Raw genomic sequence first — 111,034 nt, 5'->3', positions numbered from 1 at the left:
ACCGCTTCCTGCCGGACGGCGCGGACGGTGCCTTTCGCCGCTCCGCGCTCGCCTCCAGCTTTCTCGCCGCGCTTGAACTGGCGCGGCAGGGCAGGGTCGAACTGCGGCAGGACGGCACCTTTGCGCCATTGTACCTGAGGCTGCCCGCGTGACCCCCCCCAATGACGTGGTGCGGGCAGTGGAGGCGGTTCTGTTCGCGGCAGCTGATCCGATGACGATCGATTCGATCCGCGCCTATGTCGGGGGCGACGACGTGCGCGCCGCGGTGGAGCAACTCGCCCGCGACTATGCCGGGCGCGGCATCAATCTTGTGCAGCGCGGCGACGCCTGGCATTTCCAGACCGCGGCCGACATGGCGCATGTGCTGCGCCGTGACCGGGAGGAAGTTCGCCGCCTCAGCCGCGCCGGGATCGAGACGCTGGCCATCATCGCCTATCACGAACCGGTGACCCGCGCCGAGATCGAGGCGATTCGCGGCGTCCAGATCTCCAAGGGCACGCTCGACGTGTTGATGGAGGCGGGCTGGGTTCGCCCGGCTGGCCGGCGCGAGGTGCCGGGCCGGCCGCTCACGTTCGTCACGACACCGGCGTTCCTCTCGCATTTCGGCCTGAAATCGCGCCGCGACTTGCCCGGGATCGAGGATCTGCGCGCCGCCGGCCTGCTCGATCCGGTCGATCTGACAGTCGAACAACTCGCGGTGGAAAAGAACGACGATGAGCACTAGATGGTCGGGACTTCAGGAGAATCCCCATGGGTAGCTTCAGCCTCCCGCACATCCTTATTCTCGCGATCGTTGCCATCCTTCTGCTGGGTGGCGGCCGCTTCTCGAGCATGATGGGTGACGTCGCCAAGGGCGTTAAGAACTTCAAGAAGGGCATGTCGGAAGAAGACGAGGAAGCGTCTGCGAAGCCCGCGCAGCGGATCGAGGCGCAGCAGACGGCGCGTCCCGCCTCGGAGACGATCGTCGAGGAAGACAAGGTCGCGCGCTGATCTGATCCGCGTCGCCATCGTCCGCCATGCTCGACTTCAACATTTCCGAAATGGCCGTCGTGGCCGTGGTGGCGTTGCTCGTCATCGGCCCGAAGGACCTGCCCAAGGCGCTTCGGGTGCTCGGCTATTGGGTCGGCAAGGCGCGTGGCGTTGCCCGCCAGTTCCGCGCCGGCTTTGACGAGATGGTGCGCGAGGCCGAGCTCGCCGAGATGGAAAAGAAGTGGAAGGCGGAAAATGAGCGGATCATGCGCGAGCATCCGATGCTTGCGCCGGCCGAGCCCGCGGCCGGGCAGCTGCCTGCTGCCCAGGACCCGACGGGGACCGCACCAAGTGGTGACGTCGCCCCGCAGGACGCGTCCCAGCCCGATGAACCAGTGATGGTCGAACAGCCTGTGCTGCGCCCGGCAAACGAGACGGCCCTTCCTGAAGCCAATGGCAAGGCCCCGTCATGAACCCGGCCGACGAACTGGATGACACGCGCGCCCCGCTGCTCGACCATCTGATCGAGCTGCGCCGCCGTCTTTTATATTGCATCGGCGCGCTGCTGCTGGCCTTTGCTGTCTGCTATTATTTCGCGGAGGCGATCTTCGCCTTCCTGGTGCAGCCGCTCCTCGCGGCCGGCCAGAAGCGGCTGATCTACACCCAGATTTTCGAGGCCTTCTTCGTCCAGATCAAGGTGGCCTTCTTCGCCGCGATGATGGTGTCGTTCCCGGTGATCGCCAACCAATTGTGGCAGTTCGTCGCCCCGGGCCTCTACCGCAATGAGCGGCGTGCGCTGCTGCCCTTCCTGCTCGCGACGCCGATCCTGTTCCTCGCCGGTGCCGCGATGGCCTATTATATCGCCGTTCCCGTGGCGCTGCACTTCCTGCTCGGCTTCCAGGGCGAGATCGGCGGGGTGAGCCAGGACGCATTGCCCTCGATCGGCAATTACCTGTCCTTCATCATGCAGTTCCTGTTCGGCTTCGGCCTGTCGTTCCTGCTTCCGGTGCTGCTGATGCTGCTCGAGCGTGGTGGCGTGGTGACTCGCCAGCAGCTTGTGTCGGCGCGCCGCTACGCGATCGTCGCCGCCTTCGCGATTGCCGCGGTGCTGACCCCGCCCGACGTCGGGTCGCAACTGCTCCTCGCGATCCCGCTGTGCATCCTCTACGAACTCGCGCTGATCGGCATCTGGTTTACCGAGCGCCGCCGCGCGCGAGAAAAAACGGCCGCCGCCGCCAGCGAATAAAAGAAGGGCGGCGTCGAGTGTCTCCTCGACGCCGCCCGTCTCGTGACAATGAAGCCGTGGTTACTTGGCGTCGTCCGCCGTCTTGGCGACGGTGTTGCCCGCCGAGGATACGTCGCGCCCGACACCTTCGACCGTGTTGCACGCCGAAACCATCAGGGCGCCAGCCACCACAACCATTCCGAACAACTTTTTCATCAAGCCCTCCTGCGCGCAGTCATTTCGCATTCGGGAAAATGCGTGGTGAGGAACTTCGTTCCTTCGCGCCAACGATCTCAAGGAAATGAAATAAGGCCCGAAAGCGTCACCGGGGGGGGGAGGGTTGACGCTTCCGGGCCTATGTCGCGGATAGCGAGAGCGGGGGGGCATAAGGTCGCTATCCGAAGTGTAGAACGTCGATCGGCGGCGGGGGTTCCTAGGCTTTCGCGCCAATCGTGGAAAAAAGTTGAGCCGCGGCGCTGCCGCCGGCCCAGCCTCAATCCCGGCCGAGCACCGCGATCGAAATTTCGTACGCGCCAGCCAGTGGATCGTGGTGAAGCGGCGCGCGCAGCTGGCGCGACAGGCCTTCGATCACGCGCCCGAAGCGGGTGGCGAGGCCGTCGCGAAGTTCCGGGCTTTCGATCAGCGCCCGCGACGAGACGCGCAGCGTCGCGCGATCCGGCGTCGCCGCTTCCTTGACCGACACGCGCAATTGCGCCGCGGGATCGCAGGTGACGGCCAGTTCGATCAACTCGGTGGCGAGGAAGGCCACCGCGACTGCGACGTCCTGCGTCACCAGATAGGGATCGATGTCGAGCTGAATGCGCAGCTGTGTGCCCTCGGCCGCCGTCGCGCGGATGTTGGACGCCAGCTCGCCCAGCATCGGCCGCAGCGAGAGCCCGCGATTTTCCTCCATCTCGGCGTAATGGTTGCGATGCACCACCGCGAGCGCATCGACCCGGCGTTGAATCGACGCATAGGCCTGCGACGCCTCGGGCGACTTCGCGCCACGCGCGTGAAAGTTGATGAGGGAGGAAATCACCTGGAGGTTGTTCTTCACCCGGTGATGCACTTCGCGCGTCAGCTTCGTCTGGCGCACCAGCCCTTCGGCAAGTCCCGCCTCGTGGATCGCCACGGTCCTGGTCAGCGCGCGGAACGTATCGCCCAATTCGCGCAATTCCTGCGCCGGCAGCGCGCGGATTACTTGCGAATCGGTTTCTTCGCCCGGCGTGAAGGCCGCGACGCGCGCGCGCAGCTGGCGCATCGGCCTTATCAGCAGGCGATCGACGACGAACCAGGCGATGCCGGCGGCGGCCGCCCACATGACCAGCGGCAGCAGCAGCGCGATGACCAGCGGCGAGGTGATCGGCGCGGTGCGCACCTCCATCGCCAGCTTCAGGTCGCCGATGCCAAGGTCGGTGAGGTTATTCTCGCGCCGCTCGAATGCGTTCTCGCGCGCCAGCGATTGCAGCACCAGCTCGTTCGCACCGTGGATCAGGGTTGCGGCATAGGCCGGCGTGAACCCGCTCGGGCGGCTCAGCTCCGCCAGGAAGTCGGTCGGGAAGTATGCCGCTGCGGTGACCTGCCCGGAACGACCGACCACCCCGAGCAGCAGACCGCGCTGGGGCAGGATCTGCGCTGCCACGGCCGCGTCGCGGGCGGTTCGCGCCACCTCCAGCGCCCCGGGAAAGCTGCTGCCACACAGCAGCCGACCCTTGGGGCCGAACACCGCGAATCGCGCGCCGTTGAATGCCTGTTGCGCGAAAACGCCCTGGACGCGCGCGCAGCTGGGTGTGTCGCCGGGGTCCGCCTCCAGCGCATCCACCGCGGCACGCAGCGCGGTCATGTCGCCGATCAGCTCGATCGCGATCGCGCGGCTGCTCTCGGCCGCCGCGACGCGCAGGCCCGCGCGTGCCTCGGTATCGGCAATCTGGGTGATGCGCAGCGTCGCAAACACTGCGATGATCGCGAGCGGCAGCAGCGCGATCGACAGGATCACCAGAAGCTTCGCGCCCGTGGGCCAGCGCATCATGAACGTCGGCGTCGTCGCGCCAACGCGCGAATCGTCCGCCGTCGTTGCCATGTCTGTGCTTAGTCTAGCTTGCCCAGGAGGGAAACGAACTCGTCCGGGACCGGCTCGTCGATCGTCTTCTGATAGATTGATCGCAGCGCCGCACCCATGTCCCGGTCCTTGGACTGCACCGCAGTGCTGCCCTTCTTCTTGACCGGCTTTTTTGGCGCTTCCTTGTCCGAAACCAACGCTTACCCCCCGAAACACCTGTCTGGCATGCTGTGACGATTCCTTGGCCGCTTACGGGCCTTGGCACCAGCCTGTTCATCAAGGCTCGCGTCATGGAAACAAAATACCGGTTCGTTGGTTCCACCGCTCGACGACGAATTGCGTCGTTGGGCGCCGCGCGCCTGCGGGGGTTTGTCGAAGTTGATCAATCCGGGTTTGGCGCGCAAAGCCGAAACCCTAATCTATTGGGAGTCGTTCCGCCTCATGTCGCTTGGACAACAGCTCGCCCCACATCTGCCCTTCCTGCGTCGTTATGGGCGGGCGCTCACCGGCAGCCAGTCGCACGGCGACAAATATGTCCGCGCCACGCTCGAAGCGATCGTCGCCGCTCCCGAGGAATTTCCGCGCGACGTCGATCCGCGCCTTGGCCTGTACCGTACGTTCCAGGCGATCTGGGGATCGACCAACGACGATCAGCAGGCTGATCCGGGGGATGTGGACGATCAGGAGGCGGTGGCCCGCGCGCGCCTCGCACGCATGACGCCGCTGTCGCGCCAGGCGCTGCTCCTCACCGCAATGGAGGGGTTCACGGTCGAGGACACGGCCTATCTCATCAACGTCTCGCCCAGCGAGGTCGAATCGCTCGTCGCCGACGCGCTGTCGGAGATCGAGAATCAGACCCGCGCCCGCGTCCTCATCATCGAGGACGAACCGATCATCGCAATGGATATCGAGACGATCGTGCGCGATCTCGGCCATGAAGTGACCGGTGTCGCCGTGACCCGTGACGAAGCGGTTGCGCTGGCGATGGACGATCGTCCCGGCCTCGTGCTCGCCGACATCCAGCTCGCCGACGATTCGTCGGGCATCGATGCGGTTAAGGACATCCTGGGTGAATTCCAGGTGCCGGTGATCTTCATCACCGCCTTCCCGGAACGATTGCTGACCGGTGAGCGTCCCGAGCCGACCTTCCTCATCACCAAGCCGTTCCAGCGGTCGACGGTAAAGGCCGCGATCAGCCAGGCACTGTTCTTCGATCAATCGACCGCGCCGGTTTCGTAAAAGCGATACGGACCCAAAACGGTGCAGGATCGTTAAAGCTGTATGGCTGACGAAAATCACAAGGTCGAGCTGAGCACTGACGAGGCTCGCGCTGGCACTACGCCGCACATGACCCGGTATATCCTGCCCGTTTCGCTGGTGCTGGTGATCGCGATATTCGCGTTTCTGCTGTTCACGCGGTTGTAGACGCGATCACCATGTTGACCGGACGGGTGGCAAACGACGCCGGTACTATCTATCTTACGGAGAGGATGCCGGTTCATTCCGGTGCGGGGACCGAACGACATATTATGACCGAAGCTGAACCGCGTGATGATGCCGCGGCCGATGGAGCATCGGTCGAGCACGTTTCGCTATCCGATCCGGAATTCAAGAAGCAGCTTGCTCAGGTAATCCCGCATTTGCGCGCCTTTGGACGCTCGCTGTCGGGTAACCGCGATCTCGCCGACGATCTGGTGCAGGAAACGCTGTTGAAGGCATGGGCCGCGCGCAAGCGGTTCCAGGCCGGCACCAACATGCGCGCCTGGACCTTCATCATCCTGCGCAACCTGTATCTCTCGCAGATGCGGCGCGCGCGCTTCAAGGGTGAGTGGGACGATCTCGTCGCTGATCGCCTGCTGGCGGCACCCGCCAGCCAGGACAAGCATGTCGAACTTGCCGACATGCAGCGCGCGCTGCTTCATCTGCCGCAGCCACAGCGCGAGGCGCTGATCCTCGTCGGTGCGGGCGGCTTCGCCTATGAAGAGGCGGCGGAGATCTGCGGCGTGGCGGTCGGCACGATCAAGAGCCGCGTGGCGCGCGGCCGTGTCGCGCTGGAGGCGCTCATGAGCGGTAGCGACATGACGTCGCGGACCGATCACATGATCCCCAGCCTGAAACCGACGCTCGACGAGATCATGGACGAGGTGGACGAGCTCAGCCGCGATCGCTGATCGTGAGCGGGCTTGCCACCGGCCCTGTCAGGGCGCGGCTGCTAGACCTGCCTTTCGGACCTAGTTTCTTGGAACGCCATAAAGCGCCTCTACCAGTGTCTTGAGGTCGTCAGGGGTGCTGCGCGCATCATTGAATGCGAAACGCAGCGATTCGCCGATAGCGTCGGTAGCCCGCGGATACCGGACATAGTAACCGTCACTGCCTCCTTCGCGATGATGATGTTCATGTGTCGTCATGCGCGATAGAACGGATCAGGAGACGCGTTGGTTTCATGGTCCAGGCTACGGATTTCCCCTTGTCAAGCGAAAAAAATGTCGAGCTGCTGGTCGCGGACGCGGTCGGCCGGGCGCACGGATTCTCGCCATTTCTCGCGAACTTGCTCGACCGCGGCGACCATTTTTCCGCGGCATCGCTCGACCGGCCGGTCACGCTCGACCCCGATGTGCCGATAGGCCGGGCGCTGCGTCTTGCCCGTCGTCAGTTGGCGCTTCAGGTCGCGATCGGCGACTTGTCCGGCATCTTCGATCTGACCGCCGTCACGCACCGACTGACCGATTTTGCCGATTTCGCACTCGACCAGGCGATCCGCACTGCGATCGCGGAGCGCAGCCCAGGGGCGGGGCCAGAGGGCTTTGTTGCGTTGGCGCTTGGCAAGCAGGGCAGCCGCGAGCTGAATTATTCCTCCGACATCGACCCCATCTTCCTGTTCGATCCCCGGACGCTGCCCACGCGCCGCAACGAGGAGCCGGTCGACGCAGCGGTGCGCATCGGCCGGCGCGTGATCGAGCTGCTCCAGGCCCGCGACGCTGACGGCTATGTCCTGCGGGTCGACATGCGGCTCCGTCCCACGCCTGAGGTCACGCCCATCGCGCTGCCGATCGAAGCCGCGATCACTTACTATGAATCGCAGGCACTGCCCTGGGAGCGGGCAGCCTTCATCCGCGCACGCCCCGCCGCCGGCGATATCGCCTTGGGCGAGCAGTTTCTCGACGCGATCCGCCCCTTCATCTGGCGCCGCAGCCTCGATTTCGGCGCGGTGGGGGAGATATTGGAGATCACCCGGCGGATTCGGGATCACCACTCGCAGGGGCAGACCTTCGGCCCGGGCTATGACCTGAAGCGGGGGCGGGGCGGGATCCGTGAGATCGAATTCTTCGCGCAGATCCACCAGCTCATCCACGGCGGGCGCGATCCCGCGCTGCGTACCGGCGATACCCGCGGGGCGCTCGCCGCACTGGCCGCCGCTGGCCGGATCGCCCCGGATGACGCACAGGCGCTCTGCGACGCCTATGTCGCGCTGCGCACGGCCGAGCACCGCGTCCAGATGATCGATGATCGCCAGACGCATGCGCTTCCGACCGGCGACGCGTTGGAGCGCGTGGCACGGCTGGACGGGCGCCCCCACGGCGCGGCGTTGCTCGCGCATCTCGAACCGCACGTCACGCGCGTCGGCGCCATCTTCGGGCAGCTCGCGCCTACCACCGGGGACAATTTGTCCGCCAACAGCGATGCCCTTTCCGCCCAGCTTGTCGCGGCGGGCTTCGCGGATCCGGACGTTGCGGCAACCCGGATCGCGGCATGGCGTGCCGCGCGCTATCCCGCGCTGCGCAGTGCCGCCGCGCAGGCCGCGCTTGAGGCCGTATTGCCCGGCCTCGTCGCGGCGCTGGGGGAGGCACCCGCGCCCGAGGCCGCGCTCAACCGCCTCGACCGGCTGTTCGAACGCTTGCCCAGCGCGGTGAACATCTTCCGCCTGCTGGAGGCGCGGCCCGCGCTCATCGCGCTCCTTGTCCGGTTGCTCAGCCACACGCCGACCCTCGCCGATGAACTCGCGCGCCGGCCTGACCTGCTCGACGGGCTGATCGACGCCTCCGCCTTCGATCCTGTGCCTGACGTGCCCGCCATCGCCGCGATGATGCGCAGCAATGAACGGCGCGCGGATTTCCAGGCCAAGCTCGATCACGTCCGCCGCATCGTCAACGAACACCGCTTCGCCCTGGGCGCGCAGATCATCTCTGCGGTGGCCGATCCGCTCGACGTCGCGGCGGGCTATTCGCGCGTGGCAGAGGCCGCGATCGAGGTGCTGGCGAGCGAGACGGTGGCGGAATTCGCGCAGGCGCATGGCCGGGTACCGGACAGCGAATTCGTCATCCTGGCGCTCGGGCGGCTCGGGGGAGGGGCGCTGACCCATGCCTCCGACCTCGACCTGATCTACCTGTTCACCGGTGACTTTGCGGCGGAGTCCGACGGCCCCAAGCCCTTGGGTGCGACGCTTTATTATAATCGCCTTGCGCAGCGCGTTTCCGCCGCGCTCTCCGTGCCCACCGCCGCGGGCCCGCTCTACGAGATCGACACGCGCCTTCGCCCGTCGGGGACACAGGGCCCGCTGGTGGTGAATGTCGATTCCTTTGCCCGCTACCAGCGCGAAAGCGCCTGGACGTGGGAGCATATGGCGCTCACCCGCGCCCGGCCGGTGTTCGGCTCGGCAAAGGCGCGCGCCGAACTACAGGCGATCATCGACGGCGTGCTGCACGGCGACCGGCCGCAGCGCGACGTCGTGGCCGATGCCATAACGATGCGGGCCGAGATGGCGGCGCACAAGCCGCCCGCCGGGCCGCTCGACGCCAAGCTGCTGCCCGGCGGGCTGGTCGATCTGGAATTCACCGTCCATGTCGCGCAGCTGACCCGGCGGGAGGGCTTCGACACCAATCTCGGCCGCGCGATCGATCTGCTCGGGCTCCGTGTGGACCTCCACCACGCGCACGATCTGCTGACCCGCCTTATTGTCACGCTTCGCCTGGTCGCGCCGGATGCGGCCGAGCCACCCTCGGAAGCAACGCGCGCCTTGGTCGCGCGGGTGCTCCATCTCGATGATTGGGACGCGGTGCTCGCCGGCTTTGACACCGCCCGGCAGCAGGTTACGGCGGCGTGGAAAGGATTGACCGATGGACACACTGCCGGACGTGACGCTGACCGCGATTGATGGTCAGCCGCTCCGCCTGAAGGATCAGCCGCTGCCGCTGGTCGTCTATTTCTATCCCAAGGACGATACTGCCGGCTGCACGCGCGAGGCGCAGGATTTTTCCGCCATGGCCGGGGAGTTTGCGTCCGCAGGCGTCGTCGTGATCGGCGTGTCCAAGGATCCGCCGGCCAAGCATGAGAAGTTCGTCGCGAAATACGATCTCGCCGTGGCGCTCGCCAGCGATGAGGATGGCTCCGCCTGCGAGGCGTTCGGCACCTGGGTGGAAAAATCCATGTACGGCCGCCGCTACATGGGCATCGAGCGCGCAACGTTCCTGTTCGGCCGCGACGGCCAGCTCGCCCGCGCCTGGCGCAAGGTGAAAGTCCCCGGACATGCGGCGGAGGTGCTGGCCGCGGCGCGCGCCCTGTGACAACCATCGCCGCCGCCGCGCGCGACGTGCTCAACGCGGCGGACCCCGCCACCAAGGTGAAGGCCGCGCGTCAGGCGGCACGTGCGTGGCGCGCGGGGCGGCTCACCCACAGCTTCGACGTCGCCATGCCCGATGCACCGGCACGGCCCGAGCAGCCCGAATTGCTGCCTCCCGGCCGGATGCCGAAACGGGGGAAGGGCGGGTCGGAGCGGGGCCGCATCGCGCTGCTTCATGCACTGGCGCATATCGAATTCGTCGCGATCGACCTGGCGTTCGACATGGCCGGGCGTTTTGGCGCGGCCTTCCCGCGGGAATTCGTGGACGACTGGATTGGCGTCGGCGCGGACGAGGCGATGCACTTCGCACTGCTCGATCGCCGGCTGCGCGCGATGGGCAGCCATTATGGCGCGCTCCCGGCCCATGCCGGGCTGTGGGAGGCAGCGGATGCGACCGCCGATGACGTACTCGCCCGGCTCGCCGTCGTCCCGATGGCGCTGGAGGCGCGCGGGCTCGACGTGACGCCGGCCACCGTTGACCGCTTCCACGCCGCCGGCGATGCGGCCAGCGCGCGCATCCTCCACCGCATCTACACCGATGAAATCCGGCACGTTTCGGTCGGTACGCGGTGGTTCGAGGAGCGGTGCGCGGCGGCCGGTTTGCACCCCCCGACCCACTGGAAATCCCTCATTGGAGGCCGTTTTCGGGGCGTCGTGAAAGGTCCGTTCAACGACTCAGCGCGCGAGTCTGCCGGCCTGACGCGGGATTACTACGGCGCTATTGCTTAACTGCTCAAAAGAAGGGCAGTTGACGGTGTCCGGTGAGCGGGGGGCCGCAATCCAGACCAGTTTTTTGAACATGCGTCGTGCGTGGGCTCGTCCTGGTCGCGCGCGCTTCAACAATCTTGCTCGGGGTTCGATGTCCAAGATTTCTTCCGCGCCGGCCAACCGCATCGCTGCTGGCGCCCGCCTGCTCTTCTCCCCACGCAACGTGATCTTCCATGATGGCCGCGCTGTGCGCCGGATCCGCCTGGGCCGCCTCTCGCAGGGCGCGCTGGCCGGGACCGCCGCGGTCGTGGTCGCCTTCGCGGGCTACGGCGCCGCCGCTGCCGCCGGTCAGGCCGGCGCCGCTGCGCCGCAGGCCGAGCGGATCGAGACGATGGAGCGCAAGCTCGTCCACATGCACCAGCGCGTGGCCAATGTCCGCAAGGCTGCGGAGGCGCGTGCTGCTCAGCTCGAAAACCGCCAGGCACTGCTCGCTGCCGCGCTGACTGGCGTGGGTGACGAGAAGAAGCTGGCGCTTGCCACGCTGAAGATCGATCCGGCGGGTGACCGCCTGGCCGCCTATGCGGTCGCTCCCTTCGCCAAGATCGAGCGTCGCCAGGAGATCCTGGCCGAACTCGCGCTCGATCACCTCAACGACCGCTATCAGTCGGCAGCAGAGGCGCTGCGTGAGCGCGGCCTTCGGCCGGAGCGTGTTGCCAAGGGCGGTAAGAACACCGGCATGGGCGGCCCGCTGATCCCGGCCGCCAGCGCCGAGGCGACGGCTGATCTGAACGCCGATGCGCAATTCCGCTCGCTGTTCATGACCTGGAAGAAGCTCGACACGCTGGAGCAGGGGGTCATCTCGATCCCGTCGGTTCAGCCGGTCCAGCACCTCACCTTCACCAGCAATTTCGGCGTGCGCAGCGATCCGTTCCGCGGCACCGCTGCGATGCATGCCGGGGTCGATATCCCCGGTCCGACCGGCACGCCGATCTATGCGACCGCCGATGGCGTCGTGAACCATGCCGCGCGTCAGGGCGGCTATGGCAACATGATCGAGCTGAATCACGGCAAGGGCATTACCACCCGCTACGGCCACCTGTCGAAGATCCTCATCAGCAACAATGCGCGCGTGCGCCGCGGTCAGATGATCGGCCTGATGGGCTCCACCGGCCGTTCGACCGGCCCGCACCTCCATTATGAAGTGCGTATTGACGGCCGCGCCGTGAACCCGATCCCCTTCCTGACCACGGCGGATTATCTGCTCGCGGCGCAGGATCGCTCGGTCGGCCAAATTCCGGTGTCGACCAGCGGCCCGGCGGCACAGGACGGCCTGGGTCACTGATCCGGTTGCGGGCGCGCCGCGGCGATCCTATTTCGCTCTCATGGCAACGCTTGCACCCGATATCGCCTTGACGCCCTCCGCCGCCGCCCGTGTGGCGGCGATTGCGGAAAAGCAGCAAAAGCCTGCCATCCTGCGCCTCTCGGTGGAGGGGGGCGGCTGTTCCGGGTTCCAATATCGTTTTGGTCTGGCCGACGCGCCGGAGCCGGGTGATCAGGTCGCCGAGACGGATGGCGTCAAGCTTGTCGTGGACGAAATCAGCCTCGATCTCGTGCGCGGTGCCTCGGTCGACTTCGTCGAATCGCTCGGCGGCGCGGCGTTCAAGGTCGACAATCCGATTGCAGCATCAGGATGCGGTTGCGGCACCAGCTTCTCGGTGTAAGCCGTCCTCGTGAAAATCGTCAGCTACAACGTCAACGGCATCAAGGCCCGCCTGCCGCGCCTGCTGGAATATCTCGCCGAGCAGCAGCCGGACATCGTCTGCCTGCAGGAGCTCAAGACCGCTGACGATACCTTCCCGATCGATGACATCCGCGCCGCCGGTTATGGCGCGGTGTGGCATGGGCAAAAGGGGTTCAACGGCGTCGCCGTGCTCGCTCGCGGCGCCGATCCGGTCGAGCGTCAGCGGGGCCTGGATGGTGAGCCCGACGATGATCACAGCCGCTATCTGGAATGCGACGTCGACGGCCTGACCGTCGCGTCCATCTATCTGCCCAACGGCAATCCGCAGCCGGGCCCGAAGTTCGACTATAAGCTGCGCTGGATGGACCGGCTCGCCGCCCGTGCGCGCGCTTTGCTGGCGGCCGAGACGCCGACCGTGCTGGCGGGCGATTACAACGTCATCCCCAATGACGATGATACCTTCTCCACCCGCGCGATGGCCGATGATGCGCTGATGCAGCCGGAAAGCCGCGCCGCCTATCGCGCGCTGCTGGCGCAAGGGTGGACCGATTCGCTGCGCGTGCGTCATCCCGCCGGCGGCGTGTGGACCTTCTGGGATTATCAGGCGGGCGCGTGGCGCCGCGACGCGGGCTTCCGCATCGATCACCTGCTGCTGTCACCCGCCGTTGCCGATCGGCTGGTCGAGGCCGGTGTCGACAAGGACTATCGTGGCCGGGACAAGGCCAGCGATCACGCGCCCACCTGGGTTCGCCTGCGCGACTGAATCACCGGGCGGCGGCCACCGCGTTCCGTTCGCTTCCCAATCGTTCACTGTCGGACAGGGGGTACCCGTGCGTCCGTCAGCGCACATCGCTTGGATGGTAAAACGCGCCGTCACTTGGTGCACGGCGCCCATCATCGGCAACATGCACATTGATGCTTTTGCTAAGTCATTGAAATGGCGTCCGTAAAGCAATTGGCACGGTCAATGCAAAGTCTCAGGTGACAGCGCGAAAGGGGCGCTGTTCGGAACTTGAGAGGATACGCCATGACCATCACCGCCATCGCCACCGCCGCCCTCATGCTGGGCGCCGCCCCCGAACCCGCGCCGCGCCCGGCACCTGCGCCGGCACCTGCGCCGACCATCCCCGCCGATCAGTATGGCGCCCGCTCGTTCGATCCCGAAACCGACCAGCGCCGCGTGTGCGTGATCGACACGCTCAGTGGCCCGGGCATCGCCCGTCGCTATTGCCAGACGCGCGCGACCTGGGTCGCACAGGGCACTGACCCGCTCGCGCGCCGTTAAGTGCCGCTTACCGGGCTCGCGCACGGCCGGTCTGGCCGCTGCGCGAGACCCCGCGGTTCACCGGCGCTCACAGCGCCTTTTCGTACACCTGATAGACCTTGTTGACGTGGCTCTCGATCGTCTCGGCGATTGACCGCATCCCCTGGTTGTCATCGAGGATCCAGCCGATCTCGCCGCGCGAGGCACCATAATCCTGCACCGCCGCGCGGCGGATGTACTCGATCATCATGAACGCCAATTGGCTCGCCATGCGCGACGATTGCAGGCTCTTCACCACCCCCATCAGCGGCACGCGCATCGTACGCACCTTCGGCTTGCGCAGCCACAGCAGCAGCTTCGCCCAGCCGAACGGCAGCAGCGACCCGTTCAGCCCCTTCAACGGCTCGTTCAGGTCGGGGAGGGTGATCATGAAGGCGACCGGCACGCCATCCACCTCGGCGATGCGGATCAGGTCGTTGAAGACGATCGGCTTCAGCTTCACGCCCACATCGCGGATTTCGGGCGGGGTGAGGGGAACGAACCCCCAATTGTCGCTCCAGGCATCGTTCAGGATGCCCAGGATGATCGCCGCTTCCTCGTCGAACCGCGACTTATCGACCGGGCGCACGTTGATGCGCGGGTTCTTCTCGCCCGATTTGATGATCCGCTGGACGATCGGCGGGAATTCCTGCGTGATATCCAGCTCATAGGTCATCATTTGCTTGACCGGGGCATAGCCGGCCGCCTCGATCCACCCGCGATATTCCGGCTTGGCATGGCCCATCATCACGGACGGCGGATGGTCGTAGCCGGTAATCAGCAGCCCCGGTTCTTCCCAGATCGATTGCGAGATCGGCCCCAGCACGCGGGTCATGCCCTGTTCGCGCAGCCACTGCTCGGCGCGTTCGATCAGCGCGCGGAACACGCCGTCGTCCTCCGCCTCCATCAGCCCCCATTGCCCGGTGCCGGGGCCAAAGCCCTGCGCGGCCGGCATGTCCAGCGCCAGAAGGTCGATATGCGCGGAGATACGCCCCACCACGCGCCCGTCGCGCTCGGCCAGGAACAGCTGCGCCTTGGCGTGGCTGTACCATCCGTTCTTCTCGGGATCGAGCAGCCCCAGCGCCTCGCGCTTCAGCGGCGGAACCCAGTTGGGATCATCCTTGTACAGGCGGAACGGCAGGTCGATGAACGTTTTGCGGTCGCGCTTGCCCGTCACGGGGCGGATGGTGAGAGAGCCGGTCATGACGCTGCGTGTAATCGCCCGAAGCGATCATGGCGAGCGGCCTTTCCGCGCGGCGCGCACCTGTTCCAGCCACCGTATCGCCACTATCTTGGGCCAATGGACACCCCCATGCCGACCACGACTCTGTCCCGAGCAGCAGCCACCCCGACCGCGCGTGTGCGCATCGCCGATGACCGTGCGATGCTGAAGGCGGCGGCTGAACTGACGCGGGATCTGAACGCGCCGCGGCCCGCCGTCTATTGGGCTGACTTCCTCGGCTCGGTGGCGATCGGCTATGCCGGTCTCGCCGTGGCGATCGCCGCGACCCCGCTGTGGCTGACGATCGTCGCCGGCGTGGTGGCGATGTTCGCGCTCTATCGCGGGATGAGCTTCATCCATGAACTCACCCATGTGAAGCATGCGTCGCTGCCGCATTTCCGGCTGGGCTATAACATCTTCATCGGCGTGCCGATGCTGGTGCCCTCGTTCATGTATGAGGGCGTCCACAATCTTCACCACGCGCGCACCCGCTACGGTACCAGCGACGATCCCGAATACCTGCCGCTCGCGCTGATGAAGCCGTGGTCGCTGCCGGTGTTCGTGCTGGTCGCCGCGCTGGCGCCGTTCGCGCTGATTTTCCGCTACGGCGTGCTGTCGCCGCTGTCGCTGCTGTCGCCGTCGCTGCGCCGCATGGTGGTGGAGCGTTTCTCGGCGCTGGCGATCAACCCGCAATTCCGCCGCCGCCTGCCGGAGGGGGATTTCCGTCGCCAGTGGATCGCGATCGAGACCGCATGCGCCGTCTGGGCGATGTCGCTGATCGCCCTGGTTGCCACCGGCACGCTGCCGCTGCGCGCCTTTGCCATCATGATGGCGGTCGCCTCGGGCGTCGCGGTCATCAATCAGCTGCGGACCTTGGTCGCGCACCTGTGGGAGAATGAGGGCGAGGTGATGACCGTCACCGCCCAGTATCTCGACTCGGTCAATGTGCCGCCGCCGGCCACGCTGCCCGCGCTCTGGGCGCCGGTTGGCCTGCGCTACCACGCGCTGCACCATCTGCTGCCGGGCGTGCCCTATCACGCGCTGGGCGAGGCTCATCGCCGGCTGAGCACCGTGCTCGATCGCGAATCGCCCTATTACAAGGCCAATTACGTCGGCATGCCGGGCCTCATCGCCAAGATCGCGCGCAGCACGATGCTGCCGCGCTGATACCGACCCGGGGCGGTCACCGCCGCCCCGGCCATCGATCCATAATTTCGCATCTGGCTCCCGCTACAGTCGGGAGCATTCCGGCCGCCGCCGGCTCATTCCTCGGTGCGCAGCAGCACCGCTTCGCCGATCAGCAGGAACAGCAGGAACGGCGCCCAGGCGGCGAGGAAGGGCGGGTAGGCGCCCAGATTGCCCATCGCCAGCGCGAAATTGTCCGCCACGAAATAGGCGAAGCCCAGCGCCATGCCGATCACGGCGCGGACGAACAATTTGCCGGACCGTGCGATGCCGAACGCGGCCACCGCGCCCAGCAGCGGCATCAGCACCGACGACAGCGGCCCGGAGAGTTTGTGCCACAGCGATCCCTCGAGCGCCGCGGTCGGCCGCCCGGCCGCGGCCAGGTCGTCGATCGCCTCGTTCAGCGCGCGGAACGACAGTCCATCGGCATTCACCGACGACAGGGTGAACTGGTCCGGCGTCACGCCGCGCGCGATCACGATCGTGCCGACATCGCGCTGCTGGCCGGTCGCGACGTCAAAGCGTTTGGCCGGTCCGATCGCCCAGCCATCGCCGCTGCGCCGTCCGGCGGGCGCGGTGATGATCGTGCGCAGCTTGCCGCCGTCACGCTCGTACAAGGTGACGCCGCCCAGCCGCGCGGCATCGCCCCGGCCACGGATCTGGTCCACCTCGATCAGGTCGTCGCCGGTCCGAACCCAGACGTTGGACCGGTCACCCCGGTCGATCGGCAGCGTGCCGTAATTCACCTTCTGCCACTGGCTCAGCGTCGCCGTCGCGCGCGACACCACCCGGTCGTTGAACACGAAGCTGATCGCGGCGATCGCCAGGCTTGCGGTGATCAGCGGCGCCAGCACCTGGTGCGCCGACATGCCCGACGATTTCAGCGCCACGATCTCGCTGTTCTGGTTCATCGTGATCAGCGTCAGGATCGTGCCGAGCAGGACGGAGAAGGGCAGGAAGCGCGCGATGATCTGCGGCACGCGCAGCGACATATACTGCCACACCTGCGCGTCGGTATTGCCCGGAACGGCCAGGATCTTGCCGGATTCCCCCAAGAGGTCGAGCGCCTGGAGCACCAGCACCAGCCCGGCAAGAATGCCGAACGTGCGGACCAGGAACATCCGGCCCATGTACAGCGCCACCGTCTTGGACGGGAAGAAAGACGTCATGCCCGTGCCTCTCGCGCACGGCGGCCGGGCAGGCGACGCGTGATCGCTTTCAGGGTCTTGCTGGCCACCCGTTCCAGCGCGCCGATCGGCTGTCCGCCCGGAACATAGGCCAGCGTGTAATACATCCAGATGATCAGCGCCGCGAAGATCGCGAACGGCGTCCACAGCGCGATGAACGGGTCGACGCGGCCAAGCTCGCCGATCGACGCCGCATATTGGTTCACCTTGTGATAGGCGACGACCATCACGATCGACAGGAACACGCCCAGCGCCGATGTCGATCGCTTCGGTGGCACGCCCAGCGCCACCGCCAGCAGCGGCAGCAGGAACATCATCAGCACCTCCGCGAGCCGGAAGTACAGTTCCGCCTGGCTGGAATCGCGCGCTTCCTCGCTCCCGCTCGTCGTGCCGATCTTCACCAGCTCAGGCAGCGTATATTCCAGGTTACGGCCGCCGCGCGCGCGGAACTGCTCGAACTTGGGCAGGTCGATCGGTAGGTCATGCGCGCTGAAGGTCAGCACGCGCGGGCTCGGAAAATCGGGCCGGTTGTGGATCAGCGTGCCGTTGGTCAGGCGGAAGATGATCGTGTTGGGATCGTCGGTGGCGAAGAACTGGCCGCGCTCCGCGGTCACGCCGATCCAGTCACCCTTGGGTGTCTGCGCATGGACGAAGATGCCGGAAAGCTCGCGGCCCTTGTCGCGGCTGCGCTCGATCCGCATCGTCATGCGATCGCCCAGATGGGTGAATTCGCCGACCTTGATCGACGCCCCCAGCGCCCCGGTGCGCAGCTCGAACCGCAGCCCTTCGTAGGCATAACGCGCGCGCGGCTGGATGAAGCCGACGATCGCCAGATTGACCAGCGCCAGCCCCACCGCATACATGTAAGGGACGCGCAGCAATCGCCCGTAACTCATTCCAACACCGCGCATAACGTCCAGCTCGGACGAGGTGGCGAGGCGCCGGAAGGCGAGCAGGACGCCGAGCATCAGGCCGATCGGAATGCCAAGGCCAAGATATTCCGGCAGCAGGTTGGCCAGCAATTGCCACACCACGCTGACGGGCCCGCCTTCGGTGGCGACAAAGTCGAACAGGCGCAGCATGCGATCGAGGAGCAGCAGCATCGCCGCAATGACGAGCGTCGAGAACAGCGGCAGCGCGATCAGCCGGGCCATGTAGCGGTCGATCGATTTCATGAGGCGCGGCTAAGGGGCTCGATCTTGCGGATGGGTGCGCCGGTATAGGCGAGAAGGTAACGAGCGCCAGCCCTTTTCGGTCCAGCGCCGCGACGCTTTCCTTTCGCTTCGCCTTATTCCGCCGCCATCCGGTCAGGTGCGGCGGCCGGGCTGCGCGCAAAGGCATCGGCCAGTGCGCGCGCCAGCGCGGCGAGGGTGAAGGGCTTGCGCAGCACATGATGGCCGTTGAACATCGCCGCGTCGCTCGCCTCGCCGGCGAAGCCGGTGACGAAGAGCACGGCGGTACGCGCGTGGCGTTCGGGCAGCGCCTCGATCATTTCCGGGCCGGTCTGCACCGGCATCAGCACATCGCTCATGATGAGGTCGACGGGCGCGTGCTCGTCGAGCAGGGCGGGGGCGCGCAGCGGATCGTCGCATGCGATCACGCGATGGCCCAGTTCCTCCAGCGCGCCGACGGTGGCGCGCAGCACGCGCTGGTCATCCTCCACCACCAGGATGGTCAGCTCTTCCGGCGCCGCGGTGGCGATGGCGGCTTCCTCGTCGGCGCGTTCCGGCGCTTCCGCCTCGCTGTCGTGCGGCAGCCGCATGATCACGCTCGTCCCGACGCCAGGCGTGGAATCGATCGCCACTTCGCCGTCCAGCTGGCGCGCAAAGGAGAAGATCTGGCTCAGCCCCAGGCCTGTGCCCTTGCCGACCGGCTTGGTGGTGAAGAACGGCTCGAACACGCGCTCGACGATGTCCGGCGTCATGCCGCATCCGTCGTCGCGCACCGTGATGGTGACGAAGGTGCCGTTGGTTGACCGCTCCACGCCCGAGGTGATGCTGACCCGCCCGCGCCCGTCCATCGCATCGCGCGCATTGACCGCGAGGTTCAGGATGCAATTCTCGAACTGCACCCGATCGGCGCGGACATAGGCATCCTCGCCATGGCAGGCGATCTCGACCTGGATCGCATCGCCGAGCGTCCGGTCGAGCAGGTCGCGCATCCCGTTGAGCAAGGCGCCGACATGGATGCGCTCCGGCGCGATCGCCCCCTCGCGGGCAAAGGCGAGCAGCCGGCGGGTCAGCTCCGCCGCCCGGACCGCCCCCTCACGCGCGCTTTCGACATGGCGCGCGGCGTCCGCCCCGCCATTGGCAATCGCGCGCTGCGCCAGTTCGAGCCCGCCGATCACAACTGCCAGCATGTTGTTGAAATCGTGTGCGATACCGCCGGTCAGCTGGCCGATCGCATCCATCTTCTGCGCCTGCCGCAACCGCGCTTCCTGCGCACGCAATTCCTCGGTTGCCTCCGCCACCGCCACCGCCAGTTCGTCGGCGCGAGCGCGCGCGGCATCGGCCTCGGCACGGGCCAGTGCGCGATCGGTCGACGCCCGCATCGTCAACCAGCCGAGGATGATCGCCCCGATCAGCAGCAGCACGCCGAACGCCGACAGGACAAAGGCGGCACGCGTCGAGCGTTCGACCAGCGCCATCGTCGCTTCGGTGCGGGTGATCAGCAGCGTTCGCTCGCTGGCGATCACTTCGTCCAGCAGCCGGTTGATCTCGGTCAGTGCCGACGCCTGCCGCGCTTCGTAATAACGCGACAGCGCCTGCTGGTTCTTGCCGTAATTGGTCGCCAGCGCGGTCATCGACAATTGCTCGCCGCGCTCATTGAACGCTGCCTGCAACCGGCCGATCAACGGGCGTTGCGCCACATTGTCGCGCGTCAGTGACGACAGCCGCTGCAACTGGTCGCCCGCGCGGCGCCAATCCTCGAAATACAGCCGCCCCAGCTGCTTGTCGCCGGAGATGACGTAGCGTCCCAGCGCCGCTTCGGATCGTGCGATCGTGCCCGACAGCGTCCGCGCCAGAATCATCACGTCATAGCTGTGCGATTGGAGCGAGGAGGCGCGGTTGCGCTGGTTGTTGGCCTCGCCCAGCGTCAGGATCAGCGCGACCAGCACGCCGACGCCGGCCACCCCCATCACGACAAAGGTGATGAGGCGCCAGGCCGAAGCCACGCTTTTGAAAGCCGATCCTATGCCCGCGGCAGCCACGGCCTCACGGTCTATCAAAGCTGCACGTCTGGCGGAAGCGATGCGATGGCGATCAGGCGATCACGCCGGTCGCCCGCCCAGCGGCCTCGAACATCGCGACCACCTTGGCCATCTGCTCGGGCGTATGTTCTGCGCAGACCGAGCAGCGCAGCAGGAACATGCCGGCCGGTGTCGCGGGCGGACGCGCGACATTGACGTAGAGGCCGGCCTCCAGCAGCCCGTGCCACATCCGGACGGCCTGCTCCTGGTCGTCCAGGATCACCGCGACGATCGCCGATTCCGGCTCGTCGGTGGGCAGGCGGAAACCGAGCTGCTTCAGCCCGCCATGCAGCTGGCGCGTATTGGCCCACAGCCGCTCGCGCTTGTCCTTGGCGTGCATCAGCTTGCGGATCGACGCAGTTGCGGACGCGACCACCGCGGGCGGCAGGCTGGCGGTGAAGATATAGGGTCGACAGACGAAGCGCAGGATCTCGAACTTCGGGTGGTTCGACACGCAGAAGCCGCCGACCGTGCCGACCGACTTGGAGAAGGTGCCGATCACGAAATCGACCTCGTCCTGCAGCCCCTGGTCTTCATAGACGCCGCGGCCGTTGGGGCCGAAGAAACCCATCGAATGCGCCTCGTCGACCAGCACCATCGCGCCATGCTTCTTGGCGACGGCGACCATCTCCTTCAGCGGTGCGATGTCGCCCAGCATCGAATAGACGCCTTCAAGGACGACGAGTTTGCCCGGCTCCTTGGGCAGGCGACCCAGCCGCTTGTCGAGATCCTCGACCGAATTGTGGCGGAAACGCACGACCTCCGCATTGCCCATCGCGCATCCGTCATAGATCGACGCATGGCTGTCGGCGTCCAGGATGATGTACTCGCCCTTCGCCGCAATGGCAGAGATAACGCCGAGGTTCGCCTGATAACCCGTTGAAAAGACGATTGCGCCCGACATGCCGTAGAAGTCGCGCAGCGCCTGCTCGACTTCCATATGGTCGTGGAACGTGCCGTTCAGCGCGCGGCTGCCGTTGGTGCCGCTGCCGAACTTGTCGAACGCGTCCTTGCCCGCGGCGATGACGTCAGGATCGAACGTCATGCCCATGTAATTGTACGTGCCCAGCAGGATCGTCTCGCGGCCCTTGATGACCGCGACGGTGGGGCTCTTCACCTCCTCCATGACGATGCCGAACGGATCGCGCACGCCGCTGTCGAGCAGCGCCTGGCGCTCGGCGATCAGCGGCGCGAACTTGTCGAACAGGTCGCGTTCCGGAGCCACGGTGGCAAGCTCGACGGGCAGGGCTTCAGCCTGGAGGCCGGTTTCGGTCATGTGTTCAATTCCCAACCGTTCACATCGGGTCGTGTCCATTCACCGGGCGCACCGCACCCGGCCACGTTCCTGGTCATCCGTCGCGAAGAACAAGCGTCGCGAGGAACGCGTCGTTCAGTTCTTCAGCTTGGCGACGGCATCGGCAAGCTGCCCCACCGTTTCGATTTCCGCCTGCATGTTCATCGTGATGATGATGTCGAATTCGTCCTCGATCGCGGCTACGAAATCCATCACGGTCAGCGAATCCCATTCGAGATCGCCCTGGAACGTTGTTGCCTCGGTCACCGTCACGCCCTTCTTGTTGAAGGGTTCGATCTGGGCCTTGACGGTGTCGAAGATGCTGTCGCGGTCGCTCATGCCGGGTCCTTAGCTGCAAGCGGGCGAGGTGCCAATCGAATGCGGCGGAAGCGTGGTCATCCTGCGATGGCGTACGCCCGAGCGGTCTGCGCCATGCCCTGATCCAGCGGGATCCGCGGCGTCCACAGGCTCGCGGGCGGACGATGATCGGCGCGCGCCGTCCAGTCCGGGTGGCTCAGATACTCGACCCGGTCGAGCGTCAGCTTCGCCCCGCCACCGCGCAACTTGCGGTCGATCCGCGCCGCGACCCGCATCAGTGGCTTGGGCAAATGCATCGGCATCACCCGCCGCCCGACCGCGCCCCCGATCGCCGCGGCCAGATCGGCGTGGGTCAGCGTCTCGCCATCGTCGACTTCGTACAATTCATGCGCTCCCGGCCGCTCGGCGAGCAGGACCAGCAAACGCGCAAGGTCCTCGACATGGATCAGCGACACACGCCCGGGCGGCGGCAGGAAGGCAAGGCCCAGCCGCGCCAGCCGGAACATGTCGCGCATCTCGGTATCGCCGGGTCCATAGACGCCGGTCGGGCGAACGATCGTCCAGTCGCTGGCGCTCTCGGCAACGATCGTCTCCGCCTCGCGCTTCGACCAGCCGTACATCGACAGCTGCGGCTCGCGCGCCGACAGCGACGACACATGCACCAGCCGCCGCGTCCCCGTTGCGCTGACGACGGCGCGTGTGCCCTCGATATTGCCGGCGACGAAGCCAGCCTTGTCGGGCGCATTGACCACCCCGGCGATATGGATGACCGCATCGGCGCCCTCGACCAGCGCGGCGACGCTCGCGGCATCGTCGAGCGCCCCCGCCACCCAGGTGACGCCGTCGCGCGCCGCCTGCGGCCGCCGCGTCAGCGCGCGGACCCGATGCCCCGCGCCCAGCGCCGCATCGATCGTCGCCCGGCCGACAAAGCCGGTCCCGCCGGTCAGCGCCAGGATCACAGCAGCGCCATATGGTTGCGGTGGATCAGCGCGGCGCGCGGCGCATAGCCGAGCAGCGCCTCCTGCTCCTCGCTGCGCCGCCCCAGCAGGCGCTGCATCTCGCCCGCATCATATTCGGCCAGCCCGCGCGCGATCGGCCCCTCGGGGCCCGCGATCGTCACCACGTCGCCGCGCGCGAAATCGCCCGACACTGCGATCGCCCCCGCCGCCAGCAGGCTGCGCCCACCGGCAAGCGCCTGCGCCGCGCCGGCATCCACGGTCACCACGCCCTTCGCCGTCAGCCGCCCCGCCAGCCACGCCTTGCGCGCCCGCGCGCGTTTCTCGGGAAGGAAGATCGTGTGCCGCGCGTCGGTCGACAGCGGCCGTTCGATCCGCCCCGACGCGATCGCCAGCGCGACTCCCGCGCCGGTCGCAATCCGCGCCGCGGCGATCTTCGACACCATCCCGCCCGATCCCATGCCGGATGCCGAGCCATCGTCCGCCATCCCGGCGATCCGCGCGTCGATCTGCCCCACTTCCGGAATATGCACCGCGCCGGGCTGCGCCGGGTTGCGATCATACAGGCCGTCGATGTCGGACAGCAGGACCACGCCGTCCGCCCCCGCCGCCTGCGCCACCCGCGCCGCCAGCCGGTCATTGTCGCCGAAGCGGATCTCGGCCGTCGCCACGCTGTCATTCTCGTTGATGACCGGCACCGTGCCCAACTGCAGCAGCCGCCCCAGCGTGGCGGCGGCATTCAGGTAGCGGCGGCGATCCTCCAGATCATCCAGCGTCACCAGCATCTGCGCGGCGGTAAGCCCGTTGGCGGCGAGCACCTCGGCCCAGGTCTGGCTGAGCGCGATCTGCCCCGTCGCCGCCGCCGCCTGCGCATCCTCCAGGCTCGCCCGCCCGCCACGCGGCAGTCCCAGCCGCCGTGCGCCCAGCGCAATCGCGCCCGAGGAGACGATCGCCACCTGCTGCCCCGTGTCGGCGCGCGCCGCGACATCGGCGGCAATCCCCGCCAGCCAGTCGCGCCGCACTGCGCCCGACGGGTCGACGAGCAGCGCCGAGCCGATCTTCACCACGAGGCGCGGGCAGGAGGCGGGCGGAAACAACATGGCTCGATCCGTTATCGCGCGGCGCGCCAATGGGGAAGGGCGACGGGGAAGGCCGGGTGGAGGGGCAACCCCCGCCGCCCCCTCAGCCCTGCAGCCGCAGCGCCACGTCGTTCATGAACCGCACGTCGTCCCCCGCCGCCAGCGTCGGCGCCTCGGAGGCGAGCGCGCCGAGCAGGTCGGTCAGCGCATCGATCTCGCTCTTGGCGTAATTGCCCAGCACATGGCCAGTCACCCGGTCCTTGTGCCCGGGATGACCGATGCCGATGCGCACGCGGCGAAAATCCGGCCCCAGATGCTGGTCGATCGAGCGCAGGCCATTGTGCCCCGCCAGCCCGCCGCCCATCCGCACCTTCACCTTCATCGGCGCCAGGTCCAGCTCGTCGTGGAACACCGTCAGCGCCTCGACGCCCAGCTTGTAGAAACGCAGCGCCTCGGCAACGCTGCGCCCGCTTTCGTTCATGAAGGTCGCGGGCTTCAGCAGCAGCACCTTCTCGTTGCCTAGCCGGCCCTCGCGCACCCAGCCCTGGAACTTCTTCGCCGTCGCGCCGAAATCATGCACCTCGGCGATCGCATCGACGGCCATGAAGCCGACATTGTGCCGCTGCATCGCATATTGCGGGCCCGGATTGCCCAGGCCGACCCATAGCTGCATCACCGATCCCATCGTCTCACTGGCGCGTCAGCGCCCTGTCACGGGCGTGCCGCTTGGCGCCCAAACGAAAACGGGCGGGGGGCGTCGCCGCCACCCGCCCGCGAATCCGTGCCGCCCCGGGCGGCACAGGACGATATTACTCGCCCGCAGCTTCCTCGGTCGCCTCGGTCGACGTGTCGCCCTCGGACGACTTCAGCGCCGACGGTGCAACCACCGTCGCGATGGTGAAGTCGCGGTCGTCGATCGCCGACGTCGTGCCCTTGGGCAGCGTCACGGCCGAAATGTGGAGCGAATCGCCCACTTCCAGGCCCTTCAGCGAGATCGTGACTTCCGACGGGATGTCGCTCGCGTCGCACACCAGCTCCAGCTCGTGACGAACGACGTTCAGCACGCCGCCCTTCTTGAGGCCCGGGGCTTCTTCCTCGTCGACGAACACCACCGGCACCGCAACGGTGACGGTCGTGTGCGCGCTGATGCGCAGGAAGTCGACGTGAACCGGACGGTCGGTGACCGGGTGGAAGTGCACGTCCTTGGGCAGGGTGCGCTCACCGTTGATCATCACGACGGTGTTCATGAAGTGGCCGGTGCCCAGTGCCTTCACAAGCGCCTTTTCCTCGAGATGGATCGAGGTCGGTTCCTTGTTCTGGCCGTAGATCACGGCGGGTACGCGGCCGTCACGACGCAGCGCCCGGGAGGCTCCCTTGCCAACCCGGTCACGCGTCTCGGCTGCGAGCGTCAGCTGGTCGCTCATCAATATTCTCCGAAACTCATGTATGTCCTTCCGCGCCACGCCTCCAGGGATGACCATGGCCGGAAGCGGGCGCGCATAGCGGGCAGGGGCGCGAAAGGCAATCCTCGCGGCACTCCCCGCCACTGGCGCGGACCCGCCGCTGCCCCGGGCTCAATACTTAACCCGCACCGCCTTCAGTCTGTACTTCCCCAGCTGCGCCTGAACGCTGTCGGGCCCGGCGAGGTGTCCCGCGCCCACCGCGATGAAGACGCGGCCGGGTGTGCGCATCCGCTCCGCGATCCACGCCGCCCATTTGGCGTTGCGATCGACCAGCAGCGCCTTGTTCACCTCCGGCGAATCCTTCAGGCTGTCGTTCATCGTCTTGGCCAGGCCATCGGGATTGCCCTTGGCCCAATCGGACACCATCCGGTCCATCGTCTCGCCCGCCTTGGGCAGCTCCTCCACCGTCGACGTCAGCAGCTCGAGCTGCGCCTTCTGCGACAGCGAATCGAAAATCGACATTTGGCCCTCGAACGTCTCCAGCCCGATGACCTGCTTCTTCTGCGCCTTGGCCGCCTTGGTCAGCACGCCTTCGGGCCCGTTGCTGGCGTCATAGCCCAGCTTCTGCACCGGCAGCGCCGACAGGCTGATCGCGGCGAACCACGGCTGCATCCGCTCGAACGTCGCGCGCGGCAGCTTGTTGTCTTCCAATGCCTTCAGGAACGGCTGGCGCTTGTCCTCGGGCAGCTTCTCGATCAGCGACTGGCCGGACGGGTCGAACGCCTTAGACACGACGACACGCTCCTGCGTCTCCTTGTCCGGCTCGACCATCTCCAGCACCAGCGTGCCGGACCGGTCGAACGCCTTCTTCACCGCCTCGTCGAACCAAGACAGGCCCGGCTTCAGGACGTGGATCGTCCCGAAGAGGTAGATCGTCGTATCCTTGTCGCGCACCACCCACAGCGCGGGGTCGGCGTCCTGCTGCACCACCGGCGCCGGCTGCGCGCAGGCGGGCAGGGTGAAGGCAAGGCCGAGGGCGGCGAACAAAGAGGTGAAGGGTCGTAACACGGGTCTTGGCAACCTTCCTTGGTCGGGGCGCAGCCAGCCTAGCGGGGGCCTTGCCTGTTGGCGAGCCATCCGCCATTGCCCGGCGCGCGATGAACGCCACCTCAACAGACGCGCCGTTAAGCTTCCAGGACATGATCCTGCGCCTCCATTCCTATTGGGGAGCGCGGGGCTGCGCCATTCTGCAACCCTATGACATGCGCATGGGCGCTGGCACCTTTCACCCCGCCACGACGCTGCGCGCGCTCGGCCCGGAGCCGTGGAACGCCGCCTTCGTTCAGCCCAGCCGCCGGCCGACCGATGGCCGCTATGGCGAGAACCCGAACCGGCTGCAGCATTATTACCAATATCAGGTGATCCTGAAGCCAAGCCCGCCCGATCTGCAGGAGCTGTATCTCGGCAGCCTCGCGGCGATCGGCATCGATTTCACCCGCCACGACATCCGCTTCGTCGAGGATGACTGGGAAAGCCCGACCTTGGGCGCCTGGGGCCTCGGCTGGGAAGTGTGGTGCGACGGGATGGAGGTGACCCAGTTCACCTATTTCCAGCAGATGGGCGGCTTTGACTGCAAGCCCGTCGCGGGCGAGCTCACCTACGGGCTCGAACGGCTGGCGATGTACATCCAGAACGTCGACAATGTGTATGACCTGCGCTTCAACGACGCCGGCGTCTCCTACGGCGACGTGTTCCTCGAGAATGAGCGGCAGATGTCGACCTGGAATTTCGAGGTCGCCGATACCGACACTTTGTTCGACCTGTTCCGCAAGGCGGCGGCCGAGTGCGAGAATTGCCTCGCCGCGAAGCTGCCGATCCCGGCCTATGAGCAGGCGATCGAGGCGAGCCACATCTTCAACCTGCTGAACGCGCGCGGCGTCATCTCCGTCGCCGAGCGTCAGGCCTATATCGGCCGCGTCCGCGATCTCGCGAAGGGTGCCTGCACGGCGTATATGGAAAAGAATGCCGAGGGCTGGAAAGCCCGCTTCCCGAACTGGAGCGCGGCATGACCGATTTTCTGCTCGAACTGCGCTCGGAGGAAATCCCGGCGCGCATGCAGGACAAGGCGCGCGAGGATCTCGCCCGCCTGTTCACCGCCGAACTCGCCAAGGCTGGCCTGAAGGCGGCCGAACTCGTCACCTACGCGACGCCGCGCCGCCTGGCGCTGATCGCGCGCGACCTGCCGGCTGAGACTGCGGCGGTGAGCGAGGAGCTGAAGGGCCCGCCCGCCGACGCGCCTGACGCTGCGGTCGAAGGCTTCCTGCGCAAGGCCGGCCTGACGCGCGACGCGCTGCAGACCCGCGAGGTGAAGGGCCGCGCCACCTTGTTCGCGGTGATCGACAAGCCCGGGCGCGCCACCGCCGATGTGCTGGCTGACGCGATCCCCGCGATCATCCGCGCCTTCCCCTGGCCCAAGTCGATGCGCTGGGGCGAGGCGTCGATCTCCACCGAAAGCCCGCGCTGGGTCCGCCCGCTGCAGGGCATCATCGCGCTGTTCGGTGACGATGTGGTGCCCTGCGCGATCGCCGGCGTCGAAAGCGGCGCGGCCACCGTCGGCCACCGCTTCCATCACCCCGGCGTCATCACCATCGGCAGCGCGGCCGACTATGTCGAGAAGCTGCGCGCCTGCCACGTCATCGTCGACCAGAACGAACGCCGCGCCACCATCGCGCTCGGTGCGAAGCTCGCCGCCAACATGGCCGGCCTCACGCTGGTCGAGGATGAGGGGCTGGTCAGCGAAAACGCCGGCCTCACCGAATGGCCGGTGCCGCTGCTCGGCCGCTTCGACGCGGCGTTCCTCGACGTGCCGCCCGAGGTGATTCAGCTCACCGCGCGCGTGAACCAGAAGTATTTCGTCTGCCGCGACGCCGGCGGCGCGCTCGCCAACGCCTTCGTCTGCACCGCGAACATCGATGCGGCGGACGGCGGCGAGCGGATCGTGGAGGGCAACCGCAAGGTGCTCGCCGCGCGCCTCTCCGACGCGCGCTTCTTCTACGAGACCGATCTCAAGGTGCCGCTCGCCGATCAGGCGAAGAAGCTGGAAAAGATCGTCTTCCACGAAAAGCTCGGCACCGTCGCCGACAAGGTAGAGCGTGTCGCAAACCTCGCCCGCTGGCTGGCCGAGGAAGGCATCGTCAAGGGCGCGAACCCCGACCTCGCCGAGCGCGCCGCGCGCCTCGCCAAGGCCGACCTCGTCACCGGCATGGTCGGCGAATTCCCTGAGCTTCAGGGCCTGATGGGCGGCTATTACGCCGCCGCGCAGGGCGAACCCGCCGAAGTCGCCGAGGCGATCCGCGATCACTACAAGCCGGTTGGGCAGGGCGACGACGTCCCCACCGCGCCGGTGACCGTGGCCGTGTCGCTGGCGGACAAGCTCGACAGCATCACCCAGTTCTTCGGCGCCGACCTGAAGCCCAGCGGCTCCAAGGATCCGTTCGCGCTTCGTCGCTCCGCCTTGGGCATCCTCGCGCTGATCCTCGACAACGGCCTCCGCTTCCCGCTGTCACGCATCGTCAGCGGCGACGTGCTCGATTTCTTCGCCGACCGCCTCAAGGTTCAGCAGCGCGAAGCCGGCGTTCGCCACGATCTGATCGACGCGGTGTTCGCGCTCGGCGGGGAGGACGATCTCGTCCGCCTGCTCGCGCGGGTGAAGGCGTTGCAGTCGTTCGTCGGGACCGAGGATGGCGCAAACCTCCTCGCTGGCTACAAGCGCGCGGCCAATATCCTGAAGAAGGAAGATTATCTGGCCGACGCCGCGCCATCCGCGGCCGATTATGACCGGGAACCGGCCGAAGCTGCTCTGGTCACCGCGCTGGATGCGGCCGAACCTGCCTCGGCCGATGCGATCGCCAACGAGGATTTCGAGGCGGCGATGGCTGCGCTCGCGACTCTGCGCGCGCCGATCGACGCATTCTTCGACCAAGTGACCGTAAACGATGCCGATTCTGGAAAACGTGCCGGCCGTCTGGCGTTGTTGGCGCGGGTCCGCGCGGCGGTTCACGCGGTCGCTGACTTCTCCCGCATCGAAGGGTGAGGGGGTAAACGGTTACATCTGTTTGGGTGCCGCTTTGTACTTGCAATCCGGCGTCCGGGCGTGTGTTGCGACGCACATAACGAGTTTCAGGAGGCGATAACCCATGGCGACCGCGGTCAAGACCCAGGCGGATGAACGGTACGTCTACCGCTTCGGTGGCGGCGTTTCCGACGGTGGTAGCGGGGACAAGAACCTCTTGGGCGGCAAGGGCGCGAACCTCGCCGAAATGGCCTCCATCGGCCTCCCGGTCCCTCCTGGCTTCACCATCAGCACCGCCATGTGCACCCGCTATTATGAGGAAGGCGAAACCTTTCCCGACAGCGTGCGCGCCGAAGTGGCCCAGGGCATCGCCCATATCGAGGCGATCACCGGCAAGACGTTCGGCGACGCCACCGACCCGCTGCTGGTCTCGGTCCGCTCCGGCGCCCGCGTCTCGATGCCGGGCATGATGGACACCGTCCTCAACCTCGGCCTCAACGACCAGACCGTCGAGGGGCTCGCCAGCGCCAGCGGCGATGAGCGTTTCGCCTGGGACAGCTATCGCCGCTTCATCCAGATGTATTCGGACGTCGTGCTCGGCCTCGATCACGGCGCGTTCGAAGAGGCGCTGGAAATCGCCAAGGAAGACAAGGGCTTCACTCTCGATACCGAGCTGTCGGCGGCTGACCTCAAGGCGCTGGTCGCCGAGTTCAAGGGCCTGGTCGAGCAGCAGCAGGGCAAGCCGTTCCCGCAGGACGTGCATGACCAACTGTGGGGCGCGATCGGCGCCGTGTTCGGCTCCTGGCAGTCGGACCGCGCCAAGGTCTATCGCCGCCTCAACGACATTCCCGGCAGCTGGGGCACCGCCGTCAACGTGCAGGCGATGGTGTTCGGCAACATGGGCGACACGTCGGCGACCGGCGTCGCCTTCACGCGTGACCCCTCGACCGGCCACAATGCCTATTACGGCGAATTCCTGATCAATGCGCAGGGCGAGGACGTCGTCGCCGGCATCCGCACCCCGCAATATCTGACCAAGGCCGCGCGTGAAGAGGCGGGCGCCAAGCCGCTCAGCATGGAGGAGGCGCTTCCCGCCGCCTATACCGAGCTTGCCGCCGTGTTCGACCAGCTGGAGCGGCATTACCGCGACATGCAGGACATCGAATTCACGGTGCAGCAGGGCAAGCTCTGGATGCTCCAGACCCGCTCGGGCAAGCGCACCGCGAAGGCGGCGCTGAAGATCGCGGTCGACATGGCCGCCGAAGGCCTCATCACCCGCGAGGAAGCGATCGCGCGCGTCGATCCGCAGGCGCTCGATCAGCTGCTACACCCGACGCTTGATCCTGAGGCGGCACGCGACGTGCTGACCAAGGGGCTGCCGGCCTCGCCGGGCGCGGCGAGCGGTGCGGCGGTGTTCACCGCCGACGCGGCCGAAAAGTGGGCCGCCGACGGCAAGGCCGTGATCCTCGTGCGCACCGAAACCTCCCCGGAGGACATTCACGGCATGCACGCGGCAAAGGGCATCCTCACCGCGCGCGGCGGCATGACCAGCCACGCCGCCGTGGTGGCGCGCGGCATGGGCCGCCCCTGCGTCTCCGGCGCTGGCGCGCTCTCGATCGACGCCAAGGCGAAGATCGCGCGCGTCGGCGGCCGTGAGGTGAAGGAGGGCGACCTTCTCACCATCGACGGCGCGACAGGCGAAGTGATGGCGGGTGAAGTCGCCACCATCCAGCCGGAGCTGGCGGGCGATTTCGGCACGCTGATGGAATGGGCCGATGCGGTCCGCCGCCTGAAGGTGCGCGCCAACGCCGAAACGCCGCTCGACTGCCGCACCGCGCGCGATTTCGGCGCCGAGGGCGTCGGCCTATGCCGCACCGAGCATATGTTCTTCGAGGCGGATCGCGTCACCGCGGTGCGCCAGATGATCCTCGCCGAGGACGAGGCCGGCCGCCGCGTCGCGCTCGAACGGTTGCTCCCCGAACAGCGCAGCGACTTCGCCGAGATCTTCGAGGTGATGGCCGGGCTCCCCGTCACGGTGCGCCTGCTCGATCCGCCGCTGCACGAATTTCTGCCGCACGAAGAGGCGGAGTTCAGCGAGGTTGCCAAGGCGGCCGGGGTCGACGTCGACGTGCTGAAGCGTCGCGCGGCCGAGCTGCACGAATTCAACCCGATGCTCGGCCATCGCGGCTGCCGCCTCGGCGTCACCTATCCCGAAATCTACGAGATGCAGGCCCGCGCGATCTTCGAGGCGGCGCTCGACGTCGCCGACAAGTCTGGCGAGGCGCCGATCCCGGAGATCATGATCCCGCTCGTCGCCACCAAGCGCGAGCTGGAGCTGATGAAGGCGGTCGTCGATCGCACGGCAAAGGCGGTGTTCGAGGAGCGTGGCAAGACCGTCGAATATCTGGTCGGCACGATGATCGAGCTGCCGCGCGCGGCGCTGCGTGCGGGCGAGATCGCGGAGGCGGGCGAGTTCTTCTCCTTCGGCACCAACGATCTGACGCAGACGACGCTCGGCGTCAGCCGCGACGACGCCGGCCGCTTCCTCGGCTCCTATGTCGAGCAGGGCATCTACCCGAAGGACCCGTTCGTCAGCATCGACGTCGAGGGCGTCGGCGAATTGATCAGCCTGGCGGCGGAGCGTGGCCGGGCGACCAAGCCGAACCTGAAGCTCGGCATTTGCGGTGAGCATGGCGGCGATCCGGCATCGATCGCCTTCTGCGAAAGCGTCGGGCTCGATTACGTATCGGCCTCGCCCTATCGCGTCCCGATCGCCCGCCTCGCCGCGGCGCAGGCGGCGCTGAAGAGCGGCCGCAAGGCGTAAGGTGCAACGGAGCGATCGGGCCGGGTAGGCCGGTCCGATGCGCTCCGCTGTCCACATAAAAGAGGGCCCGCCGCAAATCCTCGCGGCGAGGCCTCTTTTACGTCCAGCTCAGCAGCGGCAGATCACGCCGCGCTCAGCTGCTCGTCGTGGCGCGATTGTTCCAGTCGAACCAGCGCGCCCGCGTCGTGCCGGCGGGGCGCGCCGCCGATTGCGCCACCGTGCGGTTCGGCGCGACAGGCTCGCGGACGTGCGTCTCGGTGACCACGGGTGCGCTGGGCGCAACCGGTGCGCCCGGCGTTGCCGCCGCGAGGCGCGCATTCTCGCGCTCCAGTTCCTTGATCCGCGCGTCCCGCTCCGCCAGGCGGCTGTCGAAATCCTTGCGGTTGCGGCTGTGGACGTCGCGCTCATCGGCATAACGCTGCTTCCACTTGCGCCCGCCGGGATGACTGGCGAGACCGAACAGCCAGCCAGCGATCAACGCGACGGCAAGCGCCAGCCACTGCGTGGGGGTGCTGAAGAGCATGACGAACCTCCTGTTACGCAGGTTCAACGATGCCGCGGATCGTGCGTTCCCGCCTGTTATATGTTGCCGTTGACGAAGGAGTCGCTGATCGAGCAGGCGGCCGGCCCCAGGATGACGATGAACAGCACCGGCAGGATGAAGAGGATCAACGGCACCGTCATGATCGCCGGCAGCCGCGCCGCCTTTTCCTCCGCGCGCATCATGCGCTCGTTGCGGAATTCGGCGGAGAGGACGCGCAGCGCGCTGGCCAGCGGCGTGCCGTACTTCTCGGTCTGGACCATTGTGGTGACGATGCCCTTCACCTCGTCCAGCGCCACGCGATGGGCGAAGTTCTCGAACGCCGCACGCCGGTCGGTGAGGAAGCCGAGCTCGATCGCGGTCAGGGCAAATTCGTCGCCGAGCTCCGGATAGGCCTTGCCCAGTTCCTTCGCCACGCGGTGAAAGGCCGCGTCCACCGTCAGGCCCGCTTCGGCGCAGATCACCAGCAGGTCGAGCGCGTCGGGCAAGCCCTTGCGGATCGCGTCCGACCGCTTGGTGATCTTGTTCTTCAGGTAAAGGTCAGGCGCCTTGTAGCTGAGGATGAAGGTGCAGGCGACAAGGCCGTAGCGCTTCAGCGGGCTCCAGTCGCCGAACGTGTCGGTGCCATAGACGACGAAGACCATGAAGCCGCCCAGGACGATCGGCAGGACAAGGCGGCCAAAGATGACGCCGACTGCCCATTCCTTCTTGCGGATGCCCGCCTGCAGCAGCTTGGTCTGCGCTTCCTTGACCTGGCTGTCCTGCAGAACCTTCAGCGATTCCAGGATGTCGCGGATCTTGTCGGCGCTCTCGCTTTTCTGGACCAGCTTCGCCCGGCGCTTGCTGGTCGAGGCGGTGATGCCGGCCTTCAACTGCTCGCGCCGGTCGTTCAGCGCCTTGACGCGCTTCGCCATCGGATCGCGGACGCTGAGCGCGGCATAGATTGCGACGAGGACGGCACCGGCTGCGATCGCCGCCAGGATGGTCGCGACCCACAGGACGTCGACACCGAGCAGCGTTGGGGTCTGCGTGGGTTCCATATCAGATCTCGAAGCTGACCATCTTGGCCATGATGAAGGCGCCGATCGACATCCAGATCATCCCCCCGACACCGGCGACGATCAGTCGCTGGTCGACGAAGAAGTTCTGCATGTACGCGCTGTTCACGAACCAGATCAGGATGAACACGATGAACGGAAGGGCGCCGATGATCATCGCCGACGCCTTCGATTCCGACGACATGGCCTTGATCTTCAGCTTCATCTGCGCGCGCTGGCGCAGCACGGTCGCCAGGTTCTGCAGCGTTTCGGCGAGGTTGCCGCCGGTCTCCCGCTGGATCGCGATGGTGATGACGAAGAACTGGAATTCCTTGGTGCCCAGCCGGTCTGCCGTTTCCTGCAGCGCGACGTCCATCGAACGGCCGATCTTCATCTTGTCGGCGACGGCGCGGAACTCCTCCCCGACGGGGCCCTCCACCTCGCTACCCACGACCGCCATCGTCTCGGTGATCGGCAACCCTGAACGCAGGCCGCGCACCAGAAGCTCGATCGCATCCGGGAACTTGGCGTTGAACGCCTTCACACGCTTATTGATGACATAGCCGACCGCGAAGTGCGGGATGCCAGCGCCCATGCCGAGGCCCAGAAAGAGCGCCAGCAGCAACGGAAAGCCCAGCAGCAGCAGGAGCAGCAGCGTTCCCACGAAGATGCCCAGCGTCGTCGCGCCATATTGGCCGACGGTCCATGGCTTGCCGGTCATCGCCAGGCGCTTCTGCAACTCCTCGGGCCGGGGCAGGAAGCGCATCGCTGCCTGGTCGGTCCTGGTCGCGGTCCGCCCGGTGATCCGCCGCATCTGCACTTCGACGGCGGTGTTCGCGTTGGGCGAGTGGCGGTCGCGGACCGCGGACAGCCGCCGGTCGCCGGCGCGCTGCGTCGACGGTCCGCTCAAGGCGAAGAACAACAGGCCCAATGTGGTGAGCGCGCCGATCGCGAGAAGGATCACCGGTAACAGGGGCATGTCTTGGTCCGTTCTCCTGGCAACAGCAGGGCAGGCCCCTCTTCAGGGCGCCCGCGCAGGATCATTTCTTGGCGGCTCGCTTGGGCACCAGACCCTTGAGGTCGGCGAACTTGCCCATCAGCGACGTGCCGGCCCGACGCGGCGCCTTGGCCTTGGCCGGCGCACTATCATCGGAAATGAAGCACAGGCGGGTCACCAGATCGACGATCGGCGCCACCGTCTTGGAGGCCTTGCCCACCTCGTACAGCGGCTTGCCCAGCTTCGCGGCCTGCGCGGCCAGCTTCTGGTCGAACGGCACCACGAAGTCGATCTTGCGCTCGATCGAGGTTTCGAAATCCTTGCGGCTGATCTCCAGCTGCTGGCCGGGATGCACCTTGTTGGCCAGCACCAGCACCTGGGCGTCCGGCGCATTGGATTTCAGCCACGATAGCAGGCGAATGCTGTCGCGCGCGGCAGCCAGCGTCAGCTCGGTCACCAGGACGATCGTCTGCGCATCCTTCACCAGATGCGGGTAGTTCACCAGCATCGATCGCGGCAGGTCGACGACCGTGCATTCGAACGCGGCGCGCATCTCATCCTGCAATTGATGGAATGCGCCGCCATCGGTCATGATCGGGGAATTGATCGGCGCCTCGGCCGACAGCACGGCCAGCTTGTCCGACGCGCGCACCATCGCGCGTTCGATGAACAGCCCGTCGATGCGGCTCGGATTCTCGATGGCGTCGGTCAGCCCGCGGCCGGGTTCCAGATCGAGCGCCAGGGCACCGGTGCCGAAATGCACGTCGAGATCGAGCAGCGCGGTGGAGCGGCGCTCCTTCTGGCTCATCAACCAGGCCAGCGACGTCGCGATGGTCGACGCGCCGGCGCCGCCACGCGTGCCAATGACCGCGACCGAGCAATGCGGGTGCTCCGCCGCCGTGTCGATCACCTTGGGCGCGTTCAGCAGCGCCTGCGCCTGCGAAAACGCCTCGCGCAGCACGTCGCCGCTCAGCGGCTTCAGCAGATAATCCTGGATGCCGCTCGCGACGAGATCGCGGTACAGGCGGACGTCATTGACCTGCCCCGCCGCGATCACGATCGTCCCCGGCTCGCAGACCTCGGCAAGCGAATTGATGTCGTTCAGCGGATCGCCCGATTCCGCCAGGTCGACGAACAGGATGTGCGGCGAGGCGGTGACCGACAGGGATTGCACCGCATTGCGCAGGCCGCCCTTGTGCACCTTCTCCGCCGACCAGCCGAGTTCGCTGGCGATCGGCCGCAGCGTGTTGGCCGTCCCCTCGTCGCAGACATAGGCGACGAAATCTTCGCGAGCGGCGGCGCCCGCCGGCTTCCATGGCGCGTTCATTTCGCTTGGCCTCCCGTGCTTTCGCTGCGAACCGCGGTGCCACCGCCGCCGGTCGGCTCGGCCTTGCGGAAGCGGTCGATCGCCTTGGTCGCGACCGCCGGATCGGACAGGCCGCGCGTGGTTTCTCCGCGCACCAGATCAGTCGGGTTCGCGACCATCGCGGCGAGATTGGAATTCACCGCGCAGCCGTGGTTGGACCCGGTGTGCCCCTCGAAATCGGGCTGGTACATCCGGCTGTGGTCCGGACAGCCCGGCACAGAGGCGCGCGCGCGGCTGACGACGACGCGTGCCGTCCCGGCCGCGATCGGCGCAGCGGTGACCGGCGCCTCGTCCGCGATGAGCAGGCCAAATCGGGCCGCGGCCGCGGCCACATCCGCGCGGGTCGCCGGATCGCGTGCCGGATCATCGACCGATATCCGGTCGCCGTAGCCGACCTTGAGCGAGCCCATCCAGGCGCCAAGCCGTTGCGCCTCGCCGGGCGCCAGCCCCTCGGGGCCCGCCCCGACGTCAAAGGCATAGTCGGCGCGCGAGACGACCGGCTGGTGAACCGATTCCAGGCCGCGGTTGGCCGTGCCGCCGCACGCGCTGAGCAGCAGCGCGGGGGCAAGGCAGGGGAGAATAGTGCGCGAGAGCATGATGCTGTTCCTGACCATGATCATCAATTGAACGAGAAGCCGGGGGCCGGGGCGGCGCCCTTGCTCTTGCGGTCCTTCTTGCCCTTGTCGCCGGCGACCGCCTTGGGCTCGGGTCCGGCGCCGGGCAGCATCGGCGGTGCTGCGGGCGTGATCGGCGTCACCGCGCCGATTGCGGGTGCGACCGGCGGGCCGGCCTCCAGCGACGGCTTGGGCCGCTCGCCGCCCGTCGTACCGGCCGACAATTGCCCCAGCAGCACGCGCTCCACATCGGTGGGGGATTTGTACCCGTCGGTCGGCAGCTTGATGTCGTTGCCGTTGACCGGCTGCACCAGATACGGCGTGATGACGATCACCAGCTCGGTCTCGTTGCGCTGGAAACCGTTGGAACGGAACAGCGCGCCAAGGATCGGAATGTCACCGACGCCCGGGGTCTTTTCGATCGAATTGTTGTGATTGTTCTGCAGCAGCCCCGCGATCATGAAGCTCTGGCCGGACCCGAGTTCGACCGTCGTTTCGGTACGCCGCGTCGTCAGGCCGGGCACCTGGGCGCCGCCCACGGTCACGGCGTTGGAATAATCGAGCTGCGAAACCTCCGGCCGAACCCGCAGAGAGATGCGGCCGTCCGACAGCACCGTCGGCGTGTACGCCAGGCTGACGCCATATTGCTTGTATTCGACGCCAACGCCGCCCAGTCCCTGCGCGATCGGGATCGGGATCTCACCCCCGGCAAGGAAGGTGCCCGTCTCACCGGAAAGCGCGGTCAGATTGGGGTTGGCGAGGCTCGTCACCTGGCCGATCCGTTCGCCCAGATCGAGCGCGCCGACCAGGTCGAGACCAAGAAGCCGGGTCAGATAGCCGATGGTGGTGCGCTCCCGGCCCGGCGTGATCGTCGTCCCGGGGCGCTGCACGATCTGGCGGGTGATCGGGTCGATCGTATAGCCCTGAACACTCTGGCCGACGCCGAGTGGCAGGTTGGGATCGGTCGTCACGTAGCTGGCCGGCGGACGGCCGCTGCCGATGCCGAACTTGAACCCGCCGGAGCCATCGATCGTCGACAGGTTGCTGCCGATGTTCTTGACGAAGCTGCGGCTCACTTCGGCGAAGCGCACCTGCAGGTTGACCTGCAGCGGCGTCGCGGTGCGCAGGCGGCTGACGACCCGCACCTCCTCGCCGACGAATGCCTGGACCAGGCGTTCTGCCTCGGCGCCATCCTCGGGATTGGCGACGGTGCCGGTCAGCAGGATGATGCCGTTCATCGTCGTGGCGGTCACGGCCGCCTCCGGCATGGCAAGCGACAGCATCTGGCTGAGCGAGTCGAAATTGTTGCCGACGCGAACCGTGCTTGCATACACCACCGCGCCGCCCTTCGCCGTGGCGGAGATCGTCGTCTCACCCGGTTTCTTGGCGAACACATAGAGCTGCGTGGGCGAGCGGACCTGGACGTCGGCAATCTCCGGATTGGCGACGAATAGGTCGCTCATCGGGCGCGACAGGGTGATCAGCTGGCCGCGATTGGTAGCGATCTGAAGGACGGAGGACGGCCCCCGTGCGGCGGCATTCTGCGCCGGGGCCGCGGCAGGCGTTCCCCCGATGGCGACCACGCCGAGCGCGGCGGCGGCCGGCCATTTCATGGCTGATGAGCGGAAACGCATCTCAGTTCTTCCCCCCGACCGGCACTTCGGTCACATTGTTGCCGCGGGCGATGCGGACCACCGGGCCCGACACGCGCGCTGGCGCTCCCGGATAGGTGGCGGGCGGTGACCCCGCTATCGGCCCTGCGGTGCTTACTATCGCCCCCGGCTGTTCCGTACGGCCCGGCACCGTGCGGCGCTGGAAGCGCGACACGTCGGCGCCGACCGCATAGGTTGGATTGCCCGTCTGCGGTGCGCTGGCGAGTTGCAGCATCATCGCGCGCTCGGCCTTGACGTCGGAGCCATCCGGCACCTTCACGTCGCTCGAGGCGATCGCCTGTTCGAGCTCTGCGGCATTGTCGGCGATCGATCGCAGCGACAGCGACAGCGAGCCGAGCGTCTGCGCCACGGCGATTTCCTCCGCGATCTTGGGCGTCGCCTCGATCGTCACGGTGGAGAAGGTCTGCACGACGGTATTGCCGGCCTCGTCCTTTTCCTGGCTCGTACGCTGATCGGTGGCCAGCACGCGCAGGTTGCGCATGATCGTCTCGGCCGCCTTCAGCGGCGGGCCGTCGCCACCACCCTCGACCTCCTGCGTCAGCAGCAGGTCGATCCGGTCGCCCGGAAAGACGAAGCCAGCGACGGAGGATTGCGTCGATACCGGCACGGTGACGGCGCGCATGCCAGGCCCCAGCGCCGCCGCCAGGAAGCCGCGATCTCCCGGCTTCACCAGCGCGCCCTGGGTCACCGGCTGGCCTGCCGTGATCGGGTTGCGCACCACGGTGCCGATCACCGCCTTCATGTCGAACTCGGCGCCTTCCTGGAAATAGGCGCCCTCGACCAGTTCGGCCGGCCACGGCTGAAACTTGACCGCGCCGGGATCGATGATCGTGCCGACCGGCAGCGCGCGCGTGGCGACCAGCACCTTGGGGCCCTGCGGCACCATCGCCGGATCGCCGGGAACGGCGGAGGCCTGCGGCGCGCTCGAGCCCATGATCAGCGTGCGCGCCATGAAAGCCGTCACCGCCGCAACGATGAGTGCCCCCACCAGCAATATGAGCTTGCGACTATCCATTGATCATCGTGCCTTTCGCATCAGCGCTGGCCAGTTCTGTCCATGCTGTGGCATCATAAGGTAAAGTGGTTAAGAAGCGGTTCGCGCAGGATCATCAGTCCGGCTATTGCGATCGCCACGCCATAAGGGACTTCGGGATTGCCCGCGGTCTTGCGAATTCTGTGGTCGATCAGCATCACGACTGTGATGAGGCCGCCGACGATCGACATGACCAGCAGGATCTGGATCAGCGCCGGTACCGGCACCCAGAGCGCCAGCGCGGCGATCATCTTCACGTCGCCGCCGCCCATCCACCCGAAGTGAAAGGCGACGCAGAAGGTGGCGAGCACGATCAGCGCAACGCCGACCTGGATCGCCATGTCGGGCCACGGCGCCATGCCGATCGACACCCACCATAGCGGCGCGAGCAAGGCGATCGCCGCGTTCTTCCAATTGGCGATCTCGCGCACACGCGCGTCTTCGATGCCGGCCGAAACCAGCAGCAGCGCGAGTCCCAGCGGCAGCGCCCAGGAAAGAAATTCCCACCCCATGGAAAAGGGCCACTAGACGGAATGGCTTGCGAAACCGTAACCAAGCCGCTTCATCATGAACACGCATCCCCCGATCCGCCGGGCGATACCGGACGACGCGACGGTGTCTTACTGGCGCGCGCCCGACGGCTGGCCGCTGCGGCGCTTTGACTGGCCCGGCAGCGGGCGCGGCGCCATCCTGTTCCAGACCGGTCGCGGCGACGTGTTCGAGAAATATCTGGAATCGTTCGATCACTGGCATCGTGCCGGCTGGTCGGTCACCGCGCTGGACTGGCGCGGGCAGGGCGGGTCGGGGCGCCTGTCACCCAACCCCCATGTCGGGCATGTCGAGGATTTCGCGCCGCTGGTGGACGATCTCGCCGCCTTCTGGCGCAGTTGGGACGCGCCCGGCCCGCGCATCGTCATGGGCCATTCGATGGGCGGCCACCTGGTGCTCGGCGCCCTCCTCGACCGGGTGATCGATCCGGCGGCGGCGGTGTTGATCGCCCCGATGCTCGGCCTTCGCTCGCCGTTCCCGGCACATGTTGCGGCCTGGGTGGCGCGCGCGATGTGCAGGATCGGCAACCCCGCGCGCGCGGCATGGAAGGCCAATGAACGGCCCGGCAGCCGCTTCGACCGACAGCAATTGCTCACCGCCGACGCGCATCGCTATGCCGACGAGCAATGGTGGTATGAGCAGGCGCCGGGGCTTCAGCTCGGCCCGCCAAGCTGGCGCTGGCTGGCCCGCGCCTTTGCCTCCACCCTGGCGCAGCAGAATGATCCGCGGCTGAAGACGCTGACCCTGCCGATCCTGATGCTGGTCGCCGAGCAGGACCGGCTGGTCGACCCGCGCGCCGCGCTGCGTGTGGCCGACAGATTGCCCAACGTCACCGTGCAGCGCTTCGGCGCCGAATCAGCGCATGAAATCCTTCGCGAGGCCGATCCCGTGCGTAACCGCGCGCTGGCAGCGATTGATGCCTTCCTCGCCGGGCAGCGCGGATGACGTACGACATCGCGATCGTCGGTGCCGGCATGGCCGGCGCCTCGCTCGCGGCCGAGATCGGCGACCGCGCGCGCGTGCTGCTGCTCGAGGCGGAGGAGGTGCCCGGCTACCACGCAACCGGCCGCTCCGCCGCCTTCTGGTCCGAAACCTATGGCGGCGCCGGCATCCAGCCGCTGACGACGGCGTCTGGCGACGCGCTGCGCAGCGGAGGCTTCCTTGAGCCGCTCGGCTCGCTGCACATCGGGCGCGCAACCGATGCGCCCGCGGCCGATGCGTTCCTGACCGAATTTGCCAACAGCGGGGTGGCGCTGACGCCGGTCGACCCGCGCGATCACGTCGCGGGTCTGCGGGACGGCTGGACGATCGGCATCATGGAGCCGAGCTGCGCCTATATCGACGTGGCTGCCCTGCATGCCGCCATGCTCGCTCGCGCCCGGCGGGCCGGAGCAAGCCTGGTGCTACGCGCGCCGCTCACCGGTGCGACGTGGACGGCTCGGGGGTGGCAGCTGGAAACCCCCGGCGGCCGGTATCAGGCGGCGCTGCTGGTGAACGCCGCCGGCGCCTGGGCCGATGCGGTCGCTGCAACGGCAGGCGCGGCGCCGCTCGGCATCCAGCCTTATCGCCGCACCATGGTGCAACTGGCGACCCAGCCTGCGCCGCCCGCCGGCATCCCCCACATCGTCCATGTTGGCGGTGATTTCTATTTCAAGCCGGAGGCTGGTGGCCGCCTGTGGCTCAGCCCGCATGACGAGACGCCGGCGACGCCCGGCGACGCGCAGCCGGAGGAGCTCGACGTCGCCATCGCGATCGACCGGTTCGAACAGGCGGTCGACTGGCGCGTCGTCCAGGTGGAGCGCAAATGGGCGGGCCTGCGCAGCTTCGCGCCGGACCGTCTCCCGGTCTATGGCTTCGATCCCGTCATGCCCGGCTTCTTCTGGTTCGGCGGGCAGGGCGGGTTCGGCATCCAGACCGCCCCCGCCGCGGCATCGATCGGCGCATCGCTCCTGCTGGGAGCGCGCCCGACGCTCGGCATCGATGTGGACCGCTACGCCCCCGCGCGCTTCCGCAAGGACTAGCCCCGGCCCGCCCGCCGATCAGCCGCGCTTGCCGGCCTCGACCGCCGCATCGCTGGCCAGCCGGTCCGCGCGTTCATTCTCCGGGTGCCCGGCGTGGCCCTTCACCCATTGCCACTCGACCTTGTGGCGGCCCGCCGCCTCCAGCAGCGCCTGCCACAATTCCGCATTCTTCACCGGCTTCTTGTCCGCCGTCTTCCAGCCGTTCCGCTTCCACCCGTGGATCCACTTCGTCAGCCCATCCATGACGTAGCGGCTGTCGGTATAGACGGTGACATGGCACGGCCGGGTGAAGGCGTTCAGCGCCTCGATCGCCGCGGTCAGCTCCATGCGGTTGTTGGTCGTCAGCGCCTCGCCGCCAGACAATTCCTTTTCATGCTGGCCCATGCGCAGCACCGCGCCCCAGCCGCCCGGACCGGGATTGCCCTTGCACGCACCGTCGGTGAACGCCTCGACCTTGGTGATCTCACTCATGCGACGCGCGTCACCAGCGAAGGGTCGTAATGTTGCAAGCGACGGACATAGGCGAGGGGGTCCTTGCGCACGACCAGGGCGTCGGGCGGGGTGTTGAGCCAGTCCCAGGCGCGGGACAAAGCGAAGCGGATGCACGATCCGCTGGCGAGCGTCGTGAACTGCGCGCGCTCCACCGACGACAGCGGAAAATGCCGCTCATAGCCGGCGATCAGCGCGTCGCCGACCTGCGCGTCAAAGCCGCGGCCCTGCGCGTCGAACGACCAGGCCGTATGCATCACCGCCAGGTCATAGACGCGGATGTCGGTGCACGCGAAATAGAAGTCGATCAGCCCGGTGACCTTGTCGCCCAGCATCAGCACATTGTCCGGGAACAGGTCCGCGTGGATCGCGCTCTGGTCCAGCTCGCCCGCGAACCAGCGCGCCTCGACGTGGTCCAGCGCGAAGGCGAGATCGTCGTACAATCCCGGCGCGATATCATCGAGGCTGCGGCCGCACCGCTCGAACAGCGGACGCCAGCTCTCCACGCCCATCGAATTGACGCGCGTCAGCGGAAAATCCGCAACGGCGCGGTGCATCGCGCCCATCGCGTCGCCGGCGGCCAGCGCCTGCGCCGACGTGGGGTGCGACAGCGACACGCCCGGGAGGAACTTGATCAGGCAGGCGGGGCGCCCTTCCAGCTCCTGGATCTCGCGCCCGTCGCGGTCCTTGATCGCGGGCGGCACCGGCAGCCCCTTGGCATCGAGATGGTCGAGCAGCGCCATGAAGAACGGCAGGTCGTCCGCCGCCACCCGCTTCTCGTACAGCGTCAGGATGAAACGGCCCTTCGCGGTATCGACAAGGTAGTTCGAGTTCTCGACACCCTCGGCGATGCCCTTGGCCGACACCAGTTCCCCGACATCGTACTGGAGGAGGAACGTCGCAAGCGCCTCCGCCGACACGTGAGTATAGACCGCCACACACACCCCGCTTTTCGCCCCGGCGGATCGACAGGGCGTCCTTCCCGGCCGTGGCTACGGCCGTCCGTCCGATAATGCTACGCTGCCTGTTCCAGCGACCGCGGCAGCTTGAAGGCGATCGTCTCGCGGGTGGTTTCCTCTTCCCGCTCGGTCACGGCATAGCGGGTCGACAGCAGGTCGACCAACTCGCGCACCAGCAGCTCGGGGGCGGATGCGCCTGCGGTCAGCCCCAGGGTGCCGACGCCTTCGAGGAACGACCAGTCGAGGTCCGCGGCGCGCTGCACCAGCATCGCGCGGATGCCCTCGCGCTCGGCCACCTCGACCAGCCGCAGCGAGTTGGACGAATTGGGCGCGCCGATCACCAGCATGGCATCGCACTGGCTGGCGATCGCCTTCACCGCCGCCTGGCGGTTCGACGTGGCATAGCAAATGTCCTCGCCGCGCGGCGCCTGCATGGTCGGGAAACGGGTTTGCAGGATCCGCACCACCTCCGCCGTATCGTCCACCGACAGCGTCGTCTGCGTCAGGAAGGCGAGGTTCTCGGGATCGGCCGGCTGCAGCGCCTGGGCATCCGCCGCATCCTCGATCAGCGTCATCGCGCCCTCGGGCACCTGGCCGAACGTCCCGATCACTTCGGGGTGGCCGGCATGGCCGATGAACAGGATGTGGCGCCCGGCGGCGACCAGCCGTTCGGCCTGGCGGTGCACCTTGGATACCAGCGGGCAGGTGGCGTCGAGATATTCCAGCCCGCGCGCCTCCGCATTGGCCGGCACCGACTTGGGCACGCCATGCGCGGAAAAGACCACCGGCGCGTCGTCGGGCACCTCGTCCAGTTCCTCGACGAACACCGCGCCCTTCGCCTTCAGCGTGTCGACGACGAACTTGTTGTGGACGATCTCGTGGCGGACATAGACGGGGGCGCCATGTTTCTCGATCGCCAGTTCGACGATGCGGATCGCGCGATCCACGCCGGCGCAGAAGCCGCGCGGGGCGGCGATCAGCAGTTCGAGCGATGGCTTGTCGGTCATCCCTGCCGCTTACGCGATTGCCTGCCCGCACGGAAGGCGGTTATGAGCGCGCGGGCACTTCGTACCCGATTGCATGAGGTTTCTCCGCACGTGTCCTTTCGCACCCACGCTCGCCGCCCCGCCGTTCGGTTCGCCGGCGTTGCCCCGCTCGCCCTGCTCCTGCTTGCGGGCGGCTGTGCCAAGAGCGGCGACATCTCGCTCGACGGCGGCGTCGGGATCACGGCGGTTCGCTCGGCCTGTCCGGTCGTGGGCGTGCCGGTCGGCACGGGGGACATCACGCTGTTCGATCCGGCGACCAGCCGCGATGCCAGCGCGATTGACGTGACGGCGGTGCTCACCAACGTGCGCGGCACGTGCGACGATACCGGGGCGGAGGTGGTCAGCAACGTGACCTTCGACGTGCGCGCCCGCCGCACGCGCACGGACGGCCCGCGCGACGTGACGCTGCCCTATTTCATCTCCATCGTGCGCGGCGGGACTCAGGTCGTGGCGAAGCGCGTGGGCGCGGTCTCGGTCCATTTCGAGCCGGGTCAGGCACTGGCGAGCACGTCAGGCCAGGCGAGCGCAAACGTGAACCGCGCCGCCGCGACCTTGCCCGATTCGGTGCGTGAGCAACTGACGCGGAAGCGCAAGGCCGGCGATCAGGATGCCGCGATCGACCCGCTGGCGACTCCGGAGGTGCGTCAGGCCGTGCTCGCTGCCAGCTTCGAGGCGCTGGTCGGCTTCCAGCTCACCCAGGACCAGCTGCGCTACAACGCCCAGCGCTAAGCCCTGCCGGCGCGCAGGCCGCGCCAGCACTGATGGGCGATTGACTCGCCCCGCGCGCGCCGCCACAGGCGCAATTGTCGATGCCGGGCAACCGGCGTGGGCGCGCGGGAGAGCGCGGATGGCCTTTCAGGCATGATCCGCCGCCGAAGGAGCAACCACCCCGGAATCTCTCAGGCAGCAGGGACCGCGCATACCCATCGACGCTCTGGAAAGCGGCCCCGCTGACACGCGTGGCCCACCGAAGGTGTAAGCACGGGTTATCCGTGCGAAAGCTCTCAGGTTCCGTGACAGAGGGGGTCCGGTTCGTTTCGCCACCACGGCGAGACGATCGCCCTTGAAGACGGACGATCCGCGATGAGCGATCACGACGACGAAGACGTAATCATCGAAACCATGACGCTGCCGCTCGACGGCTGGCATCGCGCGCACGGCGGCCGGATGGTCGAATTCGCGGGCTATTGGATGCCGGTGCAGTTCGAAGGCATCATGGCCGAACATCTGTGGACGCGCGAAAGCGCCGGCCTGTTCGATGTCAGTCACATGGGCCAGATCACGTTCCGCGGCGAGGGGCTGGTGCCCGCGCTCGAGGCGATGATGCCCGCCGACATCGCCGGCCTCGCGCTCAACCGCGCGCGCTATTCGCTGCTGCTCGACGAGAATGGCGGCATCCTCGACGATCTGATGCTGACGCGCCTGCCTGCCGACGAGGATGGCGAGCGTATCTACATGGTCGTCAATGGCGCGACCAAGTACGACGATATCGCGCACATGCTCGATCATCTGCCCGACGACATCACGCTGAACCTGATGGAGGACCATGCGCTGCTGGCGCTTCAGGGCCCCAAGGCAGTGGACGCGCTGGTGAGGCTGGTTCCCGGCGTCGATGCGCTGGTATTCATGCAGGCCGCGCCCTTCACCTGGCAGGGGCATGACCTGTGGGTCAGCCGCTCGGGCTATACCGGCGAGGACGGTTTCGAGATCTCGATCCCGGCAGAGGCTGCCGAGGCGTTCGCCGATGCGCTGCTGGAGCAGCCCGAGGTGAAGCCGATCGGTCTTGGCGCACGCGATTCGCTGCGGCTCGAGGCCGGCCTGCCGCTCTACGGCCATGACCTCTCGCCCGAGACGACGCCGGTAATGGCGGACCTCGGCTTCGCGCTGTTCAAGCGCCGCCGCCAGGAAGGCGGCTTCCCTGGTGCCGAGCGCATCCTGGCGGAGCGTGAGAACGGCCCCGTCACCAAGCGGGTCGGCCTGCTGGTCGAGGGACGCCAGCCGGTGCGCGAGGGCGCGACCGTGGTCGATGCGGACGGCAACACCGTCGGCAACGTCACCTCCGGCGGCTTCGCGCCGACGGTCGGGGCACCGATCGCCATGGCGTACGTTCCGCTCGCGATGGCGACGCCCGGCACCCGCATCCAGCTTTCGCAGCGTGGCAAGGTTCACGCCGCCACCGTCACCCCCATGCCATTCGTCCCCCACCGCTACGTCCGAGGAGCGAAGTAAATGAGCCGTTATTTCACCGAGGATCATGAGTGGATCGACGTCGACGGTGATGTCGGCACGGTCGGCATCTCCGATTACGCGCAGGGCCAGCTCGGCGACATCGTGTTCGTCGACGTGCCGGAAGCCGGCAAGTCGCTCGCCAAGGGTGACGAGGCCGCCGTGGTCGAAAGCGTGAAGGCTGCCAGCGACGTCTATTCGCCGGTCTCGGGCTCCGTGATCGAAGGCAACGCCGCGCTCGCCGACGAGCCGGGCCTGGTGAACACCGATCCCGAGGGCGAGGGCTGGTTCTTCAAGCTGAAGCTGTCGGACGCGTCGCAGCTCGACGGCCTGATGGACGAAACCGCCTACGAGGCGTTCGTCGCCAAGCTCTGATCCAGACTGGCCCTCCCGCTTCAGGGGAGGGGTCGGGGTGGGGCCCCTCCGCGAGCGCGATGCCCGGAGGGACTGAGACACCCCACCCGCAGCCCTTCCCCCTGATGGGGAGGGGAGGAGTGTATCGAATGCGCTACCTACCGCTTACCGACCATGACCGCCGCGAGATGCTCGCCGTCATCGGTGCCGGCTCGATCGACGACCTGTTCGTCGACGTGCCCGAATCCGCGCGCCTTTCCGGCCCGATCGCGAACCTTCCCGCGCACGCCAGCGAACTGGCGGTCGAACGCCACATGACGAAGCTCGCGCGGCAGAATCTGTCCGCAGGCGAGGCGCCGTTCTTCCTCGGCTGCGGCGCGTACCGCCACCATGTCCCCGCCAGCGTCGATCACCTGATCCAGCGCGGCGAGTTCCTGACCGCCTATACGCCCTATCAGCCAGAAATCGCGCAGGGCACGCTGCAGATGCTGTTCGAGTTCCAGACGCAGGTCGCGCGCCTGCTCGGGACCGATGTGGCAAACGCATCGATGTACGACGGCTCCACCGCCTGCTGGGAAGCGATCGGCATGGCGCGCCGCATCACCAAACGCGCCAAGGCGATCCTCTCGGGCGGCCTCCACCCGCATTACGTCTCCGTCGCGAAGACGATGGCGAAATACACCGGCGACTCGCTCGAAACCTCGCTGCCGGCGCTGACCGCAGAGACTGACGTCGACTCGCTGATCGCCAGCATCGATGACGACACCAGCTGCGTCGTCGTCCAATATCCCGACATCCTCGGCCGCATCACCGATCTCCAGCCGCTGGCCGATGCCTGCCACGCCAAGAAGGCGCTGCTGATCGCCGTCGTCACCGAGCCGGTGGCGCTGGGTGCGATCAAGTCGCCGGGTGAGATGGACGCCGATATCGTCGTCGGCGAGGGCCAGTCGATCGGCGTCGGCCTCCAGTTCGGCGGACCGTACGTCGGCCTGTTCGGCTGCAAGGACAAATATGTCCGCCAGATGCCCGGCCGACTGTGCGGCGAGACGGTGGACGCCGACGGCCGCCGCGGCTTCGTGCTGACGCTCTCCACGCGTGAGCAGCACATCCGCCGTGAGAAGGCGACCAGCAACATCTGCACCAACTCCGGCCTCTGCGCGCTGGCCTTCTCGATCCACATGACGCTGCTGGGTGAGGCTGGCCTTCGCCGGCTCGCCGGGATCAACCACGCCCAGGCCTGCCGCGCCGCCGATCGCCTCGCCAAGGTGCCGGGCGTGCGGCTCGTCAACGACAGCTTCTTCAACGAATTCACGCTCGATCTCGGCCAGGAGGCGCGCCCGCTGGTGCGCACGCTCGCCGATCGCGGCGTGCTCGCCGGCGTATCGCTCGGCCGGCTCTATCCGGGCGAAGGCGCATTGGAGAATGGCCTGGTCGTGGCGGTGACCGAAACCGTGACCGACGAGGATATCGAGGCGCTGGCGACCGCGCTTCAGGAGGTGCTGGCATGACCATCAACCAGAGCGGCTGGAAGCCCACGTCCCCCCAGGCAAATGAAGGCGGCGCCCCCGCCACCTTCACCGGCAACAAGGCGCTGATGCTGGAAGAGGCGCTGATCTTCGAGATCGGCGATGATCAGACCACCGGCGTCGACTTCGCTGGCGGCGACGTTTCCACCGCGCGCCTCGGCAATCTCGCGCGCACCGCGCCGATCGGCCTGCCGGGCCTCAGCGAGCCGGAGACGGTGCGCCATTATACGCGCCTCAGCCGGCAGAATTACGCCATCGACCTCGGCCTCTTCCCGCTCGGCTCGTGCACGATGAAGCACAACCCGCGCCTCAATGAGAAGATGGCGCGCCTGCCGGGCTTTGCGGACGTCCACCCGCTCCAGCCGGTCGATACGGTGCAGGGCGCGCTCGGCGTCATCAACGAACTGGCGGTGTGGCTGATCGAGCTGACCGGCATGCACGGCGTCGCGATGAGCCCCAAGGCCGGCGCGCATGGCGAGCTGTGCGGCATCCTGTGCATCAAGGCGGCGCTGGAGAAGCGCGGCGAGGGGCACCGCAAGGTCGTGCTGGTCCCCGAAAGCGCGCACGGCACCAACCCCGCGACCGCGGCCTTCGCGGGCTTCAGCGTGGAGGATATCCCCGCAACGCCAGAAGGCCGCGTCGATACCGAGGCGCTGAAGGCGCGATTGGGCCCGGACGTCGCGGCGGTGATGATCACCAATCCCAACACCTGCGGGCTGTTCGAGCGTGATCTGAAGGCGATCTCCGATGCGGTCCATGCCGCCGGCGCCTACGTCTATTGCGACGGCGCGAACTTCAACGCGATCGTCGGCCGCGTGCGTCCGGGCGACCTTGGCGTCGATGCGATGCACATCAACCTGCACAAGACCTTCTCCACCCCGCATGGCGGCGGCGGCCCGGGCTCCGGCCCGACCGTATTGTCGGAGGCGCTGGCGCCGTTCGGCCCGCTGCCCTTCACCGCGCGGATGAAGGACGGCCATATCGCGCTGATCGAGGAAGAGACGGCGGGCGACGATCACCCCGACACGTTCGGCCGCATGACCGCCTTCCACGGCCAGATGGGCATGTTCACCCGCGCGCTGACCTATATCCTCAGCCACGGCGCCGACGGCCTGCGTCAGGTCGCCGAGGATGCGGTGCTCAACGCCAATTACGTCCTGCGCAGCCTCGAGGACACGCTCGACGCGCCGTTCGCCTTCTCCGGCCCGTGCATGCACGAGGCGATCTTCTCGGACGAAGGCTTCCCCGAAGGCTTCTCGACGATCGACGTCGCCAAGGCGCTGATTGACGAGGGCTTCCACCCGATGACCATGTATTTTCCGCTGGTCGTCCATGGCGCGATGCTGGTCGAGCCGACCGAGACCGAATCCAAGGCCGCGCTCGATCAGTTCATCGGCGCGCTGCGCTCGGTGGCGCAGCGTGCGAAGGCCGGTGACCAGAGCCTCAAGACCGCGCCGCATTTCGCGCCGCGCAGCCGCCTCGACGAGACGCTGGCCGCGCGCAAGCCGAAGCTGGTGTGGAAGGCGCCGGTCGTCAGCAGCGAGGCGGCCGAGTAAATGGCGGGCAGGGCGGTGCTGGCGGGCACCGCCGGCCTTGTCGGCGGCGCAGCGTTGGGGCTGCTCGCCGCGCTGCTCTTCGTTCACCTGTGGCACAATGTGCTGCGCCTGCCGCCGCTTAACGATGATCCCAAGCCCGGCATCGCGATGCTCGGCGGCGTGGTGCCGATCTCGATGGCGCTCGGTGCGCTGCTCGGCACCTTGGGGATGGTGCGCCGCGCCCGCCAGGGGCAGTCCTTGCGGCCGTGGCTGATCCTGTTCGGCCTCGCGCTTGCCGTCACGCTCGCCGGCCTGATCGCGATCATCTCCTAATCACGCGCCGGCGACACGTACAACCGTCAGTCGCTGCTTCGCTTCGGCCGTAGCGACGCCGCCAGCACGATCCCCGCGCCGATCTGCGCCAGCCCGTATAGCCGGCGCCGTCCGGGACGGCCGCCGAACGGGCGGACCAGCGCGTCCACCGCGTCGACCTCCGATCGCCACAGCGCGACATGCCGCTTGGGCTGCAGCAGCCCGAGCAGGCCGTCGCCGATCATGAACACCGCGGTCATTTCGGCCGACCGTTTTAGGCCCAGCGCCAGATTGTCATCCATGCCGGGCTAAACGCTCGGCGTCAGGCGGCGGGTTCCTTGGGGTAGGGCGATGGTCCCCCTTCCGCGATGAAGCGATCGACCCGTGCCTCCAGCACCGGGATCGGCACGCTGCCAAGGCTCAGCACCAGATCGTGGAAGTTGCGGATGTCGAACCGGTCGCCCAGCGCCTTCTCCGCCTTGGCGCGCGATCGCTGCACCGCCAGCTGGCCCAGGTAATAGCTCAGCGCCTGTCCCGGCCAGCCGATGTAGCGATCGACCTCGGTCGTGATCTCATGCTCGCTCAGCGCGGTATTCTCGCGGAAATATTGCAGCGCCTGGTCGCGGGTCCAGCCCTTGGCGTGGATACCGGTATCGATCACCAGCCGCGCCGCGCGCCACGCCTGATACGAAAGCATCCCGAACCGCTCATAAGGCGTGCGATAGAACCCCATCTCGTCGCCCAGTCGCTCGGTGTACAGCGCCCATCCTTCGCCGAATGCCGAGATGTAGCTGTTGCGTCGGAACGGCTTCAGCGTGGTGTTCTCGATCGACAGCGGCATCTGGAACGCATGGCCGGGCGCACTTTCATGCAGCGTCAGCGCGGGCAGCTGGAACAGCGGCCGTGACGGCAGGTCATAGGTGTTGACCAGATACGTTCCCGGTCCACCACGCCCGGCGGTGTAGAAGGGCGCGATATCGGGCGGCACCTCGATGATCGCGAACCGCTGCCGCGGCAGCCGGCCGAACCACTTGCCCGCCATCGCGTCGAAACGCTTCGCGTGCCACGCCGCCTCCTTCATCAGCTCGTCGGCGGTCTTGGGGTAGAATTGCGGGTCGGTGCGCAGGAACTTCAGGAACCCCGGCAGGTCGCCGTCGAACTTTGCGTCCTTCTTCACCTGCTCCATCTCGGCGCGGATCTTGGCGATCTTGGCGAGGCCCAGCGCGTGGATCGCGTCGGGCGTCATGTCCAGCGTGGTAAAGGCGCGGATCCGGCTGCGGTAATAGGCCTGGCCATTGTCATAGCGCGTCGCCGCCAGCTCGTCGGTCATGCCCGGGAAATATTCGCCGCGCAGGAACGTCAGCAGCGTCTTGTGCGCCGGCACGATCTCGTCCGCGATGATCGCGCGCGCCTCGGCCTGCAACGCCGCACGGCGATCGGCCGGGATGGAGGCGGGCAGCTTGGCGAACGGCTGGTAATAGACCACCGTCGTCGGGTCGGTCGCCGTCGCGATCGTCTCCACCGCCTTGTCGCGCCCCTGCATGATGATGGCGGGCGGGGTGAAGCCGCGCTTCAGGCTCAGCCGCATATTGTCGGTCTGCTGGCCCAGGTAGCGCGGCATGGTGCGCAGCCAGCTCAGATAGCGGCGGTAATCCTTCTCGCCCCCGGCGAAGCTGCCGCGCGCGGTATAATGCAGGTCGCTCCAGAACGCGCTGTCGCCGTTCAGCGGCTTCTCCCACTCGCGGAACTGCTCCTCATCGATCAGCGCGGCGATCTGCGCGCGATAGACCTGCCAGTCGATCAGCGTGTCGGGCGACAGCCGCTTGGTATCCACCGCGTCGAGCTTCGCCAGCGTCCCCTTCCAATAAGCGAGCCGCCTGGCGTGCGCCTCGGCGGACACGTCGGGCAGGCGGTCATCCACCACGCCCGGGCCAGCATCCGCCAGTCCCTCGCCTTGCCGCCACGTCCATTCCGCGCGCCAGATGGCGTCAAAAGCGGCATCCGCGGCGGTGGCGGCAGGGGCAGGGGCGACGGCGGCGGCGACAAGCGCCAGCGAGGTGACGAAGGGCATGTCAGGCTAGGTGTCCGATCATCACCATCCCCGCAAGCCGTCACTCCATCGAAATCGCGCCCTTCGTCTCCTTCTGCCGCCGCACATGCTCGCGCCACACGATGTAAAGGCCCGATGCGATGATGATCGGCGCGCCCAGCCACGTGCTCGGCACCGGCAGCATCCCGAACACCAGCCAGCCGAACAGCGTCGCCCACAGCAGCGCGGTATAATCCATCGGCACCACCAGGCTGACGTCACCCAGTTGCAGCGACCGAGTCATCGCGATCTGCGCCACCCCGCCCAGCAGGCCGATCGCAAGCAGCAGCACCCACACCAGCGGCGGATGCGCCTTCACCGACACGGCGTACACCACCGACAGCGGCACCAGCGACAGCGTGGAAAACCAGAACACGGTGGTCAGCCCCGCCTCCGACTTGCCCAGCGTCCGCAGCAGGATGGAGATGCACGCGGTGCCGAACGCCGCGCCAAGCCCGGTCGCGATGCCCAGCGGCGGGATATGTCCGTCCCCCGGCTGAGTCACGATCAGCACCCCGACGAACCCCGCCAGCACCGCCGCCCAGCGACGCCACCCGGTCGCTTCGTGCAGCAACAATGCGCCCAGCACGGTCGCGAAGATCGGCATCGAGAACCCCAGCGTCGTCGCCTCCGCCAAGGGAAGCAGCAGCAACGTCCAGAAGGTCAGCGTCATCGCCGTCAGCCCGATTACGCAGCGAAGCACATGCGCCCCGAACCGCTGCGTCTTGAGCGAGGCAAATCCCGGCCCCGTCCCGACGATCGACACCACCAGCAACGCCGCGCCGAATTGCCGCCAGAACAGGATCTCGCCCAGCCCCGCACCCTCAGCCTCCGCCACCTTGATCACCGCGTTCATCGTCGCAAACAAGGCGACGGAGGTGAGGCGCAGGCCGATGGCGCGAACAACGTTATCCTGACCCATTGGAACAGGCCCTAGCGAGCGACCGCGCGAGAAGCTATCCGCGCCTGATGATCAAGCATGCACTCCCCGTCACGCGCGAGGCGGATTTCGCCGCCTGGTACCAGGCCGTCATTTCGGAAGCCGACCTCGCCGAGGAATCGGGCGTGCGCGGCTGCATGGTCATCCGGCCATGGGGCTATGGCATCTGGGAACGCATCCAGCGCCTGCTCGACGATCGCATCAAGGCGACCGGCCATGAAAACTGCTACTTCCCGCTCTTCATCCCGCTCTCCTATTTCGAGAAGGAGGCCGAGCATGTCGAAGGCTTCGCGAAGGAGATGGCGGTCGTCACCCACCACCGCCTCGTCGCCGACGGCAAGGGCGGCCTGACGCCGGACCCCGAGGCGAAGCTGGAGGAGCCGCTGGTCGTCCGCCCCACCAGCGAGACGGTGATCGGCACTGCCTTCTCGCGCTGGGTGCAATCGTGGCGCGATCTCCCCGTGCTCATCAATCAATGGGCCAATGTCGTCCGCTGGGAAATGCGCACCCGCATGTTCCTGCGCACCAGCGAATTCCTCTGGCAGGAAGGGCATACCGCCCACGCCACCGCCGATGAGGCGCGCGACGAGACGCTCAAGATGCTCGAGGTCTATCGCGACTTCGCCGAAAACTGCCTCGCGCTCCCGGTCGTCGCTGGCGAGAAGCCGGAGAATGAGCGTTTCCCCGGCGCCGTCGCGACCTATTCGATCGAGGCGATGATGCAGGACGGCAAGGCGCTCCAGGCGGGCACCAGCCACTTCCTCGGCACCAATTTCGCCCATGCGCAGAACATCCGCTTCCAGAATGCGAATGGCGAGCTTGAGTTCGCCAACACCACCAGCTGGGGCGTCTCGACCCGAATGATCGGCGGCGTCATCATGGTGCATGGCGACGACGACGGCCTGCGCGTGCCGCCGCGCATCGCCCCGTGGCAGATCGTGATCGTCCCCATGCTGCGCGACAAGCCTGAGGACGCGGAGCTGGTCGATTATTGCAAGGCGCTGCAGGCCTCGCTCGCGAAGCAGACCGCGCTTGGCGAGCCGGTCCGCGCGCTGCTCGACCTGAAGCCCGCCAAGGCCGCGACGAAGCGCTGGGGCTGGGTGAAGAAGGGCGCGCCGATCATCGTCGAGGTCGGCCCACGCGACATGGCCGGCGGCAACGTCTCGGTCGTCCGTCGCGATCGCCTCTATCGCGAGGATGGCAAGCTCGACAGCGCGATCGTCACGCAGGACACGTTCGTCGAACAGGCCGGCGCAATGCTCGAGGATATCCAGGTCGCGCTCCACAAGGAGGCGTCCGAGCGGCTGAAGGCCAGCATCAGCCCGGTCGATGACTGGGCCGGCGTCGAGGCGATGTTCGCCGACAGCGCGGCGAAGCCCGGCTGGGCCGACGTCGCCTGGTCGCGCCCGACCGGCGCCGAACTCGACAAGGTGGTCGAGCGGCTGAAGGCGCTGAAGCTCACCATCCGCAACGCACCGATGGGACAGACCGGCCACCCCGGCGCACCCTGCATCTTCACCGGCGGCCCGGCGGTCGAGCGCGTGCTGATCGGACGGTCCTACTGATGGCGATCTGGACCCGCCCGATCGACCTCGCGCAGCTCAACACATTGGGGGAGGGCGTCCTCCCCGGGCTGCTGGAGATCGAGTTCACCGATCACGGCGATGACTGGCTGCGCGCGCGAATGCCGGTCGGCAGGAAGGTGCATCAGCCCTTCGGCCGCCTCCACGGCGGCGCCTCGGTGGTGCTGGCCGAAACGGTCGCATCGGTCGCCGGCGCGATGGCCGTGCCCGACGGCAAGGTGACGGTCGGGCTCGACATCAACGCCAATCACGTGCGCGCCGCGCGCGACGGCTATGTCCACGCCACCGCGAAGGCGGAGCAGCTCGGCCGCACGACTCAGGTCTGGACGATCCGGATCGAGGATGATGCGGGCAAGCTCATCTGCCTCTCGCGCATGACCGCCGCGGTGATCGACGCCGCCGCCGGCTGAGCATCTGGGGCCGCCCGCCAAGCCTCAGAAACTGTGGTGGACGGCCTCCAGATTGCACCCGTCGGGATCGAGCACGAAGGCCGCATAATAGCCCGGATGGTAATGCGGCCGCAGGCCGGGCGCGCCATTGTCCTGCCCGCCAGCCGCCAGCGCCGCTGCGTGAAAGGCCTGGACGCTGGCCCGGTCGGGGGCCGCAACCGCGATATGGATAGCGCCGCTGATCGCCCGTCCCTTGGCGATCCACAGGAACGGCTTGGGTCCGACGCCATAGCCCACCTGGTCGGGCAACTCTTCGCTGCCGCCCTGCACCATGACCCGCGTGATGCCGAGCGGCGCCAGCGCCTTGTCATAGAAGGCAAGCGAGCGCCGCATGTCGCCCACCGCAATGCTCACATGATCCAGCATGGCTACCTCCCGAAAATCGCGGGGCGACGCCGGTCGCCGCCCCGGTTGCGCGGCTAGCGATTGCCGCCGATGAAATCGCCAAACCCGCCCAGCGCCGATCCTTCGCCACGGTTGCCGCCGCCGCCCTGCGCTGCGGCCATCATCCGGCCCGCAAGCCGCGCGAAGGGCAGCGACTGGACCCACACTTTCCCCGGCCCGGTCAGCCGCGCATAGAACATGCCCTCGCCGCCGAAGATCATGCTCTTCACGCCGCGCACCATCTCCAGGTCGAAATCGACCGAGGGCGTGAACGCGGCAAGGCAGCCGGTATCGACGTGCAATTGCTCGCCGGGGGCAAGCTCGCGCTCCACCAGCGTGCCGCCCATCTGCACGAACACCCAGCCATCGCCCTCCAGCTTCTGCATGATGAAGCCTTCGCCGCCGAACAGCCCGGTCATCATCCGCCGCTGGAACGCGACGCCGATCGACACGCCCTTCGCCGCCGCAAGGAAGCTGTCCTTCTGGCAGATCAGCGTGCCGCCCAGGTCAGCGAGGCGGATCGGCAGGATCGTCCCCGGCGTCGGGCTGGCGAAGGCGACCCGCGCCTTGCCCGATCCGCGATGGGTGAAGACGGTGGTGAACAGGCTTTCACCGGTGACGAGGCGCTTGCCCGCCCCCAGCAGCTTGCCCATGAACCCGCCATCACTGCCGCCGGACCCATCACCGAAGACGGTGGTCATCTCGATCGAGGCATCCTTCCACACGAAGGCCCCCGCCTCGGCGACCGCGCTTTCGCCCGGGTCCAGTTCGATCTCGACGAACTGCAATTCCTGTCCCTTGATCTCAAAATCGATATCGTCCGACAGCCCGGTGCGGGCGTGATGGGACCAGGGACCGGCCATGTGACATGCTCCATTCGTCTGTGTTGATCACTTAACACACATGGATACTCCGGCCGGGCATCGCCGGGGAAGGGGGGATCGTCGCACACGCCACTCGGTCTGGCGTCACGGCGATACCATCTTGGGGGATCGAAACCCTTTCTAGGTTCGCGATCGCGGCGCGAGGCGATAGCCTGTCCGCAACCAAGCCAAGGGAGAGTGTTCGTGAGCAAGGCCAATTACCGTCCGGAAACGCTGGCGCTGCATGCCGGTTGGCGCGCGGACCCCGCCACCGGGTCGGTGGCACCGCCGATCTTCCAGACGACCTCCTACCAGTTCCGCGATGCCGATCATGCCGCCGGGCTGTTCGCGTTGCAGGAACTCGGCAACATCTACACCCGTATCGGCAACCCGACGACCGACATCCTCGAACAGCGGATTGCCGCGATCGAGGGCGGCGCGGCGGCGGTCGCGGTCGCCTCGGGCCAGGCAGCGTCGGCCTATGCGGTGCAGAACCTTGCCCGCGCCGGCGACAATATCGTCAGCGCGACCGACCTCTACGGCGGTACCTACAATCTCTTCGCCAACACGCTGCGCGACATGGGGATCGAGACCCGTTTCGTCGATCCGAGCGACCCGGGCGCCTTCGCCGCTGCCTCCGACGATCGCACCCGCGCCTGGTATGTCGAGACTTTGCCCAATCCGAAGCTGGTTGTCTCACCGCTGGCGGAGATTGCCGCCGCGGGGCGTGAGCTCGGCATCCCGCTCATCGTAGACAATACCGCCGCCCCGCTGCTTGCCCGCCCGCTCGATCATGGCGCGGCGATCGTCGTCTATTCGACCACCAAATATATCGGCGGCCATGGGACCTCGATCGGCGGCATGATCGTCGACGGCGGCAATTTCGACTGGTCGGCCTATCCTGAGCGTCAGCCGCTGCTCAACACGCCCGATCCCAGCTATCACGGCGCCGTCTGGGCGGAGGCGGCAAAGCCGCTCGGCCCGATCGCTTATGCGCTACGCGCCCGCACGGTCCTGTTGCGCGATCTCGGCGCCGCGCTCTCGCCGTTCAACGCCTTCCAGATCCTTCAGGGGCTGGAAACGCTGCCGCTGCGCATGCCGCGCCACTGCGACAATGCGCTGAAGGTGGTCGATTTCCTGAAGGGCCGCTCGGACGTCACCCGCATCATCCACCCCTCGGTTCAGGAGGGGAAGCAGCGCGCCCGCGCCGATCGCTACCTCACCGGGGGTCTGGGCGGCCTGATCGGGATCGAGCTTGCCAGCGGTCGCGACGCCGGCCGCCGCTTCATCGATGCGCTGCAATTGTTCTACCATGTCGCCAACATCGGCGACGCGCGCAGCCTCGCGATCCATCCCGCCTCCACCACCCATTCGCAATTGTCGGAGGAGGAACAGTTCGCGACCGGCGTCTCGGCTGGCTACGTCCGCCTCTCGATCGGGCTTGAACATATCGACGATATCCTCGCCGATCTGGCGCAGGCGCTGGACGCGGCGAAGGGCTGATCCGCCGGTTATGGCGTCACGCCTTTCACGGTGTTGACGCCCCCGGCACCGAATCCGTATCAGGGCGTCAGGGCGGTCCCTGTTGGGCCGCCCTTGCTCTTTCAAGGAGACGCCCCGTGTCGATCACCGCCCTGATGCCCGTTTATCCCCGCTGCGGGGTGCGGCCAGTGCGAGGCGAGGGGTGCCATCTGATCAGCGAGGATGGCCGCCGTTTCCTGGATTTCGCCAGCGGCATCGCGGTGAACGCGCTCGGCCATGGCCATCCGAAACTGGTGAAGGCGATCGCCGATCAGGCCGCCACGCTGATGCACGTCAGCAACCTCTACGGCAGCCCGCAGGGTGAGCAGTTCGCGCAGCGTCTAGTCGACAACACCTTCGCCGACACGGTGTTCTTCACCAATTCGGGTGCCGAGGCGGTGGAATGCGCGATCAAGACTGCGCGCCGCTATCACTTCGCCAACGGCAACCCGCAGCGCCACGACCTCATCACCTTCTCGATGGCGTTTCATGGCCGCACCATGGGCACCATCTCGGCCACCAACCAAGCCAAGATGCGTGACGGCTTCGAACCGCTGCTGCCCGGCTTCAAATATGCCGAGTTCAACGATCTCGAAGCCGCGCTGGCGCTGATTGACGAGAACACTGCCGGCTTCCTGGTCGAACCGATCCAGGGCGAAGGCGGCATCCGCGCCGCGACGCCCGAGTTCCTCAAGGGCCTGCGCAAGGCGTGCGACGAACACGGCCTGCTGCTGGTCCTCGATGAGGTGCAGGCGGGCTATGGCCGCACCGGCAAGCTGTTCGCGCACGAACTCTACGGCATCACGCCCGACATCATGGCATCGGCCAAGGGCATCGGTGGCGGTTTCCCGCTCGGCGCCTGCCTCGCTACCGAGGAAGCGGCCAAGGGCATGGTGATCGGCACCCACGGCTCCACCTATGGCGGCAACCCGCTCGCGATGGCCGCGGGCGAGGCAGTGCTCGACGTGATCCTCGAAGACGGCTTCCTCGATCGCGTGACCCAGATGGGTGAGCGGCTGCGCTCGGGCCTCGAACAGATGATCCCCAACCACGATCACCTGTTCGACAGCGTGCGCGGCCACGGCCTGATGCTCGGCCTGAAGCTCAAGAGCGACAGCCGCCGCTTCGTTGAATTCGCCCGCGACAACCATGGCCTGCTGCTGGTCTCGGCCGGCGAGAATGTCGTGCGCGTTCTGCCGCCGCTGGTGATCGACGAAAGCCACATTGCCGAGTGTATCGAGAAGCTGAGCGAGGCGGCGCGCGTCTACGTTCCCGCCAGCGACGATTGATGGAAAAGGCTCCGGTGCCATGCGCCGGAGCCGTTCGGACGGATCTGGCCGCGCCTGTTTGGATCGAGGCCGATTTTCGCCGGATAGCGGCCACCCATGATGCGCATGAGGCCATTGGAGGAGCTGAAGTGACCCGCCATTTCTTGAACCTGTCGGACGCCGGTGCCGATGGCCTCGCCGCCATTCTCGCGGACGCGCTCGATCGCAAGAAGGCCCGCGCCGGCTGGACCAAGGGCCGCGTGGATGCCGACGCGCCGCTCGCCGGCCACGTCCTGGCGATGATCTTCGAGAAGAATTCCACCCGCACCCGCGTCTCCTTCGACATGGCGGTGCGCCAGCTCGGCGGCCAGTCGATCGTGATGGAGGCGGGCCAGATGCAGCTCGGCCGCGGCGAGACGGTGGCCGACACCGCCCGCGTCCTGTCGGGCTATGTCGACGCGATCATGATCCGCACCGACGATCACGCCAAGGTCGAGGAAATGGCGCATTACGCCAGCGTCCCGGTCATCAACGGCCTCACCGACGCGTCGCATCCGTGTCAGATCGCGGCCGACCTCCTCACCATCATCGAACAGGGCAAGTCGCTCCCCGGCCTGAAAGTCGCGTGGCTCGGCGACGGCAACAACGTCCTGGCATCCATCGTCGAGGCGGCTGGGCTGATGCAGTTCGATGTCGTCGCTGCCTGCCCACAGGGCTATCAGCCGTCGGAAGAAGACCTCGCGCTCGGCAAGGGCCGCGCAATGGTCGTCGGTAATGCGCGCGAGGCCGTCGAAGGCGCCGATATCGTCGTCACCGACACCTGGATCTCGATGGGCCAGGCGCATGCCGACACCAAGCTCGCGGCCATGATGCCGTTCCAGGTCGATGCCGCGCTGATGGCGGCCGCCAAGCCCGATGCGAAGTTCCTCCACTGCCTCCCCGCGCACCGCGGGGAAGAGGTGACGCCCGACGTCATCGATGGTCCGCAATCGCTGATCTGGGCAGAGGCGGAAAACCGGCTGCACGCGCAAAAATCCATTCTGCGCTGGTGCTTGGGCCAGATCGGTTGATCCCGATCTTCTCCCGCACCATCTAGGCTGCCATCCCCGTTCTCCCCGGATTGGCTAGGGCGCTCACGCTTGCGTGGGCGGAGTTGCAGCGGGCAAGGCTTGAATGAACAGCATGCAGACCGTCAAACCTGATTTTGACCGCGCGATTGGCTTCACCATCCCGGGCCAGAATGCCCGCGGCCGGATGGTGCGCCTCGGCCCGGTGCTCGACGAAATCCTCGCCGCCCACGCCTATCCGCCGGTCATCGAGTCGCTCCTCGCGGAGGCGCTGACCGTCACCGCCTTGGTCGGCGCGACATTGAAGGACGCCAACGGTCAGCTGACGCTCCAGACCCAGAGCGAGACGGGCGTCGTTCGCTTGCTCGTCTGCGATTATCGGGGCGGCGAAATTCGCGGTTACGTGCAGTTCGATGCCGACCTGTTGGCGGCCGCCCCGAAAGATCCGGCGCTCGTGGATTTGTTCGGTCAGGCCTATCTCGCGATCACCTTCGATCTGGCGACCACCAAGGAGCGCTACCAGGGCATCGTTCCGCTCGATGGCGATCGCCTCGCCGATGCCGTGCAGAGTTATTTCGCTCAGTCCGAGCAGATCCCCACGCAGGTCCGCGTCGGCTTTGCCAAGCAGGACGGGCGCTGCGTCGCCGGCGGCCTGCTGCTTCAGCATCTTCCCGAAGGCGAAGAAGGTCGCGCGCGTCTCCATACCAAGCTCGATCATCCTGAATGGGAGCATGTGGCGGCGCTGGGTGCCACCATGGGCGCGGATGAGCTGGCTGATACGTCGCTACCGCTCGAAACGCTGCTGTGGCGCCTGTTCAACGAGGAGGATGAGGTTCGCGTCCTTGCGGATACCGCCCTCTCGCGTGGCTGCCGGTGCACCCTGGAGCACATCCGCGGCGTGTTGGCGAAGTTCCCCCACGACGAACGTCTCGCCATGGCGGATGAGAACGGGGTGATCGGGGTCGATTGCGCCTTTTGCTCGACTGTGTTTCCCGTTCCCGTTGAGGAGCTTGCCGGCTGATCCGACGGGCAGGTGCCGGGCATTCGTTAGCACGATCTTAACGATCGATCCTTAAGCTGACGACGTGCCTCTAGCCGAGCACTTCTCTCCCTAGTTCAGTCCTCTAGCCGGGACTTCCTGGCCGTTCGCCTGTGCGGACGGCCGTTTTCTTCGGCCTCATTCCTTGCATCATGCCACTGATGAGCCTAGCCGCCGCGCGATCATGACCAACGATCAACCATCTGCCGTCGTCCTTGTATCGGGCGGCCTGGACTCGATGATTTCTGCTGCCTTGGCGCGGGAGGCCGGATATCGCCTCTATGCGCTATCGATCGATTACAACCAGCGCCACCAGGTTGAGCTCGCCGCGGCGCGGCAAATCGCACGTCAGCTTGGCGCGGTTCGGCACGTGGTGCTCCCGATCGATCTTTCCGCATTCGGTGGCTCGGCGCTGACTGCCGATATCGACGTACCGAAGGATGGGGTCGGGGAGGGGATACCGATCACCTACGTGCCGGCCCGCAATACCGTTTTCCTCAGCCTCGCTTTGGCATGGGCGGAGACGGTGGGCGCCCGCGCGCTCTACATTGGTGTGAACGCGCTCGATTATTCCGGCTATCCCGACTGCCGCCCCGAGTTCATCGCCGGTTTCGAGAACCTTGCAGAACTCGCCACCAAGGCGGGGGTGGAGGGTCATGCCTTCCGGATTCAGGCACCGCTGCAGCATATGACAAAGGCGGATATCGTGCGTGAAGGCGATAGACTGGGTCTGGACCTGGGGCTGAGCTGGTCCTGCTACGATCCGGCGCCCGGCGGTCTGCATTGCGGGCTGTGCGACAGCTGCCGCCTGCGGCACAAGGGGTTCCAGGACGCGGGGATCGTTGATCCGTCTGCTTACGCGACGACGCCGCCGGCGCCCTGACGATGAGTTATGCCGTAAAGGAGATGTTCCTGACGCTCCAGGGTGAGGGCGTTCAGGCTGGTCGCCGGGCGGTATTCGTCCGGTTCGCCGGCTGCAACCTGTGGAGCGGCCGGGAAGAGGATCGCGCCACCGCAATCTGCAAATTCTGTGACACCGATTTCGTCGGCATGGACGGGCTGGGCGGTGGCCGTTTCGCTGATGCCGATGCGCTAGTCGCTGCGGTGGTGGCCATGTGGGACGGCGGCGAGCAGGACCGCTTCGTGGTCCTGACCGGCGGCGAGCCGATGTTGCAGGTGGACGATGCGCTGGTCGACGCGCTGCACGCCGCCAGCTTCTTCCTGGCAATTGAGAGTAACGGCACGCTCCCCGTTCATCCGGGGATCGATTGGGTCTGCATCAGCCCCAAGGCCGGCAGCGAGACGGTCCAGCGTAGTGGTGACGAACTGAAGGTCGTGTGGCCGCAGCCCGGCACGAACCTGGAGGCGATGGAAGAGTGGGGCTTTCGCCACTTCCTCCTGCAGCCGCTCGATGATCCCAATGCCGTCGTCAACCAGGCTGCTGCGATGGCGAAGGTCATGGAACGTCCGCGGTGGCGATTGTCGCTGCAAACCCACAAATTGTTGGGCTTGCGCTAGGCTGGTCCCGGAAGGACGGTGGCGCATCCGGCGCTGCGCCACCGTCTTTCCCGATATCTTCAATGCTTCTTCTTCAGGCCGTGCAGCTTGTGCCAGAGATAGAACCCGCCGGCCGCGACGAGCGTCAGCCCGATCGCCAGGTCCGCCTGATGGAAAAAGGCCTTGAGCCGCGGATCGTTGTTCCACGACTGGCCCAGCTGCGCGCCGATCCACGCCAGCAGGTAGCAGAACGGCCAGGAGCCGATGAACGTGTAGACGTGGAAGGGGATCAGCTTCATGCGTGCTACCCCGGCCGGGAAGGCAATGAAGGTCCGGATGATCGGCAGCATCCGGCCAATCAGGATCGCCGCTGCGCCCCAGCGGTTGAAGAACCGGTCCGCCATGTCGAGCTCGCCCGGACCGACCAGAACATACTTGCCCCACTTCTCCGCCAAAGGCCGCCCGCCGCGCCGCCCGATCTCATAAGCGACCACTGACCCGACATTACAGCCGAAGGCGCCCGCGGTTGCCGCCAGATAGATGTTCATCTCGCCCGTCGAGACCAGATAGCCGGCAAAGGGCATGATGATCTCTGAGGGGAGCGGAATACAGGCGCTTTCGATCGCCATCAGCAGCACGATTCCCCAATAGCCACCGGCACGGATCACGCCGACCGTGAAGATGGCGAGGGCAGCAAGTATCTTCTCGAACATGCGGCGCCTGTGGGGGAAGGCGACAGGCCGGTCAATCGAGATGCGCGTGGTGCCGAGGCGACGGCACGACAGTCGGCTGTTGCCGCGCGCTTTAGGCCGCGGTTTCGCCGATCCGGCGCAAATCTTCCACGAACCGCGCGTATTCGCTAGATCGCGCGGCCTCGTCGGGCAGTCGCAGCAGGTAACTGGGATGGACCGTGATCCAGGCGTCACCGCCATCACCCGGCAGGCGAAGCGGCCGTCCCCGCTCGCGGCTGATCGTCATCACCTTCCCGAACAGCGAGCGTGCGGCCGTCGCACCCAGCGCAACTGTCACTTTGGGACGCAGCAGCGCCTGTTCCTGTTCGATCCACCATCGGCACGCCTCGATCTCACCCGCGTCGGGCTTTGCGTGGATCCGCCTCTTGCCACGGGGTTCGAACTTGAAATGCTTCACCGCATTGGTGACATAGGTTTGCGCGCGATCGATCCTGGCCTCGGCCAGCGCACGATCGAACAAATGACCCGCGGGGCCGACGAACGGGTGACCCGCCAGATCCTCCTGATCGCCCGGTTGTTCGCCCACGAACATGATGCTGGCGTGGAGAGGGCCCTCGCCAAACACCGTTTGTGTCGCGTGCTTGTACAGGTGGCAGCGGGTGCAACTGAGCGCTTCCTCCCGAAGCGCCTGCCACGCCGCCTCGCTGTTGTTGCCCGGCATCGTCCTCGCCTTTTCGATCATGCCACTCTCCCGTTTCTGCGCCGTGGCGAGCAGGTCGGGCACCAGAGCGGTCTCCGGCATGTTCTTCCAGTATTTGCGCGGCATCTCCTTGAGCATCGCGCCCACCTTCACCCGCGCGGGGTTGAAGATGGAGGCATAATAGGTCTTCCAGACCTCCTCGACCGGATCGCCCTGCGGTGCATCCGCTTTTGTCGCGCCCGGCCCCTCCTGCAGTGCGCTTCCGTCCCAGTGCAGCGACACCTCCGGCGTCAGGATCGACCAGCGCATGCTGCCGAAGCGGTTGACGAAGAAGGCGGCGTTGGCGCGAACGATATGGTGCTCCGGCTCGAACCAGCCCACATAGCGCCCCTCCTCGGCATCCCCACCATCTGCATCTGCCACTTCGCGGAACCGCAGGAAGGCGCGCATCTTGTGGATGTCTCGCCGAACCTGTTTCGCCAGACCTTCCAACCGGCGCAGCAGCGGGTCGGCATGATCTTCCATCACCCCGGGCCTTCGCCGCAGCCGGTCGAGCAAGGTGTAGAGCATGGCGAACCGCTCGGGATCGCGGTGAAGGATGGCACTTCGGCCAAGATCGATGAACGAGCGGGGTACCTTGAAGGCGCTCGCCGCTGGTGCGTCCGGCGCGACCGCAGCGGGCGTGGGCGCCCTCGCTGCGGCGAACAGATCGGTCGTCTCACCGCCGACCTGCCACACGACATCATCCGGCGGCACGCTTTGGCTCATCAAGCCACGTGCCGCCTCGCGCCATCCATCAAAGTCGTCGGGTGCCGACAGAGTGACGATCCGCATGGTGCGGCAGCGCCTCAGTCGCGCTCATCACCGCCCGGCGGGTTCTCACGCGCAATCTCCAGTTCCTTGGGCTTGCGCTCCTCATAGGTCGCCGCGATCTTCGCCTCCACCTCATCGTCCAGCTCGGCTTCAGCGGCGGGGAACATGTCCTCCTCTTCCTCGTCGATATGATGCTCGTAGCGGTGGCGCATATGGTCAAACTTCTGCTCCCATTCCTCGGAGCCGAACTCGATCGCCATCATCTCGCCGAGCAGATCATCAACTTCCTTGTGCTCGGCGACCGAATGGCGCGCATCGTCACGCAGCTCAGGGTCGGCAAGCATGACCGAATATAGCGCTTCCTCCTCCGCCGCGGCGTGGCTCTGCAATTCCAGCCGGAAGCTCTCGAACAGCGATTGGCGCTCTCCGGAGGCACCCTGAAGCTCGCCGAGCTGCTTCAGCATCTCGCGCTGCTTGTCGTGATCCGCCTTCAGCTCGCGATAGATTTGCGCCTGTGTCATTGCCGCTTCTCCCGTGGAGTGGCGACAACCAGCCATGCGCCGGCTGGTTTCTCTTGCGAGATGTTATCAGGCGCTCAGCGCGCTCGCCCAATGAGCCTCTGCCTGTGCCAGCGCGCGCGGATCATCCACGTCGAGCCACCAGCGATTGCTGACATCAACGACCCGTGCATCGCCGGTCTGCGCCAGTGCCGTTACGCCATCGGAGATCGAGCCGGCGCGGCCCTCCGCAATTGCGGCCCGGAGCGCGTCGTGGAACCGGCCGTCGACACAGAAGATGCCGCAATCGAACGCGTCGTAACCGTCCAAATGCTTGCCAATCGCGACGATCCGGTCGCCTTGCGTCCGCACGCGCGTGACATCGTCCAGGTCGACAAGCGGATTGTCGAGGTTGCGATCAACCGCAAGAGTCAGCGCTGCTGGCACGGCCGCGATGGCGGATCGTACGATCTCCGGGTCGAACAGATGATCCGCCATCATCAGCAGATGGCGCTCCGGCCCAATTACCGCGGCGCCGGTCAGGACGGAATGACCATTGGGCTGTGCCCAATCCGGCGTCGCGACGCAGGTGATGGCGGGGTCAAGGCGGGCGAGGAACCCGCTCAGGCATTCGCCTTCATGGCCAGTGACCACCACGAACTCCGTCGCGCCGCCAGCACGTGCTGCGTCGATGACGCGGGCGATCATCGGAACGCCCGCGACTTCGGTCAGCGGCTTGGACGGGGAAACGGCGCGCAGCCGGCTGCCAAAGCCGGCTGCAACGATCAGCGCTTTCACTTACTCGGCAGCGAGCGACGATTCGGCCTGGATGAAATCGTCAGTCATCTGCGCTGCGACGTCGTCGGTGAACTGCTCCGGCGGGTGCTTGCAGAAGAACGCGGACGGACCGGTGAGCGCGCCGGCAATGCCGCGATCCAGGCCAACCTTCACGCAGCGGATCGCGTCCACCACCACAGCAGCCGAATTCGGGCTGTCTTCGACCGAGAGACGAAGCTCCAGGTTCATCGGCACGTCGCCGAACAGGTTGCCCTCGAGGCGCAGGAAGCACAGCTTGTTGTCGTGCAGCCAGGGGATGTAGTCCGACGGGCCGACGTGGATGTTCTCATCCGCGAGGCGCTCGCTCAGCACGGCCTGAACCGCCTCGGTCTTCGACTCCTTCTTGCTCGACAGGCGATTGCGATCGAGCATGTTCATGAAGTCGGTGTTGCCGCCCGTGTTCAGCTGATAGGTGTGATCGATCGTCACGCCGCGCTGCTTGAACAGGTTGGACAGAACGCGGTGGACGATGGTCGCACCCACCTGCGCCTTCACGTCGTCCCCGATGATCGGCAGGCCGGCGTCGGCGAACTTCTTTTCCCACTCTGGGCGGCTCGCGATGAACACGGGCATGCAGTTCACCACGCCCACGCCTGCCTCAAGCGCGCATTCCATGTAGAATTCGGTCGCGTCCTGGCTGCCGACGGGCAGGAAGTTGACGAGGATCTCGGCGCCGGAATCCTTGATCGTCTGAACGATCTCGGCCTTGGTGGCGTCGCGGGTTTCATCCACCTCGAAGCCTCGATCGTTTGCCGCGGTCAGCATGTGCGGCGCGACGCCGTCCAGCTTCGCGCCCATCTTCACGATCGTGCCGGTGGCCGGCACATCGGCATAGAACACCTTGGTGCAGTTCGGCTTGGCAAAGATGGCTTGGCCGAGATCGAGCCCCACCTTGCGGGAATCAACGTCGAACGCCGCCACGAATTCCAGGTCGGAAACGCGGTAGCCGCCAATTTCCTCGTGGATCAGGCCATGGGCCGTGTTGCTGGCAGCATAATGATACTTGCCCTGAACCAGGCTGGATGCGCAGTTGCCGACACCGATAACCGCCACCTTGATCGTCGCCATTCTCTTGAACCCCGAAGCGCCGGGAAACAGTTCCCGACGTGACAAATGAATGGCAGCGTGGTGACAGATACGCGACGCCTGTCAAGCAAACCATGCCGGTGGTAGAGGGCCGGCAAGGGGACACGAAAAGTGGCAACGATCGAACTGCAGCCAAGCGTGACCGGAAAGCCACGCGAGTTGCAAGGGTTTCTCAACAGGACGCTTTATCATCCCGCGGCGCGGCGGCTGGCGCGAGCGTTGGCCGCGACTCCGATCACGCCCAACATGGTTTCGGTGTTCGGGGCGATGATGGTGGTCGCAACGGGCATCCTCTACGCGCGGATCGGCACGCCGGCAGCGATCGCGGCTGGGTTCGCTCTCCACCTGTTGTGGCATGTCGTGGACGGTGCCGACGGTGATCTCGCGCGGCTGACCGGACGTGCGAGCCCGAGCGGCGAGGTGGTCGACGGATTGTGCGATTACGGCGGCCACGTCGTCCTTTACCTTCTGCTCGGCGCGCTGCTCGATGATACGCTCGGGGCATTCGCATGGGTACTTGCGGTCGGGGCGGGCGGATCGCGCATCATCCAGTCGGTCTTCGCGGAGAGTTCGCGGCGCAGCTACCAATGGTGGGCCTATGGCGTGCCATGGCTCCAGCACAATCGCAGCGCGCCGACCGGCGTCGGCGGCGCGCTCGGCAAGGCGTATCTAGGGGTTTCGCACGTGTTGACCGGCGCCACGGCCAAGGTCAACGCGATTGTCGCCGGCGCTGAAGTCGATCCGGCCGAGCGGCAGCGGATCGCGAGGCTGGCGCGCGAGGTTGGGCCATCTTTCCTGTTCCTGCCGGGGGTGCTCGGCGCCAACCCGCGGACGATCATCCTTGGCCTCAGCATGATCGCCGGGAGTCCGATGTGGTTCTTCCTCGTGGAACTGACCATTCTGAACGTCGTCCTCGTCGCGGCCATCCTGCGGCAGCGCGTGCAATGCCGTCGCCTCGTCACAGTGATCGCCCGGGGCCGGAGCTGATCGCCACCCCGGTCGCGAGGGAGCGCAGCAGCCTTGATCGTGATTGCGTCATGGAACCGGCTGTTCCAGTCCTCGTTTCGTCCTCGAAACGGGAGAACATGATGAAGAGCTTCACGATCGCCGGACTGGGCGCATGCGTCCTGGCACTGGCTGCATGTGACGAGGGTAAGCTGGAAACCGGCATGCCGACCGCGGGCGGCGCGACGGCGGTTGCGATGCTGCGCACTGCGGCCGGCGCCGATGTCGGTCGCGTCACCGCCAGCGAAGTCACGGGCGGCCTGCGCTTCACGGTCGACGCAAAGGGCATGCCGGCGGGAACACACGGCGCCCATGTCCACACGACCGGTCGTTGTGATGCTCCCGGCTTCGAAACGGCTGGCGGCCACTGGAACCCGACGGGCGCGAAGCACGGGACGATGAACCCGCAGGGCCCCCATCAGGGCGACGTTCCCAATCTGATTATCGATTCGGCCGGCCGCGGCACGGTGGCCGCGACGATCCCCGGCGCGACGATGGCCGGGCTGCTCGACACCGATGGCGCTGCCTTCGTGGTCCATGCCGATGCGGACGATCTGAAGACCGACCCGTCAGGCAATAGCGGCGCCCGCATCGCCTGCGGCGTGTTCCAGCCATCCTGATGCGCGGCGTGCTGAGCGTGAGCCCGGGCATACCCGCCCGGGCTCACGCTCAGCGCAAACTCGTTCTTCATGACCGAATAGGGGCAGCCGCCTGCAGAAGGCCGTTGAAGGTCAGTCCTTGCGGTTCAGGCTGACGCCGTACAGCTCCATGCGATGATCGACGAGGCGAAAGCCCAGTCGCTCCGCGATCTGCTTCTGCAGCAATTCCAGCTCGGGATCGACGAACTCGATTACTTTGCCCGTTTCGACGTCGATCAGATGGTCGTGATGAGCTTCGGGCGAGGGCTCGTAGCGGGCACGTCCATCGCCGAAATCATGGCGATCAAGGATGCCGGCTTCCTCAAACAGGCGCACCGTGCGGTACACCGTCGCGATGGAGATGCCCGGATCGATCGCCGAGGCTCGTTCATACACCTTTTCCACGTCGGGGTGATCGTCGGCTTCTGACAGGACGCGGGCGATAACCCGACGCTGTTCGGTGATGCGCAGGCCTTTTTCCTGACAGAGGGCTTCGAGATCAATCTTGCGTGGCATGGCATCCATGTAGTCGCTGAGGGCGCAGGTCGAAAGCGTTATCGACTCGCAACAAGTCTAGGTTAGCGCGACCGCATAGCTGTGCGCGTCAAAGGAATCGCCGCCGCGGCCCCGGTAATAGGCGCGGCGTTCCCCCACCTTGGCGAAGCCGTGGCTGCTATAAAGGTGAGTGGCCGGATTGCCGGCGCGCACTTCGAGATGGAGGCGAACCGCACCTCGCGCGCGTGCATCGGCGATCACGCTGCGCAACAGCGCTGCCCCCACACCCTTGCGACGAAAGCGGGGCGAGGTGGCGATCAGCAGCAGCTCGGCCTCGTCGACGATCGCGCGCGTCAAGGCAAAGCCGGCGATCTCGCCGTCGATCTTGGCAAGGGTGAGCCAGACTCCCGGCATGCCGAGGATGCCCAGGCATTGGGCTCGGGTCCATGCCTCACCGAACCTTGCATCGAACGCGTCGGCCATCACCTGCTCGACCGCCGCGATGTCGCCGGGCGAGCCGCGGGTCAGCTCAATCATGTGCAGACGGGTGCTCACGCCGGCAGCTTCGCGTCGGGCGCGCGGCCGTACAGCGGGCGTGGCGGCAAGTCGGCGAGCGACGCGGGCAGCAGATTCGCGCGCGATGCGTCCGGCAGGGCATCGTGGGCCTGCAAGCCGGGATCGATCGGCAATAGCCAGCGAACGCCGCTGCCGACCGCCGGCCGGTCTCCCAGCGCGAGGATAGCAGCGTCGGGCCGCAGGGACACGAGCGGATCACTGGGGTGCAGCGGAATGGCGGTGAAGCCTTGCATGAACACCTCACCGTGGCCCCCTTCAAGCACGACCGCAAGCGGGGCTTTCACGCCATCGGCGATCGCCGCCGCCGCCAGCAGCGCGGTGGAAGAATAGCCGCGAACCGGCACGCCCCAGCCCAGCGCCAGGCCGCGCGCGGCGGCGATGCCCACCCGGATGCCGGTGAAGCTGCCCGGCCCGACATCGACCAGGATCTCGTCAGCGCGGCCGCCGTCCGGGAGAGCCGCAATCATCGGCACCAGCCGTTCGGCGTGACCGCGCCCGACCACATCATGGCCTGCGGCGATCACCTGATCGCCCTCCAGCAGGGCAACAGAGCAGGCGGCGGTGGCGGTATCGATGACAAGGGTACGCTGCATCACATCCCTTTGCCAAAGCCGCACCGTGGCTCAACCCCTAATCAGACCGGGCCTCTGCCGACACGATTATCAGGCGATGCGGTTGAACCTCTCGAAGTCCGGGCGTGGGCTGCGTTCGAAGATGGTGGCCGGATCGCCGTGGCCGAGGGTCGAGATGAAGTTGGTTCGAACGCCCGGCTGATCGGCAAAGAACGCCTTGTCGACTTCCGCAGCGTCAAAGCCACTCATCGGACCGGTGTCGAGGCCAAGCGCCCGAGCGGCGAGGATGAAATAGCCGCCCTGAAGCGAGGAATTGCGGAACGCGGAAGCCTCGCGCAGTTCAGTGTTGCCGTCGAACCAGCTCTTGGCATCGGTATGCGGGAAGAGGTCGGGCAGGTGCTCATGGAAATTCACGTCCATGCCGATGATGACCGTCACAGGCGCCTGGCGGATCTTGTCGGCGTTGGTGCTGCTCGCGAAGGACGCAAGCTTCTCCTTCGACTCCGGCGTTGTGCACCAGATTAGGCGGGCAGGCAGCTGATTGGCGCTGGTCGGTCCCATCTTCATCAGGTCCCAGATCGCACGCAGCTCCTCCTCGCGTACCGGCTCGTCGGTATAGCCGTTGTAGGTCCGGGCGGTGCGGAACAACTGATCGAGCGCGACGTCATCGAGCGGGGTGGCCAAACGGATTCTCCATCAGAAAAAGGGGCAGACCGACGCCCGATACCACGTGCGGCGCGGGCAAGGTCGGGCGTGACAAGGCGGGGCGATGCCGGCTACCACAGCGCCCCTCGCGATCAGATTGCGCGAACCTCGGTCACTTCCGGCACGTAGTAACGCAGCAGCTGTTCGATGCCGTTCTTCAGCGTCGCGGTCGAGGAGGGGCAACCCGAGCAGGCGCCCTGCATGCGCAGGTATACCTTGCCCTGGTCGAACCCGCGATACACGATGTCACCGCCGTCATTGGCCACCGCTGGGCGCACGCGGGTCTCGATCAGCTCCTTGATCTGCGCGACGATCTCGGCATCGGCGGGGTCATCCGAGAAGCTTTCTTCCTCCGCGGGTACGCTGAACCCGGCGGTACCACCGGTGCGGAATAATGGCATCTGCGCGGTGAAGTGATCCATCAGGATCGACAGGACGTCCGGCTTCACCTCATGCCATGCGGCGCCCGGCGCAATCGTGACCGAGATGAAATCGCGTCCGAAGAACACGCCGGTCACATCGCCAAGGTCGAACAGCGCCTTGGCCAGCGGAGATACCTCTGCCTCCTCGGGCGTGGCGAAATCCCGTGTACCGGCGTCCATGACGGTGCGGCCCGGCAGGAACTTCAGCGTTGCCGGATTGGGCGTGGGTTCGGTTTCGATCAGCATGCCATCCATGTGGCCCGCCGACCGCGGTCGATCAAGCGCAGCGGGCGAAAGGAAAGGTTTCAGTTTCCGAAGAACCGCCGCTCGCGATTCAACCCATCTGCATCATTCGCTATGCACGACTTCCATTTTGCCGCGGGGCTTCTGTAGCAGCAGGACCAGCGGAACGGCGGCGAACGAAATCCAGCTCATCAGGTAGAAATCGTCGATATAGGCGATCATCGCCGCCTGCTTGTTCACCATGCCATCGAGCATCGACATGGCCGCGTCCGATACGGTTCCCAACCCACGCAGCATGTTGAGGTCGAAGCCGGACACCACCGTGCCGGTCACATGCTGCGCCAGATCGGCATGGCTGGTCTGCGTGTTCCGCGCCAGCAGCACGGTCACCATCGAAATGCCGGCCGACTGGCCGATCGAGCGGAACAGGTTGAGCAGGCTTGACCCGTCGGTGCGATACCGCCCGTCCAGCGTGGCAAAGGCCATGGCGTTGAGCGGCATGAACACCAGTCCCATGCCCAGCCCCTGGACGAACCCGGCGGTGATCACCGGCCAGTAATCCTGCTCCAGCGAGTAACCCGCCATCTGCCGTAGCGAGATGCCGAAGATGATCAGCCCCACCATGATGACGATACGAGTATCGACCTTGCCCATCAGCCGCCCGGCCAGCCACATGGTGAAAAGCACGCCAACCCCACGCGGCGCCATCATCATGCCGGTGTCGATCACCGGATAGCCGAACAGGTTCTGCAGCATCGGTGGTAACAGCGCCATCGGCGCCATGGTCGATATGCCGACGACCAGCATGAACAACAGCCCGGTGACGAGATTGCGGTTTCGGAACAGCGCGCGATCGAACAGCGGCTTCTTCGCCGTCGCAAAGTGGAAGACGGCAAGCCAGGTGAACGCCAGCGCTGCCAATCCTTCGATGATGACTTCCCAGCTGTCGAACCAGTCCTCGCTCTGCCCCCGGTCAAGCATCAGCTGGAACGCGGCGACCGCAACGCCCAGATAGACGAAGCCCGCATAGTCGAACGATCGCCTTGCCTTGGGCCTGCTCGGCAGCAGGAACCACAGGATCGCGAAGGTGGCGGCGCCCACCGGCACGTTGACGTAGAAGACCCAGCGCCAGTTGTAGCTTTCAGTCAGCCAGCCGCCGAGCACCGGCCCCATGATCGGGCCGACCATCACGCCCATGCCCCACACGCTCATCGCCTTGGCAGCGTTTTCGGGTGCGTTGATGTCCAGCATCGACGTTTGCGACAGCGGATTGATGAAGGCCGCGAAGATGCCCTGAAAGACACGGAAGATCACCATTTCCTCCAGGCTGGTGGCGATGCCGCACAGCATGGACGCAATGATGAAGCCGCCGGTGGCGATGAGGAAAAGGTTGCGGCTGCCCAACCGGTCGGACAGCCAGCCGGTGGCGGGCAGGGCGATCGCCGTGGCGACGATATAGCTCGTCAGCACCCAGGTGACGGTGTCCACCGTCGCCCCCAGGCTCGTCATCATGTGCGGAAGGGCGACGTTGGCGATCGTGGTGTCGAGGATCTGCATGATCATCGCCCCCATGATGCCGATGGTCAGCAGTCCGCGGTTACGGGTCTCCAGCAGCGGCTTGCCCTCAGCCTGCGGCTGGGCACCATGCCCGCCCGACGCTGTCGAACGGGGGGCAGCGGCGCTGGAGGCCACGTCAGCGTGCCCCGGTGTCGATCGTGACGTCGGTCGACAGGCCGGCGATCATCGCGCGCGGCGGGGTTCCATCAATGGCGATGCGCACGGGCACTCGTTGCGTCACCTTGACCCAATTGCCGTTGGCATTCTGCGCCGGGAGAACGGAGAATTCACTGCCCGTGCCAGCGCCGATCGATTCCACGCGGCCGTGAACTTTCATTCCCGGATAGGCATCGAACTCCATCTCGGCCGCCTGTCCCACCCTCATGTGATTGAGGTCGGTTTCCTTAAAGTTCGCCTCCACCCAGGGACGGTCGCTGACCACCAGGCTTAAGGCCGGCACGCCGGACGGCGTGATGTTGCCCACCTGCAGCCGGTTCGTCTGGCTGACCACGCCATCGGTGCGCGCACGGACGACGGTACGCTCCAGATTCATGGCAGCCTGCGCGCGCTTGGCGAGGGCCACCTGGATCGCCGCCGGCTGACTTGCGCCGCCTCCTGATCCGATCTGCTGGCGGGCGCGCGCGGCCGCGGCCTCTCCTGTGGCAATCTTCGCCCTGGCGGCCTCGACCGCCTGGGTCGCCGCGTCGAGGCTGGCCGTCGTGGTAAAGCCGCGCTTCATCAATTCTGCCTGACGGCGATAGGTCGCCTCGGCCAGCGTCAGCTCGGCGCGCGCGCTCTGGATGTCGGCGGCGGCGCTCCCGGTATCGGTGGCCATGGTCGCGACGGAAACCCGCGCCGTGGCAAGGTCGGCGTCGGCCTGCGCCAAGGCAATGCGATAGGGCTCGGGATCGATACGGAACAGGACGTCGCCGGCCTTGACGCGTTGGTTCTCGCGCACATTGACGGCAACGATCCGGCCCGACACGTCCGGGCTGACCGAGATCATGTCCTGCCGGACATAAGCGTTGTCGGTCGCGATATAGCGGCCGGAGGTGAAATAGAAAAATGCGCCCACGGCTGCGATCAGCAGCGGCACGCCGAACATCAGCACCGGACGCAGCCAGCCGCGATGACGGGGACTGGACGATGTCGCAGACCCGGTGGGCTCGATCGTCATCTGATCTGCTGCCGGTTCACCCGCAGCCGGGCCGCGGCTCGGATCCGCATCAGCCATTGCTCGCCTCCTGCGTGTCGGCCGGGTCCAGATTGTCGCGAATGCGGTGGAGAAGGTCGATCATCATGTCCGTCTGCTCCCCGGATATGCCGCGTAGCGCCTGCGCCATCAGCTCGTCGGCGGTGGCGTGAAGCTCCTCGAGAACGGGGCGCGCTCTCGGAGTCAGGTACAAGCGCCAGGCGCGCCGATCCTTCGGATCCCGCCGGCGCTCGACCAATCCGGCCTCTTCCATCCGATCCACCAGGCGGCAGAGGGTAATCGGCTCCACCTCCAGTAGTTCGGCGAGCCCGCCCTGATTAATCCCCTCGTGCCGGCTAATGCCGAGCAACGCCTTCCACTGCGCGCGGGTGGCGCCGTGCTGGCGCGCGCGCTCGTCGAACCGCTTTCGCAGGAGGCGGGACGTATCGCTCAACAGGAATCCGAATGTCTCGGTCATACCACTGCACATAATAAGCAGGCTTATGAATTGGAAGCTATCAACATTCCAAGCGGCGTGCCACCAAAATCCCGCGCTTGCGTTGGGAGAGGCGAAAGCATCACGGGCAAGGGATCATAGCGGTGGGCAGCGCGGGGTCGAGGATGGAGGGCGGATGCCAATGCGGCCGTGTCCGCTACGTTGCTGTGATCGAGGATGATGACGCCTATCTTTGCCATTGCCGCATGTGCCAGCGCGCCACCGGCGGCGTCTCGATTGCCTTCAAGAACATCCCCGCATCATCGCTGCAATGGCTCACCGAACCCGACTGGTACCAATCCTCCCCCATCGCACGTCGCCCCTTTTGCGCCGCCTGCGGCACGCCGCTCGGCTTCGCCTTTCTGCGCGATGTCGAAAACGTCGATGTCACAGTTGGCAGCTTCGACGACCCGTCGCGTTTCCGCCCGGTGCACCATTATGCCGTCGAAAGCATGCACGAGGCATGGATCGACACGCGCGACTTGCCACGCATGCGCAGTGAGCAGAATGAGGGCGTGATCAAACGCTGGATGGACGCTTGTGGCAAAACTCCCGACTGAGACGCAGTATTTCAACAGCTTCGACGGAACGCGGCTGGCATGGCACACCATGGGGGAGGGGCGTCCGATCGTCCTGATCCACGGCTATTTCTCCGATGCGAACACCAATTGGATCCGCTACGGCCATGCAGAGGCGGTCGCAGCGAAGGGCTTTCAGGTCATCATGCCGGACCTGCGGGCGCACGGTGACAGCGACAAGCCGCACGATCCCGTCAACTATCCGCCTGATGCGCTGGCGCGCGACGGCCACGCGCTGATCGCTCACCTGGGGCTCACCCACTATGACCTGGGCGGCTATTCACTGGGTGCGCGCACCACGGCACGGATGCTGGCGACCGGTGCCACGCCCGGTCGCGTGATCTACTCCGGCATGGGGCTGGAGGGGCTGACCAATGCTGAACGGCGTGCCGATCATTTCCGCCACATCCTCTCCAACCTTGGGCAGCACGAACGGGGAAGCCCGGCGTGGCTCGCGGAGGCGTTCCTGAAAACGACCGGCGGCGATCCCGTCGCCCTGCTTCGGGTGATCGACACCTTCGTCTCCACTCCGCGTGAAAGCGTGGCGCAGTTTTCTCAGCCGACGCTGGTCGTCAACGGCGTGGATGACGACGACAATGGCTCTGCCGCAGCGCTCGCAGCACTGTTGCCGAACGCCCGGCTGGTGGAGATCCCCGGCAATCATATGAGCTGCGTCACCAAGGCCGAGCTTGGTCAGGCAATGGCCGAATTTCTCCAGCCTTGACCCTTCGGAGGCCAGCTTTCAGTGTTGCCGCATAGCCTAAATATCTGAGGAATCTATGATCCGTCGATTTTCTTCGCTGATGGCGCTGGCAGTGGCGCTTGCCGCGCTTCCCGCCGTCGCCGAGCAGGCAGCGCCCGCCTCTGCCCCAGCCGCCGCGCCTACCGTGGCGCAGGCCGACGCCTTTGTCGCGGCCGTGGAGGAAGAGTTTGCCAAGCTCAGCGTCGATGTAGCCCGCATTTCCTGGGTCAATGCGACCTACATCACGGAGGATACGGATGCGCTCGCGGCGGCCGCCGGCGGCCGCTACACCGAGCGTGCCGTACAGGTGGCGAACGAGGCCGCGCGCTACCGCTCGCTCCCCGGCTTGTCCGCCGACACGCGCCGCAAGCTGGACCTCATCATCGGCGGCATCACCCTGCCGGCGCCCACTCGCCCGGGAGCGGCCGAGGAACTCTCCACGCTCTTCACGCGCATGGGGTCCAGCTACGGCAAGGGACGCGGCACGCTGAACGGAAAGCCGATCAACGGGTCGGACATTGAAGCGACGATGGGCGAGGAACGCGATCCCGCCAAGCTGAAGGAGATGTGGGTCAGCTGGCATGACAATGTCGGCGCGCCCATGCGCGCAGATTATCTCGCCGCGACGAAGCTGACCAACGAGGGCGCGACCGGCCTTGGCTTCAAGGATGCCGGCGCATTGTGGCGGTCCGGCTATGATATGCCGCCGGACCAGTTTGCGGCGATGACCGACAAGCTCTGGGCCGAGGTGGAGCCGCTGTACAAGGCGCTGCACACCTATGTGCGGTGGAAACTGAACGAGAAGTACGGGGACGCGGTCCAGTCAAAGACGGGGCCGATCCGCGCGGATCTTCTCGGCAATATGTGGGCGCAGGAGTGGGGCAATATCTATGATGTCGTTGCACCTCCGGGAACCGGCGACCTTGGCTATGACATCGGCGATCTGCTGAAAGCCAAGCAATATGATCCGGTGAAGATGGTCAGGACGGGCGAGGGCTTTTACTCCTCGCTCGGCTTTGCGCCATTGCCGGAAACGTTTTGGACCCGCTCGCAGATCGTCAAACCGCTCGACCGCGAGGTGATCTGTCACGCGAGCGCCTGGGATGTCGACAACGTCGATGATCTGCGTATCAAGATGTGCACCAAGGTGAATTCGGATGATTTCATCACGATCCATCATGAGCTTGGCCACAATTACTATCAGCGGGCGTATAACAAGCAGCCGTTCCTCTACAAGAACGGTGCGAACGACGGTTTTCACGAGGCGATCGGTGATTTCGTCGCATTGTCGATCACCCCGGACTATCTGGTAAAGATCAACCTCCTCGATCCGGCACGCGTGCCGGCCGCGGACAAGGACATTGGCCTGCTGCTTCGGCAGGCGATGGACAAGATCGCCTTTCTCCCGTTCGGCCTGCTGATCGACAAATGGCGCTGGCAGGTGTTCTCAGGCGAAATCGCGCCGGGGCAGCTCCAGGCAGGATGGGACAAGCTTCGCCTACAATATCAAGGCATTGTTCCCCCAGTCCCACGCGACGAAAGCAAATTCGACGCCGGGGCGAAATATCACGTCGCGGCGGGCGTGCCCTACACCCGCTACTTCCTCGCCCGTATCCTGCAGTTCCAGTTCTACGAGGCGGCCTGCAAGCAGGCGGGGTGGAAGGGGCCGCTGCATCGCTGCTCGTTCTACGGCGACAAGCAAGTCGGATCGCGCCTCGACGCGATGATGAAGATGGGACAGTCGAAGCCGTGGCCCGACGCGCTTCAGGCCTTCACCGGCACGAGGGAAATGTCGGGCAAGTCGATGATGGCCTATTTTGCGCCGCTCAAGAAGTGGCTCGATGAGCAGAACAAGGGCAAGCCCAGCGGCTGGTAAGCGCTGCTAAACGCGCTGCCGGACGGGTCAGTTTCTGACCCGTCCGGCAGCTTCAGGTACCGGGGAAGAGGCCCCCGCGCGCGTCCAGTTCAATCGGGAATGACGTTCTCGTCGGCGATCCCCGCCTTGAACGATGCCGACGCGTCGGCGCCATCAGGCATGTGCGCGTGACCTGACGGCTCGGCCGGCTTCTGGGCTTGCTCGGAAGCCTTGCTGTTCTTCTTGCCCTTGCTTGACGCCGGATCGGCGTTGCCATCGTCCGTCCGGGGCGTCGATCCGCGCAAGGAAAGCAATGCCGCCGTCGCAGCGGCGCCAACCGCGGCCAGGCCACCGGCGATGGCTGCCTTGTTTTTCCACATCGGCGTCTTGGCAGTCGACGATGCGCTCGCGCTTTTTGGCTTGGCCGGGCGTTTCGGGGGCGGCGTCGCGCGCTTTGATGATCGCGGCTTCGGCGGTGCGGCCGGCTTCTTCACGGAGCTGGTTGATCCGCTCGCCTGAGCCGCTGAGCTCGCCGGCTTCCGCTTCGGCTTGGCTGCCGGCTTGCTCGCCGGGGTTGCGTCAGCCGGTTTGGCTGCGGTTCTCTTGCGCGGCGCGCGCCGCGCAGGCGGCTTGGGTGCGCTTGGTGTTGGGGTGTCTTCGTTGTCGGCCATGGTCTGCTCCCCTTTTCGCATGCAGTCAGGCCGGTAACGCAGCGGGGAGATAAATCGTTTCGTTGCGAGCAGTGCAGCACTGGTGCCGCACCGCTCGCACGGTTTGTCAGCGGAACGGCGGCTCGTTGAACGCCCGCAGCTTACGGCTGTGGAGCTTCTGGCCTTCACGCCACAGCTCCTCGCAGGTTTCGATCCCGATTCGCATATGTTCGGAGATCGCGCGCTCGTAGAACCGGTTGGCTTGGCCCGGCAGCTTCAACTCGCCATGAAGCGGCTTGTCGGATACGCATAGTAACGTGCCGTAGGGCACGCGGAAGCGGAAGCCCTGAGCGGCGATCGTGGCGGATTCCATGTCGATCCCCACTGCGCGGCTTAGCGAAAAGCGGAGCGCAGAGCGACTGTATCGCAGCTCCCAGTTGCGATCATCGGTGGTGACGATCGTACCGGTCCGCAGCCGCCGCTTCAGTTCCTCACCGGACTGGCCAGACACGGTCTCGGCCGCGCGCGCCAATGCCTGCTGAACTTCCGCAATCGCTGGTACCGGGATTTCAGGCGGCAACATGTCATCCAACACGTGATCGTCACGCAGGTAGGCGTGTGCCAGCACGTAATCGCCGATCCGCTGCGATGGGCGCAGCCCGCCGCAATGGCCAATCATCATCCAGGCATCAGGACGGGTGACGGCCAGGTGATCCGTGATCGTCTTCGCATTGGAAGGTCCAACGCCGATGTTGACCAATGTGATGCCCGATCGATCCGGCGCCATCAGATGATAGGCTGGCATCTGCAGCCGCCGCCATGCGCTGTCGTCGAGTACCGCCGGATCATCGCCGGGGTGGAACATGACGCCACCTGGACCAGCGAGTGCCGTAAAGCGGCTGTCGCCGGTCACCTGGCTCGCGCCCCAGCGAACGAATTCGTCGACGTACCGGTGATAGTTGGTGAACAGCACGTAGCGCTGCACATGCTCCGGCGACGTGCCGGTATAGTGGCGCAGCCGCGCGAGACTGAAGTCGGTGCGGAGCCCGTCAAACAGCGCGAGGGGACGGGTGCCATCGATAGAGGCCCACAGACCGTCCGCGATCTCGTCGCCAATATGGGCGAGCTCAGTCGCGGGGAAATGGCGTGCGAGTTCGGCGGCCGAAACCTCGTCCAGGCTCAGCGCGTGGCCGGCGTCGAGAACATAGGGGAACGGGATTTCCGTGGCGCCCGCCACTGCTTGGACGGAGACTTCATAATCTTCCATCAACAGGGTCAGTTGCTCGACGAGATAATCCGCGAACAGCGCGGGCTTCGTGACCGAAATCCGGTACTCGCCCGGCGTGACAAGCCGACCGAAGGAGCGCAACGGCGCCGGCCGATGGTCACCACCGCCGGCAAAGGTGAGGCGGATCTCGGGATAAGCGAACGAGCCGTCGCGGCGTGCCTCGGGCGGCGGCGGTGTTCCTTCGGTAAGGTAGAGATCCAGCGCTGCCTGCAAGCGTGCGACAGCGCGGGAATAAAGCCGATCGAGTTCGGCAACGATGTCTTGAGCAGTCATCGCGGATCGTTACGCCGCGATGGTGACACTGGCAAGACTGGGTAGTCTGCCAGCGCGATGGGTGGCCCCGGGTGTTTACCCGGAGCGACCCTGCGCATCAGTGTTTCGTGCTGCCGTGACCCTGCTCGGCGTTGCGACGGCTGGCAGCGTAGGCTGCGCCCCCGATCGCTGCTGCGACACCGGCCACGATCCCCGCCGTGGCATAGGGGTGATCCTTGACGGCCCCCGTGGTTGCGGACGTGGCTGCGCTCACCTTGGCTTGCGCACCGGACGCGGCCTGGCGCGCGCGCTCTGCCAGGCTCGCTTCGTGAGCCGACGTAGCCTTGTTCTGGGTAGCGTTGGTCATGGTGCGATACTCCTCATCAACTCCACAACCAACGCATTGTAATCTCAGAGGTTGCCCAGCAGGTGCTCCGCCGAGCTCACCTTGAACTCGCCGGGCGCCTCGACGTTGAGCTGCTCCACCACCCCATCGTTCACGATCATGGAATAACGCTGGCTGCGCTTGCCCATACCGAATTTCGAGCCGTCCATGGTGAGACCCAGCGCTTCGGCGAAGTCGCCATTGCCATCCGCCAGCATGGTGACGTCGGTTGCATCCGCTGACTTCGACCATGCGCCAAGAACGAACGGGTCGTTCACGGACGTGCAGACGATTTCATCAATGCCCTTGGCCTTCAGGTCCTCGGCCTTCTCCACGAAGCCCGGAAGGTGCTTCGCCGAGCAGGTCGGGGTAAATGCACCCGGCACGGCAAACAGCGCCACGCGGCGGCCGGCAAAGTAATTCTGCGAATCGACCGCCTCAGGGCCAGCATCCGTCGCCTTGACGAGGGTGGTCTTGGGCAGCTTGTCGCCGACGTTGATTGTCATTTTCTGTTGCTCCGTGCAGCGCTGAAGGTGTGCGTGACTACGTCGCAGGGGTGGAATGGCTTTTCAAGCGTGACGAGTTGCCGCCGCTCGGCGTAGAAGTAAGCCATGGAGACCACGACCTTTCTCACTGGGCAGTTCCTGCTCGCCATGCCCGGAATTGGCGACCCGCGCTTTGACCAAGCGGTGATCGCGGTGTGCGCGCACGACGGAAAGGGTGCGATCGGGATCGGCGTCGGTGCGCAGATTGCTGGACTGGGGCTGCATGATGTTCTGGAACAAGTGAACATCGCGCCAGGCGATACGCCCAATGCGCCGATCCATTTCGGCGGCCCTGTCGAGACGCGCCGCGGCTTTGTGCTGCACTCGCGCGACTGGAGCGGGCAGGACACGATTGATGTCGCCGGCAAATGGGCACTGTCCGGAACGCTAGATGCGCTACGCGCCATTGCGGAGGGGAGAGGGCCGACGCAGTGGCTCGTGGCTTTGGGCTATGCCGGATGGTCTGCCGGTCAACTTGATGCCGAGATGACGCGGCACGGCTGGCTGAACGTCTCCGATGACGCGAGCATGCTGTTCGAAACGGAAACCGCGCAGCGCTGGACCCGGGGGTTCAACGCTGCCGGCATCGATCCGCGACTGCTTGGCACGGAAAGCGGCCACGCCTGAAGGTATTTTTGACCGGCCCTCAGGCGCGTTGGTTCATCTCTCGTTCCCTGCCGCCGCTGCCTTGCGCTTCTGCGCGCGGCGCGAGAGGATGTTGAGCGCCTCGACGAGTACGGAGAAGCCCATCGCGGCATAAATGTACCCCTTGGGGACATGGACGCCAAAGCCGTCGGCTATCAGGACGGCGCCGATCATCAGCAGAAAGCCGAGCGCCAGCATCACAACGGTGGGATTGCGGTCGATGAAATTGGCGAGCGGATCCGCCGCCAGAACCATCGCGCCGACCGCTACCAAGACCGCGATCACCATCACGGCAAGATTGTCCGTCATCCCGACCGCCGTCAGGATCGAGTCGATCGAGAAGACCATGTCGAGCAGGATGATCTGAATGATTGCCGCGCCAAAATTCATCGTTGCTACCTGCTTTTTGTCGAGCAGGTCGTCGCTGGGGCTCGGATCGACATTGTGGTGGATCTCCTTGGTGGCCTTCCAGATCAGGAAGAGGCCCCCAACGACAAGAATGATATCGCGCCAAGAGAACGCCGTTTCAAAACTTGGTTGACCATAGTCATTCAGTGGCCCGCGAATGCCGAGGTCGAAGACGACCGCCGTCAGCCCCACCAGCCATGCAATCATCGAGAGCAGGACCAGCCGCATGGCAAGCGCGAGGCCGATGCCCAGCCGGCGTGCGCGCGTGCGCTGTTCCTCTGGCAACTTGTTGGAAAGGATCGAGATGAAGATGAGATTGTCGATGCCCAGCACGACCTCCATCACCACCAGCGCGAGTAGTGCTGCCCAGGCGGCAGGGTCGGTAAACAGCGAGAGCAAACTGTCCATCATCAACCTCATTCAGCGGATCGTGGGCGTACAACGATGCTTCTTGCCCTGAGGATGCACGGCATGGAAGCGCATAGCGACCGCCCCAATGCGCACCCATAAAGAACGCTCGAGAACGCAATTCACATATAAAGATATCTTTATATTTGTATTGCTGCGTGCTCACGATTATGTGCGGGTACATGCCGGCCGGTGAATCGTACCTTGGCCGGCGTCACAATTTCTGGAGACCCGTAGTGGCCACCGTTCTCGATCGCCCCACCGCTACCGATTACGTCATCAAGGACATCAGCCTTGCTGATTTCGGACGTGCGGAGATCAACATTGCAGAAACCGAGATGCCCGGCCTGATGGCGCTGCGCGAGGAATATGGCGCGTCGCAGCCGCTGAAGGGCGCGCGCATCACTGGTTCGCTGCACATGACGATCCAGACCGCCGTGTTGATCGAGACGCTGACGGCGCTCGGCGCTGACGTGCGCTGGGCGACGTGCAACATCTTCTCGACCCAGGACCACGCCGCCGCTGCGATCGCCGCTGCCGGCATCCCGGTGTTCGCGGTGAAGGGCGAGAGCTTGGCCGATTACTGGGACTATGTCGGCTCGATCTTCGACTGGGATGACGGCAACGGCCAGACCGCCAACATCATCCTCGACGACGGCGGCGACGCCACCATGTTCGCGCTGTGGGGTGCGAAGCTCGAGCGCGGCGAAAGCTTCGGCGAGCCCGAGAATGCCGAGGAAGTCGAGTTCCAGCGCGCGCTGAAGGCGTTCATCGCCAAGAAGCCGGGCTACCTGACCGAGACCGTCAAGAACCTGAAGGGCGTTTCGGAAGAGACCACCACTGGCGTCCACCGCCTGTACGAGATCGCCAAGAAGGGTGAGCTGCCGTTCCCGGCGATCAACGTCAACGACTCGGTCACGAAGTCGAAGTTCGACAACCTTTATGGCTGCAAGGAATCGCTGGTCGACGCGATCCGCCGCGCCACCGACGTGATGCTCGCCGGCAAGGTCGCTTGCGTCGCCGGCTTCGGTGACGTCGGCAAGGGCTCGGCTCAGTCGCTGCGCAACGGCGGCGCCCGTGTGCTCGTGACCGAGATCGATCCGATCTGCGCGCTTCAGGCGGCGATGGAGGGCTTTGAGGTCGTGACGATGGACGAGGCGGTGAAGCGCGCCGACATCTTCGTCACCGCGACCGGCAATGCCGACGTGATTACTGCCGATCACATGAAGGCGATGAAGCCGATGTCGATCGTGTGCAACATCGGCCACTTCGACAGCGAGATTCAGATCGCTGCGCTCGACAATTACGAGTGGACCGAAGTGAAGCCGGGCACGGACCTGGTGAAGTTCCCGGATGGCAAGCAGATCATCATCCTGGCGAAGGGTCGCCTCGTGAACCTGGGCTGCGCCACCGGCCACCCTTCGTTCGTGATGAGCGCGTCGTTCACCAACCAGACACTGGCGCAGATCGAGCTGTGGACCAAGGGCGAGAACTACAAGAACGAAGTGTACGTCCTGCCCAAGCACCTCGACGAAAAGGTCGCGGCGCTTCACCTCGATAAGCTGGGCGTGAAGCTGTCCAAGCTGAGCGAGAAGCAGGCGAGCTACATCGGCGTGTCGGTCGACGGTCCGTTCAAGCCGGATCACTATCGTTACTGATCAAGCCGATCAGCAATGATCTCGAAAGGGGCAGGCGACCAACGCCTGCCCCTTTTACATTGGAGCTAGGGGGGCCTCAGCCCGCTGCCTGAGCCATCACCCGCTGGCCCTCCGCCTCTACGACCGCGTCCTTGACTGCGGCGAGGTAGCCCGCAACGTCGCCACTGCTGGACGGGATCGCCTGGCGTAACGTGATGAAGCCGTGAACGTTGCCCACCGCCTCTCGGAAGGTGACGGGAACGCCGGCCAGTACCAATGCTGCGGCATAGGCGCGCCCTTGGTCGCGGATCGGATCGAGGCTGGCGGTGATGATGACGGCGGGCGGTAGGCCGGTGAGGCTGCCCACCATCGGCGAACCCTGGAAATGGGTGAAATCTGCCTGATAATGTTCGGCGAACCAGATCATCGTATCGCGCGTGAGCAAGAAGCCCTCGGCATAATCATCGAACGAAGGGTACACCTTGTTCATGTCGGCCGCCGGATACATCGGCGCCTGGACAATCACAGGGACGGGTGCTGGTTCGTCGCGCAGACCCATGGCGGTGGTGATGGTCAGCGTTCCCCCTGCGCTGTCGCCCGAGAGGACCAGGCTCGTCGCGATCCGCCCCAGTTCGGCCGGATTGCTGGCGACCCAGCGCGCGGCAGCTTCACAATCCGCTGGTGCCGCGGGGAAGCGATGCTCGGGGGCTAGACGATAGTCGACCGACACCACCGGGAGATCCAGCTGACGCGACATCTCAGCGGTGAAGCTGGCGTGCGTATCGATATTGCCGATGACGAAGCCACCGCCGTGAAAGAAGACTACCACCGGGCCCGGCTCGCGAGACTCCCGGACATCGAACAGGCGTGCGGGGATGTCGCCCGCCGGGCCAGGGATGGTCAGGTCCTTGATTGTGGCCAACTCCCCGATGGGCAAATCGGCGACATCTTTCATGCCAAGGTACATGGCGCGCGCCGCCTCTGCGGTTCCCTCATGGGTCTTGGGGCCTTCGACGCTGTTGAGATAATCGAGAAATCCGCGCACGTCGGGGCGCACGTAAGGTTTGCCGGCATTGGCGGCAGCGTCGGTATCGTCCGCGCGAATAAGCGTGTCGGTCATACGATCTCTCTCCTAAAGTTCGCTTTTGCTACCTATCTTGGCGCAGATGATCGCCGTCGTCCATCACTCCGATTATGTCACCGAGGCGCCCGTCAGGAGTACGTACCGGTGGGGCAAGAACGGCGCGATCCGCGATCTTCTGCTTGCGGCTGGGAACTCGATCGTCTGGCATAGTCCGAACGCGGCGCCGCGCGGCTGGCTGGAGGCGGTGCACGACGCGGCGTATGTGGCTGAGGTAATCGCCGCCGCGGTTCCTCGCGAGAAGGAGCGGCGGATTGGCTTCCCCGTGACAGCGAATGTCGCGCGCCGCTCGCAGCTTGTGTCGGGCGGGACCTACCTCGCCGCGCAGATTGCTTTGAAGCATGGTTTTGCCGCCAATACCGCGGGGGGCAGTCATCATGCTCTTGCGGAGACCGGGGCAGGCTTTTGCGTCTTGAATGACCTTGCGATCGCAGCTGTGCAGCTGGCCGCGGAAGGCCGCCGGGTTCTGGTGGTGGATCTGGACGTTCATCAGGGAGACGGGACGGCGGCGCTGACGGCAGGTTTTCCCGGTGTCGCGACTTACTCGGTTCATGCCGAGAAGAACTTTCCGGCGCGCAAGGCCTGCTCGACCATGGATGTCCCGCTGCCTGATGGGACAAGCGATGACGCGTACCTCGATGCGATCCGAAGCACATTGCCCTCGCTGATCGCGCGGTTTGAACCTGACCTCATCCTCTATCAAGGTGGTGTCGATCCTTACGCGGGTGATCGGCTCGGCCGGCTCGCGTTGACGGACGGAGGGCTGGCGGCACGCGATATGCTGGTGGCGGAAATGGCACTGGAACACGGCTTGCCGCTCGCGAGCACAGTGGGGGGCGGATATGGCGACGACGTTATGGCGATCGCGCGGCGGCATGTGGATGTGATCCTACGCTTGGGTCAGGCCTTTGAACGCGGCTGGCGCGGGGGAACCGCCGGCATCCGATCTGCGTAGTCGCGCGATGCCTGCCCTCGTCTGGTTTCGCCAGGACCTTCGCCTTCACGATCAACCCGCGCTTGTCGCCGCTGTGGCGGAAGGGGACGTCATTCCGGTCTATGTCCTTGATGACAAAGGGCCGGGCGACTGGCGGATCGGTGGCGCGCAGCGGTGGTGGCTGCACCACAGCCTGCAAGCGTTGGATCGCTCGCTGCGCGATCTTGGCAGCCGGTTGATCCTGCGGCGCGGACCTGCCGCTGCGGTTCTGACGGACATTGCGGACGATTGCGGCGCCGAGACGATCCACGCCATCCGGCATTATGAGCCATGGTGGCGCGAAGCCGAGGAGGCTCTGGGCGAGCGATTGTGCCTTCATGAGGGGAATCATCTTCGGCCGCCGGAGAGTGTCCGCACGGGCAGCGGCGGCCAGTTCCGGATGTTTTCGGCCTTCTACCGGGCGCTGTTGGCCATGTTGCCGCCGGAAGCGCCAACTGCCGCGCCGAAGCACATGAGCGCGCCGGGCCGTTGGCCGAAAAGCGATACCCTAGATGATTGGAACCTGCTGCCCATCAAGCCCAATTGGGCGACCGGGTTCGAGGATTGGACCCCGGGCGAGGCGGGGGCCGCCGCGGCGCTCGACGACTTCGCTGACGCGGCGGCGGTTTATGACGACGCCCGTAACCTGCCGTCCGTTGAAGGAACGTCGCGACTGTCGCCGCATCTTCATCATGGCGAGATCTCGCCGCGGCAGGTCTGGCAGGCCCTGAAGGGACGGGGGAAGGGGGTTGAATCCTTCCGGCGTGAGCTGGCGTGGCGTGATTTCACCGCGGGGCTGATCCTCGCGCTGCCGGATTATGCAGAGAAGAACGGGCGATCGCGTTTCGACCGTTTGAAATGGCGGCATGCGCCCAGCGAGCTCAAGGCGTGGCAGGAGGGGCGCACCGGATATCCGATCGTCGATGCCGGGATGCGGCAATTGTGGGCCACGGGGTGGATGCACAATCGTGTGCGGATGATCACGGCGAGCTTCCTGGTGAAGCATCTGCTGATCGACTGGCGCGAGGGGGAGCGGTGGTTCTGGGACACGCTGGTCGATGCGGATTACGGCAACAACAGCGTGAACTGGCAATGGGTCGCTGGCACCGGGATCGATGCCAATATGTTCGGCCGGATCATGGCGCCGCTGTCGCAATCGGCCAAGTTCGACGCAGCCGACTATATCCGCGAATGGGTGCCCGAGTTGCGCGATGTGCCCGATGCCGCGATCCACGATCCGGAGGAGAGCGGCTGCTTGCCGGCGAACTATCCGCGCAAGATCATCGGGCATCGCGAAGCGCGCGAACGTGCGCTCGCGGCGGGACGGCAGGTGCGGTAATTCCTGCTTTCGTCGCTGCACGCGCCGGTGCATGAGCAGCGACGATGCTGAGACAGGTGACAGAGCCGGCGGCGGACAATCGGTGGGCCCGCAGCATTGCGCCGGTATTCCACCGTATCCTCGACCGGATTGACGAGGGGCTGGAAGAGGGGGCAATCGAAGGCGTGTTGCCCGATGGCGTGCGCCGGCTGCTCGGGGGGCGGCGCGACGGCCCGGTGGCGCATGTCACGATCGTTCGCTGGCGCGCGCTTCGGCGCCTGATCATCGGCGGGTCAATCGGCTGGTATGAAGCCTGGGTCGATGGCGACTGGACCAGCCCGGATCCCGTCCCGATCTTTGACCTGTTCATGCGCAACCGTGCGACGCTGGGGGAGCTTGGTCGCGCAAAGCCCGGCGCGCGGCTGGGGGCGCGCCTCATCCATGCCATGCGCCACAACGGACGGCGCAATGCGCGGCGCAACGTGGCCGCGCATTACGACCTCGGCAATGATTTCTACGAGGCATGGCTTGATCCGACCCTGACCTATTCGAGCGCGATCTTCGCACAAGGCGACACGCTGGAGGCGGCACAGCAGCGCAAAATTGATGCGGTCCTGGATCGCGTAAACGTGCCGCCGGACGGCACGTTGCTGGAAATCGGGTGCGGCTGGGGCGCGCTGGCAGAAGCGGCGGGGAAGCGCGGGATCGGCGTTCGCGCGATCACGCTGGCGTCGGAGCAGCAACGCCATGTGGTTGCCCGCACCTCAGGCCTGCCGGTGGCGGTGTCGCTGACCGATTATCGCGACGTGCGTGGGATGTACGATGCCGTCGCGTCGATCGAGATGGTGGAGGCGGTGGGCGAGCGGTATTGGGCGGATTACGTCAAGGCGATCGCCCGCGCCCTGAAGCCGGGCGGACGCGCCGCGATCCAGTTCATCAAGATTGCCGATGATATCTGGTCCGGCTATCGCGCCAATGTCGATTTCATCCAGGCCTATGTGTTCCCGGGCGGGATGTTGATCCACGAACCACAGTTTCGCGCCCTCGCAGAGGGAGAGGGGCTGACGTGGCAGGATCGCCATGCCTTTGGTCTGGATTATGCCGAGACGCTGCTGCAATGGCGCCTGAACTTCGACAAGGCCGTCGCTGACGGACGGCTGCCGCCGCGGTTCGACGGGCGCTTCGTCAATCTGTGGCGCTATTACCTGATGTATTGCGAGGGTGGCTTTCGAGGCGGTGGCATCGACGTGGTCCAGATCACGCTGGTCAAAGGCCGCTAGCCACCAGGCTGCGCACGCGTCCCCGGTCCTCCCGCGTCACCGCGCGGGACTTCCATGCGTGGTGCGTCAGGCGGCTTCGAGCGCCTCGGTCGCTTCCAGCCAACGCGCCTCGGCCGCCTCAAGCCGCTCCACCACCTGCGCGCGGCGCTTCAGCAACTGGCCGGTGTTGAAGCCGTACAATTCCTTCGGTGCCGATGCCGGATTGGCCATGGCATGGTCGATCGCGTCACGTTCGGACGCCAGCCTGGCGATCTCGGCTTCGGCCTCCTTTGCGGACTTGCGCCAGGCCTTGTCGTTTTCGCGCTTCTCCGCAAACGCCTTACGATCATCCTTGCCCTTTGCCTTCCCTTCGGACTTTGGCTCCTTGGCGAGGATGAAGGCGGTGTAATCGTCGAGGCTGCCGTCGAATTCGCGCGCAGTGCCGCCGTCGACCAGCACCAGCCGATCGGCGGTAAGCTCCACCATGTGACGATCGTGACTGACGATCAGCACGGCGCCCTTATAGTCATTGAGCGCCTGTACCAGCGCCTCGCGTGCGTCGACATCGAGGTGGTTGGTCGGTTCGTCGAGGATCAGCAGGTGCGGCGCCTCACGCGTGATCAGTGCGAGCGCCAACCGCGCCTTCTCGCCGCCTGACATCTTGCCGACGGTTGCCGTCGCGCGATCGCCCGAGAAGCCGAAGCGACCAAGCTGCGCGCGCACCGCGGCCGGCGTCGCGCCCTTCATCACCCGCGTCATATGGGCGAGGGGGGTGTCGTCGGAGTCGAGCTCCTCCACCTGATATTGGGTGAAATAGCCAACCCGCATCCGGTTGCTCGCCGTCATGCTGCCCTCCATCGGGGCGAGCTGCGCCGCGATCAGACGGGCGAAGGTGGTCTTGCCGTTGCCGTTGCGGCCAAGCAGCGCGATGCGATCGTCCGGATCCATGCGCAGGTTCAGCCGGCGAAGGATCGGTGTGTCGCCATAGCCGACGCTGGCATAATCGAGCGTGACCAGCGGTGGCCGCAACGGTTCGGGATCGGGGAAGCCGAACGACAGCGTCGGATCATTGGCGAGTTCGGCGATCGGCTGCATCTTGGCCAGCATCTTGGCGCGGCTCTGCGCCTGCTTCGCGGTCGAGGCGCGCGCGGAATTGCGGGCGATATAGTCCTGCAGCTTGGCGCGCTGGACATCCTGGTTCGCCTTTGCCGCCGCGATCTGCGCCATACGCTCGGCCCGCTGGCGCTCGAACGAATCATAGCCGCCGGCGTACAGGGTCGTCTTTCCACCCTGCAGGTGCAGGATGTGATCGACGACATTGTTGAGGAAATCACGCTCGTGGCTGACGACGACGATCGTCGCCTTGTAGGAGCGCAGGAAATCCTCCAGCCACATCACCGCTTCGAGATCGAGGTGGTTCGACGGTTCGTCGAGCAGCAGCAGGTCGGGCTGCGAGAACAGCAGGGCGGCGAGCGCGACGCGCATCTTCCACCCACCGGAGAAGCTGTCGAGCGGCTGGTTCTGCGCTTCCTCGTCGAAGCCGAGGCCGAGGAGTATCTGCGAGGCGCGAGCCGGCGCCGTGTAAGCGTCGATCGCGATCAGCCGCTCATAGATGTCGCCGAGCTTTTCGGGATCGGTTTCGGTTTCGCTCTGCTCCATGAGCGTCGCGCGCTCCGTATCAGCGGCTAGTACCGTTTCAAACGGCGTGGCGTCCCCGGCGGGTGCTTCCTGCGCGATATAGCCGATGCGGGCGCCCCGCGGCTTGTCGATCGAGCCGCCGTCGGGCTCGATCTGGCCGGCGATCACCTTCACCATCGTCGACTTGCCGGCACCGTTGCGCCCGATCAGGCCGACGCGGCTGCCGGGCGGCAGCGAGGCGGAGGCGCCGTCGAGGATTGCGCGCCCACCGAGGCGCACCGTGATACCATTGATCGTAAGCATTGGCGCGCCGTAGCAGATTTGCTGCGCTTGCGTAATGCACGTCGGTACCGGCCGGCGCGCATGCGCCAGCCGGCAGGTCATCGGTGCGAACGTCTCAGTGGACGAAGCGGGCGACGACGTCGCGGTAGCTGCGGCTCACCTTCACCTGCGCGCCCGAATCGAGCACGAGGAAGCATTCGCCATTGGTGTGCGGCTTCACCTGGCGCACCTGATCGAGGTTGACGATCGTCGAGCGGTGGACCCGCTGGAAGCGGCGCGGATCCAGGCGCTTTTCCAGGTCCTTCATGGTTTCGCGCAGGATAAGCGTGTTGTCCGCCGTCTTGATGCACATATAGTCGCCCGCGGCCTCGACGATTTCGATCGTGTCGACATCGACGCGGAAGATCTGGCCGCGGTCCTTGACGTTGATGAGCTTTTCGAAGCGGCTTGCATTGGGACCTTCGCCGCCGTCCACGATCTCGGCCGCGGCCTCGGGCGCGTGCTCGGCGAGCGCCTCCTTCAGCTTTTCCGCCTCGTTGATGCTCGATTTTTCCGCCAGGCGCTGCCGCACGCGATCGAGCGTGTCGGCGAGCCGCGATTCCTCCACCGGCTTCATCAGATAGTCGACGGCCTGCGCCTCGAACGCGCGCAGGGCGTGATCCGAATAAGCGGTGACGAACACGAAGAGCGGAGGTTCAACCTCCATCAGGCCCTGGACGACGGAGAAGCCGTCAAAGCCGGGCATCTGGATATCGAGAAAGACGAGGTCGGGCTTGTGGGTCTTGATCGCGCTGATCGCTTCGCGCCCGTTCTGGCACTTGGCGACGATCTCGACGTCGGCGTGCGCCTGCAGCCGGAGCTCTAGGCCCTGGATCGCGAGCGGCTCGTCGTCGACGAGAATGGTGCGGATGGTCATGGTACAGTCATTCTCCAAGCGGATGCCACCAGCCCTGACGATCGGCGCCGGCGGTCATCGTACGTCACTGCCCCCTTAACTCTTCCCCGTTATTCAAGCTGGAACGGTATCTCGATCTCCACGCCGAACCCCCCCGTCGGCATTGCGCGGACCTCGAACCGGTGATCCGTTCCGAAAGATTGTGCCAGTCGCTCCCTGATATTGGCGATCCCGACGCCGGTTGAAAGGCTTGGCTTGTTCCGCGTCGGCTGCAAGCCCGGTCCAGTGTCAGATACGCTGATCCGAACGCGATCGCCGATCAACCGCGCGCTGACGTGGATTTCGGCGCCTTCCTCCTTCGGCGTAACGGCATATTTGATCGCATTTTCGACCAGCGGCTGCAGCAGGAGCGAGGGCAGGCGTGCGCGTTCGGCCGCGGGGTCGATCTCGAACTTCGGGCGGAGCCGATCCTCGAAGCGCATCTTCTCGATCTCGAGGTACAGCTTCAGCGTCTCGATTTCCTGCGCGAGCGTCACATGCGCGGTCGGCTCGTTGGCGAGCGTGTAGCGCAGGAAGCTGGAGAGGCGGCTGAGCATCGCATTCGCCCGCTCGGTCTGTTTCAGCAGCACGAGCGTCGAGATTGAATTGAGCGTGTTGAACAGGAAGTGTGGGTTCAGCTGATAGCGCAGCATCGCCAGCTGCGCCGAGGACGCCTGCGTCTCCAGATGCTGGAGCTGATCGATCTGCTCCTCGACGATAAGGTAGAAATTGATCCCGAAGTAGAGCGCCGACCAACCGGCGAGCACGGTGAAATTGAGGAACAGCGAGCCGATCAGCAGCTTCACGTCGACGCCGGGCGCCGAGAGCTTGATGAGGCTGAAGGAGAAAGTGTCGAGCAGCGCGTAGATGAAGGTCGCAGCGCCGAGCGTGAAGACCGTCAGCAGGATCGCGGTGATACGCGGCAGGCCGCGATAGACGCCGTACAGCACCGACAGCAGCAGCGTGATGCAATAGCCGACGATCGTTTCCACGAGGATGCTGACCACACCTTGCATCGTGAAGCCGCCGGATATGGCCGAAACGGTCCGCAGGACGAGATAGCCGGTCCAGCCGGCCGCCTGCAGGATCCAGAAGGCGCGGGCCTTGTCCTCGAAGAAGGGCCGGACCGCCAGATTGCTGGGTCGGATCGGCGCTTGCGGAGTGGACGGTGCAGGAAGCGAGGTCGCCATTGCGCGCCCCTTACACCGCCATTCGCCGTCGCGCAAAAAGGAAGGGCCGCCGCACCCGAAGATGCGGCGGCCCCGAAGACCCATTCAGGTCAGCGCGATCAGAAGGTGAAGCGCGCGCCGAGACGGATCAGGTAGAGCGAGTTGTTGATGCTCGGGTTGGCCGTGTTCGGCTCACGGAAGTTCGAATAACGGTACTGCGCGCAGGCGTTCGCCCCGTTGGACGGCGATCCGATCGCGCCGGTCAGCGCCCCACCGGTGGCGTTCAGGCACTGCACCTGAACCGTCGCTGCGGTGTACGGGAAGCCGAGCTGACGCAGGCCGCCCCAGTTGCTGTTCAGCAGGTTCGGCAGGTTCTCGATGTCGCCGAACAGCGTGATCCGCGAACCGCCGACGAAGGTCGGGATTTCCTGCTCGACGTGGAGGTCGATGCGGGTGAAGGCGCGGTTGCGGGCGATGTTTTTGCCAGCGATGCGGCCGCGATAGTCCTTCAGGTTGGTGCGGTTGATCAGCCCTTCCAGACCGGCACGCGTCGCTTCGCTGTCGTAGCTGACGAGCGGATCGGTGGTGCTGGTCGGCACGTACATCAGGTAGCGATCGTTGTTGCCGATCGTCCCGAACACCGGCGAGCGGCCGTTGTTGTTGTCCTGCATCGTGAAGCTGAACGGACGTCCCGCGCGGGTTTCGCCGAACAGCTGGATCGCGGTGCGATAGTCACCGAACAGCGCACGATCGAAGCCGACACCGTACTTGAACGCCCACTTAATCTGATCGTTCGAGATGCCATAGGCCGGCACGTTCGGGTCGATCATCGCGGCGTTGCCGTACAGCGAGCTGGCGGTCGACGAGGTGGCCGGGCTGACGTCCTTCACGTCCTGCCAGGTGTAGCTGCCGTGGACCGACAGGCCGAAGTCGAACCGCTTGTCACCACGAACCACGAAGATGAAGCTGCGACCGCGATCCTCGTTGTAGAACAGGAAGTCGCTGTTGCCATCGGTCAGCGTGGTGCGCGGCGCGTAGCGCGGGCGGCCATCCGGCAGCGTGCCGACGCGGCGGACGCGCAGGTCGGTGAACGACGGGGCGCTCAGCACGTCGGTGTACAGGAAGTCGGCGCCCAGGTTCACGCCGCGAACCTTGGCGTCAGCCGAGAAGGTCGCCTTCAGCACCGCCGGCAGACGCAGGTCCTGCGCCAGCGACGAGGTCGGGGCGAGCGACAGCGACTGCGTGTTGTTGCGCAGGTAATCGACGGCCGCCTGCGGGATGCCCGGTGCAACGACGTTGTCGAGAATGCCGCACAAAGCTGCGCCGGTGCTGCAGCCTGCCGGATCGGTGTTCGAACGGATCACGCCGAAGCCCGAGGTCGACGAGTTCAGCGCGTTGGTCAGGACGCCGGTGGTCGAGAAGCTGTTCGACAGGTACACGTCCGGCGAACCGCCACCGAACACACCCACGCCGCCGCGCAGGCTGAGCCAGTCGTTGGTCTGCCAGTTCGCGCTGATGCGCGGTTGGAAATTGTCCATTCCCTTGAACGTCTTGGTGTTCGGGAAGCCGTAGCGCGCCAGGTAGAAGCTGTTCAGCGGCACCTGGGTGCGCATGCCGTACAGGTCGTAGCGAGCGCCGTAGGTCAGCGTCAGGCGGTCCGTGATCGCCCAATCGTCCTGGAAGCCGAAGGTGTACTGGCCGTACTTGAAGTCGGCTGCGGCGCTGTTGATGTCACCATCGAGCGCGACCTGCAGGTTGTAGGCGCTGGCGCGACCGTTGCGGAAGTCCGTAATCGAGTCGAAGTACAGGCTGCCGGTGGCGTTCTGAACGAATAGGTTACGGCTGCGGTTCTCGTTATATTCAACGAGGAACTTCAGCTCATGCGAACCGGCCGAGTAGCGGGTCAGGAACGAACCGCCCCAGGTGTCGAAGAACAGTTCGTTCGCCTGACGGCTGTTGTCCGGGCCGAAGGCCACGATCGGCGTGCCCACGCCGCAGCTCGAAGCGGTGTTGGTGCCGTTCACGATGCTCGTCGGGTCGGTGCAGACGCGGATCTGCGGGTAGCCGGTGCCGAGCAGCGGATCCTGGCCGCGGCGCGTGCTGCGGTAGAGGAAGCGGGCTTCGGTCGACAGCTGATCGGTCCAGTCCGAGTTCAGCTTCACGATGCCGGCGCGCAGCAGGTTCGAGGACTGATAATAGTTGGACGCCAGGCCGATGACCGGGGTGTTGTTGTTGGCGCTGGTGCCGTTGGCGACCGTGCTTTCCTCGTACGCGTTGATGTACGACAGCGAGAGGCGGTGATTGTCGGTGATGTTCCAATCAATCTTGCCGACGATCTTCTCGTCCTTCTGATTGTTGATCGTCACGAAATCGCCGGTCGCATAGCCGCCGTAGCGCTGCGTGTTGGCGATGTTGATCACCTCGTCCAGCACGCCCTGGTTGTAGCCGGGGATCTGGTTCAGCGTGGCGATCGACAGTGGGCGCGGATCAGTGTTGCGCTCCGCCGAGACCATGAAGAACAGCTTGTCCTTGATCAGCGGACCGGCGATCGTCGCGCCGTAGGTTTCCGACTTGTACTTCGGCAGGGTGATGCGGTTCGAACCGATGCGGTCGCCCTGCAGGCCATCGGTCGACTGCGAATAGAAGCCGGTGCCGGTGAAGGTGTTGGTGCCCGACTTCAGCGTGGTGTCGATGACGCCGCCGAGGAAGTTGCCCTGACGGATGTCATAGGGCGCGATCGAGACCGAGAACTGACCAATGGCGTCGAAGGGGACCGGGCCACGGTTGGTCGGGTTCGCATCCGAGTTCAGGCCGAAGGTGTCGCCGACCTGCACACCGTCGATGGTGAAGCGGTTGAAGCGCGGGTTGACGCCGGCAAAGCTGACGGCGCCCTGACCGTTGGTGAGATCAAGCGCGGCGAACGGGTCGCGGCGGGCGAGATCGCGGACGTTGCGGTTGACCGAGGCGACCTTCGAGATGTCGCGCGCATTAAGAACGGTCTGCGGGCCGTCCGAGGTGACGCCGGCGCCGGCGATCGACGAGGCGGTCACGACGATGTCGCCGTCGCCTTCGTCAGCGGCCGCAACGTCGATCGGCAGCGAATAGGTCTGGCCCACGACGGTGTAGATGTCGGTGACCTGCTTGGCGCCCTGGGGCGACTGGACATCAACGGTGAACGTGCCACCCGGACGCAGACCGCTCAGCGAGAAGCCGCCGTTCGCATCGGTGGTGGTCGAAGACGTCGTGCCCGACGCGGTCTCCCGCGCGGTAACCGTTGCGCCCGCGACGGGCGCACCTGCTGCCGTCACCGTACCACGGATGGCGGAAGTGGTTTCCTGAGCCATCGCGCCGGCCGGTGCGATGAGCGCAACCGCAGCTACGCCCAGAAACAGGTTATGTCGCATTTAATCAAATTCCCCTTGGAGCAGGTGCTCTGACAAACGGTGCCTGAACCGCTGCCGCGCCCGTGCCCGCGCAATATTTCCGTTCGGTTACGCGGGCGAGAAGAATCCAAAGGGAACCATTTTTGATTTTGCTGCGTTGCAAAAAAGCGACAGGTGTATTCGTGCTATCCGGCAGCAGCGACGATGGCTTGCCAGCCTGCCTCATCGACGACCCTAATGCCCAGGTCGGCGGCCTTCTTCGCCTTGGATCCAGCGCCCGGCCCAGCGACCAAAAGATCCGTTTTCGAGGATACAGATCCGGACACCTTGGCGCCCAATGCCTCTGCCTGAGCCTTCGCCTCGTCGCGGCTCATCGTTTCGAGCGTGCCGGTGAAGACCACGGTCTTTCCCGACACCTCGGAGGCGCGAGTCTCATGCACCACATCCGCGGGTGTCAGCTGGCCGAGTAGGTCCGCGACCGCCGAGTCGTTGCGTTCCTCGGCGAAGAAGTCGATCAGCGCGAGCGCGACCTCAGGCCCCACCTGCTTCGTGTCGACGATGGCGGCCAGTTCCTTGGCGGTGCGGGCGAGGAGCTTGTCGTCGCTCTCCCCGATGGCCTGTAGCATGGTGTCGCGTTTTTCGATCCCGGCCTGCACCATGGCGCGGAAGTCCGCCCAGCTGCGCCAGCGCCGCGCGAGGTCGCGGGCGGTCACCTCGCCGATATGGCGAATGCCGAGCGCGAAGAGGAAGCGGTCGAGCGGGGGCTGACGCTTCGCGTCGATCGCCGCGATCAGGTTGCGCGCCGATACCGTCGCCCAGCGTTCGCGCGCGAGCAGCTGTTCCTCGGTCAGGCGGAAGATGTCGGCCGGAGTCGCGATCAGGCCGTCGGCGAAGAAGCTTTCGATATTGGTGATGCCGAGGCCCTCGATATCGAGCGCGTGGCGCGAGGCGAAGTGGCGCAGGCGCTCCACCTGTTGCGCCGGGCAGACCAGCCCGCCGGAGCAGCGCCAGTCCACCTCGCCCGGCTCGCGCACCGCTTCCGATCCGCATTCGGGGCAATGGGTAGGGAAGTGCCAGGCGGGGCGATCTTCGCCAGCGGTGAGATTTTCCACGATCTGGGGAATGACGTCGCCCGCGCGCTGCACCACGATGCGATCGCCGGGGCGTACCCCCAGCCGCGCAACCTCATCTGCGTTGTGCAATGTGGCGTTGCGCACCACGACGCCGCCGACGGTGACTGGCTCGAGCTTTGCGACCGGGGTCAGCTTGCCGGTGCGACCGACCTGGATGTCGATATCGTTGAGGGTCGTCTGCGCGCGTTCGGCCGGAAACTTGTGCGCGATCGCCCAGCGGGGGGCGCGGGCGACGAAGCCCAGCCGCTCCTGCCAGTCGAGGCGGTCGACCTTGTACACCACGCCGTCGATGTCGAACGGCAGGTCAGCGCGCTTGCGCTCGATGGCATTATATTGCGCGAGCGCGTCGGCGCTGGAGGCGGCGGTGGTAAAATCATCCGCCACAGGGAAGCCCCACCGCCGAATGACATCGACAACCGCGGACTGGGTGGCGCCGGGGAGGGCGGTCGCCTCGCCCCAGCCATGCGCGAGGAACCGGAGCGGGCGCTCGGCCGTGACGTTGGCGTCCTTCTGCCGCAGCGAGCCGGCGGCGGCGTTGCGCGGGTTGGCGAACTGGCGCGCCTCCTTGCCCGTTTCCGCCGCCTCCTCGGCAAGTCGCTGGTTGAGGGCCGCAAAATCGGCCTTTGCCATATAGACCTCACCGCGGACCTCGAAAACGTCGGGAGCGTCCTCGGGCAGGATCGACGGAATGTCAGCGATGGTGCGCGCGTTGGCGGTCACAGCCTCGCCCGTGGTGCCGTCGCCGCGCGTCAGCGCCTGGACGAGGCGGCGCTGTTCATAGCGCAGCGAACAGGAGAGGCCGTCGATCTTCGGTTCGGCGGTGAGCGCGACTTCCTCGTCATCGGCGAGCCGCAGGAAGCGGCGCACCCGGGCGACGAATTCCTCCACCTCCTCATCGCTGAACGCGTTGTCGAGGCTGGTCATCGGCCGCCGGTGGGCGACCTTCGCGAGATGGCCGGCGGGCGCTGCGCCCACCTGACGAGAGGGGGAATCGGACCGAACGAGGTGCGGGAAGGCAGCTTCCAGCTCATTGTTCCGCCGGACGAGAGCGTCATAGGCTGCGTCCGAAATCTCCGGCGAATCGTCCGTGTGGTAGAGGCGATTGTGGTGAGCGATCTCACTGGCCAGATGCGCGAGTTCGGCAGCGGCGGCGTCATCGGTGGTGGGAAGCGCGGTCATGCCGGCTGGTTAGGCGAGCCGGGACGCGCCGCCAAGCCAGTGCGCCCGATGCGAAAAGGGCCGGAGCAATGCCCCGGCCCTCTTGCTGTAACTAAGGTGCGTCGCCGTGCCTAGCGCGTGCCCGGCACCGACGGATCGACCTCATGCACCGCTTCGCTCTCGTGCACTTCGACCAGGCCGCGGCCAAGGTGCGACGCGCGGTAGCCGTAGCCATAGTAGATCACGAGGCCCAGGATGCCCCAGAGCGGCAGCACCAGCATCGCGTCTAGCGGCAGGTTGAAGAACAGGAAGATGCAGCCTGCGATCGTCAGCGGGCCGACGATCCAGAGCGCCGGGGTGCGGAAGCTGCGCTGACGATTCGCCTCGGTACGGCGCAGGATCATGACCGCGATGGCCACCATCATGAACGCGTAGAGCGTACCCGCATTGGCGATATCCGCGAGCTTGCCGACCGGCAGGAAGGCAGCGGCAAAGGCCACGGCTGCGCCGGTGATCGCGGTGACGATATACGGGGTCTTCCACTTCGGGTGCACTGCCGACAGGCGCTCCGGCAGCAGGCCGTCACGGCTCATCACGAAGAAGATGCGGGTCTGGCCGAACATCAGGATCAGGATGACCGACGGCAGCGCGAGGAATGCCGCGATGCCCAGCATGTTGCCGACGCCCGACCAGCCGATCTGACGCAGCACATGGGCGAGCGCCTCGTTCGAGCAGACGAGCGGGAGGTCGTTGGCGGCGAAAGTGGCGCACTGGCGGGCAAGCTCTTCCGAGCCGGCCGGGAACGGCACGCCGTTCGGCCCCATGATCGGCTGACCACCGACGGTGCCGATCGCACCCGCAGCCACCAGGATGTAGAAGACGGTGCAGAACAGCAGCGATCCGACCAGACCGATCGGGACGTTGCGCTGCGGATTCTTAGTTTCCTCAGCCGCGGTCGACACGGCGTCGAAGCCCACATAGGCAAAGAAGATCGTCGCCGCGGCGCCGACTGCACCGACGCCGGTGCCGAAGCCACCAAAGATGCCGGCCGGGAGGAAGGGGTTGAAGCGATCGGAGTCGAACGCGTCGGAAGGAATGGTGAGTGCGATGAAGGCGGTCAGCGCCGTCACCTTGATCGCCACCAGCACCGCATTCACGCGGGCGCTTTCAGTGGTGCCGACCATCAGCAGCCAAGTGATCAAGAGCGAGATGACGACGGCGGGCAGATTGATGAAGCCGCCTTCGACACCGCCTAGTGCGAGCGGTGCGCCCGACAGCCACGCCGGCAGGTGTATCCCGAGAAATTCATTGAGGATCGTGCCGGTGAAGTAGCCCGACCACCCGACGGACACGGCGCTGGCCGCCACGGCATATTCGAGGATCAGGGCCCAGCCAACGGTCCAGCCGACGAGTTCGCCCATCGTGGCGTAGCTGTAGGTATATGCTGATCCCGCGACGGGGATCATGGCTGCAATCTCCGCGTAGCAAAGCGCGGCGACAATGCAGATCAGGCCGGCGATCGCGAATGCGAGCATCAGGCCCGGGCCGGCCTTTTGTGCGCCGGCGGAGGTGAGAACGAAAATACCGGTACCGATCACACAACCGATGCCGAACAAGGTGAGCTGGAACCAGCCCAAGGTGCGATGAAGCGCTTTTTTCTCGGCAGTCGCCAAGATGGCGTCGAGCGGTTTTACTCGGCCAAAGATCATGCGGCCTTTTCCCCCAGGAGCGCGGCACTGGCGGCCGCATGTGCATTAAAGCGCGCGAAACTAGCGGGAGATCGTCATCGCGCAATCCCTCACGGCGTTCGGAAGCAAGATTGCGTCTTTTCTGCTACTTATGGCTGTCATTTTGAACCAGCATAGGGCCTAGCGGCCGGCCAGCAAGGATATGGACGTGCAGATGGGGCACTTCCTGATGGCTGTGCGGACCGGCATTGGCCAAGAGGCGGTAGCCCGGTGTGACCAAACCAGCCTCCCGCGCGATGTGGCCAACCGCCCGGACGAATCCGGCAATCTCCGCATCGCTGGCCCTGGCGGAGAAATCATCCCAGCTGACGTAGGCGCCCTTCGGAATCACCAGAATGTGCGTCGGAGACCAAGGCGCGATGTCGTGGAACGCGAGCGCGTATTCGTCCTCGTACACCTTGCGGGCCGGTATCTCGCCGCGAAGGATCCGCGCGAAGATGTTCTGATCGTCATAGGGCAGCGTTGCATCGACGGGCATGAGCGAAGCCTTATTCAGGGCGGAAGGAGAGGGGGCGGCCAGCCTTTTCGTCATGGCCCGACTGGCCCTCACGCCGGTCGAGCTCGCGTCGGACGTCGTCGAGCGAGAGGCCGGCGTCGGCGAGCAGCACCAGCAGATGGAAAATCAGGTCGGCCGCCTCAGGAACGATATCGGCATCCTCGCCGGAGCAGGCGGCGATGACCGTTTCGACCGCTTCCTCGCCCAACTTTTGCGCGATCTTATGTCGTCCCTGGAAGAACAGGCTCGCGGTATAGGAGCGTACCGCGGGTGCATCCTTGCGCGCGCGGATCGTTGCTTCGAGACGGTCGAGAGTGTCGTCAGCCATGCCGCGCGAGGTGCCGCGCGCGGCGATCCAGGTCAACCTTTCCGACCACGGTTGCGCAGCGCACGCCGGGTCAGCCAGACGGCGATGGCGGCGGCAACGAACAGCGCCGCATCGGACAGTTCGGGACCGGTACGCGGCGTGGACACCGCCGCAGCCCCGACGGGCGGAGCGGCGGCGGTCAGCGTGAACAGCGAAGGCGGCATGACGCAAGCGGCTCCGGAAGGGACGAGGCGTCCCTTATGCCACCGACATGCAGCGAAGCGTCAATGCCGCCGTACCGGCACGCCCGCCGCGGCGAGGGCAGCATGAGCGTCGGCGATGGTCGCCTGACCGAAGTGGAAGATCGAGGCTGCAAGCACCGCCGAGGCATGACCCTCCGTCACCCCGCGGACGAGATCGTCGAGAGTGCCGACACCCCCAGAGGCGACCACCGGCACGCTCGTCCTGTCCGCAACGGCGCGGACCAGGTCGAGGTCATAGCCGTCGCGGGTTCCATCCCGGTCCATCGACGTCAGCAGGATTTCGCCTGCGCCAAGCTCCGCCAGGCGCAAGGCATGAGCGACGGCATCAATACCCGTTCTGCGTCGGCCGCCGTGGGTGAATACCTCCCACCCGCCATCGACTCGACGCGCATCGACGCTGGCGACGCAGCACTGGCTGCCAAATCGCTCGGCAATGTCAGCGACCACTTCGGGCCTCGCCACCGCGGCGGAATTGACCGCCACCTTGTCTGCCCCGGCCAGCAGCAGCGCGCGCGCATCATCGGCGCTGCGCACGCCGCCGCCCACCGTCAGCGGCATGAAGCAGACCGCTGCCGTGCGGCGCACCACGTCAAGGATCGTGTCGCGCCCCTCATGGCTGGCGGTGATGTCGAGGAAGCACAATTCGTCGGCCCCCGCCGCATCATAGGCGCGAGCCTGTTCCACCGGATCGCCGGCATCGATCAGATCGACGAAGTTGACCCCTTTCACGACACGGCCGTTGGCGACGTCGAGGCAAGGAATGACGCGGGCACGAACCGTCATCGTTCAGGCCGCCGCAGCAACGGTAAGCGCGGCGGCAAGATCAAGCCTGCCGTCGTACAGGGCGCGCCCGGTAATGACGCCTTCGACCCCGTCGCGGGCGTGAAGCGCCAGCACGTGAATGTCCGAGATGCCGGCAACGCCGCCGCTGGCGATCACCGGGATCGACACGGCCCGCGCCAGATCGACCGTCGCCTCGACATTGCAGCCCTTCAACAGGCCATCGCGGCCGACGTCGGTGAACAGGAGCGCCGCAACGCCGGCATCCTCGAATTGGCGCGCGAGGTCGGTGGCGGTGGTGGTGGATACGTCGGCCCAACCCTTGGTCGCGACCATGCCGTCGCGCGCGTCGACCGCGACGACGATGCCGCCGGGGAAGGCGGCGGCCATGTCACGAACGAACTGCGGATTTTCAAGCGCGGCGGTACCGATCACGACGCGGGCGACGCCGGCGTCGAACCAGGCCTCCACGCTCTCCGGCGTGCGAACGCCGCCGCCGAGCTGCACATGGCCGGGAAAGCGGCTGACGATCGCGCGCACGGCCTCCCCGTTGCGGCTTTCACCGGCAAAGGCCCCGTCGAGATCGACGACATGGAGGTGGCCTGCGCCCGCATCGGCGAACAACATCGCCTGGGCTGCGGGATCATCACCATAAACGGTCGCACGATCCATATCGCCCTCGGCTAGGCGAACGACCTGGCCCGCCTTTAGATCGATGGCGGGAAACACGATGAGGCTCAAGGACGCCACTCCAGAAAGCGAGCAAGAAGATCGAGGCCGTAGCGCTGGCTCTTCTCCGGGTGAAATTGAACGCCGACGATCGTGTCGCGGCCGATCGCGGCAGTGACGGGGCCAGCATGGTCGGTCTGTGCGAGCACGCCGTCGCCATCATAAGCGAAGCTGTGCAGGAAATAGGCTTCGCCCGGCCGCAGGAGCGGGTGATCGCCGGTGGGCACCACATCGTTCCAGCCCATGTGCGGCACCTTTGCATCGGTACCGGCGGGATCGAGTCGCCGGACATTGCCGGGCAGCCAGCCGAGCCCGCGATGCTGGCCGAGTTCCTCGCCCTGTTCCGCGAGCAGCTGCATGCCGACGCAAATGCCAAGGAACGGCGCGCCCTGGTCGAGAACGCGGGAGCGCAGCGCCGCCTCAAGCCCGTCGACCGCACGCAGGTTTGCCGCGCAGGCCCCGAAGGCGCCGACGCCGGGAAGGACGATGCGATCGGCGCGGGCAATCGCGTCCGGATCGGCGGTGACGATCACGTCTGATGCGCCGGCGGCGCGCAGGGCGTTTTCGACCGACAGCAGGTTCCCCGACTGAATGTCGACCAATGCGAGCGTCACAGAACGCCCTTGGTCGACGGGATCGAATCGGCCTTGCGCGGATCGATCTCAATCGCCTGACGCAGCGCCCGGGCAAGGCCCTTGAACGCGCTTTCGGCGATGTGGTGGTTGTTCTCGCCGTGCAGCGTCTCGACGTGCAGCGTTATGCCCGCGGCCTGCGCGAAGCTGTGGAACCAGTGTTTGAACATCTCGGTGTCCATTTCGCCAAGCCGCTTCTGGCTGAACTCGGTCTTCCACACGAGCCAGGGGCGCCCGGAAATGTCGAGCGCGACGCGGGTCAGCGTCTCGTCCATCGGGGACAGCGCATCGCCATAGCGACGAATGCCGCGCTTATCGCCGAGCGCCTTGGCCAGCGCCTCGCCGATGGCGATCCCGGTATCCTCGACGGTGTGGTGCTGGTCGATATGCAGATCGCCCTTCGTCTCGACATCCAGGTCGATCAGCGAGTGGCGGGAGAGCTGCTCCAGCATATGGTCGAAGAAGCCAACTCCGGTCGACACACGGTACGCGCCCGTGCCATCAAGGTTAACGGTCACCGCGATCTTGGTTTCGCTGGTGTCACGGCGGATCGTCGCGCTGCGCATGAGCGCGCACATAGCGGAGCCGACGCGCCATGCAATCTTGACCGAACGGTTCGTGCCGTTACCGATGATGCAAATGGACGACCAAGCACCTGACAGCCTGATTCCCTACGACGAGATCGTGCAGGAGGCCCTGCGCGCCGTCGTCGGTCGCGTGCTGGGCTCGGTCGCGACCGGCGGGGGGCTGCCGGGCGACCATCATTTCTACATCACCTTCAAGACGCAGGCGGCGGGGGTCGATATCCCGCAGCGGCTGATCGAGCGTTTCCCCGATGAAATGACGATCGTGCTGCAGAACCGCTTCTGGGACCTGACCGTCGACGCGGAGCGCTTCTCTGTCGGCCTGAGTTTCAACCAGGTGCCCTCGAAGCTGATGATTCCCTATTCGGCGATCACCGGGTTCCACGATCCGGCGGTCAATTTCGAGCTGCGCTTCCAGGCGCAGGAAGGGCCCGGTGACGGTCCCGAGCCGCACGATCCGGCGGAAAACGATGGCCCGCCACCCACGTCGAGCGAGGACGGGTCGAACGTCGTCTCCGTGGACTTCAAGCGCAAGAAATAGCCTCGCTTCGGGCCGGTAGCGTGCCGGCACCATGAACATGGGCGCAAGGGGACACGGCGGCCGACCGCCGTGTCCCCTTGCGCCTTACTGCTTCGCCTCCAAATACCGCCTGTCACGACAGATAGGCTGAGGCATGAACGACACGCGCACCGAGACCGACTCGATTGGCAGCATCGAGGTGCCAACGGACGCTTACTGGGGCGCGCAGACGCAGCGCTCGATCGAGAACTTCCCCTTTGGGGCGATGGAGCGGATGCCAATCGGCATCGTCCGCGCGCAGGCGATCGTCAAACAAGCCGCCGCTCGGGTGAACGCCCGCCATGGGCTGGACGGAGCGGTCGTCAAGGCGATCGAGGATGCCGCGCAGGAGATCGTGTCAGGCAACCTGGATGAGCAATTCCCGCTGGTCATCTGGCAGACCGGCTCCGGTACGCAGACCAACATGAACGTGAACGAGGTGATCGCCGGACGCGCGAACGAGGTGCTGACCGGCAAGCGCGGCGGCAAGGCGCCGGTGCACCCCAACGATCACGTCAACATGAGCCAATCTTCCAACGACAGCTTTCCCACGGCGCTGCACGTCGCGACGGCGCTCGCGACGCGTGATGCGCTGCTCCCGGCGCTGGACAGGCTTCACGCTGCCCTGGATGCCAAGGCGAAACAATGGCGCGACATCGTCAAGATCGGGCGGACGCATACGCAGGACGCGACGCCGCTGACACTGGGGCAGGAATTTTCCGGCTATGCCGCGCAGCTCGCAAGTTGCCGCGGGCGGATCGAGGAGGCGCTGCACCGCGATATTCGCAAGCTCGCGATCGGCGGTACCGCGGTTGGCACGGGATTGAACGCGCCCGAGGGCTGGGCATCCGACATGACCGCGGCGATCAGCGACATCACGGGCTTTCCGTTCGAACCGGCGCCGAACAAGTTCGAGCAGCTGGCCGCCAAGGATGGCCTGGTCTTCTTTTCCGGCGCGCTCAACACGCTGGCGGTGGCGCTCAACAAGATCGCCAATGACATCCGGCTGCTGGGTTCCGGTCCGCGCTCCGGCCTGGGCGAGCTTTCGCTGCCGGCGAACGAGCCGGGTAGTTCGATCATGCCGGGCAAGGTCAATCCCACGCAGTGCGAATCGCTGACCATGGTTGCAGCGCAGGTGATCGGTAATCATCAGGCGGTGACCGTCGGGGGCATGCAGGGGCATTTCGAGCTCAACGTGTTCATGCCCCTGATCGGGGCCAACGTGCTCCGATCGATCCACCTGCTTGCAGTGGGGATGACCAGCTTTGCCGAGCGCTGTGTCGATGGGATGGTCGCCAATGAGCGGCAGATTGCTGATCTGGTCGGCCGATCGCTGATGCTGGTCACCGCGCTCGCTCCCGAGATCGGCTATGACAATGCGGCGAAGATCGCCAAACATGCCCATGCCGAAGGGCTGACGCTGCGTGAGGCAGGTCTGGCGCTTGGGCTGGTTGATGGTGAAACGTTCGACCGCGTGGTTCGCCCCGAGGGGATGCTGGGAACCTGAACCGCGCCGAAGCGCTTAGCGAGCCAAGTAGAGAAAGGAACATCCATGCTTCGCACCATCGTTGGCGCACTCGTCGGCAAGGAAATCGATCGTCGGGATTGGCGCGGTGGATTGAAGGGCGCGGCCGTGGGCGCCCTGGCGGCACGCATGGCGACCCGAACGGGCCCGCTTGGGCTGCTGCTCGGTGGCGGCTACGTAGCGAAGAAGATGTACGACCGGCGCAAGGCGGGCAAAGGCATGTCCGGGCGCCCCGTGCGTTGATCCTGCCAGGCAGATGCCCATGATGGGATCTGCCGGCACAGTGACGAGCGGCTGAGCACCGGCCGAGCTGCTCAGCCGCGCGGCTTTTGCGGGAATGACGCGGACGGAACCTTGACGCTCATGTCCTCCGCGCGGCAGGAGCGCGCATGGCCGCATCTTCCCCGACCGATCCGCATGGCTTTCGCCGTCGCGGCGTCCTGTTCGTCCTGTCATCACCCTCGGGCGCAGGAAAGTCGACGATAGCCAAGAAGCTCCTGGCGGCTGAGCCGGAGCTGTCGATGTCCGTATCCTATACGACGCGTGCGCCGCGCCCCGGCGAGATCGACGGCAAGGATTATCACTTCGTCACGCTGGATCGCTTTCGCGAGATGGCGAACAACCATGAATTCCTCGAGTGGGCGCATGTCTTCGACAATCGCTACGGCACGCCCAAGGCCGACGTGTTTCACACGTTGAGCGAGGGCAAGGACATATTGTTCGACATCGACTGGCAGGGCGCCCAGCAGCTGCACCAGCTGGCCGGCGGCGACGTAGTCCGTGTGTTCATCCTGCCCCCGTCGATGGCTATCCTTCAGGATCGGCTACAGAAGCGCGCGACCGACAGCCAGGAGGTGATCGACGCGCGCATGTCGCGTGCCGCGAACGAGGTGAGCCACTGGGACGGTTATGACTACGTCCTGGTCAACGATGACCTCGAACATTGCTTCGAATGTGTCCGGATGATCCTGGCGGCCGAGCGGCTGAAGCGATCACGCCAGACCGGCATCATCGGCTTCATCCGCAGTCTGCTCAAGAAAAGCGGTTCACTCGAGTAGCGTGAGAAAGCGTACCGCCGCGTCGAGATCGCGGCGGCGCGCGGCATTGGCTTCGGCCGCCTGCTCATCCACGCCCCATTGTTCGGCCTGCCACGTTTCATCGACCGTGGCGGCAGCCCACAGGGTGTCGGCGTCGATCTGACCCTCGGCCATCGCCAGCGCGCCCACCAATGTGCCCGAAATCGTGACGATCGGCTGCAGCGCCACTAGGGCAAAGGGATCGCGACTCGCGACAGCCTCTGCCAGCCGGGTCACAGTCGCTGGTGGCTGTGGCTGGTGCATGAGGCCGTTGACGATCTCGAAATGCACGTCGTAGCGGCCGCGGGCCCATTCGAGCAGCGGATCCCATGCTTCGGCTTCACGCTGCACCAGTTCGGCCGGCGATTCGGCGCGATAGCAGAGCAGATCGGTCTCGGCATAAGCCGCCAGGCCTGCGGCGAAGGCGGCGGGGGAGGGGGCGACACGGTCGATCGCGGCGTTGGTGAGCCCCGTGAGCGGCATTGACCGTGGATCGAGCGTCTCGCCGACCGCGCGCCATTCATCCGCGACTGCCTCTGCAAGGGCAGTGCTTGGCAGTGCGAGCGGTGCTCGACCCGGCGTGCGAACAGGGCGGCCGTCCAGCCGCACCACCTGCTCCTCGTCGATCGTGACGTCAGTCCAGAAACGCTTCATTCACTTGGGCTCCGCCATTGCCGCGCCAGCGCGCGCGGTACGACCGCCATGGCCCACAATGCGGCAAGCACAATCGCGCCGCCCAGTATCTTGCTGCCAGTGTCCGGCCCCTCTGCGAGCAGGATGACGCCGAGCACCGCAGCCATCGCCGTGACGAGGCGGGTCAGCGAAATAATCAGCCAGCGTGTTCGGGCGGGGTCGCGTGCCATGTCGCCGCTATGGCCTATGCTTCGTGGAGGCGCCAGTCGCGACCAGTTGGTTCCGCAACGGGATCAACTGGCAGTCAACCTCTTGGTTACGCATCAGCTTTATGGTCTATGGAAGCAATAGCGAGAGCGGGCCCGGGGGGGCAGGCCTCACATTTTCTGAGCCTATGGAAACGGAACGACGATGGTCGGCGCGGCAGTCTTTATCTACGGTTTGTTGGTCAGCTTCATTTTCTCGGGCGCATCGCGCAACGCCAAGCTGCGCCGCCCCAATCCGCCGGTCCTCACCTATGTCGGCTATGTCATGTGCGGCATCACCGCAGGCGCCTCGCTGATCCTGTCAGCGCATGTGGTTAGCCTGTCGCTGGGCGCGCCGCTGCTCAACCTCACCATCTGAGCGCCGCCGGGAGCCAGGCTCCCGGCGTGCCATTCACTCGCCCCGCGCGCCGCGACCGCGGCGTTCGCCCCGGCGCGCCTTGCGGACCTGCTTGGCATGCGCGCGTGCCTTCGCCTTGCGGTCCTCGCGGGTCACCGGCGGCCGCGTATCGGCCGGAAGCGCGTCACCAGCGGCCTCGTCAAAGCCAAGGCCGGCCAGACTTTCCGCAAAATGCGTCGGCAGTTCGGCGGTAACGTCGATCGCCCCGCCATCGGGATGATCCACCCGGATGCGGCGCGCGTGGAGATGCATCTTGCGGCTGATGCCCCCGGTCAGGAACGCGGCCGGGCCACCGTATTTGCCGTCCCCGACAATCGGGTGACCAATCGCCGCCATGTGGACGCGCAGCTGATGCGTGCGCCCGGTGAACGGCTGTAGCTCCACCCAGCAGGCGCGGTTGCCGGCGCGTTCGATGACGCGGTAGCGGCTGCGCGCGGGCTGGCCGTTCTCCTCGTCGACGTGCATCTTCTCACCGCCGGTGCCGGGCTGCTTGGCGATCGGCAGGTCGATCGTGCCGTCATCAATCGAAGGTACGCCGACAACGAGCGCCCAATAAACCTTCTTCGCTGACCGGCCGGAGAACGCCTTGGAGAAGAAGGCGGCAGCGCGGGAGGTGCGGGCGACGAGCAGCGCGCCCGACGTATCCTTGTCGAGGCGATGGACCAGTTTCGGCCGACCCTCGGCATCGAACTGAAGCGCGTCGAGCAGGCCATCGACATGGGCGGTCGTCTTCGTTCCGCCCTGCGTGGCGAGGCCCGGCGGCTTGTTCAGGACGAATGCGGCGGGATCCTGGTGGATCACCATTTCGCGCGCGAAGGCGACCTCATCCTCGCTGAGTGGCGGACGCTCGCGCTTTGGCTTGGCATCGGTGCGCACCGGTTCCGCCGGCGGGAGGCGGAGGACCTGGCCGGCGGTCACGCGGTCGCCCGGGCCGACGCGCGCGCCATCAAGGCGTAACTGGCCGGTGCGCGCCCATTTCGCGACAGTGGTGAAGCTGGTGTCGGGCAAATGCCGCTTGCACCAGCGATCCACGCGGATGCCGTCGTCATCGGCGGCGACGGTGAACTGGCGGACGCTGTCGTTCATGCTGCCACCCGGGTGAAGGCGAGTCCGGCCGCCAGCGCCGCGATCGAACCGATCGTCGATAGAAGAATATAGGCGAACGCCTGAAGCCAGGCGCCGCGTTCGATCATCAGCAATGTTTCGAGTGAAAAGGCGGAGAAGGTAGTGAACCCGCCGAGTACGCCCACCCCGATCAGCAGGCGCCAAGCCTCGCCGCCGCTGCTGAGCCGCGCCAGCGTTCCGGCCAGCATGCCCATGGCGCAGCCGCCCGCGATGTTGA

116 protein-coding genes and 2 riboswitches (2 of these 118 running past the window's edge) are annotated in these 111,034 nt (G+C 66.0%); of the genes, 50 read left to right on the top strand and 66 right to left on the bottom strand.

Going from position 1 to position 111,034, the window contains the following annotated elements; all coding sequences use genetic code 11:
* The 5 genes in view from XM50_RS16405 to tatC are tightly spaced (at most 26 nt apart) and all read left to right on the top strand, a layout consistent with a single transcriptional unit that may run on beyond the window.
* A protein-coding gene (locus tag XM50_RS16405) for a segregation and condensation protein A (RefSeq protein ID WP_046410969.1) crosses the window boundary here: on the top strand, positions 1–152 show its final stretch. The gene continues 574 nt to the left of window position 1, outside the view; only the last 152 of its 726 coding nucleotides appear in the window; its start codon lies off the left edge, out of view; it ends in the stop codon at positions 150–152.
* A complete protein-coding gene (gene scpB / locus XM50_RS16400; protein WP_046410968.1) occupies positions 149–724 on the top strand; it encodes an SMC-Scp complex subunit ScpB in 576 nt (191 codons plus the stop codon). Before XM50_RS16405 ends, scpB begins: the two co-directional genes overlap by 4 nt.
* 26 nt (positions 725–750) lie before the next feature.
* A complete protein-coding gene (locus tag XM50_RS16395) occupies positions 751–990 on the top strand; it encodes a Sec-independent protein translocase subunit TatA (protein ID WP_046410967.1) in 240 nt (79 codons plus the stop codon).
* Positions 991–1,016: 26 nt separating this feature from the next.
* On the top strand, positions 1,017–1,442 hold the full coding sequence (gene tatB, locus XM50_RS16390) for a Sec-independent protein translocase protein TatB (protein ID WP_046410966.1): 426 nt from the start codon (positions 1,017–1,019) through the stop codon (positions 1,440–1,442).
* Positions 1,439–2,215, top strand: a complete 777-nt coding sequence (gene tatC, locus XM50_RS16385) for a twin-arginine translocase subunit TatC (RefSeq protein WP_046410964.1) — start codon at positions 1,439–1,441, stop codon at positions 2,213–2,215. Before tatB ends, tatC begins: the two co-directional genes overlap by 4 nt.
* Positions 2,216–2,275: 60 nt before the next feature.
* Here the strand turns inward: tatC and XM50_RS16380 are convergent, their stop codons facing one another.
* The 3 genes from XM50_RS16380 to XM50_RS20905 all read right to left on the bottom strand — a co-directional run bounded on the left by XM50_RS16380 (position 2,276) and on the right by XM50_RS20905 (position 4,450).
* Complete coding sequence (locus XM50_RS16380; RefSeq protein WP_046411830.1) at positions 2,276–2,410, bottom strand: entericidin A/B family lipoprotein; 135 nt, start codon at positions 2,408–2,410, stop codon at positions 2,276–2,278.
* 277 nt (positions 2,411–2,687) lie between these two features.
* Positions 2,688–4,274, bottom strand: a complete 1,587-nt coding sequence (locus XM50_RS16375) for a sensor histidine kinase (RefSeq protein ID WP_052742608.1) — start codon at positions 4,272–4,274, stop codon at positions 2,688–2,690.
* Between the two features lie 8 nt (positions 4,275–4,282).
* Positions 4,283–4,450, bottom strand: coding sequence for a NepR family anti-sigma factor (locus XM50_RS20905; RefSeq protein WP_231622004.1), 168 nt, complete (start codon positions 4,448–4,450; stop codon positions 4,283–4,285).
* A 244-nt stretch (positions 4,451–4,694) separates the two neighbouring features.
* On the opposite strand from XM50_RS20905, the gene XM50_RS16370 reads away from it, so the two are divergent.
* The 10 genes from XM50_RS16370 to XM50_RS16325 all read left to right on the top strand — a co-directional run bounded on the left by XM50_RS16370 (position 4,695) and on the right by XM50_RS16325 (position 13,604).
* Entirely contained in the window at positions 4,695–5,492 is a 798-nt protein-coding gene (locus XM50_RS16370) for a response regulator (RefSeq protein WP_046411827.1), read from the top strand.
* Positions 5,493–5,534: 42 nt separating this feature from the next.
* The gene (locus XM50_RS20570) at positions 5,535–5,678 is read left to right on the top strand and encodes a hypothetical protein (protein ID WP_046410963.1); all 144 of its coding nucleotides are present in this window, start codon (positions 5,535–5,537) and stop codon (positions 5,676–5,678) included.
* Positions 5,679–5,782: 104 nt separating this feature from the next.
* On the top strand, positions 5,783–6,424 hold the full coding sequence (locus XM50_RS16360; RefSeq protein ID WP_046410961.1) for a sigma-70 family RNA polymerase sigma factor: 642 nt from the start codon (positions 5,783–5,785) through the stop codon (positions 6,422–6,424).
* Between the two features lie 296 nt (positions 6,425–6,720).
* Positions 6,721–9,405, top strand: a complete 2,685-nt coding sequence (locus XM50_RS16355; protein WP_231622003.1) for a bifunctional [glutamine synthetase] adenylyltransferase/[glutamine synthetase]-adenylyl-L-tyrosine phosphorylase — start codon at positions 6,721–6,723, stop codon at positions 9,403–9,405.
* Positions 9,368–9,814, top strand: coding sequence for a peroxiredoxin (locus tag XM50_RS16350; protein WP_046410958.1), 447 nt, complete (start codon positions 9,368–9,370; stop codon positions 9,812–9,814). The genes XM50_RS16355 and XM50_RS16350 overlap by 38 nt, the downstream gene beginning before the upstream one ends.
* Entirely contained in the window at positions 9,811–10,599 is a 789-nt protein-coding gene (locus tag XM50_RS16345) for a ferritin-like domain-containing protein (RefSeq protein ID WP_197075568.1), read from the top strand. The genes XM50_RS16350 and XM50_RS16345 overlap by 4 nt, the downstream gene beginning before the upstream one ends.
* Before the next feature lie 130 nt (positions 10,600–10,729).
* Positions 10,730–11,920: a M23 family metallopeptidase gene (locus XM50_RS20565; protein ID WP_052742607.1), complete on the top strand. Its 1,191-nt coding sequence runs from the start codon at positions 10,730–10,732 to the stop codon at positions 11,918–11,920.
* A gap of 40 nt (positions 11,921–11,960) precedes the next feature.
* Positions 11,961–12,299, top strand: a complete 339-nt coding sequence (locus tag XM50_RS16335) for a HesB/IscA family protein (protein ID WP_046410956.1) — start codon at positions 11,961–11,963, stop codon at positions 12,297–12,299.
* Between the two features lie 9 nt (positions 12,300–12,308).
* Positions 12,309–13,082, top strand: coding sequence for an exodeoxyribonuclease III (gene xth, locus XM50_RS16330; RefSeq protein WP_046410954.1), 774 nt, complete (start codon positions 12,309–12,311; stop codon positions 13,080–13,082).
* A 264-nt stretch (positions 13,083–13,346) separates the two neighbouring features.
* Complete coding sequence (locus XM50_RS16325; RefSeq protein ID WP_046410952.1) at positions 13,347–13,604, top strand: hypothetical protein; 258 nt, start codon at positions 13,347–13,349, stop codon at positions 13,602–13,604.
* 67 nt (positions 13,605–13,671) lie between these two features.
* On the opposite strand, the gene XM50_RS16320 is transcribed toward XM50_RS16325, so the two are convergent.
* The gene (locus XM50_RS16320) at positions 13,672–14,826 is read right to left on the bottom strand and encodes a GNAT family N-acetyltransferase (RefSeq protein ID WP_046410951.1); all 1,155 of its coding nucleotides are present in this window, start codon (positions 14,824–14,826) and stop codon (positions 13,672–13,674) included.
* Between the two features lie 108 nt (positions 14,827–14,934).
* Here XM50_RS16320 and XM50_RS16315 point away from each other — a divergent pair, with 108 nt between their 5' ends.
* Complete coding sequence (locus XM50_RS16315; RefSeq protein WP_231622002.1) at positions 14,935–16,011, top strand: fatty acid desaturase family protein; 1,077 nt, start codon at positions 14,935–14,937, stop codon at positions 16,009–16,011.
* A gap of 95 nt (positions 16,012–16,106) precedes the next feature.
* On the opposite strand, the gene lptG is transcribed toward XM50_RS16315, so the two are convergent.
* From lptG to XM50_RS16265, 10 genes are all read right to left on the bottom strand, one after another.
* Positions 16,107–17,198, bottom strand: a complete 1,092-nt coding sequence (lptG, locus tag XM50_RS16310) for an LPS export ABC transporter permease LptG (protein WP_046410948.1) — start codon at positions 17,196–17,198, stop codon at positions 16,107–16,109.
* Entirely contained in the window at positions 17,195–18,391 is a 1,197-nt protein-coding gene (gene lptF / locus XM50_RS16305; protein ID WP_197075567.1) for an LPS export ABC transporter permease LptF, read from the bottom strand. The genes lptG and lptF overlap by 4 nt, the downstream gene beginning before the upstream one ends.
* A 113-nt stretch (positions 18,392–18,504) precedes the next feature.
* Positions 18,505–20,391 carry an ATP-binding protein gene (locus tag XM50_RS16300; protein WP_331386572.1) on the bottom strand — a complete coding sequence of 629 codons (1,887 nt, stop codon included), beginning with the start codon at positions 20,389–20,391 and terminating at the stop codon, positions 18,505–18,507.
* Positions 20,392–20,479: 88 nt separating this feature from the next.
* On the bottom strand, positions 20,480–21,742 hold the full coding sequence (spt, locus tag XM50_RS16295; RefSeq protein ID WP_046410947.1) for a serine palmitoyltransferase: 1,263 nt from the start codon (positions 21,740–21,742) through the stop codon (positions 20,480–20,482).
* A gap of 114 nt (positions 21,743–21,856) precedes the next feature.
* Positions 21,857–22,099 carry an acyl carrier protein gene (locus XM50_RS16290; RefSeq protein ID WP_046410945.1) on the bottom strand — a complete coding sequence of 81 codons (243 nt, stop codon included), beginning with the start codon at positions 22,097–22,099 and terminating at the stop codon, positions 21,857–21,859.
* A 56-nt stretch (positions 22,100–22,155) separates the two neighbouring features.
* On the bottom strand, positions 22,156–23,037 hold the full coding sequence (locus XM50_RS16285) for an NAD-dependent epimerase/dehydratase family protein (protein ID WP_046410944.1): 882 nt from the start codon (positions 23,035–23,037) through the stop codon (positions 22,156–22,158).
* Entirely contained in the window at positions 23,034–24,134 is a 1,101-nt protein-coding gene (proB, locus tag XM50_RS16280; protein ID WP_046410942.1) for a glutamate 5-kinase, read from the bottom strand. The genes XM50_RS16285 and proB overlap by 4 nt, the downstream gene beginning before the upstream one ends.
* A gap of 82 nt (positions 24,135–24,216) precedes the next feature.
* A complete protein-coding gene (gene pth, locus XM50_RS16275; protein WP_046410940.1) occupies positions 24,217–24,786 on the bottom strand; it encodes an aminoacyl-tRNA hydrolase in 570 nt (189 codons plus the stop codon).
* 136 nt (positions 24,787–24,922) lie between these two features.
* A complete protein-coding gene (locus XM50_RS16270; RefSeq protein ID WP_046410939.1) occupies positions 24,923–25,537 on the bottom strand; it encodes a 50S ribosomal protein L25/general stress protein Ctc in 615 nt (204 codons plus the stop codon).
* Positions 25,538–25,687: 150 nt separating this feature from the next.
* Positions 25,688–26,584 (bottom strand): TraB/GumN family protein, encoded by an 897-nt coding sequence (locus XM50_RS16265; RefSeq protein WP_046410937.1) that lies wholly within the window; start codon positions 26,582–26,584, stop codon positions 25,688–25,690.
* A gap of 131 nt (positions 26,585–26,715) precedes the next feature.
* On the opposite strand from XM50_RS16265, the gene XM50_RS16260 reads away from it, so the two are divergent.
* From XM50_RS16260 to ppdK, 3 genes are all read left to right on the top strand, one after another.
* Positions 26,716–27,585 carry a glycine--tRNA ligase subunit alpha gene (locus tag XM50_RS16260; protein WP_046410936.1) on the top strand — a complete coding sequence of 290 codons (870 nt, stop codon included), beginning with the start codon at positions 26,716–26,718 and terminating at the stop codon, positions 27,583–27,585.
* Positions 27,582–29,609, top strand: a complete 2,028-nt coding sequence (glyS, locus tag XM50_RS16255; protein ID WP_046410934.1) for a glycine--tRNA ligase subunit beta — start codon at positions 27,582–27,584, stop codon at positions 29,607–29,609. Before XM50_RS16260 ends, glyS begins: the two co-directional genes overlap by 4 nt.
* 103 nt (positions 29,610–29,712) lie before the next feature.
* Complete coding sequence (ppdK, locus tag XM50_RS16250; protein WP_046410933.1) at positions 29,713–32,412, top strand: pyruvate, phosphate dikinase; 2,700 nt, start codon at positions 29,713–29,715, stop codon at positions 32,410–32,412.
* Positions 32,413–32,545: 133 nt separating this feature from the next.
* On the opposite strand, the gene XM50_RS16245 is transcribed toward ppdK, so the two are convergent.
* The 8 genes from XM50_RS16245 to XM50_RS16210 form a co-directional block, all read right to left on the bottom strand.
* Positions 32,546–32,935: a hypothetical protein gene (locus XM50_RS16245; protein WP_046410931.1), complete on the bottom strand. Its 390-nt coding sequence runs from the start codon at positions 32,933–32,935 to the stop codon at positions 32,546–32,548.
* 56 nt (positions 32,936–32,991) lie between these two features.
* Positions 32,992–33,993 carry a type II secretion system F family protein gene (locus XM50_RS16240; protein WP_046410929.1) on the bottom strand — a complete coding sequence of 334 codons (1,002 nt, stop codon included), beginning with the start codon at positions 33,991–33,993 and terminating at the stop codon, positions 32,992–32,994.
* A gap of 1 nt (position 33,994) precedes the next feature.
* Positions 33,995–34,969 (bottom strand): type II secretion system F family protein, encoded by a 975-nt coding sequence (locus tag XM50_RS16235; protein WP_046410928.1) that lies wholly within the window; start codon positions 34,967–34,969, stop codon positions 33,995–33,997.
* Positions 34,970–35,030: 61 nt separating this feature from the next.
* On the bottom strand, positions 35,031–36,314 hold the full coding sequence (locus tag XM50_RS16230; RefSeq protein ID WP_046410926.1) for a pilus assembly protein CpaE: 1,284 nt from the start codon (positions 36,312–36,314) through the stop codon (positions 35,031–35,033).
* Positions 36,311–36,949 carry a CpaD family pilus assembly lipoprotein gene (locus XM50_RS16225; RefSeq protein WP_082103256.1) on the bottom strand — a complete coding sequence of 213 codons (639 nt, stop codon included), beginning with the start codon at positions 36,947–36,949 and terminating at the stop codon, positions 36,311–36,313. Before XM50_RS16225 ends, XM50_RS16230 begins: the two co-directional genes overlap by 4 nt.
* A gap of 23 nt (positions 36,950–36,972) precedes the next feature.
* Positions 36,973–38,601, bottom strand: a complete 1,629-nt coding sequence (locus XM50_RS16220; protein WP_046410923.1) for a type II and III secretion system protein family protein — start codon at positions 38,599–38,601, stop codon at positions 36,973–36,975.
* Position 38,602: 1 nt separating this feature from the next.
* Positions 38,603–39,655: a Flp pilus assembly protein CpaB gene (cpaB, locus tag XM50_RS16215; protein ID WP_046410921.1), complete on the bottom strand. Its 1,053-nt coding sequence runs from the start codon at positions 39,653–39,655 to the stop codon at positions 38,603–38,605.
* Positions 39,656–39,708: 53 nt separating this feature from the next.
* Positions 39,709–40,185: an A24 family peptidase gene (locus XM50_RS16210; RefSeq protein ID WP_046410919.1), complete on the bottom strand. Its 477-nt coding sequence runs from the start codon at positions 40,183–40,185 to the stop codon at positions 39,709–39,711.
* Positions 40,186–40,240: 55 nt separating this feature from the next.
* Between XM50_RS16210 and XM50_RS16205 the strand changes: the two genes are divergently transcribed.
* Positions 40,241–41,167, top strand: a complete 927-nt coding sequence (locus XM50_RS16205; protein WP_046410918.1) for an alpha/beta fold hydrolase — start codon at positions 40,241–40,243, stop codon at positions 41,165–41,167.
* A complete protein-coding gene (locus tag XM50_RS16200) occupies positions 41,164–42,243 on the top strand; it encodes an NAD(P)/FAD-dependent oxidoreductase (RefSeq protein WP_046410916.1) in 1,080 nt (359 codons plus the stop codon). The genes XM50_RS16205 and XM50_RS16200 overlap by 4 nt, the downstream gene beginning before the upstream one ends.
* A gap of 18 nt (positions 42,244–42,261) precedes the next feature.
* Here XM50_RS16200 and rnhA read toward each other — a convergent pair whose 3' ends face one another.
* From rnhA to ispH, 3 genes are all read right to left on the bottom strand, one after another.
* Positions 42,262–42,714: a ribonuclease HI gene (gene rnhA, locus XM50_RS16195; protein WP_046410915.1), complete on the bottom strand. Its 453-nt coding sequence runs from the start codon at positions 42,712–42,714 to the stop codon at positions 42,262–42,264.
* Positions 42,711–43,670: a homoserine kinase gene (gene thrB, locus XM50_RS16190; protein ID WP_046410913.1), complete on the bottom strand. Its 960-nt coding sequence runs from the start codon at positions 43,668–43,670 to the stop codon at positions 42,711–42,713. Before thrB ends, rnhA begins: the two co-directional genes overlap by 4 nt.
* Positions 43,671–43,747: 77 nt before the next feature.
* Positions 43,748–44,698: a 4-hydroxy-3-methylbut-2-enyl diphosphate reductase gene (gene ispH / locus XM50_RS16185; protein WP_046410911.1), complete on the bottom strand. Its 951-nt coding sequence runs from the start codon at positions 44,696–44,698 to the stop codon at positions 43,748–43,750.
* Between the two features lie 159 nt (positions 44,699–44,857).
* Between ispH and XM50_RS16180 the strand changes: the two genes are divergently transcribed.
* From XM50_RS16180 to XM50_RS16155, 6 genes are all read left to right on the top strand, one after another.
* Positions 44,858–45,466 (top strand): hypothetical protein, encoded by a 609-nt coding sequence (locus tag XM50_RS16180; protein ID WP_046411818.1) that lies wholly within the window; start codon positions 44,858–44,860, stop codon positions 45,464–45,466.
* 95 nt (positions 45,467–45,561) lie between these two features.
* A riboswitch (glycine riboswitch) is annotated at positions 45,562–45,663 on the top strand.
* Positions 45,664–45,767, top strand: a riboswitch (glycine riboswitch). It begins immediately after the preceding riboswitch.
* 53 nt (positions 45,768–45,820) lie between these two features.
* A complete protein-coding gene (gene gcvT, locus XM50_RS16175) occupies positions 45,821–46,966 on the top strand; it encodes a glycine cleavage system aminomethyltransferase GcvT (protein WP_082103128.1) in 1,146 nt (381 codons plus the stop codon).
* Positions 46,967–47,338 (top strand): glycine cleavage system protein GcvH, encoded by a 372-nt coding sequence (gene gcvH, locus XM50_RS16170; RefSeq protein WP_046410910.1) that lies wholly within the window; start codon positions 46,967–46,969, stop codon positions 47,336–47,338.
* 128 nt (positions 47,339–47,466) lie between these two features.
* On the top strand, positions 47,467–48,825 hold the full coding sequence (gene gcvPA / locus XM50_RS16165; protein ID WP_046410909.1) for an aminomethyl-transferring glycine dehydrogenase subunit GcvPA: 1,359 nt from the start codon (positions 47,467–47,469) through the stop codon (positions 48,823–48,825).
* Positions 48,822–50,399 carry an aminomethyl-transferring glycine dehydrogenase subunit GcvPB gene (gene gcvPB / locus XM50_RS16160; protein ID WP_046410907.1) on the top strand — a complete coding sequence of 526 codons (1,578 nt, stop codon included), beginning with the start codon at positions 48,822–48,824 and terminating at the stop codon, positions 50,397–50,399. The genes gcvPA and gcvPB overlap by 4 nt, the downstream gene beginning before the upstream one ends.
* Complete coding sequence (locus XM50_RS16155; RefSeq protein ID WP_046410906.1) at positions 50,400–50,711, top strand: hypothetical protein; 312 nt, start codon at positions 50,400–50,402, stop codon at positions 50,709–50,711.
* A 26-nt stretch (positions 50,712–50,737) separates the two neighbouring features.
* Here XM50_RS16155 and XM50_RS16150 read toward each other — a convergent pair whose 3' ends face one another.
* The 3 genes from XM50_RS16150 to XM50_RS16140 are packed head-to-tail and all read right to left on the bottom strand — an operon-like array spanning position 50,738 to position 53,701.
* Positions 50,738–50,992: a hypothetical protein gene (locus tag XM50_RS16150; protein WP_046410904.1), complete on the bottom strand. Its 255-nt coding sequence runs from the start codon at positions 50,990–50,992 to the stop codon at positions 50,738–50,740.
* Between the two features lie 20 nt (positions 50,993–51,012).
* Positions 51,013–52,761 carry a DUF885 domain-containing protein gene (locus XM50_RS16145; protein ID WP_046410903.1) on the bottom strand — a complete coding sequence of 583 codons (1,749 nt, stop codon included), beginning with the start codon at positions 52,759–52,761 and terminating at the stop codon, positions 51,013–51,015.
* Between the two features lie 40 nt (positions 52,762–52,801).
* The gene (locus XM50_RS16140) at positions 52,802–53,701 is read right to left on the bottom strand and encodes a DMT family transporter (RefSeq protein WP_046410901.1); all 900 of its coding nucleotides are present in this window, start codon (positions 53,699–53,701) and stop codon (positions 52,802–52,804) included.
* 47 nt (positions 53,702–53,748) lie between these two features.
* Here XM50_RS16140 and proS point away from each other — a divergent pair, with 47 nt between their 5' ends.
* Entirely contained in the window at positions 53,749–55,284 is a 1,536-nt protein-coding gene (proS, locus tag XM50_RS16135) for a proline--tRNA ligase (RefSeq protein ID WP_046411814.1), read from the top strand.
* Positions 55,284–55,712 (top strand): hotdog fold thioesterase, encoded by a 429-nt coding sequence (locus XM50_RS16130; protein WP_046410899.1) that lies wholly within the window; start codon positions 55,284–55,286, stop codon positions 55,710–55,712. Before proS ends, XM50_RS16130 begins: the two co-directional genes overlap by 1 nt.
* Before the next feature lie 24 nt (positions 55,713–55,736).
* On the opposite strand, the gene XM50_RS16125 is transcribed toward XM50_RS16130, so the two are convergent.
* Positions 55,737–56,117 carry a VOC family protein gene (locus tag XM50_RS16125; protein ID WP_046410898.1) on the bottom strand — a complete coding sequence of 127 codons (381 nt, stop codon included), beginning with the start codon at positions 56,115–56,117 and terminating at the stop codon, positions 55,737–55,739.
* Between the two features lie 53 nt (positions 56,118–56,170).
* On the bottom strand, positions 56,171–56,998 hold the full coding sequence (locus XM50_RS16120) for a TIGR00266 family protein (RefSeq protein WP_046410897.1): 828 nt from the start codon (positions 56,996–56,998) through the stop codon (positions 56,171–56,173).
* Between the two features lie 204 nt (positions 56,999–57,202).
* On the opposite strand from XM50_RS16120, the gene XM50_RS16115 reads away from it, so the two are divergent.
* The 6 genes from XM50_RS16115 to queE all read left to right on the top strand — a co-directional run bounded on the left by XM50_RS16115 (position 57,203) and on the right by queE (position 63,411).
* A complete protein-coding gene (locus XM50_RS16115; RefSeq protein ID WP_046410896.1) occupies positions 57,203–58,501 on the top strand; it encodes an O-acetylhomoserine aminocarboxypropyltransferase/cysteine synthase family protein in 1,299 nt (432 codons plus the stop codon).
* Between the two features lie 116 nt (positions 58,502–58,617).
* Positions 58,618–59,808 (top strand): aspartate aminotransferase family protein, encoded by a 1,191-nt coding sequence (locus XM50_RS16110; RefSeq protein WP_046410894.1) that lies wholly within the window; start codon positions 58,618–58,620, stop codon positions 59,806–59,808.
* Positions 59,809–59,936: 128 nt separating this feature from the next.
* Entirely contained in the window at positions 59,937–60,857 is a 921-nt protein-coding gene (argF, locus tag XM50_RS16105) for an ornithine carbamoyltransferase (protein WP_046410893.1), read from the top strand.
* A gap of 112 nt (positions 60,858–60,969) precedes the next feature.
* Positions 60,970–61,875: an Hsp33 family molecular chaperone HslO gene (gene hslO / locus XM50_RS16100; RefSeq protein ID WP_046411812.1), complete on the top strand. Its 906-nt coding sequence runs from the start codon at positions 60,970–60,972 to the stop codon at positions 61,873–61,875.
* A 202-nt stretch (positions 61,876–62,077) separates the two neighbouring features.
* Entirely contained in the window at positions 62,078–62,776 is a 699-nt protein-coding gene (gene queC / locus XM50_RS16095; RefSeq protein ID WP_046410891.1) for a 7-cyano-7-deazaguanine synthase QueC, read from the top strand.
* A gap of 2 nt (positions 62,777–62,778) precedes the next feature.
* A complete protein-coding gene (gene queE / locus XM50_RS16090) occupies positions 62,779–63,411 on the top strand; it encodes a 7-carboxy-7-deazaguanine synthase (RefSeq protein WP_046410889.1) in 633 nt (210 codons plus the stop codon).
* A 59-nt stretch (positions 63,412–63,470) separates the two neighbouring features.
* On the opposite strand, the gene XM50_RS16085 is transcribed toward queE, so the two are convergent.
* The 5 genes from XM50_RS16085 to XM50_RS16065 form a co-directional block, all read right to left on the bottom strand.
* Positions 63,471–64,103 (bottom strand): DedA family protein, encoded by a 633-nt coding sequence (locus XM50_RS16085; RefSeq protein ID WP_046410888.1) that lies wholly within the window; start codon positions 64,101–64,103, stop codon positions 63,471–63,473.
* Between the two features lie 91 nt (positions 64,104–64,194).
* On the bottom strand, positions 64,195–65,616 hold the full coding sequence (locus XM50_RS16080; RefSeq protein ID WP_046410886.1) for a UdgX family uracil-DNA binding protein: 1,422 nt from the start codon (positions 65,614–65,616) through the stop codon (positions 64,195–64,197).
* Between the two features lie 14 nt (positions 65,617–65,630).
* Positions 65,631–66,116, bottom strand: coding sequence for a hemerythrin domain-containing protein (locus XM50_RS16075; RefSeq protein ID WP_046410885.1), 486 nt, complete (start codon positions 66,114–66,116; stop codon positions 65,631–65,633).
* Positions 66,117–66,182: 66 nt separating this feature from the next.
* Complete coding sequence (locus XM50_RS16070) at positions 66,183–66,890, bottom strand: phosphocholine cytidylyltransferase family protein (RefSeq protein WP_046410881.1); 708 nt, start codon at positions 66,888–66,890, stop codon at positions 66,183–66,185.
* Positions 66,891–67,997, bottom strand: a complete 1,107-nt coding sequence (locus XM50_RS16065) for an inositol-3-phosphate synthase (protein WP_046410880.1) — start codon at positions 67,995–67,997, stop codon at positions 66,891–66,893.
* Between the two features lie 129 nt (positions 67,998–68,126).
* Here XM50_RS16065 and XM50_RS16060 point away from each other — a divergent pair, with 129 nt between their 5' ends.
* The gene (locus XM50_RS16060; protein WP_052742606.1) at positions 68,127–69,002 is read left to right on the top strand and encodes a CDP-alcohol phosphatidyltransferase family protein; all 876 of its coding nucleotides are present in this window, start codon (positions 68,127–68,129) and stop codon (positions 69,000–69,002) included.
* A 101-nt stretch (positions 69,003–69,103) separates the two neighbouring features.
* Entirely contained in the window at positions 69,104–69,640 is a 537-nt protein-coding gene (locus XM50_RS16055; protein WP_046411807.1) for a superoxide dismutase family protein, read from the top strand.
* Between the two features lie 111 nt (positions 69,641–69,751).
* On the opposite strand, the gene XM50_RS16050 is transcribed toward XM50_RS16055, so the two are convergent.
* The 8 genes from XM50_RS16050 to XM50_RS16015 all read right to left on the bottom strand — a co-directional run bounded on the left by XM50_RS16050 (position 69,752) and on the right by XM50_RS16015 (position 75,898).
* On the bottom strand, positions 69,752–70,174 hold the full coding sequence (locus XM50_RS16050; protein WP_046411805.1) for a Fur family transcriptional regulator: 423 nt from the start codon (positions 70,172–70,174) through the stop codon (positions 69,752–69,754).
* A 57-nt stretch (positions 70,175–70,231) separates the two neighbouring features.
* Positions 70,232–70,795, bottom strand: coding sequence for a GNAT family N-acetyltransferase (locus tag XM50_RS16045; protein WP_231622032.1), 564 nt, complete (start codon positions 70,793–70,795; stop codon positions 70,232–70,234).
* On the bottom strand, positions 70,705–71,322 hold the full coding sequence (gene tsaB, locus XM50_RS16040; RefSeq protein ID WP_046410876.1) for a tRNA (adenosine(37)-N6)-threonylcarbamoyltransferase complex dimerization subunit type 1 TsaB: 618 nt from the start codon (positions 71,320–71,322) through the stop codon (positions 70,705–70,707). Before tsaB ends, XM50_RS16045 begins: the two co-directional genes overlap by 91 nt.
* Positions 71,323–71,391: 69 nt before the next feature.
* Positions 71,392–71,985, bottom strand: a complete 594-nt coding sequence (locus XM50_RS16035; protein WP_046410874.1) for a malonic semialdehyde reductase — start codon at positions 71,983–71,985, stop codon at positions 71,392–71,394.
* 113 nt (positions 71,986–72,098) lie between these two features.
* Complete coding sequence (locus XM50_RS16030; RefSeq protein WP_046411803.1) at positions 72,099–72,674, bottom strand: NifU family protein; 576 nt, start codon at positions 72,672–72,674, stop codon at positions 72,099–72,101.
* A gap of 102 nt (positions 72,675–72,776) precedes the next feature.
* Positions 72,777–74,363: a DHA2 family efflux MFS transporter permease subunit gene (locus XM50_RS16025; RefSeq protein ID WP_046410873.1), complete on the bottom strand. Its 1,587-nt coding sequence runs from the start codon at positions 74,361–74,363 to the stop codon at positions 72,777–72,779.
* A gap of 1 nt (position 74,364) precedes the next feature.
* On the bottom strand, positions 74,365–75,462 hold the full coding sequence (locus tag XM50_RS16020) for an HlyD family secretion protein (protein ID WP_046410871.1): 1,098 nt from the start codon (positions 75,460–75,462) through the stop codon (positions 74,365–74,367).
* On the bottom strand, positions 75,455–75,898 hold the full coding sequence (locus XM50_RS16015; protein ID WP_046410870.1) for a MarR family winged helix-turn-helix transcriptional regulator: 444 nt from the start codon (positions 75,896–75,898) through the stop codon (positions 75,455–75,457). Before XM50_RS16015 ends, XM50_RS16020 begins: the two co-directional genes overlap by 8 nt.
* A 143-nt stretch (positions 75,899–76,041) precedes the next feature.
* Between XM50_RS16015 and XM50_RS16010 the strand changes: the two genes are divergently transcribed.
* The 3 genes from XM50_RS16010 to XM50_RS16000 are packed head-to-tail and all read left to right on the top strand — an operon-like array spanning position 76,042 to position 79,112.
* Positions 76,042–76,476: a GFA family protein gene (locus XM50_RS16010; protein ID WP_046410869.1), complete on the top strand. Its 435-nt coding sequence runs from the start codon at positions 76,042–76,044 to the stop codon at positions 76,474–76,476.
* Positions 76,457–77,218, top strand: a complete 762-nt coding sequence (locus tag XM50_RS16005) for an alpha/beta fold hydrolase (RefSeq protein ID WP_046410866.1) — start codon at positions 76,457–76,459, stop codon at positions 77,216–77,218. The genes XM50_RS16010 and XM50_RS16005 overlap by 20 nt, the downstream gene beginning before the upstream one ends.
* A gap of 55 nt (positions 77,219–77,273) precedes the next feature.
* Entirely contained in the window at positions 77,274–79,112 is a 1,839-nt protein-coding gene (locus tag XM50_RS16000) for a M2 family metallopeptidase (protein WP_046410865.1), read from the top strand.
* A gap of 89 nt (positions 79,113–79,201) precedes the next feature.
* Here the strand turns inward: XM50_RS16000 and XM50_RS19775 are convergent, their stop codons facing one another.
* The 4 genes from XM50_RS19775 to XM50_RS15980 all read right to left on the bottom strand — a co-directional run bounded on the left by XM50_RS19775 (position 79,202) and on the right by XM50_RS15980 (position 82,172).
* Positions 79,202–79,762: a hypothetical protein gene (locus tag XM50_RS19775; protein WP_082103254.1), complete on the bottom strand. Its 561-nt coding sequence runs from the start codon at positions 79,760–79,762 to the stop codon at positions 79,202–79,204.
* A gap of 106 nt (positions 79,763–79,868) precedes the next feature.
* Entirely contained in the window at positions 79,869–81,302 is a 1,434-nt protein-coding gene (locus XM50_RS15990) for an AMP nucleosidase (protein ID WP_046410862.1), read from the bottom strand.
* 97 nt (positions 81,303–81,399) lie between these two features.
* Complete coding sequence (locus XM50_RS15985; RefSeq protein ID WP_046410861.1) at positions 81,400–81,648, bottom strand: hypothetical protein; 249 nt, start codon at positions 81,646–81,648, stop codon at positions 81,400–81,402.
* A gap of 44 nt (positions 81,649–81,692) precedes the next feature.
* A complete protein-coding gene (locus tag XM50_RS15980; protein ID WP_046410860.1) occupies positions 81,693–82,172 on the bottom strand; it encodes a peroxiredoxin in 480 nt (159 codons plus the stop codon).
* A gap of 105 nt (positions 82,173–82,277) precedes the next feature.
* On the opposite strand from XM50_RS15980, the gene XM50_RS15975 reads away from it, so the two are divergent.
* Entirely contained in the window at positions 82,278–82,838 is a 561-nt protein-coding gene (locus XM50_RS15975) for a YqgE/AlgH family protein (RefSeq protein WP_046410858.1), read from the top strand.
* A 33-nt stretch (positions 82,839–82,871) separates the two neighbouring features.
* Here the strand turns inward: XM50_RS15975 and XM50_RS15970 are convergent, their stop codons facing one another.
* Positions 82,872–83,672, bottom strand: a complete 801-nt coding sequence (locus XM50_RS15970; RefSeq protein WP_046411801.1) for a TerC family protein — start codon at positions 83,670–83,672, stop codon at positions 82,872–82,874.
* 236 nt (positions 83,673–83,908) lie between these two features.
* Between XM50_RS15970 and ahcY the strand changes: the two genes are divergently transcribed.
* A complete protein-coding gene (gene ahcY / locus XM50_RS15965; RefSeq protein WP_046410857.1) occupies positions 83,909–85,330 on the top strand; it encodes an adenosylhomocysteinase in 1,422 nt (473 codons plus the stop codon).
* A 76-nt stretch (positions 85,331–85,406) separates the two neighbouring features.
* Here ahcY and XM50_RS15960 read toward each other — a convergent pair whose 3' ends face one another.
* On the bottom strand, positions 85,407–86,429 hold the full coding sequence (locus XM50_RS15960; RefSeq protein ID WP_046410855.1) for an alpha/beta hydrolase: 1,023 nt from the start codon (positions 86,427–86,429) through the stop codon (positions 85,407–85,409).
* 46 nt (positions 86,430–86,475) lie between these two features.
* Here XM50_RS15960 and XM50_RS15955 point away from each other — a divergent pair, with 46 nt between their 5' ends.
* From XM50_RS15955 to XM50_RS15945, 3 genes are read left to right on the top strand one after another with little or no spacing between them, the layout of a single operon-like run.
* Complete coding sequence (locus XM50_RS15955; protein ID WP_046411799.1) at positions 86,476–87,405, top strand: histone deacetylase family protein; 930 nt, start codon at positions 86,476–86,478, stop codon at positions 87,403–87,405.
* A 7-nt stretch (positions 87,406–87,412) separates the two neighbouring features.
* Positions 87,413–88,762 (top strand): cryptochrome/photolyase family protein, encoded by a 1,350-nt coding sequence (locus XM50_RS15950; RefSeq protein WP_046410854.1) that lies wholly within the window; start codon positions 87,413–87,415, stop codon positions 88,760–88,762.
* A gap of 44 nt (positions 88,763–88,806) precedes the next feature.
* Positions 88,807–90,021, top strand: coding sequence for an SAM-dependent methyltransferase (locus XM50_RS15945; RefSeq protein ID WP_046410852.1), 1,215 nt, complete (start codon positions 88,807–88,809; stop codon positions 90,019–90,021).
* Between the two features lie 66 nt (positions 90,022–90,087).
* On the opposite strand, the gene XM50_RS15940 is transcribed toward XM50_RS15945, so the two are convergent.
* From XM50_RS15940 to hisB, 13 genes are all read right to left on the bottom strand, one after another.
* Positions 90,088–91,941: an ABC-F family ATP-binding cassette domain-containing protein gene (locus XM50_RS15940; RefSeq protein WP_046411798.1), complete on the bottom strand. Its 1,854-nt coding sequence runs from the start codon at positions 91,939–91,941 to the stop codon at positions 90,088–90,090.
* Between the two features lie 94 nt (positions 91,942–92,035).
* A complete protein-coding gene (locus tag XM50_RS15935; protein WP_046410851.1) occupies positions 92,036–92,836 on the bottom strand; it encodes a LytR/AlgR family response regulator transcription factor in 801 nt (266 codons plus the stop codon).
* 89 nt (positions 92,837–92,925) lie between these two features.
* Positions 92,926–94,044, bottom strand: a complete 1,119-nt coding sequence (locus tag XM50_RS15930; RefSeq protein WP_046410849.1) for a sensor histidine kinase — start codon at positions 94,042–94,044, stop codon at positions 92,926–92,928.
* Between the two features lie 98 nt (positions 94,045–94,142).
* A complete protein-coding gene (locus XM50_RS15925) occupies positions 94,143–97,427 on the bottom strand; it encodes a TonB-dependent receptor (RefSeq protein WP_046410848.1) in 3,285 nt (1,094 codons plus the stop codon).
* 164 nt (positions 97,428–97,591) lie between these two features.
* The gene (gene ligA / locus XM50_RS15920) at positions 97,592–99,718 is read right to left on the bottom strand and encodes an NAD-dependent DNA ligase LigA (RefSeq protein ID WP_046410846.1); all 2,127 of its coding nucleotides are present in this window, start codon (positions 99,716–99,718) and stop codon (positions 97,592–97,594) included.
* A 110-nt stretch (positions 99,719–99,828) separates the two neighbouring features.
* Positions 99,829–101,406, bottom strand: coding sequence for an amino acid permease (locus XM50_RS15915; RefSeq protein WP_046410844.1), 1,578 nt, complete (start codon positions 101,404–101,406; stop codon positions 99,829–99,831).
* 124 nt (positions 101,407–101,530) lie between these two features.
* Positions 101,531–101,923: a histidine triad nucleotide-binding protein gene (locus tag XM50_RS15910; protein ID WP_046410843.1), complete on the bottom strand. Its 393-nt coding sequence runs from the start codon at positions 101,921–101,923 to the stop codon at positions 101,531–101,533.
* 10 nt (positions 101,924–101,933) lie between these two features.
* Positions 101,934–102,269: a phosphoribosyl-ATP diphosphatase gene (locus XM50_RS15905; protein ID WP_046411797.1), complete on the bottom strand. Its 336-nt coding sequence runs from the start codon at positions 102,267–102,269 to the stop codon at positions 101,934–101,936.
* 32 nt (positions 102,270–102,301) lie between these two features.
* A complete protein-coding gene (locus tag XM50_RS20185) occupies positions 102,302–102,472 on the bottom strand; it encodes a hypothetical protein (protein ID WP_156167277.1) in 171 nt (56 codons plus the stop codon).
* A 60-nt stretch (positions 102,473–102,532) separates the two neighbouring features.
* Positions 102,533–103,294 (bottom strand): imidazole glycerol phosphate synthase subunit HisF, encoded by a 762-nt coding sequence (gene hisF / locus XM50_RS15900; RefSeq protein WP_046410841.1) that lies wholly within the window; start codon positions 103,292–103,294, stop codon positions 102,533–102,535.
* A gap of 3 nt (positions 103,295–103,297) precedes the next feature.
* Positions 103,298–104,032: a 1-(5-phosphoribosyl)-5-[(5-phosphoribosylamino)methylideneamino]imidazole-4-carboxamide isomerase gene (gene hisA, locus XM50_RS15895; protein ID WP_046410839.1), complete on the bottom strand. Its 735-nt coding sequence runs from the start codon at positions 104,030–104,032 to the stop codon at positions 103,298–103,300.
* Positions 104,029–104,634: an imidazole glycerol phosphate synthase subunit HisH gene (gene hisH / locus XM50_RS15890; RefSeq protein WP_046410838.1), complete on the bottom strand. Its 606-nt coding sequence runs from the start codon at positions 104,632–104,634 to the stop codon at positions 104,029–104,031. The genes hisA and hisH overlap by 4 nt, the downstream gene beginning before the upstream one ends.
* Positions 104,631–105,218 carry an imidazoleglycerol-phosphate dehydratase HisB gene (gene hisB, locus XM50_RS15885; RefSeq protein WP_046410836.1) on the bottom strand — a complete coding sequence of 196 codons (588 nt, stop codon included), beginning with the start codon at positions 105,216–105,218 and terminating at the stop codon, positions 104,631–104,633. The genes hisH and hisB overlap by 4 nt, the downstream gene beginning before the upstream one ends.
* A 73-nt stretch (positions 105,219–105,291) precedes the next feature.
* On the opposite strand from hisB, the gene XM50_RS15880 reads away from it, so the two are divergent.
* From XM50_RS15880 to gmk, 4 genes are all read left to right on the top strand, one after another.
* Positions 105,292–105,777 carry an SspB family protein gene (locus XM50_RS15880; RefSeq protein ID WP_046411795.1) on the top strand — a complete coding sequence of 162 codons (486 nt, stop codon included), beginning with the start codon at positions 105,292–105,294 and terminating at the stop codon, positions 105,775–105,777.
* 133 nt (positions 105,778–105,910) lie between these two features.
* Positions 105,911–107,302: a class II fumarate hydratase gene (gene fumC / locus XM50_RS15875; protein ID WP_046410835.1), complete on the top strand. Its 1,392-nt coding sequence runs from the start codon at positions 105,911–105,913 to the stop codon at positions 107,300–107,302.
* A 45-nt stretch (positions 107,303–107,347) separates the two neighbouring features.
* On the top strand, positions 107,348–107,563 hold the full coding sequence (locus XM50_RS15870; RefSeq protein ID WP_046410834.1) for a hypothetical protein: 216 nt from the start codon (positions 107,348–107,350) through the stop codon (positions 107,561–107,563).
* A 146-nt stretch (positions 107,564–107,709) separates the two neighbouring features.
* Positions 107,710–108,378 carry a guanylate kinase gene (gmk, locus tag XM50_RS15865; RefSeq protein WP_046410833.1) on the top strand — a complete coding sequence of 223 codons (669 nt, stop codon included), beginning with the start codon at positions 107,710–107,712 and terminating at the stop codon, positions 108,376–108,378.
* Here gmk and XM50_RS15860 read toward each other — a convergent pair.
* Together XM50_RS15860 and XM50_RS15855 are read right to left on the bottom strand one after the other, a co-directional pair.
* Complete coding sequence (locus tag XM50_RS15860; protein ID WP_046410832.1) at positions 108,367–109,050, bottom strand: ATP12 family chaperone protein; 684 nt, start codon at positions 109,048–109,050, stop codon at positions 108,367–108,369. The genes gmk and XM50_RS15860 overlap by 12 nt on opposite strands.
* Positions 109,047–109,259: a hypothetical protein gene (locus XM50_RS15855; RefSeq protein ID WP_046410831.1), complete on the bottom strand. Its 213-nt coding sequence runs from the start codon at positions 109,257–109,259 to the stop codon at positions 109,047–109,049. Before XM50_RS15855 ends, XM50_RS15860 begins: the two co-directional genes overlap by 4 nt.
* A 181-nt stretch (positions 109,260–109,440) precedes the next feature.
* On the opposite strand from XM50_RS15855, the gene XM50_RS15850 reads away from it, so the two are divergent.
* Positions 109,441–109,653 carry a hypothetical protein gene (locus tag XM50_RS15850; RefSeq protein ID WP_046410830.1) on the top strand — a complete coding sequence of 71 codons (213 nt, stop codon included), beginning with the start codon at positions 109,441–109,443 and terminating at the stop codon, positions 109,651–109,653.
* Between the two features lie 33 nt (positions 109,654–109,686).
* Here XM50_RS15850 and XM50_RS15845 read toward each other — a convergent pair whose 3' ends face one another.
* Both XM50_RS15845 and crcB read right to left on the bottom strand, forming a co-directional pair.
* On the bottom strand, positions 109,687–110,778 hold the full coding sequence (locus XM50_RS15845) for an RluA family pseudouridine synthase (protein WP_046410829.1): 1,092 nt from the start codon (positions 110,776–110,778) through the stop codon (positions 109,687–109,689).
* Positions 110,775–111,034, bottom strand: partial view of a fluoride efflux transporter CrcB gene (gene crcB, locus XM50_RS15840; RefSeq protein ID WP_046410828.1) — the 3' portion only. Its footprint extends 118 nt past the window's final position; 260 of the gene's 378 nt are visible here — the last part of the coding sequence; its start codon lies beyond the right edge, outside the window; its stop codon occupies positions 110,775–110,777. Before crcB ends, XM50_RS15845 begins: the two co-directional genes overlap by 4 nt.

This window comes from Sphingomonas sp. Ag1, assembly GCF_000980895.1.
Lineage (GTDB): Bacteria > Pseudomonadota > Alphaproteobacteria > Sphingomonadales > Sphingomonadaceae > Sphingomonas > Sphingomonas panaciterrae.
This window is presented reverse-complemented; position numbering and strand designations above follow the sequence as displayed.

What these genes read in the sequence shown, in the direction of transcription:
- XM50_RS16395 (WP_046410967.1), top strand. Translation starts at nt 751, where the DNA reads ATGGGTAGCTTCAGCCTCCCGCACATCCTTATTCTCGCGATCGTTGCC.
- tatB (WP_046410966.1), top strand. Translation starts at nt 1,017, where the DNA reads ATGCTCGACTTCAACATTTCCGAAATGGCCGTCGTGGCCGTGGTGGCG.
- tatC (WP_046410964.1), top strand. Translation starts at nt 1,439, where the DNA reads ATGAACCCGGCCGACGAACTGGATGACACGCGCGCCCCGCTGCTCGAC.
- XM50_RS16380 (WP_046411830.1), bottom strand. Translation starts at nt 2,410, where the DNA reads ATGAAAAAGTTGTTCGGAATGGTTGTGGTGGCTGGCGCCCTGATGGTT.
- XM50_RS16375 (WP_052742608.1), bottom strand. Translation starts at nt 4,274, where the DNA reads ATGGCAACGACGGCGGACGATTCGCGCGTTGGCGCGACGACGCCGACG.
- XM50_RS16370 (WP_046411827.1), top strand. Translation starts at nt 4,695, where the DNA reads ATGTCGCTTGGACAACAGCTCGCCCCACATCTGCCCTTCCTGCGTCGT.
- XM50_RS20570 (WP_046410963.1), top strand. Translation starts at nt 5,535, where the DNA reads ATGGCTGACGAAAATCACAAGGTCGAGCTGAGCACTGACGAGGCTCGC.
- XM50_RS16360 (WP_046410961.1), top strand. Translation starts at nt 5,783, where the DNA reads ATGACCGAAGCTGAACCGCGTGATGATGCCGCGGCCGATGGAGCATCG.
- XM50_RS16350 (WP_046410958.1), top strand. Translation starts at nt 9,368, where the DNA reads ATGGACACACTGCCGGACGTGACGCTGACCGCGATTGATGGTCAGCCG.
- XM50_RS20565 (WP_052742607.1), top strand. Translation starts at nt 10,730, where the DNA reads ATGTCCAAGATTTCTTCCGCGCCGGCCAACCGCATCGCTGCTGGCGCC.
- XM50_RS16335 (WP_046410956.1), top strand. Translation starts at nt 11,961, where the DNA reads ATGGCAACGCTTGCACCCGATATCGCCTTGACGCCCTCCGCCGCCGCC.
- XM50_RS16325 (WP_046410952.1), top strand. Translation starts at nt 13,347, where the DNA reads ATGACCATCACCGCCATCGCCACCGCCGCCCTCATGCTGGGCGCCGCC.
- XM50_RS16320 (WP_046410951.1), bottom strand. Translation starts at nt 14,826, where the DNA reads ATGACCGGCTCTCTCACCATCCGCCCCGTGACGGGCAAGCGCGACCGC.
- XM50_RS16315 (WP_231622002.1), top strand. Translation starts at nt 14,935, where the DNA reads ATGCCGACCACGACTCTGTCCCGAGCAGCAGCCACCCCGACCGCGCGT.
- lptG (WP_046410948.1), bottom strand. Translation starts at nt 17,198, where the DNA reads ATGACGTCTTTCTTCCCGTCCAAGACGGTGGCGCTGTACATGGGCCGG.
- lptF (WP_197075567.1), bottom strand. Translation starts at nt 18,391, where the DNA reads ATGAAATCGATCGACCGCTACATGGCCCGGCTGATCGCGCTGCCGCTG.
- spt (WP_046410947.1), bottom strand. Translation starts at nt 21,742, where the DNA reads ATGACCGAAACCGGCCTCCAGGCTGAAGCCCTGCCCGTCGAGCTTGCC.
- XM50_RS16290 (WP_046410945.1), bottom strand. Translation starts at nt 22,099, where the DNA reads ATGAGCGACCGCGACAGCATCTTCGACACCGTCAAGGCCCAGATCGAA.
- proB (WP_046410942.1), bottom strand. Translation starts at nt 24,134, where the DNA reads ATGTTGTTTCCGCCCGCCTCCTGCCCGCGCCTCGTGGTGAAGATCGGC.
- pth (WP_046410940.1), bottom strand. Translation starts at nt 24,786, where the DNA reads ATGCAGCTATGGGTCGGCCTGGGCAATCCGGGCCCGCAATATGCGATG.
- XM50_RS16270 (WP_046410939.1), bottom strand. Translation starts at nt 25,537, where the DNA reads ATGAGCGACCAGCTGACGCTCGCAGCCGAGACGCGTGACCGGGTTGGC.
- XM50_RS16260 (WP_046410936.1), top strand. Translation starts at nt 26,716, where the DNA reads ATGATCCTGCGCCTCCATTCCTATTGGGGAGCGCGGGGCTGCGCCATT.
- glyS (WP_046410934.1), top strand. Translation starts at nt 27,582, where the DNA reads ATGACCGATTTTCTGCTCGAACTGCGCTCGGAGGAAATCCCGGCGCGC.
- ppdK (WP_046410933.1), top strand. Translation starts at nt 29,713, where the DNA reads ATGGCGACCGCGGTCAAGACCCAGGCGGATGAACGGTACGTCTACCGC.
- XM50_RS16245 (WP_046410931.1), bottom strand. Translation starts at nt 32,935, where the DNA reads ATGCTCTTCAGCACCCCCACGCAGTGGCTGGCGCTTGCCGTCGCGTTG.
- XM50_RS16240 (WP_046410929.1), bottom strand. Translation starts at nt 33,993, where the DNA reads ATGGAACCCACGCAGACCCCAACGCTGCTCGGTGTCGACGTCCTGTGG.
- XM50_RS16235 (WP_046410928.1), bottom strand. Translation starts at nt 34,969, where the DNA reads ATGCCCCTGTTACCGGTGATCCTTCTCGCGATCGGCGCGCTCACCACA.
- XM50_RS16230 (WP_046410926.1), bottom strand. Translation starts at nt 36,314, where the DNA reads ATGAACGCGCCATGGAAGCCGGCGGGCGCCGCCGCTCGCGAAGATTTC.
- XM50_RS16225 (WP_082103256.1), bottom strand. Translation starts at nt 36,949, where the DNA reads ATGCTCTCGCGCACTATTCTCCCCTGCCTTGCCCCCGCGCTGCTGCTC.
- XM50_RS16220 (WP_046410923.1), bottom strand. Translation starts at nt 38,601, where the DNA reads ATGCGTTTCCGCTCATCAGCCATGAAATGGCCGGCCGCCGCCGCGCTC.
- cpaB (WP_046410921.1), bottom strand. Translation starts at nt 39,655, where the DNA reads ATGGATAGTCGCAAGCTCATATTGCTGGTGGGGGCACTCATCGTTGCG.
- XM50_RS16210 (WP_046410919.1), bottom strand. Translation starts at nt 40,185, where the DNA reads ATGGGGTGGGAATTTCTTTCCTGGGCGCTGCCGCTGGGACTCGCGCTG.
- XM50_RS16205 (WP_046410918.1), top strand. Translation starts at nt 40,241, where the DNA reads ATGAACACGCATCCCCCGATCCGCCGGGCGATACCGGACGACGCGACG.
- XM50_RS16200 (WP_046410916.1), top strand. Translation starts at nt 41,164, where the DNA reads ATGACGTACGACATCGCGATCGTCGGTGCCGGCATGGCCGGCGCCTCG.
- rnhA (WP_046410915.1), bottom strand. Translation starts at nt 42,714, where the DNA reads ATGAGTGAGATCACCAAGGTCGAGGCGTTCACCGACGGTGCGTGCAAG.
- ispH (WP_046410911.1), bottom strand. Translation starts at nt 44,698, where the DNA reads ATGACCGACAAGCCATCGCTCGAACTGCTGATCGCCGCCCCGCGCGGC.
- gcvT (WP_082103128.1), top strand. Translation starts at nt 45,821, where the DNA reads ATGAGCGATCACGACGACGAAGACGTAATCATCGAAACCATGACGCTG.
- gcvH (WP_046410910.1), top strand. Translation starts at nt 46,967, where the DNA reads ATGAGCCGTTATTTCACCGAGGATCATGAGTGGATCGACGTCGACGGT.
- gcvPA (WP_046410909.1), top strand. Translation starts at nt 47,467, where the DNA reads ATGCGCTACCTACCGCTTACCGACCATGACCGCCGCGAGATGCTCGCC.
- gcvPB (WP_046410907.1), top strand. Translation starts at nt 48,822, where the DNA reads ATGACCATCAACCAGAGCGGCTGGAAGCCCACGTCCCCCCAGGCAAAT.
- XM50_RS16155 (WP_046410906.1), top strand. Translation starts at nt 50,400, where the DNA reads ATGGCGGGCAGGGCGGTGCTGGCGGGCACCGCCGGCCTTGTCGGCGGC.
- XM50_RS16150 (WP_046410904.1), bottom strand. Translation starts at nt 50,992, where the DNA reads ATGGATGACAATCTGGCGCTGGGCCTAAAACGGTCGGCCGAAATGACC.
- XM50_RS16145 (WP_046410903.1), bottom strand. Translation starts at nt 52,761, where the DNA reads ATGCCCTTCGTCACCTCGCTGGCGCTTGTCGCCGCCGCCGTCGCCCCT.
- XM50_RS16140 (WP_046410901.1), bottom strand. Translation starts at nt 53,701, where the DNA reads ATGGGTCAGGATAACGTTGTTCGCGCCATCGGCCTGCGCCTCACCTCC.
- proS (WP_046411814.1), top strand. Translation starts at nt 53,749, where the DNA reads ATGATCAAGCATGCACTCCCCGTCACGCGCGAGGCGGATTTCGCCGCC.
- XM50_RS16130 (WP_046410899.1), top strand. Translation starts at nt 55,284, where the DNA reads ATGGCGATCTGGACCCGCCCGATCGACCTCGCGCAGCTCAACACATTG.
- XM50_RS16125 (WP_046410898.1), bottom strand. Translation starts at nt 56,117, where the DNA reads ATGCTGGATCATGTGAGCATTGCGGTGGGCGACATGCGGCGCTCGCTT.
- XM50_RS16120 (WP_046410897.1), bottom strand. Translation starts at nt 56,998, where the DNA reads ATGGCCGGTCCCTGGTCCCATCACGCCCGCACCGGGCTGTCGGACGAT.
- hslO (WP_046411812.1), top strand. Translation starts at nt 60,970, where the DNA reads ATGCAGACCGTCAAACCTGATTTTGACCGCGCGATTGGCTTCACCATC.
- queC (WP_046410891.1), top strand. Translation starts at nt 62,078, where the DNA reads ATGACCAACGATCAACCATCTGCCGTCGTCCTTGTATCGGGCGGCCTG.
- queE (WP_046410889.1), top strand. Translation starts at nt 62,779, where the DNA reads ATGAGTTATGCCGTAAAGGAGATGTTCCTGACGCTCCAGGGTGAGGGC.
- XM50_RS16085 (WP_046410888.1), bottom strand. Translation starts at nt 64,103, where the DNA reads ATGTTCGAGAAGATACTTGCTGCCCTCGCCATCTTCACGGTCGGCGTG.
- XM50_RS16080 (WP_046410886.1), bottom strand. Translation starts at nt 65,616, where the DNA reads ATGCGGATCGTCACTCTGTCGGCACCCGACGACTTTGATGGATGGCGC.
- XM50_RS16075 (WP_046410885.1), bottom strand. Translation starts at nt 66,116, where the DNA reads ATGACACAGGCGCAAATCTATCGCGAGCTGAAGGCGGATCACGACAAG.
- XM50_RS16065 (WP_046410880.1), bottom strand. Translation starts at nt 67,997, where the DNA reads ATGGCGACGATCAAGGTGGCGGTTATCGGTGTCGGCAACTGCGCATCC.
- XM50_RS16055 (WP_046411807.1), top strand. Translation starts at nt 69,104, where the DNA reads ATGAAGAGCTTCACGATCGCCGGACTGGGCGCATGCGTCCTGGCACTG.
- XM50_RS16050 (WP_046411805.1), bottom strand. Translation starts at nt 70,174, where the DNA reads ATGCCACGCAAGATTGATCTCGAAGCCCTCTGTCAGGAAAAAGGCCTG.
- tsaB (WP_046410876.1), bottom strand. Translation starts at nt 71,322, where the DNA reads ATGCAGCGTACCCTTGTCATCGATACCGCCACCGCCGCCTGCTCTGTT.
- XM50_RS16030 (WP_046411803.1), bottom strand. Translation starts at nt 72,674, where the DNA reads ATGCTGATCGAAACCGAACCCACGCCCAATCCGGCAACGCTGAAGTTC.
- XM50_RS16020 (WP_046410871.1), bottom strand. Translation starts at nt 75,462, where the DNA reads ATGGCTGATGCGGATCCGAGCCGCGGCCCGGCTGCGGGTGAACCGGCA.
- XM50_RS16015 (WP_046410870.1), bottom strand. Translation starts at nt 75,898, where the DNA reads ATGACCGAGACATTCGGATTCCTGTTGAGCGATACGTCCCGCCTCCTG.
- XM50_RS16010 (WP_046410869.1), top strand. Translation starts at nt 76,042, where the DNA reads ATGGAGGGCGGATGCCAATGCGGCCGTGTCCGCTACGTTGCTGTGATC.
- XM50_RS16000 (WP_046410865.1), top strand. Translation starts at nt 77,274, where the DNA reads ATGATCCGTCGATTTTCTTCGCTGATGGCGCTGGCAGTGGCGCTTGCC.
- XM50_RS19775 (WP_082103254.1), bottom strand. Translation starts at nt 79,762, where the DNA reads ATGGCCGACAACGAAGACACCCCAACACCAAGCGCACCCAAGCCGCCT.
- XM50_RS15990 (WP_046410862.1), bottom strand. Translation starts at nt 81,302, where the DNA reads ATGACTGCTCAAGACATCGTTGCCGAACTCGATCGGCTTTATTCCCGC.
- XM50_RS15985 (WP_046410861.1), bottom strand. Translation starts at nt 81,648, where the DNA reads ATGACCAACGCTACCCAGAACAAGGCTACGTCGGCTCACGAAGCGAGC.
- XM50_RS15980 (WP_046410860.1), bottom strand. Translation starts at nt 82,172, where the DNA reads ATGACAATCAACGTCGGCGACAAGCTGCCCAAGACCACCCTCGTCAAG.
- XM50_RS15975 (WP_046410858.1), top strand. Translation starts at nt 82,278, where the DNA reads ATGGAGACCACGACCTTTCTCACTGGGCAGTTCCTGCTCGCCATGCCC.
- XM50_RS15970 (WP_046411801.1), bottom strand. Translation starts at nt 83,672, where the DNA reads ATGGACAGTTTGCTCTCGCTGTTTACCGACCCTGCCGCCTGGGCAGCA.
- XM50_RS15960 (WP_046410855.1), bottom strand. Translation starts at nt 86,429, where the DNA reads ATGACCGACACGCTTATTCGCGCGGACGATACCGACGCTGCCGCCAAT.
- XM50_RS15955 (WP_046411799.1), top strand. Translation starts at nt 86,476, where the DNA reads ATGATCGCCGTCGTCCATCACTCCGATTATGTCACCGAGGCGCCCGTC.
- XM50_RS15950 (WP_046410854.1), top strand. Translation starts at nt 87,413, where the DNA reads ATGCCTGCCCTCGTCTGGTTTCGCCAGGACCTTCGCCTTCACGATCAA.
- XM50_RS15945 (WP_046410852.1), top strand. Translation starts at nt 88,807, where the DNA reads ATGCTGAGACAGGTGACAGAGCCGGCGGCGGACAATCGGTGGGCCCGC.
- XM50_RS15940 (WP_046411798.1), bottom strand. Translation starts at nt 91,941, where the DNA reads ATGCTTACGATCAATGGTATCACGGTGCGCCTCGGTGGGCGCGCAATC.
- XM50_RS15935 (WP_046410851.1), bottom strand. Translation starts at nt 92,836, where the DNA reads ATGACCATCCGCACCATTCTCGTCGACGACGAGCCGCTCGCGATCCAG.
- XM50_RS15930 (WP_046410849.1), bottom strand. Translation starts at nt 94,044, where the DNA reads ATGGCGACCTCGCTTCCTGCACCGTCCACTCCGCAAGCGCCGATCCGA.
- XM50_RS15925 (WP_046410848.1), bottom strand. Translation starts at nt 97,427, where the DNA reads ATGCGACATAACCTGTTTCTGGGCGTAGCTGCGGTTGCGCTCATCGCA.
- ligA (WP_046410846.1), bottom strand. Translation starts at nt 99,718, where the DNA reads ATGACCGCGCTTCCCACCACCGATGACGCCGCCGCTGCCGAACTCGCG.
- XM50_RS15915 (WP_046410844.1), bottom strand. Translation starts at nt 101,406, where the DNA reads ATGATCTTTGGCCGAGTAAAACCGCTCGACGCCATCTTGGCGACTGCC.
- XM50_RS15910 (WP_046410843.1), bottom strand. Translation starts at nt 101,923, where the DNA reads ATGCCCGTCGATGCAACGCTGCCCTATGACGATCAGAACATCTTCGCG.
- XM50_RS15905 (WP_046411797.1), bottom strand. Translation starts at nt 102,269, where the DNA reads ATGGCTGACGACACTCTCGACCGTCTCGAAGCAACGATCCGCGCGCGC.
- XM50_RS20185 (WP_156167277.1), bottom strand. Translation starts at nt 102,472, where the DNA reads ATGCCGCCTTCGCTGTTCACGCTGACCGCCGCCGCTCCGCCCGTCGGG.
- hisF (WP_046410841.1), bottom strand. Translation starts at nt 103,294, where the DNA reads ATGACGGTTCGTGCCCGCGTCATTCCTTGCCTCGACGTCGCCAACGGC.
- hisB (WP_046410836.1), bottom strand. Translation starts at nt 105,218, where the DNA reads ATGCGCAGCGCGACGATCCGCCGTGACACCAGCGAAACCAAGATCGCG.
- XM50_RS15880 (WP_046411795.1), top strand. Translation starts at nt 105,292, where the DNA reads ATGGACGACCAAGCACCTGACAGCCTGATTCCCTACGACGAGATCGTG.
- fumC (WP_046410835.1), top strand. Translation starts at nt 105,911, where the DNA reads ATGAACGACACGCGCACCGAGACCGACTCGATTGGCAGCATCGAGGTG.
- XM50_RS15870 (WP_046410834.1), top strand. Translation starts at nt 107,348, where the DNA reads ATGCTTCGCACCATCGTTGGCGCACTCGTCGGCAAGGAAATCGATCGT.
- gmk (WP_046410833.1), top strand. Translation starts at nt 107,710, where the DNA reads ATGGCCGCATCTTCCCCGACCGATCCGCATGGCTTTCGCCGTCGCGGC.
- XM50_RS15860 (WP_046410832.1), bottom strand. Translation starts at nt 109,050, where the DNA reads ATGAAGCGTTTCTGGACTGACGTCACGATCGACGAGGAGCAGGTGGTG.
- XM50_RS15855 (WP_046410831.1), bottom strand. Translation starts at nt 109,259, where the DNA reads ATGGCACGCGACCCCGCCCGAACACGCTGGCTGATTATTTCGCTGACC.
- XM50_RS15850 (WP_046410830.1), top strand. Translation starts at nt 109,441, where the DNA reads ATGGTCGGCGCGGCAGTCTTTATCTACGGTTTGTTGGTCAGCTTCATT.
- XM50_RS15845 (WP_046410829.1), bottom strand. Translation starts at nt 110,778, where the DNA reads ATGAACGACAGCGTCCGCCAGTTCACCGTCGCCGCCGATGACGACGGC.